Here is a 115,343-nt window from a genome sequence, read left to right as displayed (position 1 = left end):
GCAAGGCAAGCGACGCAATGTCGGCGTCAGTGACGACATAAGAAAGCATGGTCGCCATATCGGGTGCAATCATGCCAGCGCCCTTGGCGATACCATTGATCGTGACCTTGACGCCGCCGATCTCGGCGGTGCGGGTAGCGACCTTTGGATAGGTGTCCGTGGTCATAATGGCCTTTGCGGCCTCGAGCCAGAAATCACCCTTGGCATCGGTATTCATCTGGTCGAGAACGCCGGCAAATTTCGAGGCATCGAGCGGCTCGCCGATCACACCGGTGGACGCCAGGAAGACTTCTCGTTCGCTGCATCCGACAGCAGCTGCGGCGGATTTGCCCGTGAGGTCGGTCGCGGCCTTGCCTTTTTGTCCGGTGAAGGCGTTTGCGTTTCCGGAATTGACCACGACGGCTCGCGCAATGCCGCCCGGAAGGTTGGCTCGGCAATAGTCGACGGGCGCGGACGGACAACGGGACTTGGTGAACACACCCGCAACGGTGGCCGGTTCGTCAAACACCATCAAGAGAACGTCGGTTCGGTTCTTGTACTTGATGCCAGCGGCAGCCGTCGCCATGCGCACACCGCGGATGACGGGCATCTCAGGATAGGATTTTGGAGCAAGGGGGGAGACGGCAGCGGACATGGAAATCGACCTGCGTTGAGAAGATAAGCTGAAAGTGAGAAAAGGGCGGCTCAGCGCCGCCCTTATTATGTGTGAGGCACTTACTGCTGCGGCTGAGCGTCTTGTGCCTTATTGACTTCGTCATATTCCTTGCGGAGCGTCTCGTCCTTGATATCGATCTTCTGTTCGGCCTTAGCCTTCTTGATAAGATCCATATACTTGTCGCGCATGACAAGCTGGCGAACCTGCGGCTCGACCTGATCGAACGCTGGCGGAGGCGAAATACGCTTGTCTTCGACCTTGATCACATGGAAGCCGAACTGCGATTTGACCGGCTCCTTGGTGTAGGTGCCCTTCTCCAGCTTGAAGGCGGCTTCCTCGAATTCCGGAACCATGCGGCCCTTGCCAAACCAGCCGAGATCGCCGCCGTCGTCCTTGTTGGAGTCGGTCGACTTTTCCTTTGCCAATTCGGCAAAATCCTTGCCGGCATCGAGCTGCTTGATCACGTCCTTGGCTTCTTCTTCCGTCGCAACCAGAATGTGGGCAGCCTTGACTTCTTCTTCCTTCGGAAGTGCGGCGACTTCCTTGTCGTAACGGGCCTTCACCTCGGCGTCGGTGATGGCGTCAGCCACGTGCTTGCGGAAATAGGCGTTGTGCAATTCGCGGTCGGAGATGAAGTTCAGGCGCTTCTTGAAGTCGTCGGTCTTGTCCAAACCTTCGGCAGTCGCGCCCTCAACCAGCAGCTTCACTTCGATCGCGCTGGAAAGAGCGGCAACCTTCTTCTGCTCATCTGGAAGCTGGGCCAGCTGGGAGTCGAGATTGCTCATGGCCAGATCGAGTTCCGACTGACGAATCTCGAGATCGCCAACCGTGGCCACCACGGCGTCTTCCGCTGCGAAAGCAGGGAAGTGAAGACCAAGACCGGCCACGATCACGGCAGCGGCGATTCTATTGTAGCGCAACATATTGAACCTTTCGGAGACAAAGCCGGCTCCAGACGTGGTTTTCCGGCTGAAAAAACTTCCAAACACCGGAATGTGGCCATTCTGTAACGGGCAGAACCGTTGACATCATTTGCCCCCCCTCTTATCTGTCACGCAATCTCGCGTCCAGATGCGTTTCGGGGTGTCGTCCGTCATTTGTGCGTTATTGCCGATGACGCTTAAAGCGCCCGACGAAACGAAATTTCAGAAAGGGCCAGTTGGATGGTCAGTCTCGGCGGTATCGCCCGCAAATTGTTTGGCTCGTCAAACGATCGCCGCGTTCGTTCCTATCGCACCAATATTGCAGCCATCGGCGCGCTCGAAGATGAGATGAAGGCGCTCTCGGATGAAGCGCTTGCCGCAAAGACAGTGGAATTCCGTCAGCAACTTGCCGAAGGCAAGACGCTCGACAGCCTGCTGATCCCCGCCTTCGCCGTTGCGCGTGAGGCCTCGCGCCGCGTACTCGGCATGCGTCCCTTCGACGTTCAGCTGACCGGCGGTATGATCCTGCACCAGGGCGCCATCGCCGAAATGAAGACGGGTGAAGGTAAGACGCTGGTGGCAACCCTTGCCGTTTATCTGAATGCACTTGCCGGCAAGGGCGTGCATGTCGTGACGGTCAACGATTACCTCGCCAAGCGCGACGCCAGCATCATGGGACGCCTCTACGGCTTCCTCGGCCTGACCACTGGCGTCATCGTGCATGGTCTGGACGACGACGAGCGTCGCGCAGCTTATGCCTGCGACATCACCTATGCGACGAACAACGAGCTTGGCTTCGATTATCTTCGCGATAACATGAAGTATGACAAGGCGCAGATGGTCCAGCGCGGCCATAACTACGCCATCGTGGACGAAGTCGACTCCATTCTCGTCGACGAAGCGCGCACGCCGCTGATCATTTCCGGTCCGCTGGATGACCGCTCCGATCTCTACAACACGATCGATGCCTTCATCCCGATGCTGACGCCAGACGATTATGAAATCGACGAGAAGCAGCGCTCCGCAAACTTCTCCGAAGAGGGCACCGAGAAGCTCGAAAATCTTCTGCGCCAGGCAGGCCTTCTCAAGGGTGAATCGCTCTATGACGTCGAGAACGTTGCGATCGTTCACCACATCAACAACGCTCTGAAGGCCCACAAGCTCTTCCAGCGCGACAAGGACTACATCGTCCGCAATGGCGAGATCGTCATCATCGACGAATTTACCGGCCGTATGATGCCGGGCCGCCGTTACTCCGAAGGTCAGCACCAGGCGCTTGAAGCCAAGGAGAAGGTGCAGATCCAGCCGGAAAACCAGACGCTGTCCTCCGTCACCTTCCAGAACTATTTCCGCATGTACACCAAGCTTGCGGGCATGACGGGTACGGCCTCGACGGAAGCGGAAGAATTCAACAACATCTACGGCCTCGACGTCGTGGAGGTCCCGACCAACCTGCCGATCCAGCGTATCGACGAAGACGACGAGGTTTACCGGACCGGCGAAGAAAAGTTCAAGGCGATCATCGAAGAGATCCGTGCAGCGCATGAGCGCAATCAGCCGGTTCTCGTCGGCACGACCTCGATCGAAAAGTCCGAACTGCTCGCCACCATGCTGCGCCAGACAGGCTTTGAGAACTTCCAGGTTCTGAACGCCCGCTATCACGAGCAGGAAGCCTATATCGTCTCGCAGGCAGGCGTTCCCGGCGCTGTGACCATTGCCACCAACATGGCAGGCCGCGGCACGGATATTCAGCTTGGCGGTAACGTCGATATGCGCCTTGAGCGCGAGCTGGAAGGCATGGAGCCAGGACCAGAGCGTGACGCTAAGGAACAGGCGATCCGCGACGAGATCAAGGTGTTGAAGGAAAAGGCGCTTGCCGGTGGCGGTCTTTACGTCATCGCCACCGAGCGCCACGAAAGCCGCCGTATCGACAATCAGCTGCGCGGCCGTTCCGGTCGCCAGGGCGACCCCGGTCGTTCAAAGTTCTACCTGTCGCTCCAAGACGACCTGATGCGCATCTTTGGCTCCGACCGTATGGATTCGATGCTGCAGAAGCTCGGCCTGAAGGAAGGCGAAGCCATCGTCCATCCGTGGATCAACAAGGCTCTGGAACGTGCGCAGAAGAAGGTGGAAGCCCGCAATTTCGAAACGCGTAAGAACCTGCTGAAATACGACGACGTTTTGAACGATCAGCGTAAGGTCATCTTCGAACAACGCCTCGAACTGATGGAAGCCGATAATATCGGTGAAACCGCAGCGGACATGCGCAACGAAGTGATCGAAGCTCTCGTCGGCAAGCACATCCCTGGAAATGCCTATGCGGAACAGTGGGATATCGAAGGCCTGAAGGCTGGCGTTCAGCAGTCTCTCAACTTGGATCTGCCGCTCGATGATTGGGCCAAGGAAGAGGGTATTGCTGAGGACGATATTCTTCAGCGCATTACAGAGGCTGCCGACAAGGTCATGGCAGATAAGGCCGAACGTTTCGGTCCCGAAGTGATGACCTACGTCGAACGCTCGGTCATTCTGCAGACGATCGATCACCTGTGGCGCGAGCACATCGTCAACCTCGATCACCTGCGTTCCGTCGTCGGCTTCCGAGGCTATGCGCAGCGCGATCCGCTTCAGGAATACAAGGCGGAAGCCTTCGAACTCTTCCAGGCCTTGCTTGCCAATCTGCGCGAAGCGGTTACAGCCCAGTTGATGCGTGTTGAACTGATGCGCGATCCGCCACCACCGGCCGAACTGCCGGAAATGACGGCGCATCATCTCGACCCGCTCACCGGTGAGGATGAATTTGCCGCCGCATCCGCGGGCAATAGCGACGTCTATGTGCCACCGGAACAGCGCAATCCAAACGATCCGTCCACATGGGGCAAGGTCGGCCGCAACGAGGCCTGCCCCTGTGGATCCGGCAAGAAGTACAAGCACTGCCACGGCGTTTTCGAACAGGCTTGATACTCACCATTGAAAACAATGAGCGCGTCATCTGAATTTGAATCAGATGGCGCGCTTTTCTTTTGAGGCTACGTCAAGGATGAAAGCCGTACGGTGACAGCTTTCCGTCGCGGAGGGTGCAACAGATCTTAATGCTTGGGCTGCAGTTGAAGGGCGACGGTGCTCACCTCTTGCGTCCAAGCCTCACGAGCCTCGGCAGTGGTGAGGTTGTGATCGGCCCTCGGAATGGTGACGATCTTAGGGTTGCCGTATGGCCCCCTCAAAAGACGCCCGCGCCCACAAAAATTGCGCTCAAGCATGCCGAAACCGGCATCTCCCTCAGAGTAGATCAGAGTGACCTTCGTATCGTTTGCGGCGAGCTTGCCGAAGTCGCTTGAGAGCGAACGGGCACGATCGGAAAAATAAGGGTACTTAACCGACAGCGGAGTAAGAAAGGAAAACGCCTTCCCCAGGAACGCCTTGGATAGATTGCAGAGCGCGCTTACCACGCGCACGTCACCCCGCATCACACGCTTCCAGAGCGCCCCGCTCATGAACTTGGTGCCATATCCAGAGAGCGACTGACGGGTTGAGCGGAGAAACAGGTTCACATCCACCTCGTCTGGAATATAAAGATCATAGATGTTGACCGGCACGCAACCTTTGATCCGCGGGTCCTTTATCGCGCTTTTAAAGGCGACCCACGCGCCGCTGCAACGTCCCGTCACGACTACGGGAAGATGGTTCTCCGCTTCGAGAAAATCGACAGCAGCCCGGACATCGGCCAACTGGCTGGCATGATAGAGAATCTGATCTGGCGCGCCCTCAGCGGGAGGACTATCGGCAACATTGGCTCCATCGAAGCGAAGCGACGCGATGCCTTGGCGGGCAAGTTCTCTGCACATCTGGGCTGATATGCGGCCCCAGCCCGACATACGCTCATAGCCCGTTGGAGCGACGATGACTGTTGCACCTTGTCGCTGACCAAGCGGTTTACACATAATACCATAGAGTCGCTGGTGATTGCCGAACCGGACAGGGCGCTCCTGAAATCCACGTCCCTTCAACCTCTGAGGAATCAGAAGTTCGGAAAAGCCGTCTTGGCGCAGCGTGTTGTTTCTGTCGCCGTGCTTTGCCGCAACGTCAGCAGCCCAACCAGCAAGCGTCTCAATGGCTCTGACAGACGGAACCGAGAAAAGCACGTCCCGAACGAACTTGTTGTAGTCGGGAAAGACTTGGGCGCGAAGCTCGACATCGAGAGCGGCAAGATGGTTTGCAAATTGCTCGTCTGCCGGACGGTTTTCCTGCTTCAAGAGAAGAATACTGGGTGCGGGAGCACGGGTGGAAGCTGATAAGGTCACGGTGCGAAGGCTTGCAGCCAAAGAGTCAGGAAAGATCTGCTCCCCCATGGCAGGGCCGGATGCAGGCGTCCTGTGCTGCAAGGCGTCTGGATTGGCGACACGACTCAACGCCACGAATTCTCGAAGCCAGTGACGTCCGGACAATGCGGGAGCGGCCAGCGCAAGACCAACCACATTCTCCATCGTCTCAGCAGCTTTCCAGGCCAGCAGCGCGCCAAGGCCATGGCCGACGAGGATCAAGTGGCGGGCCTGTGACAATTCCCGCAGCTTGGATGCCGCGGCGCGAATGCTGTCGAGCCATAAATCGAGACCGTTGTCGTCATCGACCGGGTCAATTGCGTCACCTGTTCCGGGATAGTCGAAGCGCATGCTTGGCAGACCACGCGCTGCGAGATCGCCGGCAAGCAATCGCCAGAATTTACGTGCGCACAATTCTTCAAAGCCCCATGAACTGACGAATAGAACCGCCACGTCGGTACCCTCGCCGCGCAAGACAACGTCCGCGGGCTTGAAAAGACCGACTGTGTTCGCAAACGTAACCGGATAGTCGACAGATGCCTGCTGCATAGACAAAGACATATTGCCTGAAGAAAAGCCGGCGTTCATGTTCAATTCCCCTAGTCCCATCCATGGAGTGGAAGCAAAATCGGACAATCGGCTAAATAAACTCTAAAGAGACTACAAGTTTCCCAGACGACTATTTTATAGAGCTTGCAGATGGAGACGATCTTGTCTCTGAGCTTCGATAAGAAGTCCGTTCAATCTTTCATAATAGCGTGATGCTTCAGCTGTGCCTTTGAAGTTTCGAATGCCGGGGAAAAGGTGGTCGCGCTCAGCCCACCAATGTCCATGGCCGATCCTCAGCGCCTTTTCCATCGCTTCTGTGAGTGCACCAGCTACGCTCGGATCGTAGCACCAGCCCGTTCTCATATCCTGCACGATCTCAGGTGTGCCACCGAGATTTGTAGCGATCAGCGGCACGCCATAAACCGCCGCCTCGATCAGGATGAGGCTTTGAGGCTCGCGCCAGCGAGAAGGTAGAACAACAGCATCCGCCACTCCGTAAACGTTCTCCGGCGGTGTAAAACCCATAAAGGTGATTGGCGCGCCATCGGCGATGGACTGCAGGTGACGGACATAATCTTCGCGGCCTCGACCCGCGATAATAAGCTTGGCAGACTGTCGGTTTGGCATGTCGACGAAAGCGCGGATGAGATCTTCAATACCCTTTTCTTCCGATAGAGCACCGAGATAGCCGAAGGTAAAGATCTCGCTTCGGGCGCTGTCTCGTCCGACAAAAGGCTTATGGAGCTTATCCTCGCGAAGGTTCTCGTTTCTCAGCACATGCCATTCCGCTTTGGTGAGAACCCCGGCCCGAAGATAGGTCTGTTTCAGGGCCGCGCTGACCGCAATCGCCGTCATCCCCTCGCCATCCGACTTCAGCCTCGATGTCAGAACACGGCATTTTAAGCACGCGGTATCGCAATTTCCGCCGGCGCTGAACATGCTCGATTTTGGACAGATCAGCGCGTAATCATGCAGATGGATGCAGAAAGGGATGTTCAGTTGTCGACTGGCCTCGAAGAGTGCCGGCTGCATGCGTGCTGAATTGTGCGCGTAGACAAGGTCCACCCGTTCCCGCACGAATATCGCCTTAATCTCCTTGGCCGAAACAGCGCCCATCGACGCCTTGAGATGCCAACGTGCTTTCTCGAACCGTCCGACCAACGGCTTTTTATGTCCAGGCAGGTAGCTGTTGTGCCAATTCACCCGGACGACTCTGATGCCGTCTTCACCCATCGTTTCGCCCGTCGGCGCCAAGCTGTCGCCAGCCATTCCGAGCGACAGAACGAAGACTTCATGATGGCGCGCCAGCTCCTTTGCACACATACGCGCCACGATCTCCGCACCACCCTCTTCCTGGGGCGCGAATGTCTGAGCTACGATACAAATCCGCATCGACTGGAATCACTTTCTTCCAACTGCCGCTATGGCAGCTGACTATTACATTGAGTATCTTCAACTTTACTTAAAGCTGTTCGACAATTTCAAGAAGGTGCCGCGCGCTCCTGTCCCAGGAAAACGCTTGCGCACGCTGGTGACCACGCTCGATCATCGTCACACGATGTTCCGGCTTGTGCAAAACCTCGTTGATCGCGCGAACCATGTCGTCCGGTCGATGGGGATCGAAAAACAATGCTGCGTCGCCACACACTTCCCGGGTTGGCGGAATGTCGGACGCGAGCACGGGGCAACCCAACAGCATCGCTTCCAGCGGCGGAATGCCAAATCCTTCATAGAGACTGGGAAAAAGAAGCGCTGTCGCTCCAGCGTAAAGTCCAGCGATCTCCTCATCGGACAAGCGGCCCGTGAAGACGACCTTGTCGATTCCGGAATTCGCCCTCGGATCGGACGCCTCGTAGGACTGAAAAACGCTGGATGCAGCTGCCCCCGCAATAACGAATTTGGGCGCGGCTGGACCCATCATCCGGATGGCTTCCATTGCACGTCTGAGGTTCTTGTTGGGCGTACGCGAGCCGACAAACAACAGATAGGGCTGATCCTCCAGCCCCAATCGCGACACGACCGTCTGATCCCTGACAACCGCAGCCATGTGCTCGGAACTGTTGTAAACGACCGCGATATCCTTGGCGCCGAAGGCACTCTCAAGCTCTTGCCTCGAAAACTCCGACACCGTCGCGATTTTTCCGCGGCGCGAGAGAAGACGGCCCAACAAGCCATGAACCAAGCGGTATTTGCGCGAAAAATTCTCCGGCGTGCGGAAAATCATAGCGTCGTGGACGACGGTGACCGCACGCGGGTGAAGGACGGGACCGCTGTTTCCAAGGTTGATGAGCTTGCCCTGCCGGGCTGCTTGGTAAAGGCTTGTCTGCTCCCAGACATGCCCGGAAGACCGACCGGTAGCGCGCTGTGTAATCGCTCGAAGAGGCAGCCTTTCCGTGGCACCTTCCGGCACCAAAAGCACCCACTTGTCCACCGTCGGGTTTTCCGACAATCGTTTGTCGAGGGCGATGACGACCTCGCGGGCAAAACGCTGAACCCCGCTCGTCGTTTGAGTCAGGAAGCGCCCATTGATGAAGGTGGTCATGCGAGGACACGCACCTCGGCGGTTTCCTTACCCGTCACCTCGTCATAAAGACCAACGAGCTCATCATTCATCCGTTCGCTCTGATAGCGAGAGAGAAAACGCGTGTATCCCGCAAGCCCCATCTCGCGCCAACCCGCCGCGTCGCAGATGACGATCGTTTGCGCCAGTGCGTCACTATCCTCAGCGGGAACCAGGAAGCCCGTTTGCCCATGGCGGACGATTGAGCGAAGACCGCCAACAGCAGACGCGATGACCGGTTTCTTGGCGCGCATGGCCTCCACCGCGACGAGACCGAAACCCTCCCAGCGCGACGGCATGACCACCACGTCGCAGGCGTTCATGTATCCGGCAATCTCCTCGGGCGATTTCCACCCCAGAAGCTCCACATTGTCAGGAGCAGAAATGGGCCTTTTTTGCTCTTCCTTGGTCGTGACGTAAGCGCCAATGACTTTGACAGCCGCCGCGCCATTAAGCAACTGAGCGGCTTTCAGAAGCACATCAACACCCTTTTGGCGGTCCAGACGTCCGACGAATAGCACCTTAAGGCGCGGATCGTTCCACTCCACAGGAACCGCGACTGGCCGGCTCCTCGACAAACCATTTTCAATCACAACCATCCGGTCGGCAGAAATACCGGCTCCGATCCCTCTGTCATATTCGTGCTGTGAGATCGCAACGATCTTCTGGCAGAAGGGCGCAAGCAGACGCTCGCCCAGCCTTGCGACGGGACGGAGAGGACCAAGCGTCTCCATGTCGAAAGACCATCCATGCGGACAGTAGACGACGGGAGGAAAATTTCGGCTGACCGCGCCGACTGAGCGCACGACAAGACCTGCAAAAGTCGAATGGGCATGCACAACATCCGGGCGAAAGGATCTGACTTCGTCCGTGACAGCACGTGCCAGCGCCGGTAGCGACGTGTAACGGCTGTTCCTTCTGAATGTGGCGATACAGGACGATGGAATATTTTGAGCATGAGACAGTTGACGATCTGGAACGATCACCCTGACATTCCCCGCTCCGTATTTCGCCACTTGATGGGGCACGACCTCACTCAGATAGGTCGCAGGGCCACCCGGTAGCGTTTCAAAAACGTGCAGAACCCTCATTGTCTCTTCCCTTGGGCCACCATTGGCGTGAATATACGCGGCGTTGTTGTTCTTGTTGCCCAGTAATTTTGTAAAACAGAATTCACGCACTTGCCACCGATTTGCTCAAATGCGCCTTCCTCCCGACTTCGAAATAAAGTGCACTTGATTGATGCAACGACTTTAGACATGCTTTCTCAAGGAAGGTTTATTCAACATATTTAAAGAGTTATTTGCGATTTAGGGACAATTGTAACAAACCACTCCCGATGAACGAGGGGAAAACGCGTGAAAATCTGCATCGTCTCGCAGACTTTTGCTCCCCAAGCGGAGGGAGGCGCTGAGATATCGGCGCGCGTTGGAGCGACCGAGCTTGCCAAGAAACATGATGTTACCGTGCTGGCGCTCGGAAAGGTGGGCGACCCCTTGGCGCCCCCGGGAGAAACCAGACTCGCCAACAATGTCCGTGTGGTTCGGCTTCCCTGGAAGAACAGTTACCTGCCCGGCCATATCAAGCCATCGGCAAATTTCGCTCGCCGTGCCGCATGGCATCTTCGCACCGCGTTTGGTGCGCTCTGCGTGGAAGGGCTAACCGAATTTTTCAGACGCGAGAATTTCAATCTCATCTACGCACAAAACTCATCCTACATGCAGCCTGCGATTTTTCATGCGGCCGATGACGCAGGGATCCCGATCTGTCTGCATCTGCGCGACTACGCCCTGCTCTGTCCTAAGACCAGCATGTTCCGTAGGGGTGATAACTGCGCAACGCCTTGCTTCGACTGTAGCCTGATCAATCGTCGCGTGAGATTACGTGGAAACGGCATGGCGGTCATTGCCGTCAGCAATTTCGTGAAACAGCGTTTCATCGAGAATGGTGTTCTGGCAGAAGCTGACTGGCATGTCATGCACAACAAGAACACGCCGCTGCAATCCTTCGATACAAGCATTGTTGGCCGGACAAAGCCGGCGGGGCAGATTTTCACCTTCGGCTATCTCGGTGCTTTGTCCCAGGAAAAGGGTGTTCCCGAGTTGATCGAGGCCTTCAAGGCCTTGCCTGCGGGTAGCAACGCCCGTCTGGTCGTTGGGGGGCGCGGTCGCCCGAGCGAGGAAGATTGCATAAAACGCCTCGGCGCCGTGGCCAATGTCGAGTTTCGCGGTTTCGTGGCACCTCAGGAAATCTATCGCATTGCTGACGCAGTCGTTGTCCCCTCTCTCTGGCACGAGCCGCAAAGCCGAATTCTCGTCGAGGCCGGCGTCTATGGTGTCCCCGTCATCGGCAGCACAAGGGGAGGAACGCCGGAGATCGTCGAAGCCGAAAAAACCGGCTGGTGCTATAATCCCGCGCAGCCTGGAGCGCTTGCCCGATTGCTGGAGAAAGCGGCCTCGATCGGTCCGGAGAGATGGTGGCAGAGGCGTGACGAGCTTTTCCCGGGTATCGGTTCATTCGACGGCACTGCCGAGCAATCCGGATATTACGACACGCTGGATGAGATCCTGACAAAAGCCGCTGTGGGGCCAAGTCGCGTAAACGATGCCCCCGACCAACAAACATGGTCAACAATATCTTAAGAGATTTTGGGCATGGTGAGGACAACGAAACGTAGCCTGAACCGAACCGGGTTCAGTTGGCCGATTTTTGCAGCCGGGCACGTGAACAAGGCTTGGAAATGTCCAATCTCGCTTGGCTCATCCTCATTCTCGGCTGGTTGGTCTTCATCCTCTATTATATCAGCTCCTTCTTGCGATGGGGCGTGCTGACGCTATCCTCTTATTTCTGGCTTCGTTACACCGTTCTGCCGATCCTCATCATGCCCATCTTCGCCAGCTCGGAGAAAAATATGGAGGTGGTTGGGGGCTCAATCTTTGCGATCCGGCAGCACATTGACCAAGCCTTCTTTCTCTCGGTGATCGGCGTCGTTTTCTTGATCGTCGGCATGGGCCTTGCGACATTCAGTTCAGGCCGAAGCTACATCTTCGACTTCATCGAAAGCGGTTACTCTTTCTGGCAAACACGAACCGGTGCTTGGCTGTCCTTCCTCATCATTCTTCTCGCAACGGCAGGACTGTTCTCTCTCGGCGTCAGACCCTTCGAGGGGCGTGAGTTCGCGTTCGAGAATCCCTCGATCCGCCCGGTCATCAACCTCTATGCTGTCATTCTTCCCACCACAGCGATCAGCCTGCTGGTCTATGGCTTTACGGGAGGCCGGAAATTCATTGCCATGGGCCTCTTCTGCAGCGCGCTCGGCTTGATGATCGGCACGCGCGGCGCCAGTATCGAAGCGCTGTTTGCCTTCGTCATCTGCGTCATCATTGCCTATCGATACCGCAACCTTGTCGTCTTTGGCCTTTCCGCCGTCGCCTTCATACTGGTGGCTGTCGGCCTCGGAATATTGCGCTCGTCTGCCGAGGGAGAGGCAGCACCCGATTTGATCGACAGCCTGACCGCCCAGATTTTCTATGGCAACAACTTCTCGGATTTTCGCGACTACGCATGGATCTTGAGCGGCTTTAAAGGCCAGTTCTATCACGGCATGACGTATCTGGCCGGCTATACGGCACTGATTCCAGCCTTCATCAGCGAGTTCCGCAACGACTACCGAACCGGCGTCATCACCACGACGCTGGCAGGGCTCGATCCAGAATTCCATGCCGGTCTGCGCCCTACACTCTTCGGCGAGGCCTATCTCAATTTCGGCATTCCCGGCATCATTTTTGCCGCAACGCTTTTCGGCTTCTACTTCGGCAAGCTGCATCTTTGGGTGCACACGGACCTGCCACGCAACGGCCTTGGCGTGCGACGCGTGGCCTGCGGCTACATCGCCTTCCTGTTCCTGTTCAACGCGGTCTTCACCCCAAGCTTCTACTACGTCTATGTCGTGACGGCATGGCTCTTGGGCGGCATCATCCTGTCGTGGCTTCTCACTGTTCCGGATCGCACGGACACGAACGATCTTCCTTCGGCAGGCTGATCACCCCTCCCCAGATGTGCAAAACCGCCCTTTGGGATGATCGCGCCAGAAGGTGCCAAGCCAGGCATCCGTCGATGGTGGACGGAAGGCGCCAAATCCCGACGTGGGAGAGAAGGTCATTTCCCCGAAAACCGGTCCAGACGGCTTGTCGTAAAAGTCGATCCGAACGAATTCGAAGCCTTGCGCCAGGGTTCGAGCCGCGGCCAGAATGGCATCGAGATGCGGAGGGCGCGGCAACTCCTTGTCCTCCATTGGATAGTAATGTCCGAAGGGCAACTTATTCCAATGCTCGTCGTAGAAGCAGCGACGATGATCGCTGAAGCGTGCCGTATCGATCTGAATACAGGGAATATCATCCTCGAAGCAGAACAGCTTGTAATCCACCGGCGCTTCGCCATTCTCGCCGATAAAGGGCTCGATGAAGATTTCCGGCTCGATATGGTTGTACCACTCTTCCGCAAGCCGCCAGGCTGTGCGTCCCTGAAGCCAGAGATCGCACTTCTCCTTGGCGCCCACGAGATCGTCGGGTCCGTAGACGAAGATGTTCCGGTCCGACCCGTGATTGACCTTGATCACATAGGGAAACGGCAAGGGCGCGGCAATCGTTAAGGTCCTTACCCCGCCAAAGCGTCGGCGTTACCCATTCCTCGCCAAGCACCTTGGCGACATGCGCTTTGACTGCAATCTTGTCACTCAGCGTAATGAGACGTGGATCGTCCGTGGGTTCACGCCATGCGATCTTGCGTGCGACCAGATGTTCGTTGAGCGTCTTGGGATTGTCGATGTCGGGCCAGAGCCGGTGATAGCGGAAATACTGGAGTTGGGTCGCCTGCTTGATCGGCAAACTGTGTATCGTGGCGTGATAAAGCGCCTTTGCGAGTTTCCCCAAGAGGGTTTTCTGCGGTTCACCGACTGCCATGCCCATCCCCTCTCTGCCTGAACCTGGCAGGCATCAACTGCTTTAAATATTCCTTGAAGCCCGCCACAACATGAAGGCCGAAACACTGGCCGTTATCAGGGCGGAGACAAGCGCTGCGAGCCCTGCCCCCATGAAACCGAGCGTGCTGATGAGAAGAAAACTCATGCCGATCGAGATGATGACGCTCGAGAGATTGACGACCGCGTAGTGACCGTCTTTCCGAAGGCTGCTCATGCCGAAACCCATGAGATCGGTGCAGGCGCGAACCGCAGCCGTCAGCAGCAGCAGCGCAAAAACACCCTCGTGCTCGGCGAGCGCGGGCATGTTCATGACCTCTACCACGACACGTCCAGCGACAAAAATTGCCACACCGAGGATCAGACCGGCGATAGCGGTCTTGGCAAATTGCCTGACCATCATCCGGCGCCATTCCTCTGCGGAGCCGTCATTATAGGCCTTGAACAATTTCGGAATGGCGATTTGTAGCACGGCGGTCGAAATCAACGTCTGCAACGCATTCGCCAGCGACCAGTAGAAAGTGTAGACCCCCGTTAAAGACAAGGTCAGCAACAGCGAGACGATATAGCGGTCGGCATAGACAAGCCCGACATTACAGATTTCGCTGATATGGATCATCCAAGACCGGCGCATGCGGCTCTTGATCCAATCGTATCGCACCGGTACTTTGGCGATGCGCGCGAGCGGCCAGTGGCGCAGGAAGTAAAACAGGCCGGCAAACATACCAAGGTAGCCCAGCGACCAGCCCACGAACACCGTCTCGATGTTGCGGAACGTCGGGAAAGCGAGCCCCAGAGCAATCACGGGTAAAACCCAGGATGTCGTTCGCAAGAAGAAGAGCATGTTTGCCGCGCTCGCCATTTCCTTCGAGATCAGCGGCATATGAATGTCGCAGGAGATCGTCTCCAGCCACACGATGATCAGAATGACGACGTAAAGAGGTTTGACCGGATAATCCAGGGTAAAGGCCGCCACGACCGCCAGCAGCGTCATCAGCGACAGAGAAGCAATCGTCACCGCAAGTCGCGACTTCATGTAAGCGCCGGTCACGCCGTTCGATTTACCACTGACATCGCGGGCGATGAAGTAGTTGAGGCCCCATCCAAGGATTGCCGGTGCGGTGGTGACAACGCCGAGCGCCAGGCCATAAATGCCTGCGGCCTCCAGTCCCATGAACTTAACGATGTAGAATGACAGCGCAAAGCGCAGAACGAGCGTCGATCCGCGAAGTCCCGTATTGAAGAGAATGCTGAGCCCCGTCGCTCCGAGGCGCTTGTTCCAGAATGGGATGCGCTTCACCACCGGATGCCTATTGTCTGCCAAGGCCGGGCCTCAATAATGCAGGCCGGTACGGTCTTGACGGACCACCCGCGCCTGCTTGAGCCCACCTTCTTCGAGAGCCACCAGTGAGAGAACAGTGCTTCCGGCATCCTCCTCATTTTGCATGAGCACAACCTCATCGACCATCCTGGCAATCGGCGCAGACACCGGATGCGCGTCGGCGATACCGCCATCGACGACGATAAGATCGAAAGCCTCGTTTTCCTCACTCACCATTTTCCCGGAGAGATGCGCCTGGAGGTCGGCGCCAGCGGGCAGGAATTTCATCAACGACGCGTCCTCGAAATCGATGATCCCGCCGTGCCCGCCATCTTGCCCAGCAGCCTTGTCCACCATGGACGTGGGCACATCCAATAGCAGGCGCGTCAATGCCGGGTCACGACTTGCTCCATCGGCCAACAGCACGCGTCTTCCCAGACGGGCAGCAGCATGGGCCAGATTGAATGCGGTATGGGAGGCGCGATTTTGCGGACCGACGGAAGTGACCAGCACCGCGTATCCCTGGCCTAAAGGAACGGAAGCGCACAGTTCCTTCACGAGCCCCGCATAGTCTTCCTTTTCGTTGGCCAGAAGAGCGCGGCTGCGCTTGGCCGGGATGATCATAGCTGAAACGGGAGGCGTTGGCCCAAGGGCTGGCCCAGACGCGGCAACAGGCGCAATTGTTGAAACCGGTGGCGATTGCACTGCCTGAACCTCCTCTACAGGCGGCGCGACTGCAGGCGTTTCAGGCTTCGTCCTCTTGAAGCGACTGACGACCGAGGGATTAGTGGCAGCGATCGTTGTGTTCCGTCCACCGAACTGGTCGCGCAGCACCAGAATGCCGGCCGCCAGGATCATGCCAAATAGTCCGGCACCGGTGGCGATCAAGGTTCTCGGCGGACCAGCCTTCTGAAGAGGTGCCTCGGCAACCGAGATGATCCGCGAGTTCTCCGTCGGCGTGCCCTGCTGTTCGGAAAGCTGACGGGTTCGCAGCAGGAAGGATTCATAGACGGCACGATCGCTGTCAAGCTTTCGCTGAAGCTCGCGCAGTTGCACCATCGTGCTTTCTTCGCCGTTTTGAGCGCGGGTCAGTCGATCGAGATTGGCCTGCAGAAGGGCCAGTTGATTTTTCAGCCGGTCGAGATTGCGTGATGTCGTAGTGGAGAAATTGCGGAGTTGGTCGTCCAGGATGGTGGCAAGCGACTGGGTTCTTGCCCTGGCGGCCTGAAGCGCTGGATGCTGCGCGCCGAGCGAGGTCGCAAGAACGGCCTGCTCCTCCTGGCTTTGCTGGTAACGTGCTCTCAGCGAAATGATCGATGGGGTGAGCGAGGAATCGGGTACCGATCGGAGATATTGCCGGTCGTTACGGGCCTGTCTCAGTTCGGAGACCAGTGCTTCGTTCTCTGCAATCGTGCCGGAAAGACGCGCGATTTCCGCATTGGTGTCGGAGATCTGCTGCTCGATGTCAGGGCGGCCGGCGACATTGGCGAGGTTGTGGGTCGCTCTGTAAGCCTGAACGGCGCGATCGCCATCCTCCACCGCCTTGCGCAGTTGCTCCAACTGCGCCGACAAACCGCCGCCCGTGCGCTTCAGTGTGTCGGCATTCATTTCCGAACGGAGTTCCAGGTAGGTATCGGCAATAGCATTGGCGAGCTTTGCCGCCTGCTCCGGGCTGCTGGATTTCACAGTGACGTTGACGATGAAGCTCTTGCCGACAATCGCGACGGACTCGGCCTTACGCAATCTGTCGACGGCAAACTGGGTGCGGCTCTTGCTGTCGGTATATTCGGCATTGAATGCGCCGAATTCCGGATCATTCTGTAGATTTTCCTTTTCGACGACCCGGGTCAGAAGCTCATTCGATGTCAGCAGATATTGCTGGTTCAACACGTGAGAATCGACCGCGCGCGGCTGAGCGGTCAGATCGCTTTCCAGAATCCGGGAGCCTTCCGGATCGAGCAGGATCTGCGTCGTTGCCGTGTAATAATTGGGGATGAGCAGCGATACGCCGAAGGCGGCAGCTGCCAGGAGCAGTCCGCTCAAAAGAATGACCAGGATATTGCGCCACAAAAGAGCGACGAGCCGCAGCAGGTTTTCCGGTCCATGCGTGGGTTCGCGATAGTCCGCCCCGTCCACCACACCCTGATTCATCGCCATCTCAGTTCACCGGCCCATAACGCAAACACATAAAAGCAGACGAGGAACTGGTGAGGACAATATCACCATGACCCGCGCGAAAGAGATGTCCAAGCTTTAACAAGCGTTCGCCTCAGTATATCGGCGCTCCAGCATAGACACTCTCTGGATCACCCTAGAACAGCACCTGTTAACATACCGTTTGCCAGGTGTTGGCGGATCATAACGCAAGAAGGCCGGGAAGCATGTGGCTCCCGGCCTTCGATGTCCGTGTTGGCTGTCGAAAGTTCAGACGGCGATTTCGCGCCGTTCGCGATCCGTGATGATCGAAAGATCGAGCACCTTCTGAAGGTTCGCTGCATGACGGAAATCAGGATCGGCGACCCCGCCTTCCATCACGGCCTTGGCGAACTTCTCGTAATTCGTCGGCACCGGCTCAGGCTCGATATCCCGCCAGACCGCCTTTTCGATATCCTCGCCAAGGCAACCGCGCAGCGTCGAATATTCCGGCGTATGGACGACCTCTAGCGCGCCCTTGTCGCCATGCAGGCGCAGGCGAAGCTCATTCAGGTGGCCGGTTGCCCAACGGGTAGCGTGGATGACGCCCATGGCACCATTGGCCAGTTCCGCCGTCATGGTGAAACTGTCATTGGCATCAAGATCATAGACGTCGATGCGGTTGCCCTCATATTTATCGAAGGTCTTTCAGACGCGTGAAGATGCGCTCCACATCACTGCCTGCACCGTAGGATGCAAAGTCGAGAATGTGGATGCCAACATCGCCCAGCACGCCGTTCGAACCATGCTTGGTCGACAGACGCCAAAGCCATTTGCTCTCGGTCATCCAGTCGCCCCAGGCTTTCGAGACCAGCCAGCTCTGGAGATAGGATGCCTCCAGGTGGCGAAGCTTGCCGATACGGCCTTCCAGCACCATCTTGCGGGCTTCCTGAAGCGGCGCCACGTTGCGATAGGTGAGGTTGACCATGGCGACCAGACCGGCTTTTTCGGCGGCATCTGCCATTTCCGACGCCTTGGCGTAGGTTTCGGCAAGCGGCTTTTCGCAGAAGACGTGCTTGCCCGCAGCCAGAAGCTTGAGGCTGGTTGGGTGATGGATCGCGTCGGGTGTGACGTTCGCGACCGCGTCGAATTCGCCCCATGCCAACGCGTCATCCAGCGAGGTAAAGGTCAGCGGTATATTGTGGCGCGCGGCAAAGGCACGGACGATCACCTCGTCCACGTCAACGGCTGCGACCGTTTCCACGCCGGAAATCTGAGAGAAATGGGTGGCATGCGTGTTCGCCATTCCACCGGTACCGAGAATAAGAAGCTTCATGATGAGTTACCTGTAACCTGCTTCACCAGCCTTGTGCAGTTTGGGACCACGCTCCTCGATGGGTTCGAGCGCCTTATCGACGGGAACGTTCGGCGCATCGTGGATGCTCTTCAACGCGCCCACCGGATTGTAGGCCCACTTGACCGAATTGCTGATGACCTTCTGGATGTTGGCGTCGTGGTAGGTGGGATATGTTTCATGCCCCGGACGGAAATAGAAGATGTTGCCGGCACCACGGCGCCAGGTGAGACCGGAGCGGAACACCTCCCCCCCCTGGAACCACGAAATAAACACGGTTTCCAGCGGTTCTGGCACGGAGAACTGCTCTCCGTACATTTCCTCATTTTCCAGTTCGAAATGCTCCGGCAGGCCGGCAGCGATCGGATGCCGGGGATTGATGGTCCAGATACGCTCGCGCTCGCCCGCCTCGCGCCATTTCAACGCGCAAGGGGTTCCCATCAGCCGCTTGAACGGCTTGGAGAAGTGGCCGGAGTGGAGAACGATGAGGCCCATGCCTTCCCAGACGCGCTTGGCGACACGCTCGACAATCTCGTCCTGAACGGCGCCGTGGTCCTTATGGCCCCACCAGACCAGCACGTCGGTCTGGTCCAGCCTTTCCTGCGAAAGCCCATGTTCCGGCTCCTGCAGGGTTGCGGTCGTCGCGTTGATCTCCGGGTCCTTGTTCAGGGCATCGGCGATCGCATTGTGCATGCCGTTGGGATAAACAGCACGAACCGTTTCATTGATATGCTCGTGGATGTTTTCGCCCCAGACGACGGTGTTGATGGTCATAGACATACTCCTTGATAAACCAGCGAGGGTTGTTAACGCCGGCGAACTGAAATTGATCAGGCGGCTCCGCGTGTTTCTGCACGTTTCAGAGCAACGCCTGCTTCATCGAAACGGTGAATGTGTTCCGGGACGGGTGAGAGCTTGATCTTCTCCCCCGTCGCCCGGTGCGAAACGCCCTCCTCGCGCACGACGAGCGGCTCATCCGCACCGATATCGACATAAACATAGCTGTCAGAGCCGAGCATTTCGGAGTGGACGATCTCGCCCGTCCATCCGCCCGCGCCATCCGAAACGACAATATGCTCCGGCCGGATGCCGATCGAGTGCGCCCCATGGCTTTCGGCGAAACGACCACCGATGAAATTCATCTTGGGCGAACCGATGAAGCCTGCGACGAAGGTATTGACCGGCGTTTCGTAAAGTTCGAGCGGCGTACCGATCTGCTCGACACGGCCGTCCCGCAACACGCAAATTCTGTCCGCAAGCGTCATCGCCTCCACCTGATCGTGGGTCACGTAGATCATGGTCGTGTCATGCATGCTACGGTGGAGCTTGGCAATTTCAAGACGGGTCGCGACACGAAGGGCCGCATCGAGATTGGAAAGCGGCTCGTCGAAAAGGAAGACCTTCGGATCGCGAACGATGGCACGACCGATCGCCACACGCTGGCGCTGACCGCCCGAGAGTTGCTTGGGCAGACGCTCCAGATAAGGCGACAATTGCAGCATCTCGGCTGCGGCCTCCACGCGCTTGCGCCGCTCCTCCTTGCTGGAACCGGCAAGCTTCATGCCGAAGGCCATGTTCTCGAAAACGGTCATATGCGGATAGAGCGCATAGGACTGGAAGACCATGGCGACACCGCGCTTGGCAGGCGTCAGCCGGTTGACGATCTCTCCGTCGAAGGAAAGCTCGCCGCCGGTGATTTCCTCCAAGCCGCATATGAGCCGCAGCAGCGTTGATTTTCCGCAGCCGGAGGGACCGACGAAAACCATGAATTCGCCGGAGCGGATATCCATGTCGATACCCGTGATGACCTCGAAAGCGCCGAAGGACTTGCGTAGATTTCGCAGTTGAATGCTGGTCATGAGATTTCTCCTAGCCTTTGACGCCACCGGCGGTGAGGCCGGAAATGATACGTCGCTGGAAGATCAGAACGAGGATGACGAGTGGGACGGTGACGATGACAGAGGCCGCCATGATCGTTCCCCAGGGAATTTCGAACTGGGAGCTTCCGGAAAGAAGGGCGATTGCCACCGGAACCGTGCGTTGCTCGTTCGATGAGGTGAAGGTGAGCGCGAACAGAAACTCGTTCCAGGCAGCGATGAAAGCGAGAAGCCCTGTCGTAACCAGCGCCGGCCACATCAGCGGCAGGAAGACCTGCGTGATGATGACCCATGGCGAGGCGCCATCGACGATCGCCGCCTCTTCGATTTCCACCGGCAGATCCCGCATGAAGGTCGTCAATACCCACACCGTAAAGGGCAGCGTGAAGATCATGTAGGAGAAGATCAGCGCCAGTGGCGTGTTGAACAGGCCCGCCCAGCGGATCAATTCGAAGAGACCCGCCAGCACTGCGATCTGCGGGAACATCGATACCGAAAGGATCGTCAGCAGCAGTAGAGCGCGTCCCCGGAAGCGAACGCGGGCAAGCGCATAAGCCGCCGTGACCGCAAGAAGCAGGGATAGCGCCACGACGCAGGTTGCCACCATCAGCGAGTTGCCGAGATTGCGCAGGAAGCTGTCATTGGCCAGCACGTCGGCATAGTTGCCGAAAGAGAATGCCCTGGGCAAATAGTTGATTTCAAACAGCGCCGTACCGGATTTGAGGCTCGTCAGGATGGCGTAATAGAAGGGGAACACGGCCACTATAATGATGATGGCGACGAGCGCATAAAAGGCGGTGTTTTTCAGAACCGTCATTGCCGTCATCTTGCGCCTCCATCGGTGTTGACGCGGCCAAGCCACATATAGACGATGGTGATCGAGGCGATGATGAGAAACAGCATCGTCGAGACAGCAGCCCCATAGGCGAACTTGTCGAAGTCGAAGAGGTTTTCGCGTGCCAGCACCGACAGGGTGCGCGTCTGCGCATTGTTGGGCGTCAGGATGTAGATGAGGTCAAAGACGCGCATCGCATCCAGCATGCGGAAAATAACAGCGACCATGAGTGCCGGACGGATCATCGGAAGCGTAACGCGCAGGAAAACCTTGATCGGATGGATGCCATCGACCTTGGCGGCCTCATACATATCTTTCGGCACCATCTGTAGACCTGCGAGAATGAGCAACGCCATGAAGGGCGTTGTCTTCCACACATCTACAATCAGCACGGCGGTCATTGCCGTTTCTGGATTGGCTGTCCATGCGATTTTCTGGCTGATGAGGCCAAGGCTCAGCATCATGTCGTTCAAAATGCCGAACTGGTCGTTCAGCATCCAGGACCACATGCGTGCCGAGACGATCGTGGGAATGGCCCAGGGAATGAGGATCGCGGCACGCACGAGGCCTCGGCCCTTGAACTCGGCATTGAGCACCAGCGCAACGATGAGACCGAGCACGGTCTCAAGCGACACAGAGAGGATGGTGAATTTCACCGTGTTCCAGGCAGCGCCCCAGAAAACCGGATCTGCCAAGAGGCCACGATACACGGTGCGGCCACTGCTGAGCGTAATCCACGAAATGTAATTCTTGAGGCCGACGAACTCGGCGTCGGAAAGGTTGGTCAGAGAGGCGTCCGTTAGGCTGAACCAGACGGTTCTGACGAGAGGCCAGCCCGCGACAAGAGCGAGCACGAGAAAGGTCGGGGCGAGGAACAGCCAGGCTGAGCGCAGCCGCTCCGACTGCAGGTCGGAGCCGACCATCGCCGCTGATCGATCAGGGACAGTTGTTTTCATGAGAGCTTCCACCGATTGGACAGGGGGCGAAGCGGCAAGACGTGCCGCTTCGCGTTCACAGTGTTACCAGGCACTGCCCTTGAGATCGGTCAGCTCGACTTCGAGAAGCTCGAGGTTTTCGGCAGCCGAGCCGGAGCCAGAGAGGGTGTTGTGGACGGCACCCCAGAACTTCGACGAGACCTCGTTGTATTTCACCTTGGTTGCCGCTGACGGACGCGGAACGGCCGTCTCGAAGATCGGCTTCCACTGCGGCATGAAGGGTTGCGCGGCCGCGACATCCTTATCGTCATAAAGCGCAGCAATCGTCGGCATATTGGAAAGCTCTACAGCCCGCTTTTTCTGCGTTTCAGCAGAGGTCAGGAACTTGACCAGCTCGATGGCTGCATCCTGGCTCTTCGAGTACTTCGACACAGCCACGTTCCAGCCGCCCAGGGTCGAGGCAGGCGCCTCACCCTCTACACCCGCTGGCAGCGGCGCGACGCCAAACTTGCCCTTGATGGCGCTATCGGCGCCATTGCCAAGAGCATAGGCATAGGGCCAGTTGCGCATGAAGACGGAATTACCGGTCTGCCAAACGCCGCGCGCCTCTTCCTCCTTATAGGCCAGCGCGCCCTGGGGCGAGATGGTGCCGATCCAGCTCTTGGCCATGTCGAGAGCGGCAGCGGCCTTTTCGTTGTTGATGCTGATATCGCCATTGGTCTCGACGATATGCCCACCGCCAGCAGACGCCACCCATTCAAGTGCGTTGCAGGTCAGGCCCTCATAGGCGCTGCCCTGGAACACGAAGCCCCAGAGATCCTTCTGGCCAGCTGCACGCTCCTTGTCCTGAATTTCCTTGGCAGTCTCGGCCATCTCCTTCCACGTCTTCGGCGGCTGCTTGCCGTATTTATCGAGCAGATCCTTGCGATAGAACATCGCTGGCGCGTCGGTATACATCGGCATGGCCACGAGCTTGCCATCGACCGTCTGCGACGCGACCACGGACGAGAAATGCTGGCCGATCACGTCCTTGGCCGCCGCCGTCAGATCGACGAACTGGTCGGCAAGCTGTGGTGCCCAGACGATATCCGTCTGGTAGACGTCCACGTCCGTGTTTCCGGCTGCAAGCCAAAGACGATACTGGCTGAACTGTTCGCTGGACGATGGCGGCATCGTCACGAGCTTTACCTTATGGCCACTCTGTTTCTCGAATTCGGCCAGCCGCTCGCGAATGAAGTTGAGATTTTTGCCGGTGGAATTGGCCGCCATGGCAATCTCTGCTGCCTGCGCGGATGCAGCAAAAGCCAAAAGGCTGCCGCATAGGAACAAGGCCCTTTTAGAAAAGTTCGTCATCATTCTCCTCCCTCTGAAACTTTGACGATGCATAAATTGAAAACGCTTTCAATTTTTTGAAGCTTACAATTCCTCTTCAACCTGTCAATAGGTCATGAAATGGGATTCTCAAGCGCTATTCTCTGTGCAGTGCACCAACGATGAAGAAACCTATGGATTCCAACGCTTCATCTACATTTTCTAATTTTAAATCGCTTTCGATTTTTGTTGCTTGAAAAATTCGATCTGAGCTAGCATGCAGATGAAAACGGCGGACATCATGAAGCTCAAGGAATTCGCAGAACAGGTTGGCCTTTCTCCAACGACGGTCAGCCGTGCACTTGGAGGCTATCCGGAGGTTCGTCAGGAAACCCGCGAGCGGGTGATGGAGGCTGCGCGCAGACTTGGCTATCGCCCCAATGCCAATGCCGTGCGGCTTGTGACAGGACGCGCAGGCGCCATCGGCGTGGTCATGGGCCGCAGCGGCGGCGGTCACTTTTTTTCCGAATTCATGGGCGGCATGGCCGCACGCCTGGAAGGACAGGAAACCGATATTCTCGTCAGCGTCGCCATCGACAACAATCTCGATGAGGAACTGGCAATCTTCAACCGTCTGGCGGCAAGCGGCAAGGTGGATGGCATCGTCGTCCATTCACCCCGCCCTGCGGATGAGCGCATCGCTCTGCTCCACCGGCTCGGCGTTCCCTTCATCGTCCATGGTCGATCGAAGACGTCCTTCCCGCATGCTTGGCTCGATATCGATAATCGCGACGTCACCTATTGCCCCACCATCCATTTTCTCGAACGCGGACACCGGCGCATTGCACTGATAAATGGACCCAAGGGCCGAACATTCGTCAACGACCGCGAACAGGGTTTCAGCGACGCGCTTTCGGAATACGGGCTCTCGCCCGACCCGAAGCTGATGATGAACGAGCATTTCAGCGAGGAAACAGCCTTTCGATTCGCCCGCGCGCTTCTGGAGCAGCCATCCCGCCCCACGGCCTTCGTGGCCGGCGCGATGATGACGGCTCAAGGCGTCTATCGCGCCGCAACGCAATTGGGTCTCGTCATCGGCAAGGACGTGTCTGTCATCGCTCATGACGACGTATTTCCCTACCTGACCCCGGAGAGCATGCTGCCGCCGCTCTCCACCACACGCTCGTCCATGCGGATGGCGGGCATGCGCGTGACCGAACTTCTGCTTCAAATCATCTCCGGCAGGCCAGTGCAGGAATGCCAGGAATTGTGGCCGGTGGAACTGATCCTGCGTCAGTCCACAGGCGCGCCCGCTTGACAGGCAACGGTGCGCTTACCGCTTGTTCTGGAGCGATGTATGTCCTTTAGAACGCTTGAGGTCTCTGAGACGACGCATCTGCCCGCCATACAACCCGTGACGGTTTCAGGTCTGATGTTTGCCGAGATTAAATCACTGCCAGGCGAGTGGCGGAGTGCGTCACCGATATATGAGAGCCCGCCTATCCTGCCGCCATTGAAGCCGGATAAAAAGCGCCTACTGCTGAATATCAAGCAATCGCTCGAGATAGCGGCGCTCCACATCCGCAGGCGGATTATTGCCGAGCTTCTCACGGATCGCTTCAAGAATTTCACGCGCACGCTGCACGTCTATCTCATCCGGCACCCGAACCTGTGAATCACCGAAATCAGGGCCGGAATTGGCGCGTGGACGGCCAAGCGGATCGCGGCCGTTCTGGTCGCCCTGCCCCATCATACCCTGCTGACCTTGGCCCGGCTGCTGGCCCTGCTGGCGCATGGCCTGCATGATCTGGCCCATCATATCCTGTGCGCCTTGGCGCAGCGCATTCAGCGCATTGCCTTGGCCTTCGACAGCCCGTTCGCCCCGGCCCTGACCCAGCGCTTCACCGGCGCCCTTCATTTCCTGCTCGGCCTTGCCGAAATTCTGCCCCGGCTCCATGCCGAGATCGCGAAGGCCCTTTTGAAGATCACCGAGCTGCTTGCCCAGTCCCTCCTGCTGCTGACGCAGATTTTTCAAGGCGTCACGAAGCTGTTGGGCTGTCATCTGATCGGGGTTTTGTCCTTGCCCGTTCTGCTGCTGGCCCTGCTGCTGTTGACCCTGCTGGCCCTGTTGCTGGTCGCCGGGCTGCTGCTGGCCGTTTTCGCCCATCTGCTGCTCGCCGCCCTCTTCGCCCTCTTGCGGATCGCCGCGCTGCATGCGGTCGCGTAGCGCCTGATCGAGCTTGAAGGTCTCGTCCATCAGCTTCTGCTGCTGCTGCATGATCTCGCCCAGCTTGTCGATCTGCTGGCGCAGCTGGCTGTTTTCCTGCTGCTGGCCCTGCTGACCGCGCTGCGGCCTGCCGGCCTGCAGGTTGTTCATCATGCGCTGCATCTGCGACAGCATTTCCTGCGCCGCATCGCGGTTGCCGGAGCGGGCAAGGTTCTCGATCTGGTTCATCATGTTTTCCAGATCGCGTTGGCGCAGCACGTTTTGCGCCTGCTGGTTCATATTGCCCTGCGGCGCATTCTGCATGCGTTGCGCGAGTTCCTTCATGAACTCGTTCATTGCCTCGCGAAGCTCCTGCATCAGCTTGGCAATTTCCTCATCCGGCGCCTTGCGCTCCAGTGCCTGAGAAAGGGCATCCTGCGCATCACGCAAGCGCTTTTCCGCCTGAGACAGATCGCCATCCTCGATGCCAAGCGCAATTTCCCAGAGGTAATCCGCGGCGTCCTTCAGCATCTCCTCATTGTAGGCAAGCTTCATACGCGTCTGCGCCGATTGCAGCAGAAGATAGTGCGTCTTGTTGGGAATGGTCTCTTCCGGACGCAGGCTGACCGCCTCGTTATAGGCGATCGCCTTCGGCATCTGGCGCGTGTCGAGCGAAAAGATCTGACGCTGTTCGGCAACCGAGGCCGCAAGCGGCTCGGAAAAATTGCGCCCTGGTAGGATCATCTCCTGCGGCGGGCTCTTGCCCACTTGCCCTGCGCCATCCGTTGCCACCAGCGTGATCCGGACGCGTTTTCCCGCCATCGGATGTTCGGTCAGATTGCGGCTCGTCACGCCCTTCATGTCACGCGGGTTTTGGCGGGGAAGATCGAGCTTGTATTCCGGCGGCGGATAAAGCGGCGTCGCGCCAGCCTGAACGTCGAGAGGCTCGATCACGGCATGGGCTTCACGCACGCCATAATCGTCCTTGGCGGTAAAGCCGATCTCCAGCGCGCCATTGGCTGCCCTGCGCGGCAAATTGTCGAAGGCGATGACCGGTGGCTTGTCCGGGATGATATTGAAGAACCAGGACTGGCCGTTGGCCTCGATCGTCCCGCTTTCCTTGAACTCCATGATAAAGGTCCGGGGCGCAACAATGGCCTGCCCCTCTGGGCTCGGTTGCGGCGGCGCGGCTGCGACTGTCGCCTTATCCTGTGCCCCATCCGGCGTAAGCTTTTGCAACGCGCCGGCCTCGTCTGGCTCGAAAGTAACCTCTTCCTGGCCCGCCCCGCCCGTCATGCGGATCGTCAGCTTGGAGGATTGGGGAACGGAGACCGCATCGGCACGATCGGCGTTCTGGCTGGTGAGAAAAATCGGCGCCCGACCGGTATAGGATGGCGGCGTCACCCAGGCATCGAGACGGATATCCGGGTTCAGCGGCCCGGAGGCCGGACGGCTGCGAAATGCGTCGGCAATGCTGCCTGCACCGTTCGAATAGGAAAAGCCGAATGCGGCAACGAGGAGCAGTGCCGGGATGGCACGGAGCGCCATCCGGTCGTGACGGGCTATATCCGGCCGCGGCAAACCTGCATCGAGTGCGGCGATCCGCTCGGCCATGCGCGTCTGGTGCTCTTTCCACAGAGCACGCGCAATCGGGGTGTCGAAAGCGGGCTCGTCTTCCTGCACGCCGACCGGTTGGTGCGGAAGACCGTTACGTTCTTCCAGCAGGCGCGACGCCTCTTCCTTCGAAGGCCAGCGCAGACGCGCAATCGGCAGGAGTGCGCTAAGGAACGTAAAGACGAGGATAAAAACGACCGCCCAGCGCAACAGGTCTGGCATCTGCCGGAACAGGCCAAACCAGCCAAGCGAAAGAAACACCGCGGCGATCGAGAGAGGCAGAAGCGTTTTCGGCGCAAGGCGCTCGGCAAAGAGGACGAGCTTCGCAAAGAACCGCTTGGCTGCCACGCGCCGTGCCAGCTCGGGTCTCTTGTCGAAAGCGCCTTTTCCGCCTTGCCTGGTGGTCATCAATCCGTTCTCCCGGTCTGGCCACACGATCTCGCAATTGCCGCAGCCGCGAAATCTCTCAGTGCAACAGCGTGCAGGATACCATTGTTTGTGGCGAAGACGAGGGCAAGCCAGCACTTGCCCCGTATTTTTCCTGCTGGTCGCCTAATCGTGATTGCAATGTCAGTCGAGCCAGGCGGGCACGGAGTCGAGCGCGATCAGCTCTTCATAGGTGCCGCGTGGGCGGATAACATGGAACTGGTCGCCGTTGACCAGCACTTCCGGCACGAGAAGACGCGAATTGTAGGTGCCAGCCTGCACCGCGCCATAGGCACCGGCGGAGCTGACGGCAATGAGATCGCCCGGCTCAGGTGCTGCCATCTCGCGGTCGAGCGCCAGATAATCACCCGTCTCGCAGACCGGTCCCACGACATCGGCCTTGATCCGCGCCGCATCGGCCGGAGGCTGCACGACGGGACGGATGCCGTGATAGGCTTCATAAAGCGTCGGACGGATGAGATCGTTCATCGCCGCGTCCACGATGACGAAAGCCTTTTCGCCGCCGTCCTTCACATAGAGGACTTCGGTCACGAGGATACCGGCATTACCGACGATCAGGCGCCCCGGCTCGGTGACAATCTTGCAGTTGAGGCTCTTAAGCTCATTCTTGACGATATGCGCATAGGCATCCGGCAGCGGCGGCGGATTGTTGTCGTCCTTGTAGGGAATGCCCAAGCCCCCACCGATATCCACATGGCTGATCCTGTGGCCGTCTGCACGCAAAGATTCCACCAACTCGCGCAGAAGCCGGAACGCATCTTCGAAAGGCTGCAGTTCGGTGATCTGGCTGCCGATATGCATGTCGATGCCACTGACATCGATACCGGGAAGTGTTGCGGCATGGGCATAGACCGCCCGTGCCCGCCGGTAGGAAATGCCGAACTTGTTTTCCTTCTTGCCGGTCGAAATCTTGGCGTGGGTCTTGGCGTCGACATCCGGGTTGATGCGGAAGGAGACATGCGCCTTCTTGCCGGCCTTCACCGCGCGCAGATTGAGAACCTCGAGTTCCGGCTCCGATTCCACGTTGAAGCAATAGATGCCGGCCTCAAGCGCCAGATCCATTTCAGCCGGTGTCTTGCCGACGCCGGAAAACATGATGCGGCTTGCCGGGACGCCAGCGGCCAGTGCGCGACGAAGCTCGCCGCCTGAGACGACGTCGATACCCGCGCCAAGCTTTGCCAGTGTCTTCAACACCGCCTGGTTCGAATTGGCCTTCATGGCGTAGCAGACCATCGCATCCACATCGCTGAAAGCTTGCGAGAACACCTTGTAGTGACGCTCGAGCGTCGCCGTCGAATAGACGTAAAACGGTGTCCCGACAGCCTTGGCGATTTCAGGCACGGGAACGTTTTCGGCGTGCAGCACGCCGTCGATGTAATGAAAATGGTTCACGGCTGTAATCCGTTACAGAAGCTTGTCGAGGATGAAGGGGCGTTCCGGTGTCTTTTCCACCTTGTTGCTGGAGCGCTGGTTACGCTGCTCGACTGGCGTGTTTGGCGCATCGAGATCGCCCTTGCGGCCGCAGCTGGAGAGAGCAAGACCTGCGGCGAGCGCCACGCTAACCGGAATGATGATACTGCGAGAGGTTTTAAAGAGCATGGACCCGTCCAAAGGAAATCTTGCATCTCTGATACCGAAAAACAGGGCGCTTGTGCACCCTGTTTCTTGTGATGGTGGCGTAACGCCAGATTGATCGGTCGCTCGATCAGTTGCGAGCGCGCCACCAGGCAATCTGCTTGCGCACTTCTGACGGCGCCGTACCGCCGAAGCTGGTGCGGCTTGCGACCGACGCCTCGACCGACAGCACGTCGAAGACGCTGGCGGTGATCGCCGAATTGATCGCCTGGAGTTCCTCAAGAGAGAGATCGGCGAGATCACAGCCCTTTTTCTCCGCAAGTGCCACAGCATGGCCCGTGACGTGATGCGCATCGCGGAATGGAAGGCCCGCTTCGCGCACCAACCAGTCGGCAAGATCCGTCGCGGTCGAGTAACCGGAACCGGCAGCGGCGCGCATGCGATCGGCTCGCACTTCCAGATCGCGGATCATGCCGGTCATGGCGGCAATCGCAAGCTCAAGGCTTTCGGCTGCATCGAAGACCTGTTCCTTGTCTTCCTGCATGTCTTTCGAATAGGCGAGCGGCAGACCCTTCATAACGGTCAGCAATGCAATCAGCGAGCCATTGATGCGGCCGGTCTTGGCGCGCACCAGTTCCGCGGCGTCGGGATTCTTCTTCTGCGGCATGATGGAGGAACCGGTCGAGAAGGCATCCGACAGACGGATAAAGCCGAATTGCGGCGTCGACCAGATGACAATTTCTTCCGCCAGGCGCGAAAGATGGGTGGCGCAGATCGACGCGATCGAGAGAAACTCCAAGGCAAAGTCGCGGTCCGACACGGTGTCGATGGAGTTGCGAGTGGGCTCACGGAAGCCGAGTGCAGTCGCCGTCATATGGCGGTCGATCGGATAACCGGTGCCAGCGAGGGCCGCAGCCCCGATCGGGCTTTCATCCAGATGCTCGATGGCATGGCGAACACGGGCGCGGTCGCGGCCAAACATTTCGACATAGGCCATGCAGTGATGACCGAAGGTGACGGGCTGAGCTGTCTGTAGGTGTGTGAAGCCCGGCATCACCGTATCGGCATGCTGCTCGGCACGGTCGAGGAAGGCCGCGATCAATGCGCTCAACATGCCTTCGGTCTTCTGCAGTTCTTCCTTGACCCAAAGGCGGAAATCGAGCGCCACCTGGTCGTTGCGCGAGCGCGCCGTGTGCAAGCGTCCAGCGGCGGGTCCGATCAGATTGGCCAGGCGAGCTTCGATGTTCATGTGAATATCTTCGAGCTTGCGCGAAAACTCGAAGGTACCGGCCTCGATTTCTGACAGGATCGTGTTCAGACCCTCGATGATCTTGTCTTTATCTTCGGCGGAAATAATGCCTTTTGCAGCGAGCATGGTGGCATGGGCGATGGAGCCGCGAATATCCTGGGCGTAAAGCTTCTTGTCGAAGCCAATGGAGGCATTTATCTCTTCCATGATGGCTGAGGGACCGGAGGCAAAGCGTCCGCCCCACATCTGGTTGGAGGATTTTTGTTCTGCGCCGTCAGCCATTGTGCATGCCCTGGAGTATTCGATGACAGAAAAAAGACCTTTCAGACTTCCTTCCGCCAGACTTGTTGCAATTGCCGCCATCGCCGGCATTGTCAGCGGCGGGGGAGTGGTGTTGTTCAGGCATATTGGGTCTGAAGCACAGGTTCAAGGGGCAGCGGTGGCGGATGCGGCTTTATGTGAGGGCGCTGCCAAGCGCATCGCCAGCATCGAGCCTCTGCTGAAAGGCCAGATCGCAGCGATGGCGCCGACCGAGAAGCCCCGCGTCATTCCGCTTTCGTTCAAGTCCGCCGAGGGCACCGCGATGACGCAAGCGGATATCAAGGGCAAGACCGTTCTGCTGAATCTCTGGGCCACATGGTGTGTGCCCTGCCGCGAGGAAATGCCGGCTCTCAACGCCTTGGAAAAGGAAAAAGGCAGCGATGCATTCGAGGTCGTAACAATCAACATCGACAATGGCGAGGATGATAAGCCGAAGGCCTTTATGAGCGAATACAAGATCGATTCGCTTAAGCTTTATCGCGACAGCTCGATGGGTGTCTTTAATACGTTGAAGAAGGAAGGCCTTGCCTTCGGCCTGCCAGCCACCCTGCTTCTGGACGACAAGGGCTGCCTGCTGGCCTCGATGAACGGCCCCGCTGCGTGGGATAGTCCCGATGCGAAGGCGCTGGTGACTGGAGCCACGCAGCCCTGATCAGCGGGTCGGGACCGGAATCTCGCCGCGATAATCATAGAAACCGCGGCCCGATTTACGGCCAAGCCAGCCTGCTTCGACATATTTGACCAGCAATGGACAGGGGCGATATTTGCTGTCGGCCAGGCCGTCATGCAGCACCTGCATGATCGAAAGACACGTGTCGAGACCGATGAAGTCGGCAAGTTGCAACGGACCCATGGGATGGTTGGCCCCGAGCTTCATGGCCGTATCGATGGCTTCCACCGTGCCGACACCTTCGTACAGCGTATAAATCGCCTCGTTGATCATCGGCAGAAGAATGCGGTTGACAATGAAGGCGGGGAAATCTTCTGCAACAGTGATCGCCTTATCGAGCGAGCGGACATAGTCCTTGGCAGTATCGAAGGTCTTTTCGCCAGTCGCGATGCCGCGCACCAGTTCGACGAGCTTCATCACCGGCACGGGGTTCATGAAGTGAATACCCATGAACTGCTCCGGACGGTCCGTTGCAGAGGCCAGGCGGGTGATCGAGAGAGACGAGGTATTGGTAGCAAGCAGGGCTTCTGGCTTCAGCACTGGGCAGACCTGCGCGTAGATCTTGCGCTTCACCTCTTCGTTTTCCGTGGCAGCCTCGATGACAAGATCCATGGCCGCAAGATCGTTCAAATCGGAAGAGCCGCCGATCAGGCCGAGCGCAGACTTGCGCGCATCGTCCTCTAGCTTGCCGTTGGAGACCTGTCTCGCCAGATTGCCGTTGATGGTGGCAAGCCCAGCTTCAATCCGATCCTTCGACACGTCGTAGATATGCACCTTGTAGCCTGCCAGAGCAGACACGTGCGCAATGCCGCAGCCCATCTGACCGGCTCCGATGACACCGATGTTCTTGAGTGGGGCTGTCATGCATATATCTCCTGTCAGGTTCGTCTCAGCGCTGATTACATCCAAGCGCGTCTCGGTCTCTTAGACTGACCCTGTTGCGCGTCAGGTCTTCGTTGTTGCGCATATTGCCACAAAACGAAAGCGGCGCGTCGGTAAAAACGCGCCGCTTCCTATCATTGCGGTTATCAGATTGTTTTTTCAAGCTCTGGAAGGGCTTCGAACAGGTCTGCGACAAGACCGTAATCGGCCACCTGGAAGATCGGTGCCTCTTCGTCCTTGTTGATGGCGACGATGACCTTCGAATCCTTCATGCCCGCCAGATGCTGGATGGCACCGGAAATGCCGCAGGCGATGTAAAGCTGCGGTGCAACCACCTTGCCCGTCTGGCCAACCTGCCAGTCGTTCGGCGCATAGCCGGCATCGACCGCAGCGCGCGATGCGCCAACGGCAGCACCCAGCTTGTCGGCAACCGGCAGAATGACTTCCTTGAACTTCTCCGAAGAACCGAGCGCGCGACCACCCGAGATGATGATCTTGGCGGAGGTCAGTTCCGGACGGTCGGAAGAGGCAAGCGCGTCCGAAACGAAGGAGGAAACGCCAGGGTTCTCCGCCGCCGAGACGGCTTCGACGGAGGCAGAGCCGCCAGCCTGAGCCGGAGCAAAGGATGCGGTACGAACGGTGATCACCTTCTTGGCGTCGGTCGACTGAACCGTCTGGATCGCGTTACCGGCATAGATCGGACGCTTGAAGGTGTCGGAGGAAACGACGTCCGTGATTTCGGAAATCTGCGCCACATCGAGAAGTGCTGCCACGCGTGGCAGCACATTCTTCGCCGAGGCCGTCGCAGGGGCGATGATCACGTCATAGGATGCCGCAAGCGAAACGATCAGGGCAGCCAGCGGCTCGGCCAGCTGGTTGGCATAGGATGCGTCGTCGGCAAGCAGAACCTTGGACACGCCGGAGAGCTTCGCAGCTTCATCGGCTGCTGCCTTGGCGCCGGAACCGGCGACCAGCACATGCACGTCACCGCCAATCTCGGTTGCCGCCGTCAGCGTCTTTGCCGTCTGGTCGGAAAGGGTTGCATTGTCGTGTTCTGCCAGAAGAAGAATGGCCATGGTTTATCTCCCTTTCGCTTTCCTTAGAGGACGCCGTCAGCTTTGAGCTTGGACACCAGCTCAGATACGGATCCGACCTTGACGCCTGCCTTGCGGCCAGCGGGCTCTTCGGTTTTCAGAACCTTGAGGCGCGGCGCGATATCGACGCCGAAATCGGCTGGCGACTTCTTGTCGAGCGGCTTCTTCTTGGCTTTCATGATGTTCGGCAGCGACGCATAGCGCGGCTCGTTGAGACGAAGGTCGGTGGTGACGACGGCGGGAAGTTTTAGCTCGACAGTCTGGAGACCACCATCCACTTCGCGCGTCACAGCAACCTTGCCGTCAGACGGCTCAACCTTGGAGGCAAAGGTGCCCTGACCCCAGCCGAGAAGCGCTGCCAGCATCTGGCCGGTCTGGTTGGAATCGTCGTCGATCGCCTGCTTGCCGACAATGATGAGACCAGGGTTCTCCGCCTCGACAACACCCTTCAGCAGCTTGGCAACCGCCAGCGGCTCCACAGTCTCGTCGGTTTCGATGAGCACGGCACGATCGGCACCCATCGCGAGCGCGGTACGCAGCGTCTCTTCGGCCTTTGCAGGACCGATGGACACGACGATAACTTCCTCAGCCTTGCCAGCTTCTTTCAGGCGCAGCGCTTCTTCAACGGAGATTTCGTCGAAAGGGTTCATCGACATCTTGACGTTGGCAAGCTCTACACCCGAGCCATCCGCCTTGACGCGGATTTTCACGTTGTAGTCCACCACACGCTTTACTGGGACAAGGATCTTCATCGGCAGCCTTCTTTCAACTCCTGACCATAAAGCGCATACGCCAAACGGTCCTCCTGACAATCAAGTTGAGCCATGGATACGCATTTTTCCAATGAGATCAACGGAACAATGCTCATGACGCGATGCACTCACGAAATATCTTACGTTGACGTGAACGTAAATACTCGCTCTCAGAATAATTTTCACGGAATGCTGTCGGATGGCCGTTCCGTTTGCGACACGCCAGCGTCTTGCAGCACATGATTTTTATGCCGGACTGCCCGGGGCGTGACCAGCGTTCGATCAAACAGTGGAACGCCGCTTCGACGAAAGAAAACGACGAGGATGGCCCCTGTCACGATGCCACCGACGTGCGCCGCCCAGGAGACGCTTTCTTCCGGGTACAAGAGCAACATGACGAACTGCTGGCCAACCCACAAAACCAAGGGAATAAAGGCTGGAAGCGGCACCGGAATGCGCATGAAGACCAGCACCCAGACCCGCACACGTGGATGCAGCAGAAGGTAGGCGGCGACCACACCGGAAACAGCGCCGGATGCCCCGATCAGCGGCCCTTGAGATTGCGGCGCGATGAAGCCGTGAAACAACGCACCGGCGGCGGCGCAAGCAAGATAGAAGATCAGGAAGCCGAGATGGCCAAACGCATCTTCGACATTGTCGCCGAATACCCAGAGAAACACCGTGTTGGAAGCGAGGTGCCAGAAGCTCAAGTGAAGAAACGCATAGGTGAAGATCGTGGCATCGGTCGGGACCAGCACCAGCGAAGGATCGAGAGACGCATAATCGAACAGAACGGCGGGAATGAAACCAAGCCCCAAGACTGCAGCGCTCGCCTGCTGCTCGCTCGAAAATGCACCCACGACGAGCCAGACAAGAATGTTGATGCCGATCAGCGACAGCGTCACGTATTGCAGCTTGATGTGCTTCAGCGAGTTCGCATCATGCAGCGGAATGAACATGGAATGCGACCTCTACTTCTACGCTCGACTTAGCGATTCTTTCCCGGGACCCAGAGGATATCCGCCTTTATCGCGTCAGCGTTGTGATTGGCAAAACGCGCGGCGACGAAGAGAAAATCGGAAAGGCGATTGATGTATTTCAATGCCGCGGGGCTGACAATCTCGCCTTCCATCTTAGCAAGCTCCACGATACGCCGCTCCGCCCGTCTGGATACCGTGCGTGCCAGATGCAGATACGCTGCCGCAGCCGAGCCGCCGGGCAGGACGAATGATTTGAGATCGGACAGCGTGTCGTTTAAGGCATCGATTTCCTTTTCGATGCGTGAGACTTGCGATTCAACGATCCTCAACGGCTCGTAAGACAAGGGCTCGCCATCATCGGGCGTAGCCAGATCCGCGCCGAGGTCGAAAAGATCGTTCTGAATGCGAGACAGCATGGCGTCGAGTTCGGGAAGGTCTGTCGTATGAAGGCGCGCCATGCCGATGACCGAATTTGTCTCGTCCACATCGCCGTAGCTTTCTACCCGAAGATCATATTTTGCCCGGCGCGGACCGGAGACCAGAGCCGTGGTACCGTCATCGCCGCTCCGTGTATAAATCTTGTTGAGTTTTACCATATCAGCGTCCGCCTCCTGTCAACCACAAGGTTAGCATGATCAAAACAATCGCCACGGCCTGAAGAATAAGCCGTAGCTGCATCAGCTGGTTGGAACGGTTGGCATCGGTCCCCTTCAGCATGTTGAAAAGACCGCGAATGAGAACCAGCACGACCAGCCCCATGACAATGACCGCAAGCACGGTGGTAAAGCTGGACATCCTATTGCCTCCCTAAGCATGTCGCGCGCACGTGTTCAGCGGTTTGCGATAATGACCACTGCAAAGCGTTCTAACGGATGAGACGGCGATTTAGCTAGTCGAACTTGCGTAGAAGTCTGTAAAATAGAGAAGCTGGTAGAAGTCGCTTCAGTAACACACCCTGCTTTGCCGGCCGAGTGACGATGTAGTGCGGCTTTGGACGACGCGCCGTCAAAGCGTGATGCAATTCCTTGTACACCGCTTCAGGGCCAAGCTTATGCTTGTTGACCGGCCCGCTGCCATCAAGCCGGGCAAGCTGGCGTCGATAGTCCTGCGCATGCACCGAATTCTCGGTATCGATATTGGCCTTGATATGCTTCAAAGCAGTCGCCGTAAAATTCGAGGCGATCGGGCCGGGCTCGATAAGGCTGACATGAATGCCACTGCCCTGAAGCTCCATGCGCAAGGTGATGCCGAGCCCCTCCAAAGCAAATTTCGATGCGTTGTAAGCGCCGCGATATCGATAGGGCACGAGGCCGAGAATGGAAGAGCAATGGACGATTCGCCCCTGCCCTCGTCTGCGCATGAATGGAATGACACGGCAGGTCAGGTCGTGCCAGCCGAAGACATTGGTCTCGAACTGCTGGCTCAGCACCTCCACAGAAATGTCTTCCACCGCGCCAGCCTGCCCATAAGCGCCATTGTTGAAGAGCGCATCGATACGGCCGCCCGTGCGGGCTGCGACCTCATCCACCAAAGCGGCAATGGTTTCCGGCCGGGTATAGTCCATGATCAGCGCCTCGATGCCCTGACCTTCCAATGCCGCCATATCCTCAGTTCGGCGCACCGTGGCGAAGACGCGCCAGCCATCACGGTGAAGCGCGCTGGCGCAATAAGCACCAATCCCGGTGGAGCATCCGGTGATGATGATGACGGGCCTTTCAGACATGGTATCCTCGACTCTTCAACAAGCAGGTATAGAAGCTTGCGTCCCGTTGAATAGCGCACAATTCTTATCGATAAAATGGAACCGATGCACGGCCTTGGGCGCTATACACTTCAAACCCTATTTTCCATATTTCATTGCACGTTACGAATGAAATGCTGATCAAGGAGGTGATATGGCTGCCGCTTTAAGCCTCGCCCGCAAGGTTGCCTTCGACGCCTATATCCACTTCGCCGAGGATGACGGCTGGGCGATGGCAAGCCATGTGGCACTGTCTGGCCTGTTGGCGCTCTTTCCCTTCCTGATTTTCGGCACTGCACTGGCGAGTTTCCTCGGCGCCGATCAGTTCTCGGAGACGGCCGTTCATCTGATCTTCGATACCTGGCCGGAGGCCATTGCCGGGCCGCTCGCAGCGCAGGTTCAGCAGGTTCTGACGATACCGCGTGGTGGCTTGCTGACGATCTCGGTTCTGGCAGCGGCGTATTTTGCCTCGAACGGCGTGGAGGCCATCCGCATCTCGCTCAACCGCGCCTATCGCGTCACCGAAACCCGGTGGTGGTACGTCACACGTTTGCTCAGCCTCTTTTACGTCGTGCTCGCCGTCATCATTTTTGCCGGCATCAGCATCGTGCTGGTTGCCGTTCCCGTCGCGTTGAAATTTGTCGAAACCCGCTCGCCCCTTCTGACCGAGGTGTTGCAGACGATTTCCAATCTCGGTCTCTACGGCACTATCGTGGTTTTGACCGCGGGCCTGGTTGCCGCGCATCTGTGGCTGCCAGCGGGCCGTCGCAAACTGTGGGACGTCTTGCCTGGCATTCTGCTGACGATGATCTTCTGGATCATCGGGGCGGCCATCTTTGCATACTACCTCGCCACCTTCGCCAACTATGCCGCCACCTATGCCGGTTTGGCCTCTGTGATGATCGTCCTCGTCTTCCTCTACATGATCGGCGTCATTTTCATGCTGGGGGCGGAGGTGAATGCGGCACTGATGAAGTACCGAGTGCGCCGGGTGGTGAAGGCGGGCATCCGTACTGGCAGCCTCAGACGGGCACTAGAGGCCGACGAGGCTGCGGATATCTGACGGCGTAAGCCCCGCCTGACGCAAAACAGCCAGCCCTGTGCTGCCTTCGCTCTTCGATAGCTTCCGCCCATCCACGCCCAAGATAAGGCGGTGATGATGATAATCCGGCACGGGCAGATCGAGCAGCGACTGCAGCAGACGATGCACGGAGGTGGCGTGGTAGAGATCCAGCCCGCGCACCACTTTCGTGACGGCCTGAACCGCATCGTCGATGACGACAGACAGGTGATAGCTGGATGGGGCATCGGATCGTGATAGCACCACGTCGCCCCACGCCGCCGGGTCCGCCTCGACGCTAGAATCGCTGCCCTCACCCGACTCGCGCCAAACGAGAGGCGCAGAAAGCTGCTCCAAGGCTTTATCCATATTAAGCCGCCAGGCATGTTTTGCATCTGAGGCGAGCAAAGCTTCGACGTCTTGAACGTCTCTTGTCTTGTCCAACGGAGGATAAAGCGGCGCCCCATCCGGATCGCGCGGCCAGCTTCGACCGGTCGATTCGTAGTCCGAGACAAAGGCCTTGATCTCTCCCCGGCTCATGAAGGCCGGATAGACCAGCCCCATCGCGATCAGACGATCAAGTGCTGCACGATATTGCGAAAAATGCTCCGACTGCCGCCGAACCGGTTCCTCCCAATTCAAGCCAAGCCAGCGCAAATCCTGATAGATGCTCTGTTCGAAGGCAGGGGTACAACGCGTCAGATCGATGTCTTCGATGCGCAACAGAAAGCGCCCACCTTGCGCGATGGCCATGTCATGGTTCAGGAAAGCTGAAAGCGCATGCCCCAGATGCAGCGAGCCGTTCGGACTGGGCGCGAAGCGAAAGACTGAGTTTTGACGAAGGGGTAAAGTCATGGTGTCTTCTGCCACGTTTTGCGGCGAGCTGTCATTAAGAGCTGGGTTCTAAGATGAAGATCATCCAATCAACGGCCGATATAGATGAGGGCGTGTCCGCCCTTCGCCTGATCGATCCCCGTCTGGAGCCGGTGATCGATCAGGCGGGGTCTATCCCACTCAGGCTGAATGAGGCGGGTTTTGCCGGATTGGCGCATATCATCGTTTCGCAGATGGTGTCTCGCGCCAGCGCCGATGCCATCTGGCGCCGCATGATGGCGGGAACGGGCGTGATGACGGCCGAGCGTTTTCTTGCCGTCGACGAGGCGACCCTCTCAAGCTTCGGCTTGTCGAATGCCAAACGGACGACACTCTTGTCACTCGCCGAGGCAGCCGCCGCAGGAGAACTGGATCTGATCGAACTCAGCCGCCTCGAACCAACCGTCGCGATGCAACAACTGACTGCCCTAAAAGGCATCGGTCCTTGGACGGCGGAGGTCTATCTGATGTTCTGCGGCGGGCACGCCGATATCTTCCCCGCGGGCGATGTGGCACTTCAGGCCGCCGTGATGCACGCATTCGCGCTGGATGTCCGTCCAAGCCGAAACGAACTCGCCGAAAGGGCGCGTTTCTGGTCGCCGTGGCAATCAGTCGCCGCGCGCATTTTCTGGGCCTATTACGCTTCGATCACGCGGCGCGATGCGCTACCGATCGCCTGAAATCCGCCTTTCTTTCCGCGCTTCATTTAGAGGCTTCACAATCCTGTAACAACGGACCTAATATACAGATGTAGATGCAGAATCGCTCAGGAGACGCCCTTGACGATTGCAGTTTCACCCCAGGCCCTGCCCGCGCTCGTCCTGAACGCAGACTATAGGCCACTGAGTTATTATCCCTTGTCGCTCTGGTCCTGGCAGGACGCGATCAAGGCAGTCTTCCTCGACCGTGTGAACATCATCGCGGAGTATGACCACGCGGTGTGCTCTCCTAGTTTTTCGATGCGATTGCCGAGTGTCGTCAGCCTCAAGACCTATGTCCAGCCGACGCGAAACCCCGCCTTCACCCGCTTCAACGTCTTCCTTCGCGACAAGTTCGAGTGCCAGTATTGCGGGTCCCGCGAAGACCTCACCTTCGATCACGTCATCCCCCGCGCCCATGGCGGAGAGACGACATGGCAGAATGTCGTGGCGGCCTGCTCGCCTTGCAACCTGAAGAAAGGCAGCAAGCTACCAAAACAGGCCGGCATGTTCCCGCACCAACATCCCTACCAGCCAACCGTGCAGGACCTACACAACAACGGGCGATCCTTCCCGCCGAACTACCTGCACGAAAGCTGGATGGACTATCTCTACTGGGACACCGAATTGCAGCCCTGATTCTTTCTGAGGACTGCCTCCGACGGCAAAGGTAGACGCGAATTCCGTGACGCTCGTGACCTCCGAGCGGCCAAAGCGGCGTGCAACGGCTACAGAATCGGCATCGGCCCGAAAGTCGAAACTGATTTTCGGAAAGTACGATGCGTACGGTCTCAGAGATCGAGCGTCCTTTGCACGTCTAATGAGACGCACGGCGCTCTAAAGCTTGTGGCGATAATGGGATCCACACGTAAAGCTTAGAGCGAACCGCAAGCTTCAAACATCGCGGCGCGCTGTAAGTCCGTATCTCGCTTTGATCAAACGCTTTTACGGCTCGCACCCCAAAAGGCGATGCCGGCAAGCACTGCGCTTGCGATCACGTTCCAGCCTGCAAAGGAAAGCCCCAGAACACGCAACGCTGCTTCGTTGCAGGACGGTGCCTTGATGGCGTTGAGATCATTCAAGAGATTGCCGGCATTGGTGGTAATCGACGGTGCGCCGGTCGCACAGGTCGTCGGACCCGGCCAAAAACCCCATTCAACACCCGAATGATAGACGCCAAGCCCGAGCCCAATGAGCATGGCGATGCCAATCAAGACAAGCAGTAAGCGCGTGAGCGCCACCGGCAGCTTGAAGATGCTGGCGAGAATGGCAAGAACGCCGACGGGGATCGCGTAATAGTACGGGTCACGCTGCAGCAGACAAAGCGCGCACGGCGTATAGCCACCAATATGCTGAAACCCCAACGCCGACCCAACGGTGAAGATCATGCCCGCCGTGACGAGCAACGCCGAAACCGTCCGGCTTTTTTCTGCTGAAACACCTACGCTCATGATCGTCCTCATAATGCCAAATTCTGCAAACCACTTGAACACGCATAAACTAAGGCACATCGCTTCGCAGAAGGTGCAGCAACTCCACGAACGAGGCCTCACAAGCCTCAAAGCAAACGGCGCGAACTTGAAGGATCACGCCACGCTGGAAGGCGAAAAGCCCCACCGCTCTAATCCAGTCGCACCCGAACTGCAATCCTGAGAGTCTTCGCTCGCACGGCAGACAAGCAAAGTTTCATCAAACGCGGTTTTCAACAAAAACAGGTTGACCAAAGACCCGTGGTTCGTGTAGTCCGCCGCATACCAACCGACACGCTTCGGAGTTGCCCCTTTGGCGGAATTGGTAGACGCGCCTGACTCAAAATCAGGTTCCGAAAGGAGTGCTGGTTCGATTCCGGCAAGGGGCACCAATTAATTTTTCAAGTGCCGAAAACGCTGTTCATTCACTCTTTCGGGTCGTGTTTAGGTGGAAGCCTGAAAAGGCATTTTGATTTGGACGCCGATCTAACATAAATCACAAAAAACAGCGGGATATACGCCGAGGACAGTGAATGCCCACCATCAGTATCGGACTACCCGTCTATAATGGAGGGGATCATCTCAAGACATGCCTGGAATCGATACTGGCGCAGAGCTTTCAAGACTTCGAAGTCTTCATTTCTGACAACTCTTCGACGGATAACACGCAACAAATTTGCGAGCATTTCGCGCGGATTGATAATCGTATCACGTATGTCAGGCAACCTGACAATATCGGCGCAGCGAGCAACTTTCGGTTTGTGTTCGAACGAACATCATCACCACTGTTCAAGTGGATGGCTCACGACGACTGGATAGACGATGATTGGCTTTCCCAGCTTGTACCTGCAGCAATAAAAGAGCAAGCAATCGTCTTTGGCCATCTCCAAATGATAACGTATCAAGGCGAGATGATGGCCCACCAAGCCAATGGTCGAGCGATGCAATATGCAGGAAGCCGATTGTGGCGGCAGTTGGCATATGCAATGGAGCCTGCCAACCTCGGTAAAGCAAACGTGATTTACGGGATCTTTCCCAGACACGTGGTCACTAACAAAAGTTTTGAGATTTTTTCCGGTTATGGCGCGCCTGGCGACGTGATGATGTTAACCAATTGCCTTGAACGAGTTCCAGTTCTTTCTATTGGTGCCAGCCGGCTCTATAAAAGAGCAGCGCCTGTTAAGACTGCCGGAACGCAAGGAGAGCGTCGACCATCAATTTTTGAGCGGACGATGCTTCGGCAATTTATGGCCCTTGGCCCGTTATCTTTCAAACTAAGCTACTTATCTCTTTATCCAGTCACCCTCATGCGCATGAAGTTCGAACGGAAGCTGCGTCGTTGGGTGAGCAGGCTTTCTCGGGGAGGCCGCAACTGACGTGGCCCGCCTTCCCAGGCGACTGGCGCAACAAATATAGAGACGTTCTCAAATGACCAGAATTTTCTACACGAAGCCTTCCATTACCGATCTCGAAAAGAAATATGCGGCGGATGCCGTGGATACCGGATGGGGCGCCAAATGTTATGATTACATAAATCGCTTCGAAGCACTGTTTGCAGACTACCTCGGAGTCAAATACGCCATCGCAACATCAAGCTGCACAGGAGCGCTGCAAATGGGTCTGGCAGCGCTCGGAGTCGGCAAGGGGGACGAGGTTATCCTCGCGGACACGAACTGGATCGCGACAGCCGCTCCCATATTACACCTTGGCGCAAAACCAATTTTTGTTGATATACTTCCAGACACTTGGTGTCTAGATCCGGCACAAGTCGAGGCGCGAATTACACCTCGAACGAAAGCGATCGTGGCGACCCATATCTACGGCAATCTATGCGACATGGACGCTCTTCTTTCGATAAGCGAGAGATACAAGATTGCTGTCATCGAGGATGCCGCAGAGGCAATTGGCTCATCAAATCGAGATAGAAAAGCCGGTTCGATGGGCCTTTTCGGTACCTTCTCTTTCCATGGGACCAAAACCGTCACAACTGGTGAAGGCGGCATGTTCGTCACGAACGATGCAGAACTTTTCGAAAAGGTGCTGACTCTCAGCAACCACGGAAGAGCGCGAGGGCAAACAAGACAATTTTGGCCGGACGTGATTGGCTTCAAATTCAAAATGTCAAACGTACAAGCGGCAATAGGATGCGGTCAAATTGAGCGTATCGAAGAGCTTGTAGGTCGTAAAAGAGAGATCCTTAGCTTATACAAAGATAAGCTCGGCACTCTTTCAGATGTATTTTTAAACCCGGAGCATGCTGAGACAATAAATGGAGCTTGGATGCCGACAGTCGTCCTTTCTGAGAGACTGGGTATTACAACCAAAAATCTGCAAGAAGCGTTTCAAGAGGCTGATGTTGATGCGAGGGTTTTCTTTCATCCTCTTTCCAGCTTGCCGATGTTCGAAAAGCACTGTGAGAACGCCAATCTCTACAATTTGAATGCGTGGAGTATTCCGCAACGAGCGATCAATTTGCCCAGCTACCACGATATGAGCTCCGATGACATCGACCGAGTATCGAATGTAGTGCTTGATTTGGTGTCTCGCCGCCGGTAACAGAGCCGGGAACAGCACCGAACTCAGTTCTTCTAATCTAATCGGCAGGGATATGACGCAATGACCGTAAAAGACGATCGCCTGGAATTCGAAGAACACAAGAAAAAGATGTCTCTGGCGCTTGGCAAAGATGAGGTGGCATTTCGTCAGTCAATAGATACACTTATCATGCTTGATAAGTACGACTACTTTTATCAATGGTCTTGGATGGGTTTACCCATTATACAAGCACCTGCTGACATCATGGCAACGCAGGAAGTGATCTGGAATACCAAGCCCGATGTCATCATCGAAACAGGCGTTGCACGTGGTGGATCGCTGATATTCATGGCTTCGCTTTTCGCTGCCATGGGCAAGACCGACGGTAAAATTGTCGGTGTAGACATCGACATTCGGGCACACAATAGAGAAGCAATAGAAAGCCATCCGTTGTCGCGCCATATTACCTTGATCCAGGGTGGCTCGGTAGACGCAGAAACGCTCGTAGAAGTCAAAAAACAAATCCCTCCGGGCGCGAGAGTAATGGTCGTTCTTGACAGCGACCACTCTCGAGATCATGTCCTGGCCGAGTGTCGCGCTTACGGGGAGTTGGTTACGGAAGGTTGTTATCTGGTGGTTGCGGACACTGTGATCGGTCATTTGACGCCTGAACAAGCTTTCACAAAACGTTCAAAGGTCTGGCTCCAGGGCAATGAACCCCTTCAGGCCGTGCAAGATTTTATGGGCGAATGTAACCTGTTTGAAGTTGATCCTGTCATCAACGGCAAGCTGGTTCTTTCTTCGTCACCAGGGGGCTACTTGATTCGTAAAACGACGACTGACGCCGTTTAGTTTTTCAAGATGAACGATCCAAAGGTGATCGCTTCTGGATCGTCACGCGCACCTCATATTCCTCTCCTTGATCGTCAACAAACCAGCAAGATGGGTGTCCTGAAAAAGTCCGCGCTCTTAGAAGGTTTAAGGTATCTTTGACTGGCTGAACTGAGTTTAGATCAAGAAAGCTAGCTTCTTCCATTTCTCTCGCATAATGGAAATTGCCGGTTTCCAAACTTTGCTTAATTCTTCCCGGATTTCCCGATAAAATTGAGTGGAATGTCGCTTTGAACAGATCGACCATTTCCTGTTGGCCTCTGCGATAAAGGGTCTCGGCATTGTCTGTCCAGTCGTAGAAAATCTGCCGCTGCGCAATGAGGTCCCCATCATCGATTCCGCTACCGAGGAAGTGTAGCGAGACACCAAATGGCTCTCCACATTTCAAAGCCCAAAAGTTGGGGTTTTTTCCTCTATGAAGCGGCAGAAGACTGGGATGAGTGTTAATAAATCCTTGATTTGAAACATCTATGTCTGAAACTCTGAGGATGTTTGGCCACCAGAGCAAGAGACCGGTATCCACCTTTGTCCCGAGCGAAGAGTAGACTATCTCTTCTATCGTACGCCCACCAAGTTCCTCAACCGCGATACCACGCGCTTCGCAGTATCGAAATATGTCGTTCTGTGATGTGGTGACGACCAAGGAGAGCACGCCCGGAAATTGGGTACTCATCCACTCAACTAGGGTTTTGCCTACGGGACCATCCGCGCATGCTAGTAACGTCCTGCTACGCATAACGATTTTTACCTTCACAATAGAGCCAAAGTACGATGAGCATTGACGATGAAAACGAGTTCCTCCAAAAATTGAGGAACAAAACTTTACAATTAGGCCAAGATGGCCACATCAAGGAAGATTCGGTTCGTCTCTTTAAGCTGCTGAACGACTACGACTACTCCTATCTTTGGAGCTGGATGGGCGTACCAATCATACAAATACCTCCCGATATTGTCGCAACCCAAGAGGCAATCTGGTCTACGAAGCCCGACGTAATCGTTGATGTTGGTGTGGCGCGTGGCGGCTCCGTGATCTTCATGGCTTCAGTTTTATCTGCGCTCGGTAACCCAAACTCGGTTGTTGTCGGCGTCGATATCGACGTGCGCCCTCATAATAGACAGACGATAACAAATCATCCGCTTTCCCACAAAGTCCGGCTGGTCGAGGGAAACTCGCTTGACCCTGTTACCTTCAGCAGGGTTAAAGAACTAATCCAAAGCGACTCACGTGTAATGGTCGTATTGGACAGCGATCACTCATACGAACATGTTCTGGCTGAATGCAGACTCTACTCTGAACTCGTTACATCCGGGTGTTACCTCGTTGTCACCAATACCATCCTTGGCCGCCTTGATGAACCAGACACAATCCGTCGATCAAAACTATACAAGAAAGGTGATGACCCCCTTACAGCGCTTCAATCATTTCTTTCTCAAAATAATCAGTTCCGTGTGGACGAGTATCTGAATGGCAAACTCGTGTTTTCGCAGTCGTATGGCGGCTTTTGCTTACGCGTGGAGGACAGAGCTACAGAGTAAGTGTCTAAGATATATAAAGCGTCGGCACCGCGGTCACGAACCGACTTCCCTCCTTGGTCAAATACGATAACTGTTCCGTTACTTCCCCCGCAATATTCCATGGCAGAATAACCACGTAATCTGGCTTCCTCTCTTTCATCGCATCTGGATGAACAACAGGAATATGGCTTCCAGGTAGGTACTTATTCTGTTTTGCCGTCGCTGCATCGCAAACGAAAGGCAACAAATCCGGCTTGACGCCCGCAAAATTCAAAAGCGTATTACCCTTCGCCGCCGCACCGTATGCTCCTACAGTTTTGCCATCCTGTTTGGCTTGCAGCAAAAAGCGCAACACGTCGTTCTTCACAGCCTCAGCTTTCTGCTGGAAGCCAGCATAAACAGTCTTGGCTCTCAGACCCCGGGCCGCTTCTTCATCGATAATTTGCTGAACCGATTCTAGGGTGGGTCTCTGATCCGTGTCGTGGCATCCGTAAATTCGCAGGCTGCCGCCATGCGTTGTCAGTTGCTCAACATCGAAAACTCTTAATCCTGCCTGCTCGAAGATTCTCTGCACGGTAAAGAGCGAGAGGTACGAGAAGTGCTCGTGGTAGACGGTATCGAACTGATTGTGCTCGATCAGTTCCATCAGATGAGGGAATTCGAGTGTGATCGTTCCTTCGCTTTTGAGGGCCGCCTTGAGGCCTCGCGTAAAATCATTGATGTCCGGAACATGCGCGTATACGTTGTTGCCGAGAATGAGATCAGCAGTGCGACCTTCCGATACCAGGGACTTCGCCAGTTCCTCCCCAAAAAACTTTCGCAGAACCGGTATTCCCTGGGCTTCTGCGGCTTCAGCCGTACTGTCGGTCGGCTCAATGCCAAGACAAGGGATGCCGGCGGCGACAAAATTTCGGAGCAGGTAACCGTCATTGGACGCAACCTCAATAACCATGCTTTCGTTGGATAGGCCGAGACGCTTCGTAATCATGTCAGTGTATCGAGATGCATGGTCAAGCCAGCTTCTTGATGCGCTTGAAAAGTAGGCGTAGTCGGAACTGAAGAAGGTCTCTGCTGAGGCATAATCCTCCGTCTGCACCAACCAGCATTCTTCACACACTTTCAGGCGCAGCGGAAAGTACACTTCCGGCTTCGAGAGCGCGTCTTTTGTCAGGTACGCGTTTGATGGCGGGGCAAAGCCAAGATCGAGAAAGTCACAGCGAAGCTCGCTGGCGCAATGGCGGCACTTCATAGAATCAGTCCTGTGAATTGATCGGTGAGACGCGGATGCAAGCGGTCGCGTTCAGACATTTCAGTAATCTCTAAAGGCCACTGAATGCTCAGACGCGGATCAAGCGCGCTTAGCGCCCCTTCTGAGCCATGCGCATGTGCCGCAGAATGAAAATAAAGAAGTTCGCAATCATCGGTCAGAGCTTGAAAGCCATGAGCGAAACCTTCTGGGATCAGCATCGAACGCCGGTTGTCCGCAGAGAGGTGTTCCGCGTGCCAATGAAGGAAAGTTGGTGATCCACTTCTCAAATCAACAGCGACATCAAGCACTGCACCTCGCAAGCAATTGACGAGCTTCATCTCCGCATGCGGCGGGTGCTGATAATGCATGCCGCGTACGGTCCCTTTTTGAATTGTCCTAGTCAAGTTGATCTGGCAAATGGGAGCCGTCCAACCTGCTGTGGCTAGCTCCTCTGCGCAGAACATGCGAGAGAGAAAGCCGCGAGGGTCAGCAAGATTTTGTCGCTCCACGACCTTGAGCCCCGATAGCGGCAACTCGTGTATGGTGAACCGCGTCACGCCGCAGCCTCGTATTCAGAGATTTCAGCCTTGCAGAGGTCGTGGGCATCTGCACCATTCGCTAGATCTCGATACCATGTCATCGTGCGCGTGATCGCTTGTTCCAACGTCCATCTCGGCATAACACCTAAACTATGTCGCGCCTTCGCGGTCTCCAGTGCAAGCCATCCGGCCTCGTGCGGACCGTCTGCACTATCGCCGTAGATCACTTCGCCCTCACCGTAAGCAGAACGCGCAATCTCAATCACCTGGCGAACCGAAGCCGCTTCATGGCTTACTGGGCCGAAGTTATAGCTGCCAGCGAGCTGAGGGGTTTCCCACAGACGTTCTGCCAAAACCAGATAAGCCGAAAGCGGCTCCAAAACGTGCTGCCAGGGCCTTCTGGCTTCAGGGCGTCGCACGAGAAGGGGCTTCTGAAAGCTCCATGCTCGAACTGCATCCGGCAAAAGACGATCGGCCGCCCAGTCACCGCCACCAATCACATTGCCAGCACGAGCTGTTGCCACGGCCACACCAGCACCCTTCAGGAAGCTCTCCCGATAGCTCGCAACGACGAGTTCGCAGGCCGCTTTGCTCGCACTGTACGGATCGTGCCCCCCCAAAGTATCATTCTCACGATAAGGAAAAGGATGCTCGAGATTTTGATACACCTTATCTGTCGTCACCACCACGACGACGCGTGCGGAAGGCAGGCATCGTGTGTACTCCAGTAGGTTAACTGTCCCAAGCACGTTTGTTGAAAATGTTCCGACAGGGTCATCGTAGCTTGCTCGTACGAGCGCCTGCGCAGCCAAATGCAGGATGATGTCAGGCGATCCCGCTTCTCCAATTTTAAGAAGCGCTGACCTGTCGCGAATATCTTCGATATAGCTGTTCGACGGTTCGGGTAACTTTGAATAAAGACTCGGCTCAGTCACCGGGGGCAAACTGAGCCCCGCGACATGCGCCCCCATTTCCGTCAGCCAAAGCGACAGCCACGAACCTTTGAACCCAGTGTGGCCCGTGAGCAAGACATTCTTACCACGCCAAAAATTGTGATTCGGAAGCACGCCAGTCATGATCACCAGATTTTCCACGGAGCCTTGTTCGAGGCCCATAGTTCCTCCAGGAGATTCTTCTCCCTTAGGGTATCCATCGGCTGCCAAAAACCATCATGTTCAAAGGCCATGAGGTCGCCTTGGGCTGCCAAACTGATCATGGGAACGCCCTCCCACGGGGAACTGTCCGCCTCAATAAAATCCAAGCACTTTGGAGAGAGCACGAAAAAACCCCCATTAATGAGGCCGCCGTCACCACGCGGCTTTTCGACAAAGCCCGTGACCCTTGTCCCAGCCAGGGCCAATGCGCCGTATCGCGCCGGAGGATGAACAGCGGTCACTGTAGCGAGCTTCCCATGTTGTTTGTGAAACTTGATGAGCTCACTTATATTGACGTCGCTAAGACCATCGCCGTAAGTAAAACAAAAGCTCTCCTCGCCTTGAAGGTATTCTCGAACACGCTTCAGACGTCCGCCCGTCATCGTGGCCTCGCCGGTATCGAGAAGAGTCACCTTCCAGGGCTCAGCGTTACGTCGATGAACCTGCATTTCATTGTGGCTCATATCGAACGTGACGTCGGACATATGAAGGAAGTAGTTGGCGAAGTACTCCTTTATCACATAGCCCTTATAGCCGCAGCAGATGATGAAATCATTCACCCCATGCGCGGAATACAACTTCATGATGTGCCAAAGGATCGGCTTACCGCCAATCTCGATCATCGGCTTCGGACGAAGATGGGTCTCTTCAGAGATACGTGTACCGAGACCGCCAGCGAGTATTACAGCTTTCAAACTTAATCCGTCCTGTACCATGAACTCCTAGTCGGAGACTCCGCCAATCGGCGATTTCACACGCATGTCTGCGCTTTTAAAACCCAGCTCCACGCCTCAGATACGCCTGCGCGGCGAGCCGCCCGTCGTAGGGCACCTGTTACAACAGGCAAAGCCGAATGTACATGCTGATCGTGAGGCCTACACACAGTAGAAACATTTGAAGAGATGCGGTCTATTAAAGACACGCGACTTACTCGGTACATAGGACCAATAATGGAATTCCTAAGAAAGTACCGAGGACCGGTGTTTGGATTCAGGGATCAATCAGCCAGTTATCCAAAGCTGATTTCGCTTTTGGAGGTACTTAAAGGTCAGAAGGAAGAAACCTGAAGAGGCCAATCAAGTTGAAATCGCCGTAACGATCACACACCTCCGGTGACCTGTCCGCATCAATCATGACCAACAAGAAAGCCTACCCCTCGAGATCTACCGCCCAATAAAGCTCAGCTACCTCGGCTTCTTCGCAACGGGTTTTCCGACGGTTGGAACATTGCATTCTTCGCCTCGGAGATTGGCTTCGATCGCTTTTACCTTCCCGTTGGTGATCGAGAGTTGACCTTTCTTGTCACCACCAAAGGTGCTGGACATCGGTACGCCTATGAGGAACACGCCGAAAGCATCCCCCGTTGCCGCACCATTCTGCTGCTTGGATACAGCGGAAAGAGTGGCCTGCTCCTTCAGATACTCCTGAGCCAAAGCCTGGCAGTCCATATTGCTATACGCAGCCATCGGAACATCAACCGGAACGATCGCATCTGTCTTTTTGCGCACACGCTCACGGCCAGTCCTAGAACTGGCAACATCGAAAACTCTTTCATGATTTCTCTTAACCCCATAGAGACACCCCTCTGCCTCGCAAGCTAGGATACAACTTAAGATCGGAATTGAGCCGAGAGTTGCTAGGCGAAGTTTGCAATCTTCAGAGTCTTATGCATTTTCAGCCATCGATGAGGTGACCATCTGAAATGTCGATGCCGAAAACTGTGCCGCGAACATGAAGAGCAGAAGAACAGATCGATTACTCAGCGCCGATTTCACGAAGCGATAAGCCACCTCTGCGTAGATCGACCGGGCCAATCGCTTCTTGTAGCTCCTATTCAACCAAGAGAAGTAAACGGACGGGGAGGAGGGTCTTGTCTCCAATCCCGTCGATCAGGACGAGCGCGCCGTTCTTCTCGTCCACAACGATGTTGTCAGGTGCACGTCCCGGGCAACGATGTCGCTTTTGACCAGCCAATCCAGAAACTCCGAAAGCGCTTCGTCCGTCTGCTGGCTGTATTGCCCGCTCTCTATCGCGTCCTGAAGGGTCATCGCAAGACCACCGTTTTTCGGCGCACGGCCTTTATAAGGATGCCCGTGCCCCTCTCGGTGAGAACGACGCCAGCAAAATGCTGGAGATGGCGCGCGGTTCTAGGGCCTTCGTCAGCGACACGCTCATACTCTCGTATCTCGCGCCGCATAGGGACGATGGCCTTGTAGAATCGTCGCACCATGTATAGCAGCCGGATGTTCTGGAAGTAGCGGCGCGGCGGTATCTTCGTGTGTACCTTGACCAGGTGCCGGGAAGAGCATAGACCTCGCGCGACATGCCGGAGGCCAGCGGCTTTTCCAAGAGCCTTAGCGGGGATGGTGAGCTATCGTTTACCGACGCCGATAACGACATGAATGTCTCCTGCTGTCATAGATATGAATATTCCTTATATTTAATATTTAGACGAGACAAAAGCTTCGTTCGCAGCACGTCATTCTTATTGCATCGGCAGGCTCATCGTCAAAAAGCAAAAGGCGTGCCTAGTACGGCACGCCTTGCTGTAAAAAGTGAGGTCTCGAGTGAATTACAGGCTGCGCCCGATATCCAGAAACTTCTGACGACGTTCGGCGCGCAGCTGGCTTCCGGACTGAGGTGTCAACTCCTTCAGTGCCGCTTCGATCGTTTTGCCGGTCGCGGCAATAACGCTTGAAGGGTCGCGGTGCGCGCCACCGATTGGCTCTGGGATAATACCGTCGATAACGCCCAGCGCCTTCAGGTCGTCTGAGGTGATCTTCATGTTGGTTGCGGCCTCCTTGGCGCGGGTCGAGTCGCGCCAGAGGATGGAGGCTGCACCTTCGGGGGAGATCACCGAATAGATCGCGTGCTCGAGCATGTAGACACGGTTGCCAGTCGCGATCGCGATTGCACCGCCGGAGCCGCCTTCGCCGATGACGACGGACACGATTGGGACCTTCGCGTTGAGGCACATCTCCGTCGAGCGGGCGATGGCTTCCGCCTGGCCGCGTTCTTCAGCACCGACACCTGGGTAAGCGCCAGCGGTATCGATGAGCGTCACGACGGGTAGAGAGAAACGGTCGGCCAGTTCTAGAACCCGGATCGCCTTGCGGTATCCTTCCGGACGCGGGCTGCCGAAATTGTGTTTGAGGCGCGACTTGGTGTCGTTGCCTTTTTCCTGGCCGATAATAGCAACCGGCTGGCCGTTGAAGCGGCCAAGGCCTGCCTGGATGGCGGCATCTTCGGCAAATTTGCGGTCGCCGGCAAGCGGCGTGAAATCGGTAAAGAGGGCACTCGCGTAGTCGATGAAGTGCGGGCGCTGCGGGTGGCGCGCGACCTGCGTCTTCTGCCAGGCATTCAGCTTGGAGTAGATATCCTGCATCGCATCGTTGACGCGCGCTTCCAGACGCGAAATTTCCTCGGACGTATCGATGCTCTCGTCTTCGGCGGCCAGTTTCTTCAGTTCAAGAATCTTGCCTTCCAGGTCCGAAATGGGTTTTTCGAAGTCGAGGTAGCTGAGCATGAGATCCGTTTCCGATCGTTTTGCGCAAGGTTTGACCGGGCTCTCCCGGCGGTTCCGGTCGCTCTAATCAAGGTTTTTACCCTGTTTGGCAAGAGGGTGGTGTGTTTGAACCAACTCTTGAAGGCGTTCTTCCAACACATGTGTGTATATTTGTGTCGTGGAAATGTCCGAATGGCCGAGCAGTTCCTGCACTGCGCGCAGATCCGCGCCGTTCTGCAGAAGATGGCTGGCAAAAGCGTGCCTAAGCACATGCGGCGAGACGGCAGATGGAGTCAATCCTGCGCGGATCGCGATATCCTTCAAATCACGGGCGAAGACCTGACGGGGCAGATGACCCTCCTTGCTGGCAGCGGGAAAAAGCCAGGGGCTTTCCTCCTGCGGCTTGCCCTTCGGTGTCAGCGCCTTGCGGGCCTCATCATATCTTTCCATCGCTTCGATTGCCGTGCGTGATAACAACACGACCCGGTCCTTATTGCCCTTGCCGCGGATCATCAGGAAACGGCCTTCGTGACGCAGGACCTTTGCCGGCAGAGAGACGAGTTCGCTGACGCGCATGCCCGTGGCATAGAGCAGTTCGAGCAGTAGGTGCATTCGGATCCGCCCCAGCTGTGCCGGCCCCTCTTGGCTCGCCTCTTCCGCAGCTTTGGCCAGAAGTGCCGTGACGCTCGCGACACTCATGGTTTTGGGAAGAGCGCGGCCTTTGCGGGGCGCGTCCAAGATGCCGGTTGGGTCGTCGGCTCGAACACCCTCTGAATAAAGAAATTTATAGAACTGCCGGAGCGCGGAAAGGCGCCTCGCCTGCGAGGATGCGGCAAAGCCTTGAGCGGAAAGATGAGCGAGATAGGCCGATAGGTCGGCTGTGCTTGCTTCGGTCAACGACGTCTGGCGAGATGAGAGAAACTCCATCAGGTCGCTGAGGTCGCGCTCATAGGAGGCAAGCGTGTTTATCGCCGCGCCACGCTCGGCGCTCATCATTTCCAGAAAGCCTTCCAGCCGTGCGTGATCCTGGCGAGACATGGATTTATGTCCTCAAGGCGTGGGCGGGTTGAGACGCTCCGAAGGAATGCGCACCGTGACTTCCCGCTCGCGCGGCTTCACCAGCGAGACAAGCGACACCATGCTCCCATAGACAATGCCGGCAATCGCCGCGAGGATGAAGATGAAACGGAAAAGGGTGGGCATGATCACTCCGCAGCATTTGGTCGCCTTGCCTGTGGCAACATATTGGCAAGGGTATGGCGTCGCCCGAGTCTTGCGCCTGACAATCGGCGTCATCCTGTCGGGCTATTTCTGTGGCCTAAAGCGCGCCGCGATCTTTCAGATTCGCGCTTTAGGCTTTAGGTTCTTGTTTCATCGCATGTCGTTATCGCAAAACCGCTGCACACTTTTCCGCGACATGCTTATAAGACGCGATTTGGCTTGACGCTTGGTAAACATTTGAAGATACCGATGCCAAATGGGCCATCTTTCATGAGCGAAACCAACTTATCCCTTCCCCAGAGTCTGGGAGAAAAAGCGCGTGCCGCCCTTGGCAGGCGCAACGTCGTCTTCGTCGGGCTGATGGGCGCGGGAAAATCCGCCATCGGCAGGTCGGTCGCGCATCAATTGAAGATCCCCTTCGTCGATACGGATGACGAAATCGAGCGCGTCTCGCGCATGACGATCTCAGAGCTTTTCGCCAACTACGGCGAAGAAGAATTCCGGGCGCTGGAAACGCGCGTCATCAAGCGGCTACTTCGGGGCAGCGCAAAGGTGGTTTCCACTGGCGGGGGGGCTTTCATCAACGAGAACACCCGCAGACACATCAAGCGTGGCGGCGTTTCGCTCTGGCTGAAAGCCGACCTCGAAGTGCTTTGGGAACGCGTCAACAAGCGGGATCATCGCCCCTTGCTGAAGACCGAAGACCCCAAGGCAACACTCGCTGCCCTGATGGAAAAACGTTACCCGATCTACTGCGAAGCCGATATTACGATTGAATCCCGCGATGTTCGCAAGGAGATCATCGCGACGGAAGTTCTAGAAGCCATCGCCAGCCTCAACAAGAAAGCCTGATGCCATGCCCTCTGCCATCCAGACCGACGAGCGCCTCGTTCATGTTCCGCTGGGTGAACGTGCCTATGACATTCTCATCGGACCGGGCCTGATCGCTCGCGCCGGTGGAGAGATTTCCTCACGGCTGAAGGGGAAACGCGCCGCGATCATCACCGATGAGCACGTTGCGCCGCTCTATCTCGAAACATTGATGGATGGTCTGCAGACGGATGGCATTGAGGCCGTATCGCTGACCCTGCCCGCTGGCGAAAAGACCAAGAGCTTCGATCATCTCGTCACCGTCTGCGATGCCATCCTCGCCGCACGCATCGAGCGCAACGACGCGGTCATCGCACTTGGCGGCGGCGTCATCGGTGATCTGGCAGGCTTCGCCGCTGGCATCGTTCGCCGCGGCGTCCGTTTTGTGCAGATTCCGACCTCGCTTCTGGCGCAGGTGGATTCCTCCGTCGGCGGTAAGACCGGCATCAACAGCCGCCACGGCAAGAACCTCGTCGGCGTCTTCCATCAGCCGGATCTTGTTCTCGCCGATACCGCTGTTCTCGATACGCTGAGCCCGCGCGAGTTTCGTGCAGGCTATGCCGAAGTTGTCAAATACGGCCTGATCGACAAGCCGGAATTCTTCTCCTGGCTTGAGAAGAACTGGGCTGAGATCGAGAAGGGCGGGCCTGCCCGCATCGAAGCGATTGCCACAAGCTGCCAGGCGAAATCCGACGTGGTGGTTGCGGACGAAAAGGAAAACGGCGTTCGGGCGCTATTGAACCTCGGTCATACCTTCGGCCACGCGCTGGAAGCGGCAACAGACTATAACAGCGAGCGTCTGGTTCACGGAGAAGGCGTTGCCATTGGCATGGTGCTGGCGCACCAGTTCTCCGCCCGCATGAACCTTGCAAGCCCGGATGACGCAAGCCGTGTCGAAGCGCATCTGAAGGCGGTGGGTCTGCCGACCTCGATGGAGGATATCCCAGGCCAGCTGCCGCCTGTCGACATGCTAATGACGGCCATTGCTCAGGACAAGAAGGTCAAGGGCGGAAAGCTTACCTTCATCCTGACCCACGGCATCGGCCAGTCTTTCGTGGCGGATGATGTCGCGGCATCGGAAGTGCAGAGCTTTCTGTCGGAAAAGCATCCGAGATAGATATCGGTTGTCTCGACCTCTCAAGGCTGGCGTTGACCGTCAGTCCTTGATCAGCCGGCTTAGCAGATGAGCATATCCGCGCGCGTCGTCGATTGCTCGGTGCGTGTGCTCGATCGCACCCAGCCACTCCTGTGGATAGTGCTTGACATCACACTGCCAGAAATCCCGCCCGGTCGCTCCTGCAACCATCGACATGATGCAGAGCGGCGCGTGCTTAAAAAGACGATCGGGAATCCATGGCCCCTCGAAGAGGGCTCTGCCAGCGAAGCGGCTCAAGTAATAATTGAACCATGGCCCATCGAGTGCGACGGGATGGGCAGCAAAGATCGGGTCGGCATCAAAAGACTTTATCCAGTCTATGAACTGGTCGATTGCCAGAGGCGCCGGAACGGCGTTTGACGTTGCGGCCGCCCATGCTTCAGGGTGCCTGCGCCAGAACTGCATGGTCAGAGGGTCTTGGTTCGCATCAGGCAACGGCTCGATAACCACTTCGAACTCGCCGAGGCTCTCGCCACTGTGAGACAGAGCGACTGAGCCGAAGGACAACATTGAGTGTTGACCTGGGATAGGACCGTCGAATTCGCAGTCGGTGACAATGTAGATGAATGACATTTGCCCCTCACACTGAGGTACTGCGGTCAGATTTTCCAAAGGTTTTGGCTCTAAAACCGCGTCGGCTCGCCCGGTGCCGCGGCTTCTATAGCAAGTGCGTGCAGGCCTGCATCCAGTTCGGGCTTCAACAGTCCATTAATTGCACGATGACGATCCACGCGGGACTTGCCGGAGAACTGCTCGGACACTATCTGAACACGCATATGCGTCTCGCCCGTGCCGGTCATATCCGGCTGGTGCCCGGCATGCATGTGGCTTTCATCGATGACATTCAGGCGATCCGGCAAAAATGCTTCCCGCAGCTTGTTTTCCATGCGTTGGCGCAGGGACATGGCATCCATCTCCTGATGATCGCGTTGTTAGAGCCTGTTTGGAAGCTCGGCGGCGGAGAGCGATCGGTTTCCACACAGGCCTAAAGGGGCTCCCTAAAAGCCTGTAACATTCCGCTTTGTCAATTCTTGTTGTGCACCCTTTTGCGCACCATAATTGGGATATCATGAAACTGGATTCGAAATATTTCGACCGCATCCGCACGCGTCGCAAAAGAGAGCAACCGCCGGAGGCTCAGGCCCCCGTCTGTCAGTGGGATGGATGCGACAAGCCTGGTAATCACCGCGCACCCGTTGGCCGCAACGCCGAGGGGAAATTCTTCATGTTCTGTTTCGAGCACGTGAAGGAGTACAACAAGGGCTACAATTATTTTTCGGGCCTCTCCGACAGCGAGATCGCCCGTTACCAGAAGGAAGCGATCACTGGCCACCGCCCCACCTGGACAGTGGGGGTCAACAAGACCGCGCGAGACAGTCCGCTTCATTCCACCTTGCGCTCGGGTGCTGCAAATGCGCGCATCCGGGATCCCTTCGGATTCACCAATGGTTTTGGCGATGGAAAGGCTGGCGGCCAGCGGATCCAGCCGGACCGCAAACTGAAAACCCTGGAGGCAAAAGCCTTAGACACGCTCGGGCTCGAAGCCGGTGCAAAGCAGGATGACATCAAACGGCGTTACAAGGAGCTTGTCAAAAAGCACCATCCTGATGCTAATGGTGGCGATCGCGGTTCGGAAGAGCGTTTTCGGGCTGTAATTCAAGCCTACCAATTGTTAAAACAATCGGGTTTCTGCTAAGCCCTTTTTGTGATTGCCTTATGAAGATGTGGCCGGGTGGTTGCTACCCGCCTTGGAGACGTGATGAGCAAAATTGACCTTGATATTACCAACCTGCCGGATACGACTGTTTCTGTCCGCGAGGTCTTCGGTATCGATACGGATCTGCGTGTTCCGGCTTACAGCCAGGGCGACGCCTATGTGCCAGATCTGGACCCGGACTATCTTTTCGACCGCGATACGACACTGGCGATCCTTGCAGGCTTTGCTCATAACCGACGTGTCATGGTGTCCGGCTTCCACGGCACCGGTAAGTCCACCCATATCGAACAGGTCGCAGCACGCCTCAACTGGCCGTGCGTGCGCGTCAACCTCGACAGCCATGTCAGCCGTATCGACCTCGTCGGCAAGGACGCCATCGTCCTGAAGGACGGCAAGCAGGTCACCGAGTTCAAGGACGGAATTCTGCCTTGGGCCTACCAGCACAATGTCGCGCTCGTCTTCGACGAATACGACGCGGGCCGCCCGGACGTCATGTTCGTCATCCAGCGCGTTCTGGAATCGTCCGGCCGCCTGACCCTGCTCGACCAGAGCCGCGTGATCCGCCCTCACCCGGCCTTCCGTATTTTCGCAACCGCCAACACCGTTGGCCTTGGCGATACCACCGGCCTTTATCATGGTACGCAGCAGATCAACCAGGCACAGATGGACCGTTGGTCGATCGTCACGACGCTGAACTATCTGCCGCACGAGCAGGAAGTGAACATCATCGTTGCCAAGGTGAAGAGCCTCGACAACGAGAAGGGTCGCGAGACCGCATCGAAGATGGTTCGCGTTGCGGATCTGACCCGCTCGGCCTTCATCAATGGTGACCTCTCGACCGTGATGAGCCCGCGTACCGTCATTACCTGGGCAGAGAATGCGGAAATCTTCGGCGATCTCGCCTTTGCCTTCCGCGTCACCTTCCTCAACAAGTGCGATGAGCTGGAGCGGACCCTGGTGGCGGAACAGTACCAGCGTGCTTTCGGCGTAGAGCTGAAGGAAAGCGCGGCAAACATCGTTCTCAGCGCCTGAGCTTCGGCAAAAGCCGGAGGATCATCTGAGACGTGAAGACGAAGACGCTCCCGCGTGGCTTTCGAAGTCTGCGCGGAGCGTTCAGAATCGGCAGGAAAGACCATGGCAGCGCGCGGCGATAATTCGAGACCAAAATCCGGCACGGTGATCGACACCGAACCGTTGCGTCAGGCGATCACCGGCTGCGTGCGTTCGGTGGCGGGCAGTTCCGAAGTCGAAGTGGTTTTCGCCAATGAGCGTCCGGGGCTTGCGGGCGAGCGGATGCGCCTGCCGGAGATTTCCAAGAAACCTACGGCGCAGGAAGTGGCGATCACCCGCGGGCTTGGCGATTCCATGGCGCTTCGTCTTGCATGCCACGACAGCGATGTGCACGCGACGATGTCGCCGCAGGGTGCGGATGCACGGCAGATTTTCGACGCCGTCGAACAGGCGCGTGTGGAATCCATCGGCGCACTGCGCATGCCGGGCATGGCGAACAATATTCGTGCGATGAACACGGAGAAATACGCCAAGGCCAATTTCGGCAATATCAACACCCAGGAAGACGCACCGATTGCCGAGGCCGTCGCGCTTCTGGTGCGTGAAAAGCTGACGGGCGAAAAGCCACCGGAAAGCGCCGGCAAGATTCTCGATGTCTGGCGTTCCTTCATCGAAGACAAGGCGTCTGGCGATCTCGAAGACCTCTCTACCGTTATCGAGGATCAGAAGGCCTTCTCCAAGCTCGTTCGCAAGATGCTGACCTCCATGCAGATGGCGGAGGATTTCGGCGACGAGAATGATGAGCCGGAATCGCAGGAAGCCGAATCCGACGAGGACCAGCCCCGTAGCAACGAGCAGCAGGAAGAGCAGGTCGAGGAAGACGCTGGCTCCGATGCTGCCCCTGCGGAGGAGAGCGAAGCCTCGCAGGAACAGATGGAAGACGGCGAGATGGATGGCGCCGAGATGTCGGAAGACGAAATGTCCGACGATCTCGACGAGGATTCCGAGACGCCCGGCGAAACCCGTCGCCCGAACAGCCCCTTCGACGATTTCAACGAGAAGGTCGATTATCGCATCTTCACCCAGGAATTCGACGAGGAAATTCATGCCGAGGAACTCTGCGACGAAGCAGAACTCGATCGCCTGCGCGCTTTCCTCGACAAGCAGTTGGCGCATCTTCAAGGTGCCGTCGGACGTCTGGCAAATCGTTTGCAGCGCCGCCTGATGGCGCAACAGAATCGCTCCTGGGATTTTGATCTGGAAGAGGGCTATCTCGATCCGGCACGTCTGGTGCGCCTGATCATCGACCCAATGCAGCCACTCTCCTTCAAAAAAGAGCGCGATACGAAATTCCGCGATACGGTCGTCTCGCTTGTCATCGACAATTCCGGCTCGATGCGCGGGCGGCCGATCACGGTCGCCGCAACTTGCGCCGATATTCTGGCGCGCACGCTGGAACGCTCCGGCGTCAAGGTCGAAATCCTTGGCTTCACCACCAAGGCCTGGAAGGGCGGCCAATCGCGTGAACAGTGGCTGGCCAACGGCAAGCCACCCTCTCCTGGCCGCCTCAACGATCTGCGCCACATCATTTACAAGAGCGCGGATGCGCCATGGCGCCGCGCACGGCGCAACCTCGGGCTTATGATGCGCGAAGGTTTGCTCAAGGAAAACATCGACGGCGAAGCATTGATGTGGGCGCATAACCGCCTGATCAACCGGCCGGAGCAGCGCAAGATCATGATGATGATCTCGGATGGAGCGCCGGTGGACGACTCGACGCTTTCGGTCAATCCGGGCAATTATCTCGAACGGCATCTGCGTGCTGTGATCGAGCAGATCGAGACGCGTTCGCCTGTTGAGCTTCTTGCGATCGGCATCGGCCACGATGTGACGCGCTACTACCGCCGTGCCGTCACGATTGTGGACGCGGACGAGTTGGCTGGCGCCATGACCGAACAACTTGCCGCCCTCTTCGAGGATACCAGCGCAAGCTCCGGCAAGCCATCCCGCAGGATGCGCCGTGCGGGATAGGCCACCTCGCGGCGGCGGCGATGCTCCCCGCCGGTCTTCCGGCAAAGTGATCGGCGCGCTCTCCTTTGCCCTTGCGATCCTGGCCCCGGCGGCGATTGGGGCCTCTTCCCCCGAAGTCGCGGTGACGTCCACACCAATCAAGGATTTCCTTGTCGGGTCGGGTGAGACGCATTTCGGTATGCTGGAGTTTATCGGCGGCCTGTCGATGCGTTCATCCGATCCCGCCTTCGGGGCAATTTCCAGCATTCGCCTCAGACCGGACGGACGCAGCTTCGTTGCCGTTCTGGATACCGGTCACTGGATGACCGGTGAGATTGAACGCGACAGAAAAACGGGCGTCCTCTCGGGCGTTTCGATGGTTCGCGTCGACCCGATGCTGAACGAGACCGGAACCACTGCGCGCAGAAAGGTGGACATGGATGCAGAAGGCTTGGCACTGCGGGGCAATCATCTCTATGTCAGCTATGAGCAGTTCCACCGCATCGGCATTTATCCCGACAAGGATTTGGCAGATGCCAAGCCAAGCGGCAGGCTCCCGCATCTGATCCCGAACAACGCGTTAAAGCGCAATGCTGGGCTGGAGACGCTCGTCGCTTCGCCGGAAAATTCACCGTTGAAGGGCGCGCTGGTTGCAGTGGCGGAAGATAGCGTGGACAGAAGCGGCAACCTCTACGCCGCCATCTTGGAGGGACCGTTGAAGGGTCTGTTCGCCGTGAAGAAGCATGGCGACTTCGCCGTCACCGACGGTGCCTTTTTGGCAAATGGCGACCTGCTCTTGCTGGAGCGCCGCTTCAATTTCAGCGAAGGCGCGGGCATGCGCATCCGACGTATCGATGGCAAGGATATTCTCCCAGGTTCTGTCGTCGATGGAGAAACACTGATCGAGGCTGGCCCGTCCTATCAGATCGACAATATGGAAGGCATGGATGTGGTGACCCAACCAGACGGATCGACGCATATCATCCTTGTCTCGGACGACAACCACTCATTTCTCCAGCGAAACCTGATGCTGGAGTTCAAGCTGAATTAGTTTTCCGAGGAGATGCTTGGGGTGCCCGACCAAGCATTCCTGCAGCATCGGCCCGAAATCGGAACCGACTATCGAGCCGATGATGCAAAAAACTGGTGGCAGATTGCTCGTTCTTTGTTGGCGATTGAATTCCTTCATCGAACACGGGAATCATGTTCGTCTGAAGCCGGAATTTTCCGGCTCCAGAACGAGCCTTACGCGACATATCCGAAGGTGATGCCCGGTGCTACCGCAGTCTCGACCCAGATGCTTTTCGTCTGGGTATAGGCCATCAAAGCGTCCCTGCCGCTTGAGCGACCGTACCCGCTCTTTCCAAAGCCCCCAAACGGGGACATGACGCTGATTGTCTTGTAGCCGTTGATCCAGAATGTTCCGGCGCGCACCTGGGAGGCGACGCGATGTGCTCTTGCGACATTGTTCGTCCAGACCGCACCCGCAAGGCCATAAGGATTGTTATTGGCTAGTGCAACCGCTTCCTCTTCCGTGTCAAATGGCGTCACGCCGACAACCGGACCAAAGACCTCTTCACTGAAGAGAGTGGCACTTGGAGCCACGTTATCAAGAATGGTTGGCGCAAAATAGAAGCCACCCGTTCCTTCCAGTGACTGCGGGCGGCTGCCGCCAGCCGCCAAGGTTGCGCCCTCATTGAGGCCGAGCGTCACCATCTCTGCAATCTTGTTCCATTGACGCAGATTGTTGATGGGTCCAACCTGAGTCGTATCCTCAAATGGATTGCCAACAGGAATTCGATTGGCCGCAGAGGCATAACGTGCGACGAACTCCTCGTGGATCGAGCGCTGAACGAGGAGACGGGAACCCGCAACGCAGCTTTGGCCAGCGCCGCCGAAAATCGCCGATTGTGCCCCGAGAATGGCCCGGTCGAAATCGGCATCGTCAAACACGATGTTTGCCGACTTGCCGCCCAGTTCCAGAATGCACGGAACCACATTTTTTGCTGCTGCCGCTGCGACAAGTGATCCTGCATGAGCTGAACCGACGAAGACCACAAGCCCGGTTCGGGAATGCTTGATGGCAGCCTGTCCCGCTGTTGCGCCTTGTCCTGCGATAACATTGACGAGACCGCGCGGTGCGCCGGCACGTTCGCACAGCAGGCCGAGAATGAGAGTGCTGAGCGGTGTGAGTTCGGAAGGTTTGATCACGACGCCATTGCCTGCACAGATGGCGGGCGCTATCTGCCATCCCCCCGTAAACAAGGGCGCGTTCCAAGGGGTGATCTGAACCACGACGCCGATCGCTTCGTTGCGCGTGTAGTTCAGATGCGAGGTGGGAACGGGGATCACTTCCCCATGCAATTTATCGCACCAGCCAGCATAATACTCGAACATTTCCGCGACTTTGAGGACCTCGCCGCGGATATCGCGGATGGGTCTACCGGCGGAACGACTTTCGATTTCGGCAATGTTGGCAGCATTGTCACGAATTTGGCGCCCGATCTCGAACATGATGCGACCGCGCGCGGATGCAGTGAGCTTCGTCCATTCACGTTGCGCTGCGTCCGCCGCGTCCATCGCCGCATCGACGACCGACTGACCAGCGTCCGCAAACTCGGCAAAGGTCCGACCGGACGAGGGGTCTGTAAGGCTTAGCGTTTCACCTGAGCCATACACGATCTCACCGTTTACGAAGCTGCCGATTTCGTCGGTCTTGAAAAAGCCCGTGAAGAGTTCGCGAACGCGCGGACCCTGATCCTCTGTCATATTCATGATGTTCATTATTCTCACGACCCTATTTTGAAGATGGTTTGAAGGCGCCCATGCGGGTGAAGTCGTCACTGTCTTTCAACTCGGATTTGCTCCACAATTGGCTCACAAGTTCGGCTATGGGAAGGTCTGCCCCCGTGCTCCGCGCCAGTTCGCTCGCAAGGCGAACATCCTTGCGCATCAGGCCCATGGAAAAGCCGCTGTCAAAACGGTCGGACATGATCCAGGTGGGAAAATGCACCTCACTGATCATCGACTTTCCAGATGCCGCATTCAGCACACGCAAGGCAGCTTCCGGATCAATGCCGCTCGAAAGCGCGAGTTTGAGTGCTTCGCTCGTGGTGATCATGTGCGCTGCTGCGAGAAGATTGTTGACCAGCTTCGCAACATTCCCAGATCCGCTTGCGCCGACGTGAAGCACCTTGGCGGACATAGCCTCGATGACTGACCGGGCGAGTGCGACATCTTTTTCCGCTCCACCAATCATCATTGTCAGCTTTCCAGAAGCGGCTCCAGCCGGACCGCCGCTGACCGGTGCGTCCAGAAAACCATGATTCAGCTCCGCCAAACGACGCGCCAATTTGCGGCTGACATCCGGCTCGGAGGTGGATGTGTCGATAATGATGATGCGCGTGCCACTTCGCTGCTCGAGAATATCGATGTGTTGATCGATAACGGCTTCGACGTCTTTTGCTGTTGGGAGTGAAAAGACAAGGAAATCACTCACTTCGAATGCCGCAGCAATCGTCTCTAAAGGTCCGACCGCCGATTTGGCTGCAAGGATGCGACGCTCCTGCGAAAGGTCAAAGCCGAGGGTGCGGAAGCCTTTCGATGCCAAAGTCGTTGCCATGCCGATTCCCATACTGCCGAGGCCGATGACCCCTACAGTCGCTTGCATCCCTGCCGACATTCAAATCCCCTTTATAAGCGTTCAGCCCTGCTGATTTTGATAGGGCAAACCTCTCATCTTCATGGAAGAGCCGGTAGTCGGAACGTGGGGAACAACGCGTTGCAGCCGGAGCAACGCCTCCTTTACGCCTTGAAGGCAGCCATTGCCGAGGCGAGATGACTTGCCAGGCGATCCACAGAAGTGGGAAGTCTTCGACGGGCTTTGACGATAAGGTGCGCACTTGCCTGCGCCAATAGCGGGTCGCTCAGTTCGGCAACGCCAAGTGCCGAGCGGGAGAGTTCCGTCGCTACGGAAAAGTTTGGCAGGAACGTTACGCCGAGTTCCGCTATGACGAAGCGCCTCAACACGTCGATTGAGGGTGTCTCCACCAATGGTGCGACTGCCATCCCGCAGTCTGCGGCCACGCGAGCGACAAGCTGCGTCACCCCATGTCCTTTGCTCAGCAGCGCATAGGGGCTTTCTGCCATGCAATCCTGGAGCCTGATACTTGGACGGGCAAGCAGTGGGTGTCCGTTCGGTGCGACGAGACACAGCGGCTGTCGAGAAATGGCCAGCGACCGTAGTCGCGTATCAATGACGGGATTATAGGCGATGCCGATGTCGGAATCGCCGTTGACAACAGTGTCCAGCACATCGTCGGTGCTGCCGAGGGTCAGTGAATAGGCCACCAATGGGTAGCTCTTCACGAAGGTCTTGAGCCCGTGCTCAATCATGTCGCCGAGAAACCCTTCGCCGCAGCAAATACGGATGCGAGCCTGCTGGACACTACGCAACTGGTCGAGTTGTTCGGAGAGAAGATTTCTGTCTTCGATCACCCTTTGTGCATGCTCTAATACCAGCCGGCCAGCATCGGTCAGGCCTACGCCGCGACTGCTGCGTTCGAAAAGGGGAAGCCCGACGTTTCTCTCTGTTTCGGCGATTTGCCGGCTGACAACCGACGCGGCAACATGCAGGAGTTCTGCCGCGCTTCGGATCGAACCCGTTCGCACGACCGCGGTGAAGATCCGGAGAGCTTTGGCGTCAAGCGTTTCCATCAGCGCATATTTCGCGGCAGCGGCGATCCTGTCAATGTATTCGGCTCAAATCCTCGATAACCGTCAAGCTGACGCAAGTTGATCTTGGACCAGTGCTATCCACATGTTCGCCCCAAGAGGCAAAACATCATCGTTGAAATCGAAGAAGGGCGAATGCAGGCCCGGGTTGCTCCCGCTTTTCCTTGCGCCTAGCCAGAAGTAACAACCGCGTTTTTCCCGCAGCATGAAGGAAAAATCTTCCGCCGCCATGCTCGGATCCGCATCGACAACCTTAATGCCCGGCACTCGGGGCGCTAGGTTGCGGATGATGGCGGCGCAGGCTGGGTCGTTGGTTGTTGCCGGATAGCGGCGCAGGTAGTCAATCTCCACCACGCAGTCGAACGCGGAAGCGATTGCATTTGCAATTGCTGCTAGGCGTTTCTCTATCGTCGCGCCAACCTGCTCATCGAACCAGCGGGTCGTACCTTTGACGACGACCTCTTCCGGTATGACGTTCCACGCATCGCCGCCATGAACTTGCGTTGCCGATACGACCGCGCTTTGCAAGGGGGACACGTTACGGCTCGCGATGGTCTGGAGCGCTGAGACAATCTGCGACGCGGCCACAATCGGGTCTGCGCCCTCATGCGGCATCGCACCATGGGCACCGCGTCCCGTGACCTTGATCTCGAAGGTGGCGAATGCGGCCATCATTTCTCCATCACGCGCCACACATGTTCCGAGATCCAAGGTGGGCCAATTGTGCATGCCATAGATGCCATCCATGACGAAGTCCCGGAAAAGTCCATCCTTGACCATAGCCTTGCCGCCGCCATCATTCTCTTCAGCGGGCTGGAAGACGAAATGGACAGCGCCATTGAAGGCTTGTGAAGAAAGCGATTTCGCCGCCGCGAGAGCCATGGCGACATGACCATCGTGACCGCAGGCGTGCATTTTTCCGGCGACGCGGGATGCATATTCGACGCCACTTTTCTCCATGATAGGGAGGGCGTCTATGTCAGCGCGAATACCGATGGCCTTCGAGGATATGCCGCGTTTTAAGCTGCCCACCACGCCGGTTTTGCCATAACCGGTTTTTACCGCGTAGCCCCATTCTGCCAATCGTGCAGCGATGAAGGCGGATGTTTCCGTTTCCTCGAAGCCCAGTTCAGGATTACGGTGCAGATGACGCCGCCACTTCACGGCCTCAACAATATCCGCGTTATTGAGAAATGTCCGCACCGGCTTTCCTTCGATTAAAATGCCGGTCGCTCTCCATATGCGACCGGATTATTTTTATTGACCCGTGAGCCGCAGTGAAAGATCTGCGATCACGACCGATCCCATGAAGGTTCCAAACATCACGCAGACTGCTACGATAACGATCTTCCAACCGGACTTTCTGGCGATGTCGAACTCACCTTTGGTCAGCGCGAGGCCGCCATAAGCCAGAGCAGGCGTTGCAAGGGCCAGGAAGTTCAACACGGTGACCTTCTCGAGAACCCAGGCAGAGCCTGGGACGAATGGCAACGTCACGATAATGGCCAGAAGCGAGGTCCAGGCTACACCAGGCAGGTAGAATGGCAGGTAGCGCGCCAGAACGAGGCCTGCCACCGACACTAGATACAAGATCGCCATGCCGGGCAGTGCGACAAGCGGATTGACGCCTGTCGCGATCCAATTTGCAACAAGCCCGATGACACAGGCGATGACAAGAAGGCCCGAGTAGTTGGCGAGATTGATCCCGCGCTCATCTTCGGCGTGGATAGGAAGTTGCTCCTCAAGGGAGGAGGTTTGGACCGAGTTCATGCTCATCTTATCTCTCCTTTGACTACCCAGTTGGCCGGATCGTTCGGACGTGCCTTCTTGTAGAGCCATTCCGTCAACGGAAGAGCCACGAAAAGGCCAACATAAAGACCGGTGGCATATGTCAGGATGTTACTGGCAGCTGCGAGCGCCAGAATGACATCCTTGTTCTCCGGCAAGACAGAAACAAGTCCTCCCGTGCATGCGGCAAGCATGCTTCCCGAACCGACGCCGCACGACATGGCCAGTGCACGGTAATCGAACCAGCCGAGCGACTGAATGAGCGGCGGCACAATGGCAAAGACGAATGTGCCAATCAAAGTACCCGTCGCGTACACGCCCATGGCTCCTGCGCCTTCCGGGCTGTTGAGGCCGAAGCGATCCGCGATCACAGCCAGGTTCGGCTCGCGGTCAATCGAATAGGTCGCCCCGATCGATTCCCGACCCATTTTCAAGAGGAAAACCGCAACGGGGAAAGCAATGACGATGGTTCCCAGATTACCGAGTTCCTGAACGACGAGTGCCGGACCGGCTTCGATGATCTTGTCGATCTGGGGCCCGACAGTGGTACCGAACTTGGCGATGAACGGCATGATGGAAATAGTGATCATCGTGCCGGCCAGCTTCACAGCGTCCGGAGGAATAAGCGCTGCGGTCTTTTTCAAGATATTAGGATTGAGCGCGATGCCCAAAGCGAAAGCGTAAAGAATTGGCAGGAATACAACGGTGCCAATGCCGATTGGCAGTCTCAATATGCCGATATATTCGGAAACGATGACGATGGCCAGCACGACGCCGTGAAGCCACCATCCTTTCAAGGATGTCGTGTTCATGATTGTTGTCCCTCTGGTCAGTGCGGCGCTCGCTTCTTTTGCTTTTGTCAGCCGTCTGAAGGAATTATGACTGCGGCTGACGCTATTGGAAGCCCGAAGAAGTGCAACGTCGTGTTGCAAGGCCAGCAACACGACGATCACCAGCCTTGGTCGCAGGTCGCCCAGGATTGCGCTGGTCCAGCGACGTCAACACGCACAAACACTTTCAAAACCGGATGCTCTAAGATCGGCGTCATCCGTTCCCAGCTCTTAGGTATTTGGTTTCAGCATGTCATGTCATGGCTTGGGGTTCGTCTATGACGGGGCGTCCTATTGGGCGCGCGAAGGACGCTTTACCCCTTGGAAACTACACATCGTGCCTTAGACCCGAATCTGGGACATCGCTAAGGCAATTCAGTCTCGCGAAAAACCAAGCTCGGCAAGGCGCTTCTGCGCGGTCGGCGGCATGGGAAGGTCAGGATTGTTGAGCGCAGTCTCGATCAGGAGTTCGTCGCTTGCCTTCTCCGTGACTTCGATCAGCGTCTTGAAGAAGGTATCAGGATCGAGTCCCGGCTGGATAGGCGGCAGGATGCGGACCTTGAAGTGGCCCGGATAGCGCATGGTGGAGCGGCGCGGCCAGAAGAGGCCGGGATGCATCGCGACCGGCACCACCGGCACTTTGAGATCGCGATAGAGCCGCGCGATTCCGTAGCGATACTCAGGCTCCGCCCCTGGCGGACGTCGTGTTCCTTCCGGATAAATGATCAACTCGCGACCCTTGGCCATCTCCTCCTTGGCGCGGTCCATGACCTTCAACATGGCCTTGCCACGTGCAGCACGATTGACGGGGATCATCCGCTGCTTGGCGACATACCAGCCAAAGAGCGGGATCCACATCAGCTCGCGCTTCAAGATATAGACCGGGTCTTTCAGATCGGGCAGCAGCGCGTAGGTGTCCCAAAAAGATTGGTGCTTCGGCGCGAAGATACATCCGGTTGCCGGAATGTTTTCCAGTCCCTCCACCTCGAAAGTCGTTCCGACAATCGTCTTCATGAGCCAGTGGTTGGAACGCGCCCAGTTCTTCGGAATCTCATAGGCAAGTTTGCGTGGCACGAGGAAATAGATCGGCGTCAGCACGATCATGCGCAGGATGAGATTGAGATAGAAGAAGGTGTTGAACAGAACCGAACGTAGTCTGAGCATGTGTCTGGTATCTCCGGGCGCTTGAGCCGAAGACGGGTGCCTCTTCACGCCAGCGCAGATGGGCAACGCCTACACGATACGGGGGCCATGCAGCAAGACCTATCCGCCGAGAAGGAGGCCTGACGAGACGGGCAAGATGTTTTTGAGTGACCGCTCAGACCCCGGCGCGATCTTCCAAACCCGCGTCTTACGCGACGAGTATTGGTCTCGTCGCAAGGGATGCCGCAACACCGCTTCACGCTTTTGCGCGACAGGCTTTAGTCCCTCAGGCCGTTGCCCTTGCCGATCCCTGTCAGGTCGCGGAGAGCGGCGACGACGAATTTCGCGTATTCATACATCATGGTGCGCAACACGTCGGGATTGGCAAACCAGTTGGTGCGGCTCAAATCGGAGTTGATGACCGGATAGGCGATGAATTCCGTATTGGGGCTGGCGCTTCTAAGCTCATGCAGGCTTCGATGCATATGGTAGTTGTTGGTCACGACGACGATCGAGGTATAGCCCTTGTCGCGGATCCAGCCTGCCGCCTCATTGGCGTTACCGATCGTGTCGATCGCCTTGTAACCCATATCGACACAGCAGGCGAAGAGATCGGGCGAACTCTGCGTCATCTTCCGGATCTGTGCGCGTGTCGTGGATGGGTTGACGCCGGAAATCAGAAGCCGCTTGCCGACCTTATCGCGCAACAATCCGACCGCCTGGTCGATCCGCTGATACCCCCCGGTCAGGACGATAATGGCATCGGCTCTTGCGCCTTCCGGTGGGCGCATGGTTGCAACGGAATCGGCAAACCAAAGAAATCCGCCGAAGACGGCACCGGCGGTCACAACAAAAATGAGGATGGCGACGCGGATGAAGCGGCGCAAGGGCCCGCGTCGCGAGAACAATCGGTTCCGCGGCGAATCAGCCATATGATCGTGCCGGTCTATGCGACTCATTGCCATGAGTTACCATAAGCAGGGACTATGGCAAGGAACAGGCGGTTGTGCCCGGCCCTCAACCACCAAACCTGCTTACAAGCCATCGCTCTTCGACGGGTCTGAACGGATACGGTCGATCTCGTCGATGGTACGGATCACCGTCATGCGCGCCGTGATCGTCGTCAGCAGGGAAATGATGATCATGGTCGCGAGAATACCGAGATAGCCGTCGATGCCGACCGAGAAGGAGCCGAACAAGGCGGTGGCCTGATCGCTTTGCGGTGTTGCAAGGGAGCGCGACTGCCAGAAGCCGGCGGCAACAAAGACGAGCGCGGCAACAGCACTGCCCGCCCCCGATCCCTTGAGGCTGATCTTTAAAAAGTGCTTCTGGAATTCGCGTGCGACGAATCCGCTTTCGGCACCGACGAAATGCAGCACCTCGACAATGTGCCGGTTGCCGGACAGTGCCCCGCGCGTGGCAAAGATCACCGTCAGCACCATGGCGGTGAAGACCAGCACCAGCACGCCCACACCGATCATCACTGTCGTATGCGCCATGGAGACCAGACGATCCACCCAGGTGCGGTGGTCGTCGAGAAAGGCCTGTGGGATTTCGGTCTTCAGCATTGCCCGCATGGCTTCGAAGTCCGGCGGGTTGTTTTCATCGATGGTGATAATCACGAGACGCGGGACCGGCAGCTCAGACAGATCGAGCCCGGAGCCCAGCCATGGCTCCAAGAGGCGGCTTGTCGCGGCATCGTCCATGATCGTGCCTTCGCGGGTGCCGACAAAACCCAGCGCCAGATTGCGGGCCTTGTTGAGCGCCGCATTCATATCGAGGCCGTCTTCGGGTTTGATCTGAATGGTGATCTCACGCGAAATCTGGCTCTGCCAACTAGCGGCAGTCGCGCGCACCATGCTGACGGCACCGAGCGTCAGACAGGCGAGAAACGCCATGATGGCAATAACGACGATCAGCGCATTGCCCTGAATATTGGAGGGCGGCAGGATCGGCGCCATCGGGCGGATGCGCATCTGCGGTGCGCCCTGCTGCGGCGCTCTCGGCTTCAGCGTCTTGCGGTTCATCTCATTCATAAATGTCGAGCCGCCCTTCGGTCAAAATCATCCGGCGTGCATCCACCTGATCCATCAAGCCAAAATCATGGGTGGCGATGACGACGGCGGTGCCCAGACGGTTGAGTTCCAGAAAGAGATTGAGCAGCCTCTTCGCCATGGGCGGATCGACGTTACCAGTCGGCTCATCGGCCAAGAGGATTTCCGGCTGGTCCATCAGCGCGCGTGCGATTGCGGCGCGCTGCTTTTCCCCGCCCGAAAGAATGGCGGGAAGAACGTTGACGCGCTCTCCAAGCCCGACCCACTTCAAAAGCTCGATCACATCGTTGCGATAGGCGCTTTCTTCCTTACCGCGAACGCGCAAAGGCAAGGCGACGTTCTCATAGGTGGTCAGATGATCGAGCAGACGAAAATCCTGAAACACGATGCCGACGCGCCGGCGCAGCATTGGAAGCTCGCTTCGCGGGATGCGTGAGATATCGCGGTTAAACATGCGGATATGGCCGCGGGTCGGCTGCAGCGACATCAGCAGCAAGCGCAGAAGCGTCGTCTTGCCCGCACCGGACGGACCGGTCAGGAACTGGAAGGACCCTTTGGGAATATCGAAGGTCATGTCCCTGAGAATTTCCGGGCCCATACCGTAACGCAGCCCGACATTTTCGAAATGGATCAACGCTTTTCCAGTCTCTTTCTTTTCCGGTCCGCTTGAGCGTCTTCGAATCTCCGCCCCATCGCTTCTTGCCCGCGAGTGGCGGGAAACGCGGCTCGAAGCAAGCGATCTTTGCGAAGCGTTAACCAATTAAATTTACGACTGGTCAAGATTCCTTTCAATGCCCAGGGTGAACTTGGGCTGAAAAACTGACCAAGGGACTTCATGGCTATGTTCCGTCCATTTCGCAAACAAACGGCACATGATTACGACCTTTTGATGCCAGATACGCCTGTACGGCCGAAGACAAGAGCCGCTATGCGACCGGAAACGATCGACGCCGACTTCGTGACCGTAAAGGAAACGGTCTATCGTGACTACGGAAACGACAATCGACGCAAGGCTTATCAACAAGGCAAGCACAGAACTGTCGGTGCGCTCGAGACGTTTGAAGCGATGATCGCTTGGGTCGACCGTAAGCTCTCCTCGCTTTCGGTCGATGGCTATTCGGCCGTTGTCGCAGCCGCAGCCGTTGGCATGTTTTTCATGTCCGGTGGCTTTTCCGTGCTTCCAACGAACACACAGGCCGTTGCAGCGGCACCGGACCCACTCGCCATCACCCATATCAGCATCACCCCGCAGGATGCAGGTGGCATGGAAGTTCTGGTGATCAACGGGATTGTCGACAACATGACCGACAACATCCAGGAGGTCCCCTCCATCCGCGCCGATCTCTTCGCCGCGAAGGGAGAGAAGGTCGCAAGCATGCTGATCGAGCCACCCGTCCCCGAAATTGGACCGGGCCAGAGCCACGGCTTCTCGGCAAAACTGCGCCATCCCGGTGGAAAAACGCCGGAAATCAAGCTTTCCTTTATCGAAACGGATGCTTCCGCCCGCTGACTGTGCTACCGCAACCCCTTCATTCCATCCGCCGGCAGTATCTGTCTGTCTGCGGAGCAATGCAGGAGATACCATGCCCGTCGTTCGTGGAAAAAACATCGAGCCGCTTTACACAGCCGACCAGATCGCCGAGCGCAACCGCGATATGGCAAAGCATATCGCCCAGGGTCCGACGAAGGATCTGCTGGTCATTGCGGTGTTGAAGGGCTCCTTCATTTTTGCTGCCGACCTCATCCGCGCCCTGCACGATAGTGGACTTGCACCGGAAGTCGAGTTCATCACGCTCTCCAGCTATGGCACCGGCACCGTTTCGCAAGGCGTGAAGATCGTCAAGGATATCGATAGCGACGTAAAGGATCGCGACGTTCTTCTGATCGACGATATCCTCGAATCCGGTCGTACCCTGCGTTTCGCCAAGGAACTGCTCTACGAGCGTGGCGCCCGCAACGTTTCCATTGCCGTGCTGCTGGACAAGAAGGTCAAGCGCAAGGAAGATCTGGAAGCAGACTTCGTCGGCTTCGAATGCCCGGATTACTTCGTTGTCGGCTACGGCATGGATGTGGCCTATGCCTTCCGCGAATTGCCTTTCGTGGGCGTCGTCACTGGCGATGCGGAATAATCTGTTTTCTCAAAAATCGGTCATAACCAAAAAGGGCTCCCGAAGGAGCCCTTAATCAATTTAGGCAGCGTCTGCCACGCCATCATGCGACGCGTTGGGCTTGACCTTGAACAGCAGCCTGTCGGTGCCGGCAGTCACCTTGACGGTGGAACCATCCGGAACCTCGCCACCCAGGATCATCTCCGCCAGCCTGTCCTGAACGGATTTCTGGATGACACGCTTCAGTGGGCGTGCACCATAGGCAGGGTCGTAACCCTTGTTGGCAAGCCAGGTCCGTGCATCCTCATCCAGTTCGAGCGTGATCTTGCGATCGCTGAGCAGCGAAACGAGGCGGCGAAGCTGGATATCGACAATCGCACCCATCTCATCGCGATGCAGGCGATGGAAGAGGATGATGTCGTCGATACGGTTCAGGAACTCGGGTCGGAAATGACCACGCACGCGCTCCATCACCATTTCACGGACCGAGTCGACATTGTCGCTGTCGCCCATCTGCGTCAGGAACTCTGAACCGAGGTTCGAGGTCATGATAATGATGGTGTTCTTGAAATCGACAGTGCGGCCCTGGCCATCGGTCAGACGGCCGTCATCCAGCACCTGCAACAGGACGTTGAAGACGTCCGGATGCGCCTTTTCGATTTCGTCGAACAGCACAACCTGGTACGGACGGCGGCGAACCGCTTCCGTCAGCGCACCACCCTCTTCATAGCCGACGTAGCCCGGAGGCGCACCGATCAGCCGGGCAACGGAGTGCTTCTCCATATATTCCGACATGTCGAGGCGAACCATCGCGGTTTCGTCGTCGAAGAGAAAGCGAGCGAGCGCCTTTGTCAGCTCCGTCTTACCCACGCCCGTCGGGCCGAGGAAGATGAAGGAGCCGATCGGCCGGTTCGGGTCTTGCAGACCGGCACGCGCACGGCGTACCGCCCTGGATACGGCCTGAACCGCTTCACCCTGGCCCACCACGGACTTGCTGAGTTCGTCTTCCATGCGCAGCAGCTTCTCGCGCTGACCTTCCAGCATCTTGTCGACGGGAATACCCGTCCAGCGGGAGACGACCTGGGCGATGTTGTCCGCCGTCACCACTTCCTGCACCATGGAGGCGGCACCGTTGCTGTCGCGCTCTTCCGCCGCAGCCAGTTCCTTTTCCAGGCCTGGAATGATGCCGTAGGTCAACTCACCAGCGCGCTGGAACTGACCGTTGCGCTGGGCAATCGCCAATTCGTTGCGTGCTTCTTCAAGCTGCTTCTTCAGATCCGCGGCATGGCCAAGCTTCTGCTTTTCCGCCTGCCAACGGGCCGTCAGGGCATCCGCCTTTTCTTCCGTATCGGTCAGCTCATCTTCGAGCCTCTTCAGCCGGTCAGCCGAAGATGCATCCGTCTCCTGCTTCAAGGCTTCGCGCTCGATCTTGAGCTGGATGATGCGACGATCCAGTTCGTCCAGCTCTTCCGGCTTGGAATCCACCTGCATGCGCAGGCGCGATGCGGCTTCGTCCATCAGGTCGATGGCCTTGTCCGGCAGGAAGCGATCGGTGATGTAGCGGTTCGAAAGGGTCGCAGCCGCAACCAGGGCCGAATCCGAGATACGGACCTTGTGGTGCTGCTCGTATTTTTCTTTCAGACCGCGCAGGATCGAGATCGTGTCCTCGACCGTCGGCTCATCAACCAGAACTGGCTGGAAGCGACGGGCAAGGGCTGGGTCCTTTTCGACATGCTTGCGGTACTCATCGAGCGTGGTGGCGCCAACGCAGTGCAGCTCGCCGCGTGCCAGGGCAGGCTTCAGGAGGTTGGACGCATCCATGGCGCCATCTGCCTTACCGGCTCCGACCAGCGTATGCATTTCGTCGATGAAGAGAATGATGCCACCGGCTTCGGCTTGCACCTCGTTCAGCACAGCCTTCAGACGCTCTTCGAACTCACCGCGATACTTCGCACCGGCAATGAGCGCACCCATATCGAGCGCCATAAGCTTCTTGTCTTTCAAGCTTTCCGGCACGTCGCCATTGATGATGCGCAACGCCAAGCCTTCGGCGATCGCCGTTTTACCGACGCCCGGTTCGCCGATGAGCACGGGGTTGTTCTTCGTGCGGCGCGACAGAACCTGGATCGTCCGGCGAATTTCGTCATCGCGGCCGATCACCGGGTCGAGCTTGCCTTCGCGCGCTTCCGCCGTCAGGTCGCGAGCAAACTTCTTCAGAGCATCGAAGCCCTGTTCGGCATTGGCGCTATCGGCGGTGCGGCCCTTGCGGATATCGTTGATCGCCTGATTGAGAGCCTGCGCCGTCACACCTGCCTTTTTGAGCGATGCGGATGTCGACGCGGATGTCTCGATAGCAAGTGCCTGAAGCAGCCGCTCGACGGTTACGAAACTGTCGCCTGCTTTTTTCGACAGGTCTTCAGCAGTCGCAAAGACCTTGGCAAGCGGTGCCGTCAGCGAAAGACCGCCGCTGCCACCGGAAACCTTGGGCAGTTTCGCGAGGGCCGCATCATTGGCAAGCCTTGCTTCCTTGGGATCGCCGCCAGCGCGTTCGATGAGTGAGGACGCCATTCCCTGGTCGTCGTCCAACAACGCCTTCAGCACATGCTCGGCCGAGAATTGCTGGTGGTTTTGCGCCAGCGCATAGGTCTGGGCGGATTGAAGAAATCCACGTACCCGCTCTGAGTATTTTTCAATGTTCATATCATAACCTCCTTTGCCGGCCTGCCCGCCTTCGGCACAGATCGGCACATTGGGATTGGAGCCCCCGGAAGCGGCAGACCCCTCTTCGGCATCTCACATGATAGATTTGCAAATGCCGCGTAGCCTTGGCGCGTTTGACCGCCGCGGCTTACCTAGTAAGGATATGGGGGGTGTTTTACGCCTTTAAAGAGCATGCGGTAGCGATGCATGCAAAATTCTGCGGCCCGTTTTCAAAGCAACGGCAAAAGCCGCAGAAGCGACAGGTTAGCAAACCCGTCGCGAATGGCGTCAGGCCGCGAGAGCGCGGGCCACGGCAAGGCGGATGTCCGGCAATGCGAAGGGCTTGGGAACGACATCGATGATCTTGGTGACAAGGTCGTCCGCACGCTCACGCTGCTCGGCATAGCCCGTCATCAGCAGGATTTTGAGGTTGGGATATTGCGTCGAGGCACGATGCGCCAGTTCGATCCCGTCCATCACCGGCATGCGGATATCGGACAGGAGAAGATCGAAATCCTGTTCGCTCAGTTTTTCGAACCCCTGCTCGCCATCGGCGGCCTCGTGGGTTTCGTGTCCATCCAGGCGAAGCGCCCGGGCGACAAACGTACGCAGAGCGTCTTCGTCTTCGGTAATGAGAATTCTGGCCATCTTCCATTGCTCCTGGTATTCATTCCAGCGAGCCCAAACTCGGTCATTTCCCTTTGCAATAGGTAAATGACGGCGAGGCCACCGGTGGCATGGTTAACAACCCATGCCACATTTGCGTTCCACCCCATCCATGGCAGACCCGATAACCGATGAGTGAAGACTTGGCAGCAAGAGCTGCGCACAGCGCCGCAATGCGAGAACGCGCCGAAAGGGATATGGCGCGCATGGGTGTCGATGCGGCCTTTATTTCCAAACTGGTCGAGACTTTCTACGAGCGTGTCCGTAAGCATGACACGCTTGGGCCTGTCTTCGACAACCGGCTTTCAGGCCGCTGGCCGGAACACATGAAAAAGATGAAGAGCTTCTGGTCTTCCGTTGCATTCAAGACTGGCGCCTACGGCGGAAAGCCGGTCCAGGCGCATATGGGTGTCGGCGGCATGAGCGCCGATCTCTTTCCCCAATGGCTGACCTTGTTTTCCCAAACGCTGGATGAGATCGCGCCGACGAAGGAAGCGCGTGACTGGTTCATGCAAACCGCGGAGCGCATCGCCAGAAGCCTGACGCTCTCCCTCTTCTACAACCCTGCCTTTGACGATCCGGCGCTTAAAGCCTGACCGGGTTGCCGATCTCAACTTGAGGTTACTCAAGGCTGGCCGAAATATCACCACTATTGTCTTGAAGGCTGCAATCGGACGTGGTTATTACATTGGCGGGAGGCGTACCAAGCGGTTCGCCGAAGCTTCAGTCAAGGCAATCAGTGATGGATCGCAGATCGTTTATCAGAAACGCAGGCGCCGCAGGCGCAGGCGTAACAGCAGCAGCACTCGCAGCACCGGCTATCGCGCAGGAAAACCCGCAGATCACATGGCGTATGACCTCCTCCTTTACCAAGGGGCTGGATATTCTCTTTGGCGCAGGTCAGCTGGTTGCCGATCATGTGAAGGAAGCTTCGGGCGGTAACTTCGTCATCCAGCATTTCGCCGGCGGCGAAATCGTCCCGGCCCTCCAGGCGGCAGATGCAGTCAGCGCCGGAACGGTCGAGATGGCCCACACCTGCTCCTATTACTATGTCGGCAAAGATCCGACTTTCGCGCTCGGAACTGCCATTCCCTTCGGCCTCAATGCGCGCCAGACCAATGCCTGGTTCAATCAGGCTGGCGGCAACGATCTGCTGAACGCTTTTTTTGCCAAGCACAACATCTATTCCATCCTGCTCGGCAATACGGGCGCGCAGATGGGCGGCTGGTTCCGCAAGGAAATCAACACCATCGATGACCTCAAAGGCTTGAAGATGCGCATCGCCGGACTTGCCGGCCAGGTCATGCAGAAGGTCGGCGTCACTCCCCAGCAGATCGCTGGCGGTGACGTCTATGCCGCTCTTGAAAAGGGCACGATCGACGCAACGGAGTTCGTCGGCCCCTATGACGACCAGAAGCTCGGCTTCTACAAGGTCGCCAAATATTACTACTACCCCGCTTGGTGGGAGGGCGGCCCCGCCGTTCACGCCTTCATCAATCTGGAGAAGTATAACGGCCTGCCGGAAAACTATAAGCGCATCCTGAAAGACGCCTGCGCCGCCGGAAACGCCTATATGCTGGAACGCTACGACGCGCAGAACCCGAAGGCCCTCAAGGAACTCGTGGCACAAGGCGCAATCCTTCGCCCCTTCAGCCAGGAAATCCTCGACGTCTGCCATAAGGCCGCAGTCGAAACCTATGCCGGCATTTCTTCGGTGAACCCAGACTTCAAAACCATTTACGAAAGCCAGCAGGCCTTTAAGAAAGATGCCTATCTCTGGGCACAGATCGCCGAATACACCTACGACACCTACATGATGATCCAGCAGCGCAACGGCACACTCTAAGCATCGTCTAGGCACCCAACGTAAAGCCATCCGTCGAGTACGGATGGCTTCAGACTGCTGACAAACCCCTGGCGTGAGTTGAGGGTTTATGATTCATTGGGACATGTTGAAGAAACCTGCTCCTGAACAGACCGCTCTCGAGATGGTGACGCTCGATAGCTTGGTCCCGAAGGATCACCTGCTTCGCAAGATCGACGCGGTGATCGACTTCTCATTTATCCATGATCGTGTTGCAGGCCTCTACTGCGCCGACAACGGTCGTCCACCGCTCGACCCGACCTTGATGTTCAAGGCGCTGTTCATCGGCTACCTGTTCGGTGTGCGCTCGGAACGGCAGTTGGTACGCGAGATCGAGGTGAATGTCGCTTATCGCTGGTTCTTGGCGCTGAAGCTGACGGACCCCGTCTTCGACGCCTCGACGCTATCGCAAAACCGTCGCCGTCGCTTTAACGACACATCCGTTGCCCAGGACATCTTTGATGCGATCGTAGAGCAGGCGATCGGGCACGGTCTGGTGGACGGGACTGTGCTCTATACGGATTCCACCCACCTGAAGGCCAATGCCAACAAGGGCAAATACGATCTGGCCCTGCTTCAGAAATCGCGTGCCGATTACTGGGCCGATCTCGATCGGGCGATCGAAGCGGAGCGCATGTCCCATGGACAGAAGCCGTTGAAGGCGAAAGAGCGCGAGCCGGAGGTGAAGGAGACGAAGGTCAGTCGTACCGATCCAGATAGCGGTTACATGGTGCGTGACGGCAAGCCTAAGGGCTTCTTCTATCTCGATCACCGCACGGTTGACGGGCACCATGCGATCATCACCGACACGCATGTGACGCCGGCCAATGTGCACGACAGTATCGTCTACTTGGAGCGTCTCGATCGACAGCGCCAACGCTTCGACTTCCATGTCGGCGCGGTTGGGCTGGACGCTGGCTATGCCACGCCAGGCATTGCCAGGGGGCTGGAGGACAGAGAGATACTCGGCGTGACCGGCTATCGCAACCCGACGCCACCCAGAGACGGGATGATGCGCAAGTCGACGTTCGTCTACGAGACAGAGACCGATGGCTATCGCTGCCCGCAAGGACAATTGCTCACCTATGCCACCACCGACCGCAGCGGTTACAAGCACTATCGCTCAGACCCATCCATCTGCCGTGACTGTCCGCTTCTGGCATCATGCACAGCAAGCGCCAGGTCAGAACGCACCATCACCCGCCATGTCTGGCAAGATGCGCGTGAGCGAACCGACGCTCAGCGAAAGACGGCACGGGGCAAGGCGATCTACAAGCGGCGCAAGGAAACGGTGGAGCGATCCTTTGCTGATGCCAAACAGCTTCACGGGCACCGCTATGCCCGCTTCCGCGGCCTGACCAAGGTCAGATGGCAGTGCCTCATCGCCGCGGCTGCACAAAACATCAAGAAGATCGCAATGGCGGTAACGAAAACACCCAAACCTGCCTGGGGATGACGAGATCAGCCTAATCTCATCTCCTATTCAGCATCGCACAAGCAGATCAACAAACTTCATCATCCAGAAACAGACAAACCCGCCGAAAAAATCGGCGGGTTTGTCAGCGGTCTGAAGCCATCCGTCGAGTACGGATGGCTTTTTTGTTGTCAGGCCAAATGAAAAGGGGCGCGACTTTCATCACGCCCCTTCTTTATTTTCTGGCCTCAGAAATCAAACGAGATCGAAGCGGTCGGCGTTCATCACCTTGTTCCAGGCAGCGACGAAGTCCTTGGTGAACTTGCGTCCGGCATCGGCAGAGGCATAGACCTCCGCGAAGGCGCGAAGCTGCGAGTGCGAACCGAAGATCAAGTCGACGCGCGTGCCGGTCCACTTGACTGCATTGGTGTTGCGATCACGGCCCTCGTAGACGCCCTTTTCGCCAGCGACAGGAGCCCACTGGGTGCTCATGTCGAGAAGGTTGACGAAGAAGTCATTCGTCAGCACTTCGGGACGGTCGGTAAAGACGCCGTGCTCCGGCTTGCCGACGTTGAGAACGCGAAGACCACCGAGCAGAGCCGTCATTTCAGGACCGGTGAGCGTCAGCAGGTGAGCGCGGTCGATCAGTGCTTCCTCTGCCTTCATGAACTGATGGCGCTTCTCGTTGACATAGTTGCGGAAGCCATCGACGCGCGGCTCAAGTGCGGCGAAGGATGCTACATCCGTCTGCTCCTGCGAGGCATCGGCACGGCCAGGCGTGAACGGAACGACCACATCCTGTCCGCCAGCCTTTGCGGCCTTCTCGATACCGGCAGCACCTGCCAGCACGATGAGATCGGCAAGCGAAATCTGCTTGCCGCCCGTCTGGGCCGCATTGAAGTCACGCTGCACGCCTTCGAGAACCGACAGAACCTTTGCAAGCTGCTCGGGCTGGTTTGCTTCCCAGTTCTTCTGTGGCTCCAGGCGAATGCGCGCGCCATTGGCACCGCCGCGCTTGTCCGAACCGCGGAAGGAAGAAGCGGATGCCCAGGCAGTGGACACCAGTTCCTGAACCGAAAGACCGGTCGCCAGAACCTTTGCCTTCAATTCGGCGATGTCCTGATCGTCGATCAGCGGATGGTTTACAGCCGGAACGACGTCCTGCCAGATCAGATCTTCGGCCGGAACTTCCGGACCAAGGTAGCGAACCTTCGGACCCATGTCGCGATGGGTCAGCTTGAACCATGCACGAGCGAAAGCATCGGCAAACTGTTCCGGATGCTCCAGGAAGCGACGCGAAATCTTCTCATATTCGGGGTCGAAACGCAGCGACAGGTCTGTCGTCAGCATGGTCGGCAGCTTTTTCTTCGAAGGATCGAAGGCATCCGGAATGGACGGCTCCGCGTTCTTCGCCACCCACTGCTTGGCGCCCGCCGGGCTCGTGGTCAGTTCCCACTCGAAATTGAAGAGGTTTTCGAAGAAGTAGTTGCTCCACTGGGTCGGGGTCTGCGTCCAGGTCACTTCCGGTCCGCCGGTGATGGCATCCTTGCCAACGCCCGTGCCGAACTTGCTCTTCCAGCCAAGGCCCTGGTCTTCGAGCGCGCCGCCTTCAGGCTCTGCGCCGATCAGCGAGGGGTCGCCAGCGCCATGCGTCTTGCCGAAGGTGTGGCCGCCTGCAATGAGAGCAACGGTTTCTTCATCGTTCATCGCCATGCGGGCAAAGGTTTCGCGGATGTCGCGGGCAGCGGCAACCGGATCCGGATTGCCGTTCGGGCCTTCCGGGTTGACGTAGATCAGACCCATCTGAACCGCGCCGAGCGGCTCGGAGAGCTGGCGCTCGCCGCTGTAGCGCTCGTCGCCAAGCCATGTGCCTTCCGGACCCCAATAGAGCTCTTCCGGCTCCCAGACATCGGCGCGGCCACCGGCAAAACCGAAGGTCTTGAAGCCCATGGATTCCAGCGCGACATTGCCCGTAAGGATCATCAGATCTGCCCAGGAAATCTTGTTGCCGTATTTCTGCTTGATCGGCCACAGAAGGCGGCGGGCCTTGTCGAGGTTGGCGTTATCCGGCCAGCTGTTAAGCGGCGCGCAAACGCTGCTGGCCCATGCCGGCACCGCCGCGACCATCGGTGATGCGGTATGTACCGGCGCTGTGCCAGGCCATGCGGATGAAAAGACCGCCATAATGACCGAAATCCGCCGGCCACCAGTCCTGCGAATCCGTCATCAACGCATGAAGGTCGTTCTTCACGGCCTGCAGGTCGAGCGACTTGAACGCTTCGGCGTAGTCGAAGTCCTTGCCCATCGGGTCGGACAGGCTGGAATGCTGGTGAAGCTTCTGGATATCCAGCTGATCGGGCCACCAGTCACGATTGCCTCTTCCGCGCGGGGAAGAATGTGCGACGGGACATTTGCCCGCGCTAGCATTGGGATTGTCCATGATGTTCTCCTGCTTTGCTAAATCAAATCATCAAATTCAATGAAGAGCGGTTGCGGAAATATGGCCCGCCCACTCGTCGCACGATCAACCCCATCTTATAAGATGGAGCCAGCGCGGTGCTCCTCGCGGTTCATGTCTTAGCCAATAGATGTGATAGTTTTAAGTTGGATTTACCGATTACATCGATAGGAAATAATTATCAAACTCCCCACTCATCGCGCTCAGGCCGCTACTGCCGGAGAAGCCGCCAACAGATGAAAAAATCAGCAAAAATATTCTCCGTCTCCGCATCTTTTTGAACGTTTCTGCCGTTTAATACATCACGCTTTATGGGATGAGACATCAACCGGAGCGATGGCATCCGGACACAGGGAAAAGGAAATACCAATGGGCTTGCTCAAGACAATCGTAACGACGGCTGCAACGACTGTTGCGCTGCACGCCGCGCTAATCTCTCCGTCTGCAGCAGGAGAAAACCTCGATCAGATCAAGTCCTCCGGTGTCATCAAGATCGGCACCGAGGGTACATACGCGCCCTTTACCTTCCATGATGCCAGCGGAAAGCTTGTCGGCTTCGACGTCGAAATCGGCCAGGCCGTGGCCGAGAAGCTCGGCGTAAAACCGGAATTCATCGAAGGCAAGTGGGATGGCCTGATCGCCGGTCTCGACTCCAAGCGCTACGACGCCGTTATCAATCAGGTCGGTATTACAGAGGCACGCAAGCAGAAATACGCATTCTCCGAGCCTTATATCGCGTCGAAAGCCGTGCTGATCGTCAGCGACAAGAACACCGACATCAAGGGCTTTGAAGATCTGAAGGGCAAGAAATCGGCGCAGTCGCTCACCAGCAACTTCGGCAAGCTTGCGACTGAAGCGGGCGCCGAACTGGTCGGCACCGATGGCTTTGACCAGTCGATCCAGCTGGTTCTGACAGGCCGCGCCGATGCGACCGTCAATGACAGCCTGTCCTTCCTGGACTTCAAGAAGAAGCAGCCGCAGGCACCGGTCAAGATCGTTGCCGAGAAGCCGGATGCGGACTACTCCGGCATCATCGTTCGCAAGGGTGATGATGAACTGGTTGCCGCTATCAACAAGGCGCTTGCAGACATCAAGGCTGATGGCACGTATAAGAAGATTTCCGACACCTATTTCGGTCAGGACGTTTCCAAGTAAGCTCTTTCTAAATAGCGGATGCGCTGCATCTGCTATATCCTTCTTATATAATCATTCGCAGACGAAGTCCGGCCACCGCCGGGCTTCCTTTTTTGTTTTGAGGGTTTCTTCGTGCCGCACTGGCTGCAATTGATGATGGATTCACTTCCCACGCTCCTGTGGGCCGGGGTGAAGTTCACGATACCGCTGACCCTACTCTCCTTCGTCTTCGGCTTGGCGCTCGGGCTAGCGACGGCGGTCGCGCGACTGTTCGGACCGGCACCCATTGCTCTTCTTGCCCGCTTTTATGTCTGGGTGATCCGAGGAACACCGCTTCTTGTTCAGCTCTTCGTCATCTTCTACGGACTGCCGAGCATTGGTATTCTTCTCGATGCATTTCCCGCTGCACTCATCGGCTTCACGCTGAATGTCGGCGCCTACACGTCCGAGATCATTCGCGCTGCCATTTCGTCCGTCCCGAAGGGACAGTGGGAAGCCGCCTTCTCGACCGGCATGAGCTGGCGCCAAGCCATGCAGCGCACGATCTTGCCGCAGGCGGGACGCGTTGCCGTTCCACCCTTGTCGAACACCTTCATCTCGCTGGTGAAAGACACCTCGCTTGCCGCCGCCATCACCGTACCGGAACTCTTCCAATCGGCCCAACGCATCGTCGCCACGACTTATGAGCCGTTGATCCTCTACATCGAAGCGGCCCTCATCTACCTTGCCCTGAGCTCTGTTCTATCGACACTACAGGCGCGACTTGAAGCGCGCTTTGCCCGTTATGGCGGCATGATGGAGAGCAACCGATGATCGAACTCACCAACATCGAAAAGCGCTTCGGCGATGCCGTGATCCTGAAGGACATTACGCTGAGCTTTCCGGAAGGCAGCGTGACGGCTCTCGTCGGACCTTCCGGCGGCGGCAAAAGCACGCTACTGCGCTGCATCAATCTGCTTGAACTGCCGAGCGAGGGCACGGTGCGGATCGGCTCGGACAGCGTGTCCTTCCATCATGGTCGCAAGGTCGCATGGCCGGAAATCCAAAAGATCCGCCGCCAGACGGGCATGGTTTTCCAGAATTTCCAGCTCTTCCCGCACAGAACCGCGATCGAGAACGTCATGGAAGGCCTTCTCGTCGTGCAGAAATGGCCGATTGAAAAAGCGCGTGCGAGAGCGATGGAGCTTTTGACAAAGGTCGGTATGGCGCACAAGGCGGATGCCTGGCCTGCGAATCTCTCGGGCGGCCAACAACAGCGTGTCGCGATTGCCCGTGCCCTTGCACCTTCGCCCAAGGTTCTGCTCTGCGACGAACCGACCTCGGCGCTCGATCCCGAACTCTCCGCAGAAGTGGTCGAAGTCCTGGGGCAATTGGCGCGGGAAGGCACGACCATGGTCATGGCAACGCATGATCTGCGCCTCGCCTCAAAGATCGCCAGCCTTGTCGTGTTTCTTGAAGCCGGCAGGGTGGTTGAGACCGGCAGCTCGGACGCGATCTTCCGGGCCCCGCAGCATGAACGGACACGGCGTTTCGTCTCCTCCATCAACGCGGCCCAAACCCTGTCATAGTCCGTTTCAAGCTTCCGTCTTTGCGCCACACGCTCCAGTAGGCCGTCTGCACATCGGGCGACAGCATCGCCGCAAAAATCAATGTTCGAAAAGGAGCATGCGTAAGTTTCAGAGCGGGCGCAGTCGTTCAAAGAGAACGTGCGCGCTCTGGCTTCGCCTGCGGTCGCCGTGGGCGCCCGCATCTTGCGTCAAATCTGCGTGACCGCGTTACAAACTTCACATCATTGGTGATACGGATATTGCGTAGCATCATTTTATAAGCCACTAGAAAATCATCATTATTAGAATTGCCAAAAATAATAACATCCGAATGCGGAGCGCCCGCAGAAACCGCTTGATTTTAAAAACGAACGTTCGTACTTAAATTTTCTCAAAGGATGTTTCATGGCTAGAACCCGCAAGATCAAAACCGACGATATTCTCGATGCTGCCGAGCGCGTTGTCATGCGCGATGGCGCGGCAGGGCTCTCCATCGATGCGGTGGCGCAGGAAGCCGGGGTCAGCAAGTCGCGTGTCGTCTATGATCACAAATCGAAAAGCGCGCTTCTCGAAGCGCTGATCGATCGCCACATGACCGCCGAAGAAAGCCGTATCCGCGAGGCCGTCAGTTCCCATGGCAAAGCACCTCATCCAGAGCTTTTTGGCCGGATCAGCCTGGCGGAAGAAGCGCCGGACGATATCGACCGTGCTGTGTGCCTCGCCATTTCGGCAGCCATGTCCAGCGAGGAAAAGCTTCATGAGCGCATGCGGGCATGGACGAAGGCCGACCTCGAAGCGATGAAGGCTGGCCCTCGCCCGCGAGCAGCGCTTCTCGCCTATCTTGCCCTGACAGGTCTCTGTTGCATGGAACTGTTCGATTTTCATCGTTGGGAGACCGGCGAAAGGCACGACATTCTTGATGGCATCAAAGACATCTACGCTTCATTACCCGATAAAAAATGACGATCGCTCGATAGCGATGAAGACGAGGACTTTAAAAATGCTGAGCAGAAGAGCTTTGCCCCGCCTTGCGAGCCTGTTTCTTGGCGGCATTATCATGCTTTCGGGACCATCGCTGCACGCGCAGGAAGGTGGCATGCAGATGCCCCCGCCTGCCGTTGGTGTTCTTGAATTGAAGACACGCGCCGTTCCCGTCGTCAACGAGCTGCCAGGCCGCGTCGCTGCGACGCGCGTGGCGGAAGTGCGCGCCCGCGTTTCCGGCATTCTCCTGGAGCGGGTCTTCCAGCAAGGCACGCTGGTGCAGAAGGACGACGTTCTCTACCGCATCGATCCAAAACTCTTCAAGGTGCGGGTGGAAAGTGCTGAGGCCGCGCTGCAGCGCGCCCAGGCAACGCAGGCCAATGCCCGCCAGCAGCTTGAACGCCAGAAGACGCTGCGCGAGCGCAACGTCGCGACCGGTATCGAATACGACACGGCCGCCGTGAACCTTGCGCAGGCGGACGCCGATGTGGCGCTTCAGCAGGCGGCACTTGATGAAGCCAAGATCAACCTCGACTACACGGAAGTCCGCGCGCCCATCACCGGCATCATCGGAGCGGCCCTCGTAACCGAAGGCGCACTGGTCACGGCAGATGGAGCGCAAAACCTCGCGCTGATCCAGCAGATCGACCCCATCTATGCGGACTTCACCCAATCGGCGCAGGACATGCTGGCGCTGAAACGTGCCGTCGAGGAGGGTAAGCTTGCGAGCCCCGCGCCGGATCAGGCAAGCGTGCGTCTCGTCTTCGATGACGGCACGGTCTATGCCGATGCCGGTCGCCTGCTCTTTGCCAGCGCCAGCGTCGATGCCACCACCGGTCAGGTGACGCTGCGTGCGGAATTCCCCAATGCCAAACGCAACCTGTTGCCCGGCATGTATGTGCGGGTGCGCATCGAACAGGCCGTGCGTCAGGACGCCATCACCATCCCCCAGCGCGCCGTTCTCCGTAACGCCGAGGGCAAGCCGATGGTCTATATCGCCAAGGATGACGGCACCGCCGAAGCCCGACCGATCGAACTCGGACAGGCTCTCGATACCGAATGGGTTGTCGAGAAGGGTCTGTCGGCTGGTGAGAAGATCATCGTCGACGGCGCACAGAAAGTTCAGCCCGGCGGCAAGATCGCTGCGGAACCCTGGCAGCCGCAACAGCCTGCCGATGCAGCCGCGCAAGCGCCGAAGCAATAAGGTCACGTCATGGCACAGCTATTCATAAGACGGCCGATCCTTGCCTGGGTCTTCGCGCTGTTCATCTCGATTGCCGGCATCATCGCCATCCCCTTCCTGCCGATCGCGCAGTATCCGAAGGTGGCGCCGCCGCAATTGACGATTTCTACCAGCTATCCGGGCGCCTCGCCGCAGGAAATCTACCAGGGCGTGACCCGTCTCATCGAAGACGAGTTGAACGGCGTCGAAGGCCTGATGTATTTTGAATCCACCTCGGATACGGCAGGTCAGGTTTCGATCAACGCCACCTTCCAGGCCGGCACCAACATCAACCAGGCGTCGGTGGATGTGCAAAACGCCATCCGCCGCGTGGAAGCGCGTCTTCCCTCTGCCGTCGCCTCGCAGGGCGTGACCGTCGAAGAAGCCTCCTCCGGCTTCCTGATGTTCATTACGCTGACCTCCACCGATGGAACGATGGACGAGGTGGCACTTGGCGACTATCTCAACCGAAACGTTCTCGGCGAATTGCGCCGTATCGAAGGCGTCGGCCGCGCCCAGCTCTTCTCCGCCCAGCGCGCCATGCGTGTCTGGATCGATGCCGACAAGCTCGTCGGCCTCAATCTGACAGCTGCCGATATCAACAGCGCCATTACCTCCCAGAATGCGCAGGTGGCTGCCGGCCAGATCGGTGCTGCCCCCAACCCGGTCTCGCAGGATTTGACTGCCACTGTTCTGGTCAAAGGCCAGCTCACCGATACGAAAGAGTTCGGCAACATCGTTCTGCGCGCCAATCCGGACGGCAGCTCCGTTCGCCTGAAGGACGTGGCCCGCATCGAACTCGGTGCAGAGACCTACAACTTCTCAAGCCGCCTGAATGGCCAGCCGAGTGCTGCCGTCGGTATCCAGCTTTCCTCCACCGGCAACGCGGTCGCCACCTCGAAAGCGGTGACGGCAAAGCTTGAGGAATTGTCGCGCTTCTTCCCATCGGGCGTCGCCTACAGCGTTCCCTACGATACGAGCCCCTTCGTCTCCGCCTCGATCGAGAAGGTGATGCACACGCTGGTGGAAGCGATCATCCTCGTCTTCGTGGTGATGTTCGTCTTCCTGCAGAATTTCCGCTACACGGTCATTCCGACACTCGTCGTACCGGTGGCGCTGCTCGGCACCTGCGCTGTCATGTATGCGACAGGCTTCTCGATCAACGTGCTGACGATGTTTGCCATGGTGCTTGCCATCGGCATTCTGGTCGACGACGCCATCGTTGTGGTTGAGAACGTCGAGCGCATCATGGCCGAAGAAGGTCTTTCTCCCAAGGCCGCCACGCAAAAGGCGATGCGGCAAATCACCGGCGCCATCCTCGGCATTACGCTGGTTCTCTCCTGCGTGTTCATTCCGATGGCCTTCTTCCCCGGATCGACCGGCATCATCTACCGCCAGTTCAGCTTGACCATGGTGGTATCGATCCTGTTCTCGGCCTTCCTGGCGCTGTCGTTGACGCCAGCGCTGTGCGCGACTTTCTTGAAGCCGATCCCCAAGGGTCATCATGAGAAGCGTGGCATAGGCGGCTGGTTCAACCGCAAGTTCGACAGCCTGACAAACGGCTACACCAAAACCGCAACCGGCACCGCCAAGCGAGCAGGCCGGATGATGGTGATCTATCTGGCGCTGGTCGCGGGTCTCGGCTACCTCTTCATCAACCTGCCAAGCGCCTTCGTGCCGAATGAAGACCAGGGATTCCTGATCGTCGACATCCAAGGCCCACCAGAGGCCAGTGCCAACCGCACGCTTGCCTCCATCAAGCAGATAGAGACGATCTTCAAGGCAGATCCTGCCGTGAAGGACATCGTCGCGATCCAGGGCTTCAGCTTCTCCGGTAACGGCGCTAATGCCGCACTAGCCTTTGTGACGCTGAAGGACTGGAGCGAACGCGGCGCCGGGAATTCCGCGCAGGATATCGCCAACCGCGCCAATATGAAGCTCTTCGGCCTGAAAGACGCCACGACATTCGCGCTTTCGCCTCCACCCATCGAAGGCTTCGGCACCTCCGGGGGCTTCTCCTTCCGTCTGCAGGATCGTAACGGCATCGGCCAAGCGGCCCTTTCCGCCGCCGCCGCAGAACTGATGCAAAAGGCGAGCCAAAGCCCGATCCTGACCGGCATGCGTATCGAAGGTCTGCCGGACGCGGCCCAGGTGCTGCTGGTCATCGACCGTGAAAAGGCCAACACCTTTGGCGTGACCTTCGCAGATATCAACAACACCATCACCGCCAATCTCGGATCGTCCTATATCAACGACTTCCCGAATGCTGGCCGGATGCAGCGCGTCATCGTGCAGGCACAGGATCGCGACCGTCTTCAGGTGGAGGACCTGCTGAAGCTCAATGTCCGCAACTCCAGCGGCGGCATGGTACCTTTGAGCTCCTTTGCCATTGCGCAGTGGCAGAAGGGGTCCCCGCAGGTGGTTGGCTATAACGGCTATCCGACGATTCGTATCGCCGGCGCACCTGCTCCCGGCAACTCCACGGGCGCGGCGATCACCGAGATGGAGCGTCTCGCATCTGAGCTCCCTGCCGGTATCGGTTATGAATGGACCGGGCAGGCGCTTGAGGAAATCAAGTCTGGCTCACAGGCACCGTTCCTTTTCGGTCTTAGCATTCTCTTCGTCTTCCTGCTTCTCGCAGGTCTTTACGAAAGCTGGTCCATTCCGCTTGCGGTCATGCTCGTCGTGCCGCTGGGCATCATCGGCTCGGTGCTGGCCGTCATGGTCCGGGACATGCCGAACGACATCTACTTCAAGGTGGGGTTGATCGCCATTATCGGCCTCTCGGCCAAGAACGCGATCCTGATCGTCGAATTCGCCAAGGATTATTATGCCGAAGGCAGATCCTTGCTGGATTCGGCGGTGCAAGCCGCACGCGTTCGCTTCCGCCCGATCATCATGACCTCGCTTGCCTTCACGCTCGGTGTCGTCCCATTGGCGATCGCAACCGGTCCCAGCGCGGCAAGCCAGAACGCGATCGGTACCGGCGTTCTCGGCGGCATGATCTCGGCCACCATCCTGGCCGTCTTCTTCGTGCCCGCCTTCTTCGTCTTCGTCCTGACGCTGATGCGCACCAAGCGGCCAATCACGGAGCATGAGGAACACCGGGAGGCACCGCCACCGGCGTCCGAAGCTCATTCGTCCTGACGAAGATTGAAACACAAACGCCGCGGATCGAAACATCCGCGGCGTTTTCATTTGTCCGACCGTACAAATCTCGATTGGAACTACGTCGCGTCTGCCCCATCCCCGACATGAGCCGCGATCTTTTCCAGAAGTGCATCGCGAATGCCGATGGCCTTCAGGTGCTCTACCGTGTTGAAGACGTAATCGGCGTTGGGGCCGGAGCTGCCCTCCGCATTCCGGATGATCGAGGCGGCATCATCCACCTCCAGACCACCGACATATTGCGGGTGGCAAGGATCGGCCACATAGGTCAGCGCGTTCAGCCGCCGACCGTCTTCAAGGCTCACCATGATCTGGCGTTCCTTGTAGACATTCGTCACCAGTTCCCGCTCCCGCAGATAATCGAGCACTGGCTTGCGGCCCGACGCCTTGACCCGGAAAGCAACGCCAAGGCAGGAGCCGCCGCGCTCGAGACCCAGCACCAGCCCCGGCCTTTCCTCCGTCCCCCGGTAGTGGTTGGAGCGGATGCAAAGCGCTCGCCTATAGCCGAATAAACGCGCTCGCTGGCGCTCCTCAAAAGGGAAGCCAGGGTTCCACATTAGCGAACCGTAGCCAAAGACCCAAAAATCGTCCATATCGCACGCCAAATCACTATCATACGCCGCGCAGCATTGGAGATCATCATGGCAACGTCAAGCCAATCCCGTACAGGCAGAAAATTCCTTTTTCTCGGGCTCGGCATCGTGCTTGTCATCGCCATCTATACGGCTGGCTGGTTTTATGCCGCCAAGCGACTGGAAGAAACGGTGATCAAGGCCATCGCCCCGGGCGGCACGTCCAGTGTGCAGGGCGAATGCACCGATATGGCGTTTCGCGGCTACCCCTTCCGCATCGGCCTCTTCTGCTCCAAGGTGAATGTCGAAGACACCAAAACCGGCGTGACGACATCCTTCGGCGCCCTGCGCTCGGCAGCACAGGTTTACGCTCCCGGTCATATCGTCTGGGAGCTGGATTCGCCGGCTGAAATTCGCACCTCTCATGGGCTGACCGTCTCGGCGCAATGGGCCGATCTTAAGTCCAGCCTTGTCACCAAGCTTAAAGGTATCGACCGTACGTCGCTCGTCATCGACGGGCTGAAGGCGCAAGCCGTCTCCTCCGTCACCAACCAGACCATCGATTTCGACGCCGCCAAGACAGAGGTCCATCTGCGTCAGAATGGTGCCGATCTCGACGGCGCGGTAACACTCAACGATGCCGCGACAGTCGTTCAGGGCTGGCCACAGATTCTGCCGCGCCTCAACGCCATCGCCGACGTGACGCTGGCGGGTAAGGCCGGCATGATCGACGGCAGCGATACGACAGGGCTTTACGGTGCAAGCGGCGAATTGCGCCGGGTGATGCTCGATATTGGCGATGGTCGCATCATGCGCATCAGCGGCCCGTTTGCTTTCGACGATCAGGGCTATCTGTCGGGCAAGTTCAAGCTGGAGATCGAAAAGCTGGGCGATTGGGCGGATAATGCCAAGCAGGCCTTCCCGCAGCTTCAATCCACCATCGACACCGCCCGCAAGCTTCTCGGTGCGCTCGCAGGCGGCGGCGACCGCACATCCGTCGATCTCGTGGTCGACCGCGGCCGCGCTACCGTCAGCGGCTTCATACCCCTCGGCAAAATTCCGCCGATCTGAGGACGGAACTGATCGCGACCGGCTACCCGATTGACGGGCGCCGGTGGATGTCCTTCCTGCTTTTGAACCACACAATGATAGGCAGATGCAGCAATCTCTGGAGTCCGCTAGCCAATCTCAAGCCAACTCGCTGCGGGACTGCGTGGCTGCGCTGCATCTGACGCTTGTGCTCTTCGCGCGCTTCTGGCCGCAACTCATGGCACTATGGTTGATCGGCTTTTCCGGAAGCCTCGCGCTCACCGATCTGGCCGCACTCATTGGCCGATGGAACGCGCTGGCGGGTCTGTCTCTGCTATCGCTCGTCGTTCTTTTGAAGTTAATTATCATCGTCGCGCTGTTTGAGACCGTCCGCCGCGGTCTTCCGGCGCTCCATGCCGCCTCCGTGCAGAACGGTCGGGCAGAGATAGAGCCGAACGTCCCGAAACAGGCGAACTTCATCACCGCCCTTGCGGTGACGCTCGTTCCCTTCTTCGCCTTCTATGCGGCCTGGGGCTTTCTTGCCGACACGCTACGGGATTATGCGCGGCTGTCCTTGGACCTTCTGCTTTCCGGCGAAACCGCAAAGCTGCTGGAAGTCACGGGCGGTGCCCGGCTTATCGTCTCCGTTGCCATTGCCTGGACCATCCGGCGCTTTGCCAAGTTCATGAGCAAGCGGTCGAAGTCTCCTTTATGGCCGATCGTCATCGTCATCTGCGAAGCGAACTGGGCATTCATCGGTATCTTCGTCATTTCCAGCTGGCAGGACGAGATCCGCAACTGGTTCACGCATCTGCCGGACATGATCGGCCATCTCTTTGCGGAACTAGACCCGGTGCCCGGTGCCATCGCGCAGGATCTCCCTGCACCCACTGAATTTTCCGACCCCTCCTTGAGCCAGAGATTGCAATCCGTTTTCTTCTATGCGCTCTATCCCGCTGTCTGGCTGACGCTTGCTGCGCTGATCTATGGCTACGATATCAATGGCGAACATCCTCTGCCAAGCCGCGGTCTTTCGGCCGCTGTCTCCAAATGGCAGGCACTTCCGAAATTTCTGCAGGACTTCGTCTCTCACTTTATCGCGGGAACGTTGAAGCGTTACCGAACCCTGGCAGAAGGCGTGGGGCTCGCGCTCAGCTCCGGATTCGCCTTGACCCTCTGCGCCATCCTTTCCTACCGCCTGCTGGACTTCGGTTCGGCGTGGGCGTGGTTTGGGATCTCACGCTGGATCGGCCCGCAGGACATTGCGCTTTGGCAAGTCATCGCACAGGGCATCTCCTTGCTCTTCGGCACGCCCAGCGACCCCGGCGAGGGACTGCTGGTCTCACCGTTGAAAATCTGCCTGCTGGCCGCCACACTCGAAATTGGCTTTGCTCGTGGACGCGAATGGCGGGCGCGAGCGCTCGACGCGTGAACCGGTTTTCTTCCGGTTATTGCTACAGCGTCGGCCCGAAGGGCAGCACGGCGCTCTATTGCGAACCGAGATGAAGCGGAATGGAAAGTGCGGCGGGGCGCGACGGCGAGAAACTGATCCGTGCCGAAAGTTGACCTGCGACAGGCGCCGGCACAAGGAATTTCTCCTCGATCAAGGTGTTTTCGCCTTTTGAAGGCGGCGTCAGCGAGGCAATACCGCAGCCATTGATCGGTGTCGCCTTAGGATCAAGTTCGCGACTGACATTGTTCGCCAAGGTCACATCCAGAGGCAGCCACCGGCGGCCTTGACCGTCGACCAGACTGATCTGGCACTGCGACCAATCTTCACGGATGTCTTTCACTGCCGTTGCGCTCAGCCGAAGAATGACCAGCCGCCGCTCGCCGGGAAGGCGAAGTGGCGTGTCCGTGCCATCACCCAGCAAGCGGGCCGCCTCAACCTGCCATAGCGCACCCGCATACATGCGGTCGCGGGCATTTCCGACGATCTCGATTTCGGTACGGCGTTGATATTCCTGAACGCTGCGCCAGGCATTCAGGGAGAAGGCCAGCACCACAAGGGCAGGCAGGCTGATAAACGAAATCCACCACAATGTGCGTTCCCGATCAGCGCCCATCATTGCCGATCTTCAATGTCGATTGAGAGATAGCCTTGCCTGCGTCGATCGAGATGTCGAGCTGATCGCTGAGTTGCGGGGAATAGTGTCGGGCAAGGATCAGCGCCATCCGCGAGGTCTCAGCCTCGGGCAATTCGAAAACGAAAATGCCGGACGTCGGCAGACCGGGTTGAATGGTCTTGGTGGATAGGGCACCCGGCACGCCGTCAACCCGTGTCGATTGTCTGTAGGAACGACCGGATGCGCCAATGATTGTGGCCGCCTGTATCGGCAATGTCTCAGTCGATGCGGCAGCTTCCACCGTGACGACAACCCAGACGCCGGATGTATCGCGCTCTACCTTCCGCCCGAAGCTGTCATAGGAGAGGACCTTGGCTTTGCGAACCTGTGAGAGCTTGGCGCTGAACGCACGCCCAGAGACCGTTTCGCCCGCATGTCCACGCGTGATAATCGGGCCGGTCAGCATAGCGTAGGACGGCGTCGTTTCCTTGAGCGCCATCAGGGCGAGGACCGAGAGCATTGCGAGAGCGGAGTAAAAGGCTGTCCGGATCACGGCGCCCCCTCGGTGCTGCCCTGACCAGACAGCGGCAGAATGACTTTCGCGATCGCGCCCTTCGCAAACCAGCCCGGAGCGGCATAGAGATTGTCCCGCGGACGAAAAACCTCACCCTGCACCGAGACATCCAGCGAAGACGGCACCGGGGCATCGTCCTGAAGTTCCCACACAGCCGTGACTGTCTCCGGCATCATCGGCTGCAAGTCGCCGAGCAGATCACGATCCCGGTCGAGATAGAATGTCGGTCGCGGAGCGTCCTTTATGTTGTCGATCCTGACCACATCGCCGTAGATATTGGAGCTTTCCGCGGACCTGTTTTCGAGGCGCATTGTGACGGCCACCGCTTGTTTGCCTGGTGTCACTTTCAGCCCGTTCGGCATGAGAGAGATAACGCTGGCAGAAGCCAGCTCTACCTGCCAACGCCCGGCATCGACGGACTTTGCAGCCTCCACGACCGGAACAATCTCGCTCTCGCGTCGCTCATACATGGAATAGCCGAGCGACAGACCGGCGGCAGCAAGACCGCCCGCCCCTGCAATCAGTTTTTTGAGCCGCCCTCTTCGGGACTGTTTTTCAATGTTCGCCACCATTGCCGATCAGCGATATCCGCCCTTACAATGTCCACTCCAAAGAATACCGCGGAAGACAGCGGCAACCCATGTTTCCCTTGCAATTCCGGCTCAAGAATGACGGCGAAATCCCGACCCTATTTCTTCTGGTCCAGCGAATGGCGGCCGAAGTCCGGCGCATCGACATCCTGGCCCGCCTGAACGATAGAGCGACGAATATCGCGGGTGCGAGAAAATAGCTCGAACAGCTTGTCGCCCTCGCCCCAGCGGATCGCGCGCTGCAGATAGGCCAGGTCTTCCGAAAACCGCGCCAGCATTTCGAGGATCGCATCCTTGTTGTGCAGGCAGATATCGCGCCACATGGTGGGATCGGATGCCGCCAGTCGGGTGAAATCACGAAAGCCCGAGGCGGAGTATTTGATCACTTCCGACTCGGTGACCGTCGAAAGATCGTCCGCGGTGCCGACGATATTATAGGCGATGATGTGCGGAAGATGCGAGACGATCGCCAGCACCTTGTCGTGATGCTCCGGGTCCATCTCGTCAACGCGCGAACCAAGCGCCAGCCAGAAGCCTTTCAGACGATCGAGAGCCGCAGCATCCGTGCCGGGCAGCGGCGTGAAGATGCACCAGCGATCGCGAAAGAGACCGGCAAAGCCGGCGTCCGGGCCGGATTTTTCCGTACCCGCAAGCGGGTGTCCTGGAATGAAATGCACATGCTCCGGCATATGCGGCGCCATCTGCGCGATGACGGATGCCTTTGTGGAGCCGACATCGGTCACGATCGCGCCCGCCTTCAGATGTGGCGCGATCTGCTTTGCCACATCTTCGGATGCGCCGACGGGAACCGAGACGATGACGAGGTCGGCCTCCCTCACGGCATCAGCCACCGAGGTAGTGTAGGATGTCCCCAGTTCCAACTCCTCGGCGCGCTTCAGCGTCTCTTCGCTTCGCGTCGAGACGACCACCTCGCGTGCGAGGCCGCGTTCTTTGATATCACGAGCAATGGACGAGCCGATCAGGCCGATGCCGATCAGCGCGATGCGTTCGAACAGAATGTCTGCCATCACGCCTGACCCATAAACTCTTTGAGCGCGGCGATGACGCCGAGATTGGCCTCTTCCGAGCCCACCGTCATGCGAAGCGCATTGGCAAAGCCGTAACCGCGGACCGCACGCAGGATATAGCCACGGCGGCTCAAGAACTCGTCGGCATCGGCAGCACGCTTGCCATCCTCATCGGGGAAATGAATGAGAACGAAGTTGGTGACGGAGGGCGTGACCTTCAGGCCAAGCTCTGTGAAGACCGAAGTCAATCTGTCGAGCCACAGAAGGTTATGCGCTACGGCCTGCTGCATGAAGGCCTGATCGCGAATGGCGGCAGCACCTGCGGCAATGGCAGGCGCATTCATGTTGAAGGGGCCACGCACGCGGTTCAGCGCATCGATGATGGCAGCCGGTGCATACATCCAGCCGACGCGCAGCGCTGCCAGACCGTAGACCTTGGAGAAGGTGCGGGTCATGACCACGTTGCCGTTGCCGGAAACGAGCTCAAGACCCGCTTCATAATCATTCTTGCGCACATATTCGGCGTAAGCCGCGTCGAGAACCAGAATGACATTCTTCGGCAGCGTCGCCTGGAGACGACGGATTTCCGAAACAGGAACATAGGTGCCTGTCGGATTGCCCGGATTGGCGATGAACACCATCTTCGTCCTCGGCGTAACCGCGTCGATGATCGCGTCGACATTGACCGTGCAATCGGTTTCCTTGACGGTGACCGGCGTGGCGCCTGCGCCCATGATCTGGATCTTGTAGACGAGAAAGCCGTGTTCGGTGATGATCGCCTCGTCGCCCGCACCGAGATAGACGTGGCAGAGCAGGCCGAGCAATTCATCCGAACCATTGCCGCAGATGATATTGGCCGGGTTCAGGCCGTGGACATCGGCAATCGCCTGACGCAGCGCCACTGCCTGACCGTCCGGATAGATTTCAAGATTGGACGCCGCCGCCTTGAAGGCTTCTATCGCCTTGGGGCTCGCGCCAAGCGGTGTTTCGTTGGAGGAGAGCTTATAGACCTTCGCTACGCCATCCACATGCTCCTTGCCCGGAACATAGGCGGCGATATCCAGGATACCCGGACGCGGAACAGGTTGGTTAAGCTCTGCACTCATTTCATCGACCTTCGGAAAAGCGCCGGGAAATCCGGCCTGACAATGCCGAAGGCATTAGACTGGAAGCAGCCCTTTGTCGAGTATCAGAGCGTCTTTTGCTGTTCCCTGTTTTGCGTCAATCTCGTCCGGGTGCTGGGCACACCCTGCGGCGCCAGCACCGGCACGAAAACGCGACGGGACGCACGCTGCGTCACCGGCAGCCCCTGATAGAGACGCTTTTGCGCCTCAACGATGATGACGCCAGAAAAGACCGGCCAGATTCTCCGCCCCATCGTCTCAATATAGCGACGGAACTTCAAAACAGACCGGACCTTGGATGGCGGGAAGAACAGCGCTTCGGAAGAGGCCCCGGGCGTGAAATTCGTTTCGCGCAGAAGTGCCGTCAACTGGCTGCGGGAATAGGGTCGGCCGGAGCCGAAAGGCGTGTGCTCCATGCGCGCCCAGACGCCGCGCCGGTTCGGCACCACGATGACGAGACGCCCGCCGGGCGCCAGCACCCGCCAGAGTTCCTTCAGCGCCTCACGCGGATTTTCGACGAATTCCAGCGAGTGGATCATCAACACGCGATCAATCGAGGAATCGGGCAACGGCAACTCCTCATCAAAGACCAGCGCCGTGGAGGAGAGCTCGCCTGCCGGCCAGTTCACCGCACCCTGCCCTGCGGGCATGAAGGCAAAGGTGCGCTCCGTATCGTGGCGAAACCGATCGAGAAACGGCACGGCATAGCCGAGACCGACAAGACGCTCATCCGGCATCGATGGCCAGAGCGTCGACAGCGCCATGGTGATCGCCTGTTCGGCGGAACGGCCAAGTGGGGAATGATAAAATTCGCGCAGATCGACGATATCGGTGTTCATGGCTGGAATGTAGCGGCTCGCGAAAGGACTTCAAGCTTGGACTTCAAGCGCGCGTCGCCTAAATAGGAGAGACAGGTTTAAATGCGAGATAGGGAGCGAACCATGAAGCCGCTGGATATCGAAGTCTTTCCATGCCGAAGCGACAATTTCGGCGTGCTGCTGCATGACAGCGAAAGCGGCACGACAATCTCCATCGATGCGCCGGAAGAAGCGCCGATCCTCGCAGCCCTCAATCGCCGCGGCTGGCAGTTGACCCACATCTTCACCACCCACCACCATCAGGATCATGTGGAAGCCAATCTCGCACTGAAGGAGCGTTTCCACTGCGAAATCCGTGGACCCCATGATGAGGCGGTCGCCATTCCCGGTCTCGACAAGACCACCGCCGATGGCGACGAGTTCGCGATTGCCGGTCGCCGTGTACAGGTCATTGCAACGCCCGGGCATACGGCGGGACATATCTGCTATTATCTTCCCGAAGACGGCTTGCTGTTTGCCGCAGACACGCTGTTTGCCATGGGCTGCGGTCGCCTGTTCGAGCGCCCAGCGGCCGATATGTGGCGCTCTTTCCAGAAGCTGATGGCACTGCCGGACGAGACGCAAGTCTATTTCGGCCATGAGTATACGCTCTCCAACGCCCGCTTCGCCGTCACCGTCGATCCACAGAATGAGGCATTGAAGCGCCGCCTGAGTGACGTCGAGGCGCTACGCAATGAGAACCGCTTCACCATTCCCACGACGATCGCGCTCGAGAAGCAAACCAATCCCTATATGCGCGTGGCGGACACCGGCATCCGCGCCCATCTTGGCCTTGAAGGCGCGACAGATGAGGACGTGTTTGCTGAGATCAGAGCGCGCAAGGATAATTTCTGATGGGAGCAGAACAGTCCGCTGCCGCCATCATCGCCGCCCTCAATCTCGAGCCGCATCCCGAAGGCGGCTTCTATCGCCAGACCTTTCGCGATCCGAATGGCGAAGAGCGCGGCTACTCGACGGCGATCTACTATCTGCTCGAAAAGGGCCAGCGCTCGCACTGGCACAAGGTGATCGACGCCGTCGAAATCTGGCATTACTACGCCGGCGCGCCGCTATCGCTCCATATGTCCGAGGACGGCAAGAGTATCACGACTGTACGCCTCGGCCCAGCGATCCTGGATGGTGAGCAGCCGCAGGCAATCGTCCCCTCCAATTGCTGGCAGGCGGCGGAAAGTCTTGGCGACTTCACGCTGGTCGGCTGTACCGTTGCCCCAGGCTTCGTTTTCGACAGTTTCGTCATGGCCGAACCCGGCTGGGAGCCGGGTTAAAGAGCCGCTGCTGCTGGAACGCGATCAGCCGCCATATTTCGTGGCGGTGATGTAGACCTGGCCGACCCTTGTCGGGATGCGCGCATAGACCGGTGCGTAGACATCCATGGTGCTTGCCTTGGCGAACCACACTTCCATGGAGATCGACTTCAGATATTCGATATCCTTGCGACCCTTGCGGAAGCCGGATTTCGGCACATAACGCATGTTGCAGACAACCGCGTCACCTGAAAAGCCGTTGGTTTTGAAGGGTTTCGTTCCGCTGGAACTCAGCACCAGATCGAGACGCGACTCGCCGTCATAGATCGGCAGGCGGCTCGGGCAGATGCGGCCACCGACCGGAAAGATCAGGCCGGAGATCGGGTCGAGCACGGAGCGAAGATCGCGATCCTTCACATCCACCCAATTGTCTGGCCGGGATTCCGGCGCCGGGTTGATGGTGGTGGAGGTGACGTTGCCGTTGCGATACTGCACGTCATAGGTGCGGGTGCGCTTGCCATCCTTGTAGACCAGCGAATACTCGTTCGCCTGCATGCGATTGCCGCGCTTGGCGCCAGACACTGTCGTCTTGCCGGAAATGTCCTTCAGCACGCTGGCGATGCCTGCCGAACTGAAAGAGCCGGAAATCGAATAGGTCGAGCCATTCATCTTTGTCGAGAAGTTGGCGCGTGCGATCGGCAAAACCCCAAGCGCGATGGAATATTCGCTGTCATGGCGCGATTCGGCAGCGAAGGAAGGCGTGAGACCGCAAAGTACCAGGGCTGTAGCGGCAAAAAGTCTTTGTGCATTGACGATCATGGAGATATCACCTCGACGGGCACCGAAAGCCGCGTGTTTCCGGCGATCATATACGCCCACTTGTGGCAATAAAAAAGCGGAAGCCACAGCAAAACCGGTGAAATCGCGTACAAAAGGGCGCGAGCGGCTTGACTGCACGGACGGCTCTGACTATAGAACCGCAACTTTCCAATCATCGGCTGTTGGATTGCAAACCGGATTTTGCCGGAGAGCAGACTGATAGCCATACAGTGACAACGAATAGGTGTACCCATGTCCCGTGTATGCGAATTGACCGGCAAGGGCGTCCAGACGGGCAACAACGTCAGCCACGCCAACAACAGAACCAAGCGCCGGTTCCTCCCGAACCTTTGCCAGGTAACTCTGATTTCCGATTCTCTCGGCCAGCGTTTCCGTCTGCGCGTTTCCGCAGCGGCCCTTCGCTCCGTTGAACATCGTGGCGGCCTCGATGCCTTCCTTCTGAAGTCTGACGAAAACGATCTCTCGATGCGCGCCCGCCTGCTGCGTCGCCAGATCGCAAAGAAGACCGCTGAAGCCGCTTAATCGCAGCTCAAACGTCTATCCTTTTCAAAAGGCTTGAATGGCTTTGCCGCTCAAGCCTTTTGACTATTTTGGGGTTGGCTTTACGCCTCGGCAATCAGCGTTCCCCTCTTCACGCAAGGCTGCATGATCGTCTGAGACGACTGCTGCGTGCATATGTTTTCTCCAACTGGTGGCATCACCCAGAATAAAAAAATGCCTTACCTGCGCCAAACGCTTATCTACGTGCTGCTGATGACCCTCGTGGTGGTCGCATCGAATATTCTCGTTCAATATCCGCTATCCGGTACTTTGCTCGGGATCAATCTCGGCGATCTGCTGACCTGGGGTGCCTTCACCTATCCTGTCGCCTTTCTCGTGACGGATCTGACCAACCGGCAGTTCGGCCCCTCCATTGCACGTCGCGTCGTGCTGGCGGGCTTCATCGTCGGCGTCACGCTGTCCTTCTGGACCTCGCTGCCACGCATCGCAATTGCTTCCGGGACAGCTTATCTCGTTGGCCAGCTGCTGGATATTTCGGTGTTCAATCGCCTGCGTCGCCAAAGCTGGTGGCGCGCACCACTGGCTGGCTCCATGTTCGGCTCGGTGCTTGATACAGTCCTGTTTTTCTCGATCGCCTTTGCCGCAAGCTTCGCCTTCATTGGCCCGAACGATGCCTTCGCCATCGAGAATGCGCCGGTCCTTGGTATCCTATCGCTTGAGGCCCCACGTTGGATCTCCTGGGCGCTCGGCGACCTGTCCGTCAAGGTTCTGGTGGGTCTCGTTCTCCTGCTGCCTTACGGCGCTCTGATGAACACGCTGAAGCCCATGCCGCCGGCACGCTCCGTCTAAGCCAGCTTGGCTCGATAACGTCCGAGGGTCCGAAATGAATGAAGCAGCGGAGCTTGATCGCCTCCGCTGCTTTTTGTCGTGCGCAGGCAGCAGCGCCAGCTAAAGCATGGCGCGCAATAGTGTGCCGCGGTTTTGCGATAACGACACGCGATAACAAAGACCTAAAGCGTATGAGCGAATCCGAAAGATCGCGACACGCTTTTAGGCCCTAAAACTTCAGACGTTCACGGAAGAACACAAATGCAACGATGAGGCCTGTGGAAGCACCGACCAGCACGTCGAGAAAAGCGCGCAAGGCCTGCGACTTGCGGTCCCATCAACAGCACGAGCATGGCAGATGCTCCTGCCTGGATGGGCACGACCGGCGGCATTCCGAACGAAACGGCAACCATCATGGCGATGAAAGTGGCAGATGCCATTCTGAGCTCTGCAAGCTCCGGCGGAATGACGAGCGCAAACTCGCCCACTACAATGCCGACAGTCACGCCGACGATCAGACCCATTCCTTGTCGGATCTGACTTGGTATGCCCGGCGCCAGACAGATCAGTGCGGCGATCGCAGCAAAGACAGGCTGCTGATGACCGAGCAGATGTCGGGCGGCCCAGAACGCAAAAGCGGCAGCCAAGGCTGCCGCAAGTGCACGGGTGAAAGCTGATTGAAGACGCTCGGCGATCTGCCTGAGCATCGATCAATCCTTCTTGGATGGAACGACGCGCAGACCCAGTTCGCGAAGCTGTGTCGGCGTTGCTGGCGACGGCGCGTTCATCAGAAGATCCTGTGCCTGCTGGTTCATCGGGAACAGCGTGATTTCGCGCAGGTTCTTCGCACCGACAAGCAGCATGACCACACGGTCGATACCGAAAGCGCAACCGCCATGTGGAGGAGCGCCGTACTGGAAGGCGCGGTAGAGACCACCGAAACGCTCTTCCACGTCGCTCTGCGAGAGACCGACCATTTCGAACGCCTTGACCATCAGCTCCGGCGACTGGTTACGGATGGAGCCCGAAGCAATCTCGAAGCCGTTGCAGACGGCATCATACTGGTAGGCCTTGATCGACAGCGGGTCCTGGTTCTCCAGCGCTTCCATACCGCCCTGCGGCATGGAGAAGGGATTGTGGGCAAAGTCGATCTTCTTGTCTTCTTCATTGTATTCGAAGAAGGGGAAATCGACGATCCAGCAAAGCTCGAAACGATCGCGATCGACGAGGTTCAGCTCCTCGCCAGCGCGGGTGCGGGCCTCACCGGCAAACTTGTAGAACTTGGCGGGATCGCCAGCCACGAAGAAGCAGGCATCACCGGCTTCCAGGCCAAGCTGCGTGCGCAGCGCCTCGGTGCGCTCCTCACCGATGTTCTTGGCGAGCGGACCGGAGCCTGCGATCTTGCCGTCTTCTTCCTTCCAGAAGATGTAGCCGAGACCCGGCTGGCCCTGGCCCTGCGCCCAGGCATTCATGCGGTCGCAGAAGGCGCGGCTGCCGCCGGTCTTGGCCGGAATGGCCCAGACTTCGACCTTCGGGTTCGACGCGATCATGTTGGCGAAGACCTTGAAGCCGGAACCGGCGAAATGCTCGGTCACAGCCTGCATGACGATCGGGTTGCGCAGATCCGGCTTGTCGGAACCATATTTGCGGATCGCTTCGTCGTAGGGAATGCGCGGCCATTCTTTCGTGACCGGCTTGCCTTCGGCAAACTGCTCCAGAACCGACGTCATCATCGGCTCCATGGTTGACCAGACGTCTTCCTGCGTCACGAAGCTCATTTCCACGTCGAGCTGGTAGAATTCGCCTGGAAGTCGGTCAGCACGTGGGTCTTCATCCCGGAAGCACGGTGCGATCTGGAAATAGCGGTCGAAACCGGCAACCATCAGAAGCTGCTTGTACTGCTGCGGCGCCTGCGGCAGGGCGAAGAACTTGCCCTCATGAATACGGCTCGGCACGAGGAAGTCGCGTGCGCCCTCCGGCGAGGAGGCCGTCAGGATCGGCGTCGTATATTCGGCAAAGCCAGCCTCGGCCATGCCGTTGCGCATTGCGGAGATGATCTGTGTGCGCTTGACGATGTTCTTGTGCAGCGTCTCGCGGCGAAGGTCGAGGAAGCGATATTTCAGGCGAACGTCTTCCGGATAGTCCGGCTCGCCAAAGACTGGCAACGGCAATTCCTTGGCAACGCCCAGCACTTCGATCTCTTGTGCGTAGAGTTCGATTTCGCCCGTCGCCATGGCCTTGTTGACGGTCTCTTCCGAACGCGCCTTGACCTTTCCGTCGATGCGGATCACCCACTCGCCGCGGACCGTTTCAGCCGCCTTGAAAGCCGGGCTGTCCGGATCGGCAACCACCTGGGTAATTCCATAATGATCGCGAAGGTCTATGAAGAGAACGCCGCCATGGTCTCGAACGCGATGCACCCAACCGGAAAGACGAACGGTCTCGCCGACATGAGACTTGCGAAGAGCGGCACAGGTGTGGCTGCGGTAGCGATGCATGATGGTATCCTGAAGAAGCGTGTCATGGCCTCTGGGGCCGACTTTCGAAATTTGGCGGAAAAGCGCATGGCTGAACTGATTTGTCAAGGAAAAGCGCCACCCGCGAGGCTTTCCTGCCCGTGGAAGATGTCCTGCGAACCGCCAAAGAGAGCCGGATAAGAACAAAATACAGGAGAAGATCGCCGATTGGCAGGGCAAAGCGTGAAGTAAAGCCACCTCTCATATTGACATGCGGCCCCCAAAGGGAAAGTAAGACGGAGTGTTTTCCAGGACTGGCCGAACGTAATGATTGAAACGACAGCAGCACTCGCCGAAGCTTGCAAGGAGCTGGCGAAATCGGAATTCGTCACCATCGACACCGAGTTTCTCCGCGAAACGACCTTCTGGCCGCAGCTCTGTCTCGTCCAGATGGCGAGTCCCACGCTTGAAGTGCTGGTGGACCCGATGGCAAAGGGTATCGATCTGACGCCGCTCTTCGAACTGATGGCCGACTCGAATGTCGTGAAGGTCTTCCATGCTGCCCGTCAGGATATCGAGATCATCTATCATCTGGGCGGTCTTATCCCGCATCCGATCTTCGATACGCAGGTCGCGGCCATGGTCTGCGGCTTCGGCGATTCGATTTCCTACGATCAGCTGGTGCAGAAGACCAAGAACGTCCAGATCGACAAGTCGTCCCGCTTTACCGATTGGAGCCGCCGTCCACTCTCGGAAAAGCAGCTGGATTATGCCTTGGCAGACGTGACCCATCTGCGCGATGTCTATCTGGCGCTGAAGGCGCAGCTTGAGCGTGAAGGCCGTTCGTCCTGGCTCAAGGAAGAAATGGATATCCTTGAAGCGCGCGAGACCTATGACATGCATCCCGACGATGCGTGGCTGCGGCTGAAGTCGCGTCTCCGCAAGCCGACCGAGCTTGCCATCCTGAAATTTGTCGCCGCCTGGAGAGAACGTGAGGCGCGCTCGCGCAACGTTCCGCGTTCGCGCGTGCTGAAGGACGACGCGATTTTCGAGATCGCTCAGCAGCAACCGAAGGACGCTGAAGCCCTGTCGCGCCTGCGCACCGTTCCAAAGGGCTGGGAGCGCTCCACTTCCGGCACCGCAATCATCGAAACGGTCAATGCAGCGCTCGCCCTTCCCAAGGCGGACATGCCGCAGGCGCCGCGCCACAGCCACTCGCCGGAAGGATCTGGTGCCGCCGTCGAGCTGTTGAAGGTGCTTTTAAAGCTGACAGCGGATAAGCACGGCGTGGCCGCCAAGGTTATCGCCAATAGCGACGATCTCGACAAGATCGCCTCTGAAGGCGAAAAGGCAGAGGTTCAGGCACTCTCCGGCTGGCGGCGTGAACTCTTCGGTGAGCCTGCCCTCAAGCTCATCCGCGGAGAAGTCGCCCTTCGCTTTGCTGGCAAGAAGGTCGAGGCCGTCGAGATGCCGAAAGATCAGGCCACAGCATAAGTCATCGGTGAAAAGTAGGCCTCGTGCAAAACTGCCACAACCGCGCCTCTTCCTGAGAGATTGCTTAAACATCCCTTTTGACGGGACATGATCCGCATTATTATCCCGCATCGGGAAGAATCGACCTGCTCACTTGGGGGGAAGTGGCACCCCACCCCTCATTTAAGGGCAGATGATGAGAAAAATTCTGGCGATGCTGGACTATGTCGTGCTGTTTCTGGCGGTTGCCGGCAGCGGCGTTGTCTATGCATTCCTCGAATATGGCGGTGGCGCCTTCATCGGGGCAACCTACGCCCTGTTTGCCTGCGCGCCGATTCTTGCCTTCGAGCGTGGCCATATTCTGCCCGGCCTGTCCAAGAAGATCAGCATGCTGCCAACGCCCGCCTATATTGTGGTCGGCATGGTGGTTTACGTCATCCTCGTCTTTTGCGGCTTCGGTCTGGGCGGCACCATTCTGTGGGCTACCGGCGTCCTTCCCACCAGCTGGGCGCGCGCGGTGCATGCGGAAATGCAGACGATGGTGTTTACGCTGGGTGTGTGCGCCATAATTGTCTTCATCATGCGTGTGCGCGAGCTTCTGGGGCGCGATATCTTCATCGATCTTATCCTGGGACGCTATCGCAGGCCAGTTAGCGAAGAGCGCGTCTTTCTCTTTATCGATCTGGTCGGTTCCACATCCTTTGCCGAAACCCACGGCGATCTCAAAGCCCAGGAATTCCTCGGAGAGCTTTTTTCCGCCTATGCAGCTCCCGTCAGAAAACACGGTGGAATCATCGACGACTATATCGGCGATGCAGCGATCATCACCTGGCCCTATCATCTCGCAATCCGGCGCGCCGCCTGCATCAACTGCGTGTTCGACATCCTGTCGCAAATCGAAAGCACGCGCGCGACCTGGATCGCAAATTTCGGCACCGTACCAAAACTCCGCTTCGCCATTCACGGCGGGCCGGTGATTACGGCAGAAATCGGTGTGGACCACCACAAGATCACGTACTTTGGCGACACCGTGAACACGACCGCGCGGCTGGAATCACTTAGCAAGATGCTTGGCCACCCGATCCTGATCTCGTCTGATCTCGCTCACCAGCTTCTGCTGCCCAAGGGCATCAAGAGCCAGTATCTCGGCGAACATGCCGTCAAGGGTCGAGGACAGACACTCGGTGTGTGCGCACTCAGCCGCCAGCCGGCATTGTAAAAAGAAAGCCGTCATCAAAGCTTCAACACGCCTTAGTGCGCCTGTCACAAACGCTGCCTATCGGTCCATTGCGTTCTCATGCAACCGATAGGTATGTTTTATGAAAAAGATCCTCCTTTCCTCCGTAGTTTTTCTGACGCTCGGCAACCTCCAGACGTTCGCCGCAGAGAAGGAGTTCCCGGCAAAACTCGTCTCTCAGGCCATTCTACCCGCCAACAGCATCATCCCCGCACCAGCGGATGCACCGGACTTTTTGAAAACCGCGGGCAAGTTTACCACAGCAGACCGCAAGCGTGCCGAAGGCATCGGCACGGTGCCCGGCAAGGATGGCGTTCGTCCGACCGGCCTCTCCATGCCGTTCGATGGTCAGGCGATGCAGGGCTTTTCCGGCATCAAGGCCATGGAAGACGGCACCTTCTGGAGCCTGTCCGACAATGGCTTCGGCACGAAGCTGAATTCCAGCGACGCCATGTTGATGCTGCACCATCTGACGTTCGACTGGGACGCCGGCAAGGTCAACGCGCTTGAAACCGTCTTCCTGTCCGATCCCGACAAGAAGGCGCCTTTCCCGATCGTCATGGAAGGCTCGGACAAGCGTTACCTCACCGGCGCAGACTTCGATGTGGAATCCATCCAGCCGGTCGCAGATGGCTTTTGGGTCGGCGAAGAATTCGGTCCCTACATTCTGAAGTTCACCCGCGACGGCAAGCTGACGGATGTGATTGCCACCAAAGCAGGCGACATCGAGGTCAAGTCTCCCGACAACCCAACGCTCACGCTTCCCGGAAACCCGACCCAGAAACTGCCCGCCTTCAATCTGAAGCGCTCCGGTGGCTTTGAGGGCATGGCGCTCTCCAAGGATGGCACGAAGCTCTACGGACTACTGGAAGGCCCGCTTTACAACGCCGACGGTCAGGTCGAAAAGACGGAAGACGGGGCAACAGGCCTGCGCATTATCGAACTCGATGTTGCCTCCAAGGCATGGACCGGTCGCACCTGGCTCTATCCTCTGGCCGAAGGCGGAGAGGCGATCGGCGACTTCAACATGCTGGATGACAGCACTGCGCTGGTGATCGAACGCGACAATGGCGCCGGTACGGCCGACAAGGCCTGCGCCGACCCGAAGAAGCCGGAGGCCAACTGCTTTGCAACGCCTGCCAAGGTGAAGCGCATCTACAAGATCGAGTTCAACGACGCAAATGCCGGCAAGGCTGCCCGCAAGATCGGCTATATCGACCTGATGAAAATCGCCGATCCCGACAAGAAGGCCCGCCAGGGCTCTGAAAACGGCATCTACACCATGCCGTTCGTCACGATCGAAAACGTCGACCGCGTCGACGCAAGCCACATCATCGTCGGTAACGACAACAACCTGCCTTTCTCGGCCGGTCGTGCGCTGGACAAGGCAGACGACAACGAGTTCGTCATCCTCGACGTGAAAGACCTGCTCGACGCAAAGTGAGCCCTACAGCATCGGCCCGAAAATCGGACCCGCTTTTCGGAAAGCACGATGCGTAGACTTAAAGGAGATAGAGCGTCGCCATCTCGGCGGCGCTCCCTCTTCAGCGACCCTTACGATCGGTAATGAGTCGTCGCGGGTTATTCGAAAACGAATGCCAGACGCTTGCCCGTCAGCTTCGCCAATTGCTGCAGGCGTCCATCCAGACGCTCGCCAGCGAAATCGCAATAGTCATGCGGCACGACGAATTCCAGATCGAGATCAGGGTTGTCAGACTTGCGGAACCGCAGATGATCCACCACGCCCGGCATGGAGGCCGAGAAGAGGTAGACGACGCGCAGCAATCCACCCAGCAGCTTGGCAAGTTCAAGCAGGCGGGGGCCAGCCATCTCGGCAAGCGACTGCGTCGTACCGTTATCGTTCAGGCCTTCGAAGCGATAATAATTGGCAAGCGCGATAAAGGCGCGGCCCGGATGGGTAATGGATACGAAGGACGAGTGCGCAATGACGTTCAGCGCCTGGAGCCCGCGATAATCCGGGTGGGCGCGCCAGCTGATATCCGCCAGAAGACAGGCAGCCTGCCGGTATCGACCCTCTTCTTCCGTTTCATCAATGCCGAATACCGGGACGGTTCTGCCGGTCCAGTCCGCCAGCTCGCGCGCATGCTCGGGAGAACGAGCACGCAGAACCGCCAGTTCGTCGGCGGCCACCAGCAGCGGATCCGCGGTTTTGTCTGTCTCGGACAGCAGCGAGTAGAGATAACCTTCACGCACGCCCTGAGCCGAAAAAGCAATCTTTGCTGGCTTCATGACTTCGAGCACTTCGCGCATGGCAATGGCGCCGAAGGGCAGAAGCGACCGGCGGTTCTTGGAAACGGCCTGCCAGGCGGGATCCTTGCTGTCCTTGGAGGCGATGACCTCGTTCAGGAAGCTCAGCATCTCTTGGAGAGGAAGTTCATAGCCCTGCATCATATGCAGAGGATAATGGGTAATTTCCATGTGGAGCTTGGCGATGTTGCGCCATGTGCCGCCGACGGCGTAGAAGGTCCGGCCTTCCCCCGCCGCCAAAAGTGCTGCGCTTTTCTTGACATGCTTTTTGGCAAAAGCCGTCGCCTTTTCAAGAGAGCCACCCGCCTGTTCGGAGAGCCTCAAGCCGCCGAGCGGAAGCGTGATCCCTTTGCCGCAGGCGTTGCCCTTGATGTCGATCAGTTCGAGAGACCCGCCGCCCAGATCGCCCGCGATGCCGTCGGGATCGTGAAAGCCGCTGATGACACCATAAGCCGAGTAAAGCGCCTCGCGCTCGCCCGAGAGAACCTCGATTTCGCAACCAAGAATCGCCTCGGCATCGCGAATGAAATCCGGTCCGTTTTCCGCTTCTCGCGCAGCCGCGGTGGCCAACACATGCACCTGGGTGGCCTGTGCCTGGTCGGAGAGGGCGCGAAAACGACGAAGCGTCATCAGCGCACGGCGAACGCCTTCCTCATCCATCCGTCCGGTCAAGGCCAGGCCTTTGCCCAGACCGCACAGAACCTTTTCGTTGAACAGCACCACGGGCGCGCGCGAAAGACCTTCATAAACGACAAGGCGAACTGAGTTCGAACCGATGTCGATGACGGAAACGGGGGCATGGCCGACGAGCCGCCCCTGTGCTTCTGATCGTGTCATTCAGCCTGTTTCTTGCGGGATGAAATCAACCCGGCAATCAGTTTTGGCGCACTGGACTTCAAAGCTTCACCACGTCCGGACAGGCTGGGATTGGTCATGAAATAGTGCTGCGCGTTGAACGGTTCCTCGCCCTTGCGCACCTCGATACGCCTGGACGTTCCGTCGGGAAGTATCTCGTAGCTTTGCTGGTTGTCAATGAGATTGCCGAGCATGATCTGCGAAAGAACCTGCTCATGCACAGTCGGATTGACGAGCGGCACGAGGGTCTCGACGCGTCGATCGAGGTTTCGCGGCATCATGTCGGCAGAGCCGATATAGACCAGCGCCTTATCCGATGGGAGGCCGTGACCATTGCCGAAACAAAAGATGCGGCTATGCTCCAGAAAGCGGCCGACGATGGATTTGACGCGGATATTGTCCGACAGGCCCGGCACCTGCGGGCGAAGGCAGCAGATGCCGCGCACCACCAGATCGATCTCCACGCCTGCGGCACTGGCGCGATAGAGCGCGTCGATGATTTCCGGATCGACCAGAGAATTCATCTTCATCCAGATGGCAGCGGGCGCGCCATTCTTGGCATGCTCGATTTCATCATTGATGTGCTTGAGGATACGCGGACGCAACGTATAGGGGGAGACCGCCAGCTTCATGCCTTCTTCCGGCTCGCCATAGCCGGTGATGAAGTTGAAGATGTTCGCCATATCATGCGCAATCTTCGGATTGCAGGTGAAGAAGGACAGGTCGGTATAGATCTTGGCGGTCACCGGATGATAGTTGCCGGTACCGAGATGGCAGTAGGTCCGCAGCTTTCCGTCTTCACGACGCACGACCATCGACATCTTCGCGTGGGTCTTGAGTTCGATGAAGCCGAAAACGACCTGCACGCCAGCACGCTCCAGATCGCGCGCCCAGCGGATGTTGGCTTCTTCGTCGAAGCGAGCCTTGAGCTCGACCAGTGCCGTCACCGACTTTCCAAGTTCGGCGGCATCGATCAGCGCGCGAACGATCGGGCTGTCATTGGAGGTGCGGTAAAGCGTCTGCTTGATTGCCAGAACGTCCGGATCGCGTGCGGCCTGCAACAGGAACTGCACAACGACATCGAAGCTTTCGTAAGGGTGGTGAACCACCATGTCCTTTTCGCGAATGGCGGCAAGGCAATCGCCCATATGTTCGCGAACACGCTCCGGGAAGCGGGCATTATAGGCCTCGAATTTGAGGTCCTCTCTCGGCGCCTTGGCGAGTTCCGAGATGGTATTCAGCGCCAGAAGACCGGGCAGAACCGCCACACGATTTTCCGGCACGTCCAATTCGTGGACCACGAACTGACGCAAGGAATGCGGCATTTCGCTGTCGGTTTCGATGCGGATCACGGAGCCACGACGACGGCGTTTCAGGGCGCTTTCAAAGTAGCGCACCAGATCCTCCGCCTCTTCTTCCAGCTCGATATCGCTGTCGCGGATGATACGGAAGGTGCCGAAGCCCCTGACGGTATATCCGGGGTAGAGCCTGTGGATGAAGAGGCCGACCGTATCTTCCAGCGTGATGTAACGGATGGCGGTCTTATCGTCGGGCAGGCGGATGAAGCGGTCTAGCGCGGTGGGAAGGCGCAGCAGCGCCGTCATCGGCTCACGGCCATTGACGCTGTCCAACTGCAGCCCCATCGAGAAGCCGAGATTGGGAATGAAGGGGAACGGATGCGCCGGATCGATGGAGAGCGGCGTCAGAACAGGGAAAATCCGTTCCTCGAACTCGTTCTCGAGCCAGGTGCGGTCTTCGTCCGTAAGCGCGCCCGGACGAACGATGTAGATATCTTCCTTGGCCAGATATTGCTGCAGCACCGCAAGCGACGCCTGTTGCTCCATCTGGAGGTTGTCGATTTCCTTCAGGATGTCTTCAAGCTGCTCCGCGGGCGTTTTGCCATCCGGGGTCTTCATCGTCACCGACTGGCGCACCTGACCTTCGAGACCGGCAACGCGCACCATGAAGAATTCATCGAGGTTGGCGGCGGAAATGGAAAGGAATCGCAGTCTTTCCAGAAGCGGATGCGCGGGGTTCAGCGTCTCTTCGAGAACGCGGCGGTTGAATTGGAGCCAGGAGAATTCGCGGTTCACAAATCGAGTAGGGCTATCCCAGAGATTTTCAACCTCCGCTGCCTGTGCCGATTGACCGCCCTCCAATTCTTCCTGCACAACCGAATCCATAAATCACCCGCCCCTTTTCAGTTTCCATGGCCGTATAACAGTTTGACGACGGAACTATGACAGTCAATCGTCCTGCGAAGCGGCACCCAGTTCATTCAGAACCTCCGCCGCCAGCGACCGGCTGATGCGCGTGCCGCGCGAAAGCGCCAGACGATCCAGCCTTTCCACGATGATCTGCGCCGTGTCGAGCGAACGTTCCATTCTCGCCACGATATAGCTGACGAGTTTGTCATCCATGTAAAGCTGACGGTCGGCGAAGAGCTTCATCAGCACCTGCGCCAACAGGTTCTCGTCCGGCTCGCCGATCTCCACCACGGTGGCCGCCTTCAACCGCGAGCGTAAGTCCGGTAGCGATACGGGCCAAGTGGCCGGCCATTGCCGCGTGGTGATCAGAAGCGACGTGCCGTTCTCCCGCACGCTGTTGATCACGTGGAAAAGCTCGGTGTCGTCGAAGCCGACGCGATCGGCATCCTCAAATAGCACGGGCCCCTTTTCGGCGGCGCGGGCGGCATCCGATCCTTTTTGAGGATTGATCTGGACCGCACTGCTGGTGTTCTTCCAGATCGCAGCGAGATGCGACTTGCCGGATCCGGGAGGGCCAGCGAGGATGACGACCGGCGAGGGCCATTTCGGCCATTCGTCGACAATGCTGACCGCCGCATCCAGGGGAGCGGCCACCAGCAAATCGTCACGGCCCGTTGCGCTGTTATGAGAGAAGGCAAGCGGCAACTGTTCGGCTTTGGGCCGGACCGGGCCGGGCTTATCACTTTCCGTCATCAATCAGCTCGGGAGTCGATCTGCGTGTCGATCTTCTGCGATGGCACGATGTCGGGTTGCCAAGGCAGGTTGGCGGCACGACCATGATAGAGGTCGCTCTCCAGATAGCGCGACAGGGCGAAGCGAACGAGAACGCCGACAGCTGCCGCAGCTGGCACGGCAACCAACAGGCCGACGAAGCCGAACAGCGCGCCAAACGCAAAGAGCGCAAACATCAGCCACACCGGATGCAGGCCAACGCTGCTACCGACCAACTTCGGTTGAAGGATATTGCCCTCGATGAACTGGCCGGAGAAGAACACAGCCAGCGTCAGGATCACATAAATATAATCCGGCCAGAACTGGACGAGTGCCACGCCGACAGCGAGAACCAGCCCCACCATGGAGCCGATATAGGGAATGAAACTGATGGCACCGGCAAACATGCCAATCAGCAGGCCGAAATTGAGGCCGACAAGCGAAAGGCCGACGGCATAATAAACGCCGAGAATGATGCAGAGTGACCCCTGCCCGCGAATGAAGCCGGCAATCGTTGAATCCATCTCGCGGGCAATCTGGCGCACGGTGGCAACGTGATCGCGCGGCACCCAGCTGTCGACCTTCTCGATCATCCGGTCCCAGTCCAAGAGCAGGTAGAAGGCGACGACTGGTGTGACCACCAGAAGCGAAATGACATCCACCAGAGACTTGCCGGAATTCCAGATCTGCGTCAGCAACGTGCCGATAAAGCCCGCACCCTCCGTCAACAGCTTGGAGAAATTCTCCTTAACCGTGGCGATCTGCGCGCTGACCCAGGCGGGCAAGAGGTTGGTATCTGCGCCTGCGATCAATTGCTGAAGCGACGAGATATATTGCGGAATGCGGCTGATGAATTCAGACGCCTGCGCAGCAATCAACGGAATGATGATGATCAGCGACAGCGCAAAGAGTAACACGAAGGAAATCAGGATGAACACGCTGGCCATCATGCGGCTCAAACCGCGGCGCTCCAGCCAATCGGCAACCGGGTCGAGAAAATAGGCCAGCGCCATGCCCGCCACGAAGGGCAGCAGAATGGAACTGAAGACCATCAGGAAGACGACGAAAACGACAAGCGCACCCAGCCAGAAGAATATCTGGCGTCTTAGATTGATGCCTCTGATCTGTGGCTGCATCTCATTTTCCTTCGTGGCACGTGACGCCTCATAACGCACTGCAACGAGATAGGATGCCCCGATAGGAGAGGTCAAGGGTGACGACAGGTGGTCAGACACCTCAACAGCGCATTGCTCAACGCGTCAATGAAGGCAAAAAGGCACGAAAAACGTGGGCTGCAACGCTCTTACCCTTGCATCGACAACCGTCTCATGCGAATGGCGAGCCCAAGAAAACCAGCGGAGACGAGAGCCATGAGCCAGTCGGGCAAGAACGGTCTTACCTACAGCGATGCAGGCGTGGATATCGATGCCGGAAACCTGATGGTCGAGAAGATCAAGCCTGCCGTCCGCTCCACCCGTCGTCCCGGTGCGGATGGTGAAATCGGTGGCTTCGGCGGACTGTTCGACCTGAAGGCCGCAGGCTTCACCGATCCGGTTCTGGTTGCCGCCAATGATGGCGTCGGCACCAAGCTGAAGATCGCGATCGACGCGAATTTTCATGACACGGTGGGTATCGACCTCGTTGCCATGTGCGTCAACGATCTGGTCGTTCAGGGCGCAGAGCCTCTTTTCTTCCTGGACTATTTTGCCACCGGCAAGCTCGATCCGGATCAGGGTGCAGCCATCGTCAACGGCATTGCGGCCGGTTGCCTGGAATCCGGTTGCGCGCTGATCGGCGGCGAGACGGCTGAAATGCCGGGCATGTATTCCGATGGTGACTATGATCTCGCGGGCTTTGCCGTCGGCGCTGCCGAACGTGGTCAGCTTCTGCCTGCTGGCGACATCGCCGAAGGCGACGTCATCCTCGGTCTTTCTTCCTCCGGCGTTCACTCCAACGGCTTCTCGCTGGTGCGCAAGATCGTGTCGCTCTCCGGCCTCGACTGGGATGCGCCAGCGCCGTTCGCCGAAGGCAAGAAGCTTGGCGAAGCCCTGCTAACCCCCACCCGTATCTATGTGAAGCCGCTTTTGAAGGCGATCCGCGAGACCGGCGCACTGAAGGCACTGGCCCACATCACCGGCGGCGGTTTTCCGGAAAACATTCCGCGCGTGCTGCCAAAGCATCTGGCTGCGGAAATCGATCTCGAATCCATTGAGGTGCCTGCAGTATTCTCCTGGCTTGCA

104 protein-coding genes, 1 tRNA gene and 2 pseudogenes (2 of these 107 running past the window's edge) are annotated in these 115,343 nt (G+C 57.6%); 40 read left to right on the top strand and 67 right to left on the bottom strand.

Features of this window, described 5'->3' with window-relative positions; translation table 11 throughout:
* Both argJ and QE435_RS06390 read right to left on the bottom strand, forming a co-directional pair.
* On the bottom strand, window positions 1–634 hold the 5' portion of the coding sequence (argJ, locus tag QE435_RS06395; RefSeq protein WP_349040662.1) for a bifunctional glutamate N-acetyltransferase/amino-acid acetyltransferase ArgJ. Its footprint begins 608 nt before the window's first position; the window shows 634 of its 1,242 coding nt (coding positions 1–634); the start codon lies at window positions 632–634; the stop codon falls past the left edge of the window.
* Window positions 635–714: 80 nt separating this feature from the next.
* Window positions 715–1,578, bottom strand: coding sequence for a peptidylprolyl isomerase (locus QE435_RS06390; protein WP_306928462.1), 864 nt, complete (start codon window positions 1,576–1,578; stop codon window positions 715–717).
* Between the two features lie 240 nt (window positions 1,579–1,818).
* On the opposite strand from QE435_RS06390, the gene secA reads away from it, so the two are divergent.
* A complete protein-coding gene (gene secA, locus QE435_RS06385) occupies window positions 1,819–4,536 on the top strand; it encodes a preprotein translocase subunit SecA (protein WP_349040661.1) in 2,718 nt (905 codons plus the stop codon).
* A gap of 128 nt (window positions 4,537–4,664) precedes the next feature.
* Here secA and QE435_RS06380 read toward each other — a convergent pair whose 3' ends face one another.
* The 4 genes from QE435_RS06380 to QE435_RS06365 all read right to left on the bottom strand — a co-directional run bounded on the left by QE435_RS06380 (window position 4,665) and on the right by QE435_RS06365 (window position 10,094).
* Complete coding sequence (locus QE435_RS06380) at window positions 4,665–6,482, bottom strand: alpha/beta fold hydrolase (protein ID WP_349040660.1); 1,818 nt, start codon at window positions 6,480–6,482, stop codon at window positions 4,665–4,667.
* 96 nt (window positions 6,483–6,578) lie between these two features.
* A complete protein-coding gene (locus QE435_RS06375) occupies window positions 6,579–7,835 on the bottom strand; it encodes a glycosyltransferase (RefSeq protein WP_349040659.1) in 1,257 nt (418 codons plus the stop codon).
* A 70-nt stretch (window positions 7,836–7,905) separates the two neighbouring features.
* A complete protein-coding gene (locus QE435_RS06370; protein ID WP_349040658.1) occupies window positions 7,906–8,985 on the bottom strand; it encodes a glycosyltransferase family 1 protein in 1,080 nt (359 codons plus the stop codon).
* A complete protein-coding gene (locus QE435_RS06365; RefSeq protein WP_349040657.1) occupies window positions 8,982–10,094 on the bottom strand; it encodes a glycosyltransferase in 1,113 nt (370 codons plus the stop codon). Before QE435_RS06365 ends, QE435_RS06370 begins: the two co-directional genes overlap by 4 nt.
* Window positions 10,095–10,361: 267 nt before the next feature.
* Here QE435_RS06365 and QE435_RS06360 point away from each other — a divergent pair, with 267 nt between their 5' ends.
* Together QE435_RS06360 and QE435_RS06355 are read left to right on the top strand one after the other, a co-directional pair.
* On the top strand, window positions 10,362–11,645 hold the full coding sequence (locus QE435_RS06360) for a glycosyltransferase (RefSeq protein ID WP_349040656.1): 1,284 nt from the start codon (window positions 10,362–10,364) through the stop codon (window positions 11,643–11,645).
* A gap of 98 nt (window positions 11,646–11,743) precedes the next feature.
* Window positions 11,744–13,045 (top strand): O-antigen polymerase, encoded by a 1,302-nt coding sequence (locus QE435_RS06355; protein WP_349040655.1) that lies wholly within the window; start codon window positions 11,744–11,746, stop codon window positions 13,043–13,045.
* Here the strand turns inward: QE435_RS06355 and QE435_RS06350 are convergent, their stop codons facing one another.
* The 9 genes and pseudogenes from QE435_RS06350 to QE435_RS06310 all read right to left on the bottom strand — a co-directional run bounded on the left by QE435_RS06350 (window position 13,046) and on the right by QE435_RS06310 (window position 23,789).
* Window positions 13,046–13,636, bottom strand: coding sequence for an ATP-grasp fold amidoligase family protein (locus tag QE435_RS06350; RefSeq protein WP_349040654.1), 591 nt, complete (start codon window positions 13,634–13,636; stop codon window positions 13,046–13,048). It lies immediately after the preceding gene.
* Window positions 13,637–14,006: 370 nt separating this feature from the next.
* The gene (locus QE435_RS06345; RefSeq protein WP_349040653.1) at window positions 14,007–15,305 is read right to left on the bottom strand and encodes an oligosaccharide flippase family protein; all 1,299 of its coding nucleotides are present in this window, start codon (window positions 15,303–15,305) and stop codon (window positions 14,007–14,009) included.
* Between the two features lie 9 nt (window positions 15,306–15,314).
* Window positions 15,315–17,459 carry a Wzz/FepE/Etk N-terminal domain-containing protein gene (locus QE435_RS06340; protein WP_349040652.1) on the bottom strand — a complete coding sequence of 715 codons (2,145 nt, stop codon included), beginning with the start codon at window positions 17,457–17,459 and terminating at the stop codon, window positions 15,315–15,317.
* A gap of 267 nt (window positions 17,460–17,726) precedes the next feature.
* Window positions 17,727–18,771: pseudogene (locus QE435_RS06335) on the bottom strand (Gfo/Idh/MocA family oxidoreductase).
* Window positions 18,772–18,777: 6 nt separating this feature from the next.
* Window positions 18,778–19,563: a ThuA domain-containing protein gene (locus QE435_RS06330; protein ID WP_349040651.1), complete on the bottom strand. Its 786-nt coding sequence runs from the start codon at window positions 19,561–19,563 to the stop codon at window positions 18,778–18,780.
* A gap of 56 nt (window positions 19,564–19,619) precedes the next feature.
* Window positions 19,620–20,648, bottom strand: coding sequence for an ATP-binding cassette domain-containing protein (locus tag QE435_RS06325; RefSeq protein ID WP_349040650.1), 1,029 nt, complete (start codon window positions 20,646–20,648; stop codon window positions 19,620–19,622).
* A 10-nt stretch (window positions 20,649–20,658) separates the two neighbouring features.
* A complete protein-coding gene (locus QE435_RS06320; protein WP_349040649.1) occupies window positions 20,659–21,492 on the bottom strand; it encodes a carbohydrate ABC transporter permease in 834 nt (277 codons plus the stop codon).
* On the bottom strand, window positions 21,489–22,457 hold the full coding sequence (locus QE435_RS06315) for a sugar ABC transporter permease (protein WP_306928494.1): 969 nt from the start codon (window positions 22,455–22,457) through the stop codon (window positions 21,489–21,491). Before QE435_RS06315 ends, QE435_RS06320 begins: the two co-directional genes overlap by 4 nt.
* A gap of 63 nt (window positions 22,458–22,520) precedes the next feature.
* Window positions 22,521–23,789: an ABC transporter substrate-binding protein gene (locus QE435_RS06310; RefSeq protein ID WP_349040648.1), complete on the bottom strand. Its 1,269-nt coding sequence runs from the start codon at window positions 23,787–23,789 to the stop codon at window positions 22,521–22,523.
* 259 nt (window positions 23,790–24,048) lie between these two features.
* Between QE435_RS06310 and QE435_RS06305 the strand changes: the two genes are divergently transcribed.
* Window positions 24,049–25,065, top strand: a complete 1,017-nt coding sequence (locus QE435_RS06305; RefSeq protein ID WP_349041142.1) for a substrate-binding domain-containing protein — start codon at window positions 24,049–24,051, stop codon at window positions 25,063–25,065.
* A 216-nt stretch (window positions 25,066–25,281) separates the two neighbouring features.
* Here QE435_RS06305 and QE435_RS06300 read toward each other — a convergent pair whose 3' ends face one another.
* The 4 genes from QE435_RS06300 to argH form a co-directional block, all read right to left on the bottom strand.
* On the bottom strand, window positions 25,282–27,975 hold the full coding sequence (locus QE435_RS06300; RefSeq protein ID WP_349040647.1) for a TIGR02302 family protein: 2,694 nt from the start codon (window positions 27,973–27,975) through the stop codon (window positions 25,282–25,284).
* Between the two features lie 162 nt (window positions 27,976–28,137).
* Window positions 28,138–29,406, bottom strand: a complete 1,269-nt coding sequence (gene lysA / locus QE435_RS06295; protein ID WP_349040646.1) for a diaminopimelate decarboxylase — start codon at window positions 29,404–29,406, stop codon at window positions 28,138–28,140.
* A gap of 12 nt (window positions 29,407–29,418) precedes the next feature.
* Window positions 29,419–29,613: a lipoprotein gene (locus QE435_RS06290; protein WP_306928501.1), complete on the bottom strand. Its 195-nt coding sequence runs from the start codon at window positions 29,611–29,613 to the stop codon at window positions 29,419–29,421.
* A gap of 106 nt (window positions 29,614–29,719) precedes the next feature.
* Window positions 29,720–31,120: an argininosuccinate lyase gene (gene argH / locus QE435_RS06285; RefSeq protein WP_349040645.1), complete on the bottom strand. Its 1,401-nt coding sequence runs from the start codon at window positions 31,118–31,120 to the stop codon at window positions 29,720–29,722.
* A 22-nt stretch (window positions 31,121–31,142) separates the two neighbouring features.
* Between argH and QE435_RS06280 the strand changes: the two genes are divergently transcribed.
* Window positions 31,143–31,811 (top strand): TlpA disulfide reductase family protein, encoded by a 669-nt coding sequence (locus QE435_RS06280; protein WP_349040644.1) that lies wholly within the window; start codon window positions 31,143–31,145, stop codon window positions 31,809–31,811.
* Here QE435_RS06280 and QE435_RS06275 read toward each other — a convergent pair whose 3' ends face one another.
* The 7 genes from QE435_RS06275 to QE435_RS06245 form a co-directional block, all read right to left on the bottom strand.
* Window positions 31,812–32,693, bottom strand: a complete 882-nt coding sequence (locus QE435_RS06275; RefSeq protein WP_306928505.1) for a 3-hydroxybutyryl-CoA dehydrogenase — start codon at window positions 32,691–32,693, stop codon at window positions 31,812–31,814.
* A 164-nt stretch (window positions 32,694–32,857) separates the two neighbouring features.
* Window positions 32,858–33,787, bottom strand: a complete 930-nt coding sequence (locus QE435_RS06270; RefSeq protein ID WP_349040643.1) for an electron transfer flavoprotein subunit alpha/FixB family protein — start codon at window positions 33,785–33,787, stop codon at window positions 32,858–32,860.
* A 23-nt stretch (window positions 33,788–33,810) separates the two neighbouring features.
* On the bottom strand, window positions 33,811–34,557 hold the full coding sequence (locus tag QE435_RS06265) for an electron transfer flavoprotein subunit beta/FixA family protein (protein ID WP_349040642.1): 747 nt from the start codon (window positions 34,555–34,557) through the stop codon (window positions 33,811–33,813).
* Window positions 34,558–34,739: 182 nt separating this feature from the next.
* Window positions 34,740–35,516, bottom strand: coding sequence for a rhomboid family intramembrane serine protease (locus QE435_RS06260; protein ID WP_349040641.1), 777 nt, complete (start codon window positions 35,514–35,516; stop codon window positions 34,740–34,742).
* A gap of 29 nt (window positions 35,517–35,545) precedes the next feature.
* The gene (locus QE435_RS06255) at window positions 35,546–36,133 is read right to left on the bottom strand and encodes a cob(I)yrinic acid a,c-diamide adenosyltransferase (RefSeq protein ID WP_349040640.1); all 588 of its coding nucleotides are present in this window, start codon (window positions 36,131–36,133) and stop codon (window positions 35,546–35,548) included.
* A 1-nt stretch (window position 36,134) separates the two neighbouring features.
* A complete protein-coding gene (locus tag QE435_RS06250; RefSeq protein ID WP_062423947.1) occupies window positions 36,135–36,332 on the bottom strand; it encodes a twin transmembrane helix small protein in 198 nt (65 codons plus the stop codon).
* 94 nt (window positions 36,333–36,426) lie between these two features.
* Complete coding sequence (locus tag QE435_RS06245) at window positions 36,427–37,260, bottom strand: SDR family oxidoreductase (RefSeq protein WP_349040639.1); 834 nt, start codon at window positions 37,258–37,260, stop codon at window positions 36,427–36,429.
* A 172-nt stretch (window positions 37,261–37,432) separates the two neighbouring features.
* On the opposite strand from QE435_RS06245, the gene QE435_RS06240 reads away from it, so the two are divergent.
* Entirely contained in the window at window positions 37,433–38,341 is a 909-nt protein-coding gene (locus QE435_RS06240) for a YihY/virulence factor BrkB family protein (protein WP_349040638.1), read from the top strand.
* Here QE435_RS06240 and gluQRS read toward each other — a convergent pair.
* A complete protein-coding gene (gene gluQRS / locus QE435_RS06235; RefSeq protein WP_349040637.1) occupies window positions 38,312–39,193 on the bottom strand; it encodes a tRNA glutamyl-Q(34) synthetase GluQRS in 882 nt (293 codons plus the stop codon). The genes QE435_RS06240 and gluQRS overlap by 30 nt on opposite strands.
* Window positions 39,194–39,246: 53 nt before the next feature.
* On the opposite strand from gluQRS, the gene QE435_RS06230 reads away from it, so the two are divergent.
* The gene (locus tag QE435_RS06230; RefSeq protein WP_349040636.1) at window positions 39,247–39,891 is read left to right on the top strand and encodes a DNA-3-methyladenine glycosylase 2 family protein; all 645 of its coding nucleotides are present in this window, start codon (window positions 39,247–39,249) and stop codon (window positions 39,889–39,891) included.
* Window positions 39,892–39,990: 99 nt separating this feature from the next.
* Entirely contained in the window at window positions 39,991–40,548 is a 558-nt protein-coding gene (locus tag QE435_RS06225; protein WP_349040635.1) for an HNH endonuclease, read from the top strand.
* A 296-nt stretch (window positions 40,549–40,844) separates the two neighbouring features.
* On the opposite strand, the gene QE435_RS06220 is transcribed toward QE435_RS06225, so the two are convergent.
* Window positions 40,845–41,360 carry a disulfide bond formation protein B gene (locus QE435_RS06220; RefSeq protein WP_349040634.1) on the bottom strand — a complete coding sequence of 172 codons (516 nt, stop codon included), beginning with the start codon at window positions 41,358–41,360 and terminating at the stop codon, window positions 40,845–40,847.
* A gap of 325 nt (window positions 41,361–41,685) precedes the next feature.
* Between QE435_RS06220 and QE435_RS06215 the strand changes: the two genes are divergently transcribed.
* The 4 genes from QE435_RS06215 to QE435_RS06200 all read left to right on the top strand — a co-directional run bounded on the left by QE435_RS06215 (window position 41,686) and on the right by QE435_RS06200 (window position 44,765).
* Window positions 41,686–41,770 (top strand) — tRNA-Leu (locus tag QE435_RS06215).
* A 141-nt stretch (window positions 41,771–41,911) separates the two neighbouring features.
* On the top strand, window positions 41,912–42,754 hold the full coding sequence (locus QE435_RS06210; protein WP_349040633.1) for a glycosyltransferase family 2 protein: 843 nt from the start codon (window positions 41,912–41,914) through the stop codon (window positions 42,752–42,754).
* A 52-nt stretch (window positions 42,755–42,806) separates the two neighbouring features.
* Complete coding sequence (locus QE435_RS06205) at window positions 42,807–43,934, top strand: DegT/DnrJ/EryC1/StrS family aminotransferase (RefSeq protein ID WP_349040632.1); 1,128 nt, start codon at window positions 42,807–42,809, stop codon at window positions 43,932–43,934.
* 60 nt (window positions 43,935–43,994) lie between these two features.
* Complete coding sequence (locus QE435_RS06200) at window positions 43,995–44,765, top strand: CmcI family methyltransferase (protein WP_349040631.1); 771 nt, start codon at window positions 43,995–43,997, stop codon at window positions 44,763–44,765.
* Between the two features lie 4 nt (window positions 44,766–44,769).
* On the opposite strand, the gene QE435_RS06195 is transcribed toward QE435_RS06200, so the two are convergent.
* Window positions 44,770–45,477, bottom strand: a complete 708-nt coding sequence (locus QE435_RS06195; protein WP_349040630.1) for a formyltransferase family protein — start codon at window positions 45,475–45,477, stop codon at window positions 44,770–44,772.
* A 98-nt stretch (window positions 45,478–45,575) separates the two neighbouring features.
* Between QE435_RS06195 and QE435_RS06190 the strand changes: the two genes are divergently transcribed.
* Window positions 45,576–46,340, top strand: coding sequence for a CmcI family methyltransferase (locus QE435_RS06190; protein WP_349040629.1), 765 nt, complete (start codon window positions 45,576–45,578; stop codon window positions 46,338–46,340).
* Between the two features lie 4 nt (window positions 46,341–46,344).
* On the opposite strand, the gene QE435_RS06185 is transcribed toward QE435_RS06190, so the two are convergent.
* The 9 genes from QE435_RS06185 to QE435_RS06145 all read right to left on the bottom strand — a co-directional run bounded on the left by QE435_RS06185 (window position 46,345) and on the right by QE435_RS06145 (window position 53,969).
* Window positions 46,345–47,568: a class I SAM-dependent methyltransferase gene (locus QE435_RS06185; RefSeq protein WP_349040628.1), complete on the bottom strand. Its 1,224-nt coding sequence runs from the start codon at window positions 47,566–47,568 to the stop codon at window positions 46,345–46,347.
* On the bottom strand, window positions 47,565–48,125 hold the full coding sequence (rfbC, locus tag QE435_RS06180; RefSeq protein ID WP_349040627.1) for a dTDP-4-dehydrorhamnose 3,5-epimerase: 561 nt from the start codon (window positions 48,123–48,125) through the stop codon (window positions 47,565–47,567). The genes QE435_RS06185 and rfbC overlap by 4 nt, the downstream gene beginning before the upstream one ends.
* On the bottom strand, window positions 48,122–49,222 hold the full coding sequence (rfbG, locus tag QE435_RS06175) for a CDP-glucose 4,6-dehydratase (protein WP_349040626.1): 1,101 nt from the start codon (window positions 49,220–49,222) through the stop codon (window positions 48,122–48,124). Before rfbG ends, rfbC begins: the two co-directional genes overlap by 4 nt.
* Window positions 49,186–49,956 (bottom strand): glucose-1-phosphate cytidylyltransferase, encoded by a 771-nt coding sequence (gene rfbF / locus QE435_RS06170; RefSeq protein ID WP_349041141.1) that lies wholly within the window; start codon window positions 49,954–49,956, stop codon window positions 49,186–49,188. Before rfbF ends, rfbG begins: the two co-directional genes overlap by 37 nt.
* A gap of 489 nt (window positions 49,957–50,445) precedes the next feature.
* Entirely contained in the window at window positions 50,446–50,727 is a 282-nt protein-coding gene (locus tag QE435_RS06165; RefSeq protein ID WP_349040625.1) for a hypothetical protein, read from the bottom strand.
* A 423-nt stretch (window positions 50,728–51,150) separates the two neighbouring features.
* Entirely contained in the window at window positions 51,151–51,309 is a 159-nt protein-coding gene (locus tag QE435_RS06160; RefSeq protein ID WP_349040624.1) for a hypothetical protein, read from the bottom strand.
* A gap of 524 nt (window positions 51,310–51,833) precedes the next feature.
* Complete coding sequence (locus QE435_RS06155; protein ID WP_309770040.1) at window positions 51,834–52,787, bottom strand: acetyl-CoA carboxylase carboxyltransferase subunit alpha; 954 nt, start codon at window positions 52,785–52,787, stop codon at window positions 51,834–51,836.
* A 63-nt stretch (window positions 52,788–52,850) separates the two neighbouring features.
* Window positions 52,851–53,804, bottom strand: coding sequence for a site-specific tyrosine recombinase XerD (gene xerD, locus QE435_RS06150; RefSeq protein WP_349040623.1), 954 nt, complete (start codon window positions 53,802–53,804; stop codon window positions 52,851–52,853).
* 12 nt (window positions 53,805–53,816) lie between these two features.
* Window positions 53,817–53,969: a hypothetical protein gene (locus QE435_RS06145; RefSeq protein ID WP_306928620.1), complete on the bottom strand. Its 153-nt coding sequence runs from the start codon at window positions 53,967–53,969 to the stop codon at window positions 53,817–53,819.
* Window positions 53,970–54,257: 288 nt separating this feature from the next.
* On the opposite strand from QE435_RS06145, the gene QE435_RS06140 reads away from it, so the two are divergent.
* Both QE435_RS06140 and aroB read left to right on the top strand, forming a co-directional pair.
* Window positions 54,258–54,839: a shikimate kinase gene (locus QE435_RS06140; RefSeq protein ID WP_349040622.1), complete on the top strand. Its 582-nt coding sequence runs from the start codon at window positions 54,258–54,260 to the stop codon at window positions 54,837–54,839.
* A 4-nt stretch (window positions 54,840–54,843) separates the two neighbouring features.
* On the top strand, window positions 54,844–55,974 hold the full coding sequence (aroB, locus tag QE435_RS06135; protein ID WP_349040621.1) for a 3-dehydroquinate synthase: 1,131 nt from the start codon (window positions 54,844–54,846) through the stop codon (window positions 55,972–55,974).
* A 39-nt stretch (window positions 55,975–56,013) separates the two neighbouring features.
* On the opposite strand, the gene QE435_RS06130 is transcribed toward aroB, so the two are convergent.
* Both QE435_RS06130 and QE435_RS06125 read right to left on the bottom strand, forming a co-directional pair.
* Window positions 56,014–56,586: a DNA polymerase III subunit epsilon gene (locus tag QE435_RS06130; protein WP_349040620.1), complete on the bottom strand. Its 573-nt coding sequence runs from the start codon at window positions 56,584–56,586 to the stop codon at window positions 56,014–56,016.
* 50 nt (window positions 56,587–56,636) lie between these two features.
* Entirely contained in the window at window positions 56,637–56,918 is a 282-nt protein-coding gene (locus QE435_RS06125) for a BolA family protein (protein ID WP_113180105.1), read from the bottom strand.
* Window positions 56,919–57,082: 164 nt separating this feature from the next.
* On the opposite strand from QE435_RS06125, the gene QE435_RS06120 reads away from it, so the two are divergent.
* The 4 genes from QE435_RS06120 (at window position 57,083) to QE435_RS06105 (ending at window position 61,802) form a co-directional block, all read left to right on the top strand.
* Window positions 57,083–57,709: a J domain-containing protein gene (locus QE435_RS06120; protein WP_349040619.1), complete on the top strand. Its 627-nt coding sequence runs from the start codon at window positions 57,083–57,085 to the stop codon at window positions 57,707–57,709.
* Window positions 57,710–57,772: 63 nt separating this feature from the next.
* Entirely contained in the window at window positions 57,773–58,762 is a 990-nt protein-coding gene (cobS, locus tag QE435_RS06115) for a cobaltochelatase subunit CobS (protein ID WP_296099443.1), read from the top strand.
* A gap of 102 nt (window positions 58,763–58,864) precedes the next feature.
* Window positions 58,865–60,772, top strand: coding sequence for a cobaltochelatase subunit CobT (gene cobT / locus QE435_RS06110; RefSeq protein ID WP_349040618.1), 1,908 nt, complete (start codon window positions 58,865–58,867; stop codon window positions 60,770–60,772).
* Window positions 60,773–60,818: 46 nt separating this feature from the next.
* The gene (locus tag QE435_RS06105; protein ID WP_349041140.1) at window positions 60,819–61,802 is read left to right on the top strand and encodes an esterase-like activity of phytase family protein; all 984 of its coding nucleotides are present in this window, start codon (window positions 60,819–60,821) and stop codon (window positions 61,800–61,802) included.
* Window positions 61,803–61,996: 194 nt separating this feature from the next.
* On the opposite strand, the gene QE435_RS06100 is transcribed toward QE435_RS06105, so the two are convergent.
* From QE435_RS06100 to ftsE, 10 genes are all read right to left on the bottom strand, one after another.
* Window positions 61,997–63,535 carry an aldehyde dehydrogenase family protein gene (locus QE435_RS06100; RefSeq protein WP_349040617.1) on the bottom strand — a complete coding sequence of 513 codons (1,539 nt, stop codon included), beginning with the start codon at window positions 63,533–63,535 and terminating at the stop codon, window positions 61,997–61,999.
* Between the two features lie 13 nt (window positions 63,536–63,548).
* On the bottom strand, window positions 63,549–64,433 hold the full coding sequence (locus QE435_RS06095) for an NAD(P)-dependent oxidoreductase (protein ID WP_349040616.1): 885 nt from the start codon (window positions 64,431–64,433) through the stop codon (window positions 63,549–63,551).
* Between the two features lie 122 nt (window positions 64,434–64,555).
* Window positions 64,556–65,467 carry a LysR family transcriptional regulator gene (locus QE435_RS06090; RefSeq protein ID WP_349040615.1) on the bottom strand — a complete coding sequence of 304 codons (912 nt, stop codon included), beginning with the start codon at window positions 65,465–65,467 and terminating at the stop codon, window positions 64,556–64,558.
* 63 nt (window positions 65,468–65,530) lie between these two features.
* Window positions 65,531–66,688: a M20 aminoacylase family protein gene (locus tag QE435_RS06085; protein ID WP_349040614.1), complete on the bottom strand. Its 1,158-nt coding sequence runs from the start codon at window positions 66,686–66,688 to the stop codon at window positions 65,531–65,533.
* A 54-nt stretch (window positions 66,689–66,742) separates the two neighbouring features.
* On the bottom strand, window positions 66,743–67,261 hold the full coding sequence (locus QE435_RS06080; RefSeq protein WP_349040613.1) for a hypothetical protein: 519 nt from the start codon (window positions 67,259–67,261) through the stop codon (window positions 66,743–66,745).
* Window positions 67,258–68,085: a DUF3100 domain-containing protein gene (locus QE435_RS06075; RefSeq protein ID WP_349040612.1), complete on the bottom strand. Its 828-nt coding sequence runs from the start codon at window positions 68,083–68,085 to the stop codon at window positions 67,258–67,260. Before QE435_RS06075 ends, QE435_RS06080 begins: the two co-directional genes overlap by 4 nt.
* Window positions 68,086–68,478: 393 nt before the next feature.
* Window positions 68,479–69,267: a 1-acyl-sn-glycerol-3-phosphate acyltransferase gene (locus tag QE435_RS06070; protein ID WP_349040611.1), complete on the bottom strand. Its 789-nt coding sequence runs from the start codon at window positions 69,265–69,267 to the stop codon at window positions 68,479–68,481.
* Between the two features lie 257 nt (window positions 69,268–69,524).
* Window positions 69,525–70,178 (bottom strand): YdcF family protein, encoded by a 654-nt coding sequence (locus tag QE435_RS06065; protein WP_306928645.1) that lies wholly within the window; start codon window positions 70,176–70,178, stop codon window positions 69,525–69,527.
* A gap of 102 nt (window positions 70,179–70,280) precedes the next feature.
* Window positions 70,281–71,282, bottom strand: a complete 1,002-nt coding sequence (locus QE435_RS06060) for an ABC transporter permease (protein ID WP_306928647.1) — start codon at window positions 71,280–71,282, stop codon at window positions 70,281–70,283.
* Window positions 71,275–71,934, bottom strand: coding sequence for a cell division ATP-binding protein FtsE (gene ftsE, locus QE435_RS06055; RefSeq protein WP_062427619.1), 660 nt, complete (start codon window positions 71,932–71,934; stop codon window positions 71,275–71,277). The genes QE435_RS06060 and ftsE overlap by 8 nt, the downstream gene beginning before the upstream one ends.
* A gap of 207 nt (window positions 71,935–72,141) precedes the next feature.
* Here ftsE and QE435_RS06050 point away from each other — a divergent pair, with 207 nt between their 5' ends.
* Together QE435_RS06050 and hpt are read left to right on the top strand one after the other, a co-directional pair.
* Window positions 72,142–72,810 carry a hypothetical protein gene (locus QE435_RS06050; RefSeq protein WP_349041139.1) on the top strand — a complete coding sequence of 223 codons (669 nt, stop codon included), beginning with the start codon at window positions 72,142–72,144 and terminating at the stop codon, window positions 72,808–72,810.
* A 73-nt stretch (window positions 72,811–72,883) separates the two neighbouring features.
* Window positions 72,884–73,429, top strand: a complete 546-nt coding sequence (gene hpt / locus QE435_RS06045; RefSeq protein ID WP_309770027.1) for a hypoxanthine phosphoribosyltransferase — start codon at window positions 72,884–72,886, stop codon at window positions 73,427–73,429.
* 60 nt (window positions 73,430–73,489) lie between these two features.
* Here hpt and clpB read toward each other — a convergent pair whose 3' ends face one another.
* Together clpB and QE435_RS06035 are read right to left on the bottom strand one after the other, a co-directional pair.
* The gene (clpB, locus tag QE435_RS06040; protein WP_306928655.1) at window positions 73,490–76,108 is read right to left on the bottom strand and encodes an ATP-dependent chaperone ClpB; all 2,619 of its coding nucleotides are present in this window, start codon (window positions 76,106–76,108) and stop codon (window positions 73,490–73,492) included.
* A 288-nt stretch (window positions 76,109–76,396) separates the two neighbouring features.
* The gene (locus QE435_RS06035) at window positions 76,397–76,756 is read right to left on the bottom strand and encodes a response regulator (RefSeq protein ID WP_062427616.1); all 360 of its coding nucleotides are present in this window, start codon (window positions 76,754–76,756) and stop codon (window positions 76,397–76,399) included.
* A 149-nt stretch (window positions 76,757–76,905) separates the two neighbouring features.
* Between QE435_RS06035 and QE435_RS06030 the strand changes: the two genes are divergently transcribed.
* The 3 genes from QE435_RS06030 (at window position 76,906) to QE435_RS06020 (ending at window position 80,094) form a co-directional block, all read left to right on the top strand.
* Complete coding sequence (locus tag QE435_RS06030) at window positions 76,906–77,370, top strand: truncated hemoglobin (protein WP_349040610.1); 465 nt, start codon at window positions 76,906–76,908, stop codon at window positions 77,368–77,370.
* Window positions 77,371–77,516: 146 nt separating this feature from the next.
* Window positions 77,517–78,620: a TRAP transporter substrate-binding protein gene (locus QE435_RS06025; protein ID WP_062427614.1), complete on the top strand. Its 1,104-nt coding sequence runs from the start codon at window positions 77,517–77,519 to the stop codon at window positions 78,618–78,620.
* A 103-nt stretch (window positions 78,621–78,723) separates the two neighbouring features.
* Window positions 78,724–80,094, top strand: coding sequence for an IS1182 family transposase (locus tag QE435_RS06020; RefSeq protein WP_349040609.1), 1,371 nt, complete (start codon window positions 78,724–78,726; stop codon window positions 80,092–80,094).
* 213 nt (window positions 80,095–80,307) lie between these two features.
* Here QE435_RS06020 and katG read toward each other — a convergent pair.
* Window positions 80,308–82,492: pseudogene (katG, locus tag QE435_RS06015) on the bottom strand (catalase/peroxidase HPI).
* A 387-nt stretch (window positions 82,493–82,879) separates the two neighbouring features.
* On the opposite strand from katG, the gene QE435_RS06010 reads away from it, so the two are divergent.
* The 6 genes from QE435_RS06010 to QE435_RS05985 all read left to right on the top strand — a co-directional run bounded on the left by QE435_RS06010 (window position 82,880) and on the right by QE435_RS05985 (window position 90,541).
* On the top strand, window positions 82,880–83,665 hold the full coding sequence (locus tag QE435_RS06010) for an amino acid ABC transporter substrate-binding protein (RefSeq protein ID WP_309770024.1): 786 nt from the start codon (window positions 82,880–82,882) through the stop codon (window positions 83,663–83,665).
* Window positions 83,666–83,776: 111 nt separating this feature from the next.
* A complete protein-coding gene (locus QE435_RS06005; RefSeq protein WP_306928665.1) occupies window positions 83,777–84,457 on the top strand; it encodes an amino acid ABC transporter permease in 681 nt (226 codons plus the stop codon).
* Window positions 84,454–85,212 carry an amino acid ABC transporter ATP-binding protein gene (locus QE435_RS06000; RefSeq protein ID WP_349040608.1) on the top strand — a complete coding sequence of 253 codons (759 nt, stop codon included), beginning with the start codon at window positions 84,454–84,456 and terminating at the stop codon, window positions 85,210–85,212. Before QE435_RS06005 ends, QE435_RS06000 begins: the two co-directional genes overlap by 4 nt.
* 384 nt (window positions 85,213–85,596) lie before the next feature.
* Window positions 85,597–86,154: a TetR/AcrR family transcriptional regulator gene (locus QE435_RS05995; RefSeq protein WP_349040607.1), complete on the top strand. Its 558-nt coding sequence runs from the start codon at window positions 85,597–85,599 to the stop codon at window positions 86,152–86,154.
* Between the two features lie 94 nt (window positions 86,155–86,248).
* The gene (locus QE435_RS05990) at window positions 86,249–87,376 is read left to right on the top strand and encodes an efflux RND transporter periplasmic adaptor subunit (protein WP_349041138.1); all 1,128 of its coding nucleotides are present in this window, start codon (window positions 86,249–86,251) and stop codon (window positions 87,374–87,376) included.
* A gap of 9 nt (window positions 87,377–87,385) precedes the next feature.
* Window positions 87,386–90,541, top strand: coding sequence for an efflux RND transporter permease subunit (locus tag QE435_RS05985; RefSeq protein ID WP_349040606.1), 3,156 nt, complete (start codon window positions 87,386–87,388; stop codon window positions 90,539–90,541).
* Between the two features lie 80 nt (window positions 90,542–90,621).
* Here QE435_RS05985 and QE435_RS05980 read toward each other — a convergent pair whose 3' ends face one another.
* Window positions 90,622–91,155, bottom strand: coding sequence for a gamma-glutamylcyclotransferase (locus tag QE435_RS05980; RefSeq protein WP_111847397.1), 534 nt, complete (start codon window positions 91,153–91,155; stop codon window positions 90,622–90,624).
* A gap of 48 nt (window positions 91,156–91,203) precedes the next feature.
* Between QE435_RS05980 and QE435_RS05975 the strand changes: the two genes are divergently transcribed.
* Complete coding sequence (locus QE435_RS05975; RefSeq protein ID WP_349040605.1) at window positions 91,204–92,205, top strand: DUF2125 domain-containing protein; 1,002 nt, start codon at window positions 91,204–91,206, stop codon at window positions 92,203–92,205.
* An 85-nt stretch (window positions 92,206–92,290) separates the two neighbouring features.
* Window positions 92,291–93,595 carry a hypothetical protein gene (locus tag QE435_RS05970; protein WP_349040604.1) on the top strand — a complete coding sequence of 435 codons (1,305 nt, stop codon included), beginning with the start codon at window positions 92,291–92,293 and terminating at the stop codon, window positions 93,593–93,595.
* Window positions 93,596–93,650: 55 nt separating this feature from the next.
* Here QE435_RS05970 and QE435_RS05965 read toward each other — a convergent pair whose 3' ends face one another.
* The 6 genes from QE435_RS05965 to QE435_RS05940 form a co-directional block, all read right to left on the bottom strand.
* Window positions 93,651–94,232, bottom strand: coding sequence for a hypothetical protein (locus tag QE435_RS05965; RefSeq protein WP_349040603.1), 582 nt, complete (start codon window positions 94,230–94,232; stop codon window positions 93,651–93,653).
* Entirely contained in the window at window positions 94,219–94,782 is a 564-nt protein-coding gene (locus tag QE435_RS05960; RefSeq protein ID WP_349040602.1) for a hypothetical protein, read from the bottom strand. The genes QE435_RS05965 and QE435_RS05960 overlap by 14 nt, the downstream gene beginning before the upstream one ends.
* Window positions 94,779–95,375 (bottom strand): hypothetical protein, encoded by a 597-nt coding sequence (locus tag QE435_RS05955; protein WP_349040601.1) that lies wholly within the window; start codon window positions 95,373–95,375, stop codon window positions 94,779–94,781. Before QE435_RS05955 ends, QE435_RS05960 begins: the two co-directional genes overlap by 4 nt.
* Window positions 95,376–95,491: 116 nt before the next feature.
* Window positions 95,492–96,421, bottom strand: coding sequence for a prephenate/arogenate dehydrogenase family protein (locus QE435_RS05950; RefSeq protein WP_306928682.1), 930 nt, complete (start codon window positions 96,419–96,421; stop codon window positions 95,492–95,494).
* Window positions 96,421–97,527, bottom strand: a complete 1,107-nt coding sequence (gene hisC, locus QE435_RS05945) for a histidinol-phosphate transaminase (protein ID WP_306928683.1) — start codon at window positions 97,525–97,527, stop codon at window positions 96,421–96,423. Before hisC ends, QE435_RS05950 begins: the two co-directional genes overlap by 1 nt.
* A gap of 83 nt (window positions 97,528–97,610) precedes the next feature.
* Window positions 97,611–98,384 (bottom strand): methyltransferase domain-containing protein, encoded by a 774-nt coding sequence (locus tag QE435_RS05940; protein ID WP_309770013.1) that lies wholly within the window; start codon window positions 98,382–98,384, stop codon window positions 97,611–97,613.
* A gap of 102 nt (window positions 98,385–98,486) precedes the next feature.
* Between QE435_RS05940 and gloB the strand changes: the two genes are divergently transcribed.
* Both gloB and QE435_RS05930 read left to right on the top strand, forming a co-directional pair.
* Window positions 98,487–99,257, top strand: coding sequence for a hydroxyacylglutathione hydrolase (gene gloB, locus QE435_RS05935; protein ID WP_349040600.1), 771 nt, complete (start codon window positions 98,487–98,489; stop codon window positions 99,255–99,257).
* Window positions 99,257–99,688 carry a cupin domain-containing protein gene (locus QE435_RS05930; protein ID WP_349040599.1) on the top strand — a complete coding sequence of 144 codons (432 nt, stop codon included), beginning with the start codon at window positions 99,257–99,259 and terminating at the stop codon, window positions 99,686–99,688. The genes gloB and QE435_RS05930 overlap by 1 nt, the downstream gene beginning before the upstream one ends.
* Window positions 99,689–99,712: 24 nt before the next feature.
* On the opposite strand, the gene QE435_RS05925 is transcribed toward QE435_RS05930, so the two are convergent.
* Window positions 99,713–100,486 carry a DUF3108 domain-containing protein gene (locus QE435_RS05925; RefSeq protein WP_306928686.1) on the bottom strand — a complete coding sequence of 258 codons (774 nt, stop codon included), beginning with the start codon at window positions 100,484–100,486 and terminating at the stop codon, window positions 99,713–99,715.
* 252 nt (window positions 100,487–100,738) lie between these two features.
* Here QE435_RS05925 and rpmB point away from each other — a divergent pair, with 252 nt between their 5' ends.
* Together rpmB and QE435_RS05915 are read left to right on the top strand one after the other, a co-directional pair.
* Window positions 100,739–101,029 (top strand): 50S ribosomal protein L28, encoded by a 291-nt coding sequence (gene rpmB / locus QE435_RS05920; protein ID WP_062427600.1) that lies wholly within the window; start codon window positions 100,739–100,741, stop codon window positions 101,027–101,029.
* A 192-nt stretch (window positions 101,030–101,221) separates the two neighbouring features.
* Window positions 101,222–101,857: a queuosine precursor transporter gene (locus tag QE435_RS05915; RefSeq protein ID WP_306928687.1), complete on the top strand. Its 636-nt coding sequence runs from the start codon at window positions 101,222–101,224 to the stop codon at window positions 101,855–101,857.
* 224 nt (window positions 101,858–102,081) lie between these two features.
* Here QE435_RS05915 and QE435_RS05910 read toward each other — a convergent pair whose 3' ends face one another.
* Together QE435_RS05910 and aspS are read right to left on the bottom strand one after the other, a co-directional pair.
* Window positions 102,082–102,543, bottom strand: coding sequence for an FUSC family protein (locus tag QE435_RS05910; RefSeq protein ID WP_349040598.1), 462 nt, complete (start codon window positions 102,541–102,543; stop codon window positions 102,082–102,084).
* A 3-nt stretch (window positions 102,544–102,546) separates the two neighbouring features.
* Window positions 102,547–104,334: an aspartate--tRNA ligase gene (gene aspS / locus QE435_RS05905; RefSeq protein WP_306928689.1), complete on the bottom strand. Its 1,788-nt coding sequence runs from the start codon at window positions 104,332–104,334 to the stop codon at window positions 102,547–102,549.
* Window positions 104,335–104,619: 285 nt separating this feature from the next.
* On the opposite strand from aspS, the gene rnd reads away from it, so the two are divergent.
* From rnd to QE435_RS05890, 3 genes are all read left to right on the top strand, one after another.
* The gene (gene rnd, locus QE435_RS05900; RefSeq protein ID WP_306928690.1) at window positions 104,620–105,786 is read left to right on the top strand and encodes a ribonuclease D; all 1,167 of its coding nucleotides are present in this window, start codon (window positions 104,620–104,622) and stop codon (window positions 105,784–105,786) included.
* Between the two features lie 175 nt (window positions 105,787–105,961).
* Complete coding sequence (locus QE435_RS05895; protein WP_306930183.1) at window positions 105,962–106,984, top strand: adenylate/guanylate cyclase domain-containing protein; 1,023 nt, start codon at window positions 105,962–105,964, stop codon at window positions 106,982–106,984.
* A gap of 100 nt (window positions 106,985–107,084) precedes the next feature.
* A complete protein-coding gene (locus QE435_RS05890) occupies window positions 107,085–108,446 on the top strand; it encodes an esterase-like activity of phytase family protein (RefSeq protein ID WP_349040597.1) in 1,362 nt (453 codons plus the stop codon).
* 137 nt (window positions 108,447–108,583) lie between these two features.
* Here the strand turns inward: QE435_RS05890 and ppx are convergent, their stop codons facing one another.
* The 4 genes from ppx to QE435_RS05870 all read right to left on the bottom strand — a co-directional run bounded on the left by ppx (window position 108,584) and on the right by QE435_RS05870 (window position 114,239).
* The gene (gene ppx, locus QE435_RS05885; RefSeq protein WP_349040596.1) at window positions 108,584–110,107 is read right to left on the bottom strand and encodes an exopolyphosphatase; all 1,524 of its coding nucleotides are present in this window, start codon (window positions 110,105–110,107) and stop codon (window positions 108,584–108,586) included.
* On the bottom strand, window positions 110,104–112,308 hold the full coding sequence (locus QE435_RS05880) for an RNA degradosome polyphosphate kinase (protein WP_306928694.1): 2,205 nt from the start codon (window positions 112,306–112,308) through the stop codon (window positions 110,104–110,106). The genes ppx and QE435_RS05880 overlap by 4 nt, the downstream gene beginning before the upstream one ends.
* 63 nt (window positions 112,309–112,371) lie before the next feature.
* Entirely contained in the window at window positions 112,372–113,085 is a 714-nt protein-coding gene (gene hdaA / locus QE435_RS05875; RefSeq protein ID WP_309770002.1) for a DnaA regulatory inactivator HdaA, read from the bottom strand.
* The gene (locus QE435_RS05870) at window positions 113,085–114,239 is read right to left on the bottom strand and encodes an AI-2E family transporter (protein WP_349040595.1); all 1,155 of its coding nucleotides are present in this window, start codon (window positions 114,237–114,239) and stop codon (window positions 113,085–113,087) included. Before QE435_RS05870 ends, hdaA begins: the two co-directional genes overlap by 1 nt.
* 234 nt (window positions 114,240–114,473) lie before the next feature.
* Here QE435_RS05870 and purM point away from each other — a divergent pair, with 234 nt between their 5' ends.
* Window positions 114,474–115,343: the 5' portion of a phosphoribosylformylglycinamidine cyclo-ligase gene (purM, locus tag QE435_RS05865; protein ID WP_306928698.1), read on the top strand. The gene runs 204 nt beyond the window's last position; the window shows 870 of its 1,074 coding nt (coding positions 1–870); the start codon lies at window positions 114,474–114,476; its stop codon lies off the right edge, out of view.

This window comes from Agrobacterium sp. SORGH_AS 787, assembly GCF_030819035.1.
Lineage (GTDB): Bacteria > Pseudomonadota > Alphaproteobacteria > Rhizobiales > Rhizobiaceae > Agrobacterium > Agrobacterium larrymoorei_B.
Note: the sequence above shows the minus strand (reverse complement) of the source record. Positions and strands in the feature narration are given on the sequence as shown.

Excerpts from the sequence above, each read along its gene's own strand:
- QE435_RS06390 (WP_306928462.1), bottom strand. The coding sequence starts at position 1,578 with ATGTTGCGCTACAATAGAATCGCCGCTGCCGTGATCGTGGCCGGTCTT.
- secA (WP_349040661.1), top strand. The coding sequence starts at position 1,819 with ATGGTCAGTCTCGGCGGTATCGCCCGCAAATTGTTTGGCTCGTCAAAC.
- QE435_RS06380 (WP_349040660.1), bottom strand. The coding sequence starts at position 6,482 with ATGAACGCCGGCTTTTCTTCAGGCAATATGTCTTTGTCTATGCAGCAG.
- QE435_RS06375 (WP_349040659.1), bottom strand. The coding sequence starts at position 7,835 with ATGCGGATTTGTATCGTAGCTCAGACATTCGCGCCCCAGGAAGAGGGT.
- QE435_RS06370 (WP_349040658.1), bottom strand. The coding sequence starts at position 8,985 with ATGACCACCTTCATCAATGGGCGCTTCCTGACTCAAACGACGAGCGGG.
- QE435_RS06365 (WP_349040657.1), bottom strand. The coding sequence starts at position 10,094 with ATGAGGGTTCTGCACGTTTTTGAAACGCTACCGGGTGGCCCTGCGACC.
- QE435_RS06355 (WP_349040655.1), top strand. The coding sequence starts at position 11,744 with ATGTCCAATCTCGCTTGGCTCATCCTCATTCTCGGCTGGTTGGTCTTC.
- QE435_RS06340 (WP_349040652.1), bottom strand. The coding sequence starts at position 17,459 with ATGGCGATGAATCAGGGTGTGGTGGACGGGGCGGACTATCGCGAACCC.
- QE435_RS06330 (WP_349040651.1), bottom strand. The coding sequence starts at position 19,563 with ATGACCATCAACACCGTCGTCTGGGGCGAAAACATCCACGAGCATATC.
- QE435_RS06325 (WP_349040650.1), bottom strand. The coding sequence starts at position 20,648 with ATGACCAGCATTCAACTGCGAAATCTACGCAAGTCCTTCGGCGCTTTC.
- QE435_RS06320 (WP_349040649.1), bottom strand. The coding sequence starts at position 21,492 with ATGACGGCAATGACGGTTCTGAAAAACACCGCCTTTTATGCGCTCGTC.
- QE435_RS06315 (WP_306928494.1), bottom strand. The coding sequence starts at position 22,457 with ATGAAAACAACTGTCCCTGATCGATCAGCGGCGATGGTCGGCTCCGAC.
- QE435_RS06310 (WP_349040648.1), bottom strand. The coding sequence starts at position 23,789 with ATGACGAACTTTTCTAAAAGGGCCTTGTTCCTATGCGGCAGCCTTTTG.
- QE435_RS06305 (WP_349041142.1), top strand. The coding sequence starts at position 24,049 with ATGAAGCTCAAGGAATTCGCAGAACAGGTTGGCCTTTCTCCAACGACG.
- QE435_RS06300 (WP_349040647.1), bottom strand. The coding sequence starts at position 27,975 with ATGACCACCAGGCAAGGCGGAAAAGGCGCTTTCGACAAGAGACCCGAG.
- QE435_RS06290 (WP_306928501.1), bottom strand. The coding sequence starts at position 29,613 with ATGCTCTTTAAAACCTCTCGCAGTATCATCATTCCGGTTAGCGTGGCG.
- argH (WP_349040645.1), bottom strand. The coding sequence starts at position 31,120 with ATGGCTGACGGCGCAGAACAAAAATCCTCCAACCAGATGTGGGGCGGA.
- QE435_RS06280 (WP_349040644.1), top strand. The coding sequence starts at position 31,143 with ATGACAGAAAAAAGACCTTTCAGACTTCCTTCCGCCAGACTTGTTGCA.
- QE435_RS06275 (WP_306928505.1), bottom strand. The coding sequence starts at position 32,693 with ATGACAGCCCCACTCAAGAACATCGGTGTCATCGGAGCCGGTCAGATG.
- QE435_RS06270 (WP_349040643.1), bottom strand. The coding sequence starts at position 33,787 with ATGGCCATTCTTCTTCTGGCAGAACACGACAATGCAACCCTTTCCGAC.
- QE435_RS06265 (WP_349040642.1), bottom strand. The coding sequence starts at position 34,557 with ATGAAGATCCTTGTCCCAGTAAAGCGTGTGGTGGACTACAACGTGAAA.
- QE435_RS06260 (WP_349040641.1), bottom strand. The coding sequence starts at position 35,516 with ATGTTCATTCCGCTGCATGATGCGAACTCGCTGAAGCACATCAAGCTG.
- QE435_RS06255 (WP_349040640.1), bottom strand. The coding sequence starts at position 36,133 with ATGGTAAAACTCAACAAGATTTATACACGGAGCGGCGATGACGGTACC.
- QE435_RS06250 (WP_062423947.1), bottom strand. The coding sequence starts at position 36,332 with ATGTCCAGCTTTACCACCGTGCTTGCGGTCATTGTCATGGGGCTGGTC.
- QE435_RS06245 (WP_349040639.1), bottom strand. The coding sequence starts at position 37,260 with ATGTCTGAAAGGCCCGTCATCATCATCACCGGATGCTCCACCGGGATT.
- QE435_RS06240 (WP_349040638.1), top strand. The coding sequence starts at position 37,433 with ATGGCTGCCGCTTTAAGCCTCGCCCGCAAGGTTGCCTTCGACGCCTAT.
- gluQRS (WP_349040637.1), bottom strand. The coding sequence starts at position 39,193 with ATGACTTTACCCCTTCGTCAAAACTCAGTCTTTCGCTTCGCGCCCAGT.
- QE435_RS06230 (WP_349040636.1), top strand. The coding sequence starts at position 39,247 with ATGAAGATCATCCAATCAACGGCCGATATAGATGAGGGCGTGTCCGCC.
- QE435_RS06220 (WP_349040634.1), bottom strand. The coding sequence starts at position 41,360 with ATGAGCGTAGGTGTTTCAGCAGAAAAAAGCCGGACGGTTTCGGCGTTG.
- QE435_RS06210 (WP_349040633.1), top strand. The coding sequence starts at position 41,912 with ATGCCCACCATCAGTATCGGACTACCCGTCTATAATGGAGGGGATCAT.
- QE435_RS06205 (WP_349040632.1), top strand. The coding sequence starts at position 42,807 with ATGACCAGAATTTTCTACACGAAGCCTTCCATTACCGATCTCGAAAAG.
- QE435_RS06200 (WP_349040631.1), top strand. The coding sequence starts at position 43,995 with ATGACCGTAAAAGACGATCGCCTGGAATTCGAAGAACACAAGAAAAAG.
- QE435_RS06195 (WP_349040630.1), bottom strand. The coding sequence starts at position 45,477 with ATGAGTACCCAATTTCCGGGCGTGCTCTCCTTGGTCGTCACCACATCA.
- QE435_RS06190 (WP_349040629.1), top strand. The coding sequence starts at position 45,576 with ATGAGCATTGACGATGAAAACGAGTTCCTCCAAAAATTGAGGAACAAA.
- QE435_RS06185 (WP_349040628.1), bottom strand. The coding sequence starts at position 47,568 with ATGAAGTGCCGCCATTGCGCCAGCGAGCTTCGCTGTGACTTTCTCGAT.
- rfbG (WP_349040626.1), bottom strand. The coding sequence starts at position 49,222 with ATGGGCCTCGAACAAGGCTCCGTGGAAAATCTGGTGATCATGACTGGC.
- QE435_RS06165 (WP_349040625.1), bottom strand. The coding sequence starts at position 50,727 with ATGGCTGCGTATAGCAATATGGACTGCCAGGCTTTGGCTCAGGAGTAT.
- QE435_RS06160 (WP_349040624.1), bottom strand. The coding sequence starts at position 51,309 with ATGACCCTTCAGGACGCGATAGAGAGCGGGCAATACAGCCAGCAGACG.
- QE435_RS06155 (WP_309770040.1), bottom strand. The coding sequence starts at position 52,787 with ATGCTCAGCTACCTCGACTTCGAAAAACCCATTTCGGACCTGGAAGGC.
- xerD (WP_349040623.1), bottom strand. The coding sequence starts at position 53,804 with ATGTCTCGCCAGGATCACGCACGGCTGGAAGGCTTTCTGGAAATGATG.
- QE435_RS06145 (WP_306928620.1), bottom strand. The coding sequence starts at position 53,969 with ATGCCCACCCTTTTCCGTTTCATCTTCATCCTCGCGGCGATTGCCGGC.
- QE435_RS06140 (WP_349040622.1), top strand. The coding sequence starts at position 54,258 with ATGAGCGAAACCAACTTATCCCTTCCCCAGAGTCTGGGAGAAAAAGCG.
- aroB (WP_349040621.1), top strand. The coding sequence starts at position 54,844 with ATGCCCTCTGCCATCCAGACCGACGAGCGCCTCGTTCATGTTCCGCTG.
- QE435_RS06130 (WP_349040620.1), bottom strand. The coding sequence starts at position 56,586 with ATGTCATTCATCTACATTGTCACCGACTGCGAATTCGACGGTCCTATC.
- QE435_RS06125 (WP_113180105.1), bottom strand. The coding sequence starts at position 56,918 with ATGTCCCTGCGCCAACGCATGGAAAACAAGCTGCGGGAAGCATTTTTG.
- QE435_RS06120 (WP_349040619.1), top strand. The coding sequence starts at position 57,083 with ATGAAACTGGATTCGAAATATTTCGACCGCATCCGCACGCGTCGCAAA.
- cobS (WP_296099443.1), top strand. The coding sequence starts at position 57,773 with ATGAGCAAAATTGACCTTGATATTACCAACCTGCCGGATACGACTGTT.
- cobT (WP_349040618.1), top strand. The coding sequence starts at position 58,865 with ATGGCAGCGCGCGGCGATAATTCGAGACCAAAATCCGGCACGGTGATC.
- QE435_RS06100 (WP_349040617.1), bottom strand. The coding sequence starts at position 63,535 with ATGAACATCATGAATATGACAGAGGATCAGGGTCCGCGCGTTCGCGAA.
- QE435_RS06095 (WP_349040616.1), bottom strand. The coding sequence starts at position 64,433 with ATGTCGGCAGGGATGCAAGCGACTGTAGGGGTCATCGGCCTCGGCAGT.
- QE435_RS06090 (WP_349040615.1), bottom strand. The coding sequence starts at position 65,467 with ATGGAAACGCTTGACGCCAAAGCTCTCCGGATCTTCACCGCGGTCGTG.
- QE435_RS06080 (WP_349040613.1), bottom strand. The coding sequence starts at position 67,261 with ATGAGCATGAACTCGGTCCAAACCTCCTCCCTTGAGGAGCAACTTCCT.
- QE435_RS06075 (WP_349040612.1), bottom strand. The coding sequence starts at position 68,085 with ATGAACACGACATCCTTGAAAGGATGGTGGCTTCACGGCGTCGTGCTG.
- QE435_RS06070 (WP_349040611.1), bottom strand. The coding sequence starts at position 69,267 with ATGCTCAGACTACGTTCGGTTCTGTTCAACACCTTCTTCTATCTCAAT.
- QE435_RS06065 (WP_306928645.1), bottom strand. The coding sequence starts at position 70,178 with ATGGCTGATTCGCCGCGGAACCGATTGTTCTCGCGACGCGGGCCCTTG.
- QE435_RS06060 (WP_306928647.1), bottom strand. The coding sequence starts at position 71,282 with ATGAATGAGATGAACCGCAAGACGCTGAAGCCGAGAGCGCCGCAGCAG.
- QE435_RS06050 (WP_349041139.1), top strand. The coding sequence starts at position 72,142 with ATGTTCCGTCCATTTCGCAAACAAACGGCACATGATTACGACCTTTTG.
- hpt (WP_309770027.1), top strand. The coding sequence starts at position 72,884 with ATGCCCGTCGTTCGTGGAAAAAACATCGAGCCGCTTTACACAGCCGAC.
- clpB (WP_306928655.1), bottom strand. The coding sequence starts at position 76,108 with ATGAACATTGAAAAATACTCAGAGCGGGTACGTGGATTTCTTCAATCC.
- QE435_RS06035 (WP_062427616.1), bottom strand. The coding sequence starts at position 76,756 with ATGGCCAGAATTCTCATTACCGAAGACGAAGACGCTCTGCGTACGTTT.
- QE435_RS06030 (WP_349040610.1), top strand. The coding sequence starts at position 76,906 with ATGAGTGAAGACTTGGCAGCAAGAGCTGCGCACAGCGCCGCAATGCGA.
- QE435_RS06025 (WP_062427614.1), top strand. The coding sequence starts at position 77,517 with ATGGATCGCAGATCGTTTATCAGAAACGCAGGCGCCGCAGGCGCAGGC.
- QE435_RS06020 (WP_349040609.1), top strand. The coding sequence starts at position 78,724 with ATGTTGAAGAAACCTGCTCCTGAACAGACCGCTCTCGAGATGGTGACG.
- QE435_RS06010 (WP_309770024.1), top strand. The coding sequence starts at position 82,880 with ATGGGCTTGCTCAAGACAATCGTAACGACGGCTGCAACGACTGTTGCG.
- QE435_RS06000 (WP_349040608.1), top strand. The coding sequence starts at position 84,454 with ATGATCGAACTCACCAACATCGAAAAGCGCTTCGGCGATGCCGTGATC.
- QE435_RS05995 (WP_349040607.1), top strand. The coding sequence starts at position 85,597 with ATGGCTAGAACCCGCAAGATCAAAACCGACGATATTCTCGATGCTGCC.
- QE435_RS05990 (WP_349041138.1), top strand. The coding sequence starts at position 86,249 with ATGCTTTCGGGACCATCGCTGCACGCGCAGGAAGGTGGCATGCAGATG.
- QE435_RS05985 (WP_349040606.1), top strand. The coding sequence starts at position 87,386 with ATGGCACAGCTATTCATAAGACGGCCGATCCTTGCCTGGGTCTTCGCG.
- QE435_RS05980 (WP_111847397.1), bottom strand. The coding sequence starts at position 91,155 with ATGGACGATTTTTGGGTCTTTGGCTACGGTTCGCTAATGTGGAACCCT.
- QE435_RS05975 (WP_349040605.1), top strand. The coding sequence starts at position 91,204 with ATGGCAACGTCAAGCCAATCCCGTACAGGCAGAAAATTCCTTTTTCTC.
- QE435_RS05970 (WP_349040604.1), top strand. The coding sequence starts at position 92,291 with ATGCAGCAATCTCTGGAGTCCGCTAGCCAATCTCAAGCCAACTCGCTG.
- QE435_RS05965 (WP_349040603.1), bottom strand. The coding sequence starts at position 94,232 with ATGATGGGCGCTGATCGGGAACGCACATTGTGGTGGATTTCGTTTATC.
- QE435_RS05955 (WP_349040601.1), bottom strand. The coding sequence starts at position 95,375 with ATGGTGGCGAACATTGAAAAACAGTCCCGAAGAGGGCGGCTCAAAAAA.
- QE435_RS05950 (WP_306928682.1), bottom strand. The coding sequence starts at position 96,421 with ATGGCAGACATTCTGTTCGAACGCATCGCGCTGATCGGCATCGGCCTG.
- hisC (WP_306928683.1), bottom strand. The coding sequence starts at position 97,527 with ATGAGTGCAGAGCTTAACCAACCTGTTCCGCGTCCGGGTATCCTGGAT.
- QE435_RS05940 (WP_309770013.1), bottom strand. The coding sequence starts at position 98,384 with ATGAACACCGATATCGTCGATCTGCGCGAATTTTATCATTCCCCACTT.
- gloB (WP_349040600.1), top strand. The coding sequence starts at position 98,487 with ATGAAGCCGCTGGATATCGAAGTCTTTCCATGCCGAAGCGACAATTTC.
- QE435_RS05930 (WP_349040599.1), top strand. The coding sequence starts at position 99,257 with ATGGGAGCAGAACAGTCCGCTGCCGCCATCATCGCCGCCCTCAATCTC.
- QE435_RS05925 (WP_306928686.1), bottom strand. The coding sequence starts at position 100,486 with ATGATCGTCAATGCACAAAGACTTTTTGCCGCTACAGCCCTGGTACTT.
- rpmB (WP_062427600.1), top strand. The coding sequence starts at position 100,739 with ATGTCCCGTGTATGCGAATTGACCGGCAAGGGCGTCCAGACGGGCAAC.
- QE435_RS05915 (WP_306928687.1), top strand. The coding sequence starts at position 101,222 with ATGCCTTACCTGCGCCAAACGCTTATCTACGTGCTGCTGATGACCCTC.
- QE435_RS05910 (WP_349040598.1), bottom strand. The coding sequence starts at position 102,543 with ATGCTCAGGCAGATCGCCGAGCGTCTTCAATCAGCTTTCACCCGTGCA.
- aspS (WP_306928689.1), bottom strand. The coding sequence starts at position 104,334 with ATGCATCGCTACCGCAGCCACACCTGTGCCGCTCTTCGCAAGTCTCAT.
- rnd (WP_306928690.1), top strand. The coding sequence starts at position 104,620 with ATGATTGAAACGACAGCAGCACTCGCCGAAGCTTGCAAGGAGCTGGCG.
- QE435_RS05895 (WP_306930183.1), top strand. The coding sequence starts at position 105,962 with ATGAGAAAAATTCTGGCGATGCTGGACTATGTCGTGCTGTTTCTGGCG.
- QE435_RS05890 (WP_349040597.1), top strand. The coding sequence starts at position 107,085 with ATGAAAAAGATCCTCCTTTCCTCCGTAGTTTTTCTGACGCTCGGCAAC.
- ppx (WP_349040596.1), bottom strand. The coding sequence starts at position 110,107 with ATGACACGATCAGAAGCACAGGGGCGGCTCGTCGGCCATGCCCCCGTT.
- QE435_RS05880 (WP_306928694.1), bottom strand. The coding sequence starts at position 112,308 with ATGGATTCGGTTGTGCAGGAAGAATTGGAGGGCGGTCAATCGGCACAG.
- hdaA (WP_309770002.1), bottom strand. The coding sequence starts at position 113,085 with ATGACGGAAAGTGATAAGCCCGGCCCGGTCCGGCCCAAAGCCGAACAG.
- QE435_RS05870 (WP_349040595.1), bottom strand. The coding sequence starts at position 114,239 with ATGCAGCCACAGATCAGAGGCATCAATCTAAGACGCCAGATATTCTTC.